This window comes from Sphingomonas panacis (assembly GCF_001717955.1).
In the GTDB taxonomy this organism is placed as follows: domain Bacteria; phylum Pseudomonadota; class Alphaproteobacteria; order Sphingomonadales; family Sphingomonadaceae; genus Sphingomonas; species Sphingomonas panacis.
Genome location: NZ_CP014168.1, coordinates 508,798 through 620,873, shown reverse-complemented (window position 1 = coordinate 620,873; position 112,076 = coordinate 508,798). Strand labels below are relative to the sequence as shown.

The window sequence follows — 112,076 nt, the reverse complement described above, 5'->3', positions numbered from 1 at the left end:
AGGCGCTGGGTCTGCCCGAGGACATGACGGCCGGGCTTGCCAGCCAGATCTGGGGCTGGTCGAGCGAGGGCGTGCCCGACGCGCATGTCGAGGCGCTCAACCTAGACAAGACCGAGCCGCGTCTCGCGCTCGCACTCGATCTCGCCACACAGTTGATCGGCACGCCGCGCCATCTCTCGCAGCATCCCGGCGGCTTCGTGCTGACCCGCGACCGGCTCGATGAGCTCGTGCCGATCGAACCCGCCGCGATGGTGGATCGGCGTGTGATCGAATGGGAAAAGGGCGATATCGAGGAACTCGGCTTCATGAAGGTCGATATCCTCGGCCTCGGTATGCTCGGCTGCATGCGGCGCTGCTTCGATCTGTTACGCGAGCACAAAGGCCTCGATCTCGACATGGCGTCGGGCGCGCTGCAGACCGATGATCCCGGCACCTACGACATGATCCAGCGCGCCGATACGCTCGGCGTGTTCCAGATCGAGAGCCGTGCGCAAATGTCGATGCTGCCGCGCATGAAGCCCAAAGAATTCTACGATCTCGTCATCGAAGTCGCGATCGTGCGGCCGGGGCCGATCCAGGGCGACATGGTGCATCCCTATCTCAAGCGCCGCGAGGGCAAGGAGAGGGTCAGCTACCCCAATGCCGCGCTTGAGGCGGTGCTGGAAAAGACGCTTGGCGTGCCGTTGTTTCAGGAACAGGCGATGCAGGTCGCGATCGTCGGCGCGGGTTTCACCGCCGCCGAGGCCGATCAACTCCGCCGCGCGATGGCGACCTTCAAGATGACCGGCGGGGTCGGCAAGTTCAACGAGAAGCTGGTCAGCGGCATGCGCGCCAACGGCATCACCCAGGCATTCGCCGAACGACTCGTCAAGCAGATCGAGGGGTTCGGCAGCTATGGCTTTCCCGAAAGCCACGCGGCGAGCTTCGCCAAGATCGCCTATGCGTCGTGCTGGATGAAGCATCACCACCCGGACGTGTTCTGCGCGGCGCTGCTCAACGCGCAGCCGATGGGGTTCTACGCGCCCGCGCAGATCGTCCGCGATGCGCGCGCGCACGGCGTCGACGTGCTGCCGCCGTGCGTCAACGCGAGCGACTGGGATACGGTGTTGGTTGAGCCTTCCGAAGCGGCTTCCCGGGCGCAGGCGAGACCTGTGCAACCGTCGCTGCGAGCACGCAGTCCTGTCGCGTTTTCCCGCGAAAGCGGGAATCCAGGGCCAGGCGAAACACCGACTCGCGGCTCTAGGGACTCTGGACTCCCGCGTTCGCGGGAGAACGGGAAAAATAGCGAGAATGCGGGGAAGGACCAAGCCAGTGTGATGCGCCATCCCCTCCGTCTCGGCCTCCGCATCGTCTCCGGCCTGTCCGGCGCGGAGGCCGGCAAGCTGCTGATGGCGCGCGCGGCCGCGCCGTTCACCTCCGTCGAGGACGTATGGCGCCGCGCCAAACTCTCGACGCTCGCGCTGGAGAAACTCGCGCGCGCCGATGCGTTCCACGCGCTCGGGCTCGACCGGCGGCAGGCGTTGTGGGCGGTGCGCGGGCTCGGTGCGAAGCCCTTGCCGCTGTTCGCCGCCGCCGATGCGCGCGAATCCGGCATCGAGCCGCCGGTCGCGCTGGTGCCGCTCACCGCCGGCCGCGAGGTGGTGGAGGATTACCGCGCGACTCAACTCTCGCTGCGCGCGCATCCGCTCACCTTCCTGCGCGGCGAACTGACTCGGCGGGGTATGCGGACTTGCGGCGATCTCCAGCACATCAAGGACGGCGCGCGCGTCGAGGTGGCGGGGGTCATCCTCGTGCGCCAGCGGCCGGGCAGTGCGAAGGGCGTCTTGTTCATCACCATCGAGGATGAGACCGGAATCGCCAACGGCATCCTCTGGCCCGACCGGTTCGAAGCGCAGCGCCGCACCGTGATGACCGCGACGATGGTGTCGATCATCGGCCGCGTTCAGAAGGAGGGATTAGTGATCCACGTCGTCGCCGACCGCATCGTCGACTTGACGCCGCTGCTCGCACAGGTCGGCGAGATCGATCTGCCCCGCCTCACCATGCCCGGCGACGGCGCCACCCACGGCGGCACGATCGACCCGCGCGACCCGGAGTGGCGACCGGGCCGGATCGACTGGCACTACCGCGAGCGGGCGGCGGTGATCCCGGTGAAGAGCCATGACTTTCATTGAGGGGGGCGCCCCGATTCTCGATGCTCAACTGCCCAGGTGGCGGCGTTGGTTCATGCGAATTGGTTCGGAGCGCAGATCTTGTCGGAAACCGGCAATCGGCGTTCGCCGATCCGCCGGAAGAATGGTCAAGATTCGGTCGGGAGCTGGCCGGCCGGTTCCCGCAATATCCTCGGGACAACATGCCGCTTCCGTCACAGGTCAGCCACCATGCGTCCCACCGCTGACTGCTTGGCCTCTCCTGACGTCTCGGTAGGCGGTGCGAGCAGGTCGCAAAGGCCTTGTCGCCGGCCACGGGGCGCGGTGGCGTCGACCAGTTCGCGGACAGCGCAGCTACCCTTCGAACACGTGCTCGCGTCAGACTGATTGTATCACGACGTTGCGGCTCCGCCAGACCTGGGGGGTGACGCCCTCCCAACTGCGGAACGCCCGGTAGAATGAGGTCGTGTCCTGGAACCCGAGGATGCAGGCGACCTCCGCCACGTCGGCATAGGGTTCGGCGAGCAGCTTGCGACCTAACTCCTTTCGCGCCTCCTGGACCAACGCGCGAAAACTGCCCCCCTCGTCGGTGATGCGCCGCTGCAATGTGCGCTCGCTGGTCCCGAGGTCGCGAGCGACTGCGGAGACCTCTGGGCGGCCGCTGGCGAACCCGCGCTTCAGCACGGCCTTGACCTGCTCTGAGAACGAGCTGCGGGGCTTTAGACGGCCTAAGCTTTCCTCCAGCGCTGGGGTAAGAATGTCGATCAGCTCGGCATTGTGTCCGGGAAAAGGAAGATCGAGATCAGACGCCTTCAACACGAGCACGTCGTCCGCTTTTTCATAGACGATCGGGCACCCAAAGAAGCTGTTTTGTCCCGCCGTCGGCGCGCTGCTCCGGGTCAGTTCCAGCCGGAGCGGGGTCAATCTTTGGCCGGTTCCGCGCCGTCCAAGTGACAGCAGGAATGCGAAGCTGACATCGACCGACAGGTCTGGCTCCAAGCCTTCGGCGTAAAACCACCGTTTGCGGATGTGGACCTCCGAACCCCGCTCCTCGACCGCTATCCGCTCCGGCATCGTGAACTGTTTGAACCGCGCGACGCGCCCAATGCCATCGCGGAAATCGGAGCCGAGGCATGCGGCAACGAACATGGGCTGGTGCCCCACCGATTCTGTCGCCTGAACGAAACGAAGCCAATAGTCCCGATCCCCCGAAAGGTCGGACAACGCGTTCCACAGCGAGAAGAACTGCGCAGTGCTCACGAATCGGCCGGTATCGAGGTGGAGCGTCACGGGCAGGCGGGCCTGGCGAAGCACCGCGACCGGGCTCATGCCGGTCGCCTCCACCGCCGACCAGAAAGACTGCTGGAGACGGCATTTGTCGGGAATGCTGTTTGTCATCTTCGGCACCATCTCAGCAGGGCAGGTTTGTTCGGCGGGTCAGGAACGCGACATGGCCTATCGCGTCGCGGTCTTGTGCCACGTGAGCCAGGCAGCGCCTATCGTCCGGCTCGGTCCGGCCTCCTCATGTCACTTGACCTCAACCTTGGCATGGCCGGAGCAATGCTCGACGAGCGCTTGCCTTGCCACCGGCCAAGCATCGTCCCCGTCGTACAAAGCTGAGCGCAGATAAGCCCAAGTCGTCCGAAGGACGATCTCCATGCGCTCCGGGTCTTCGTCGTCGGTTTCCTTGGCATCATAGCCCGCGATGCCGCCCAGGCCGTGCTTGCCGCCGATCACGGTCAGCAGGGCGTCGGCCCCCGGGCCATCGTGGAAGGCGTCAGCGTGCCAGGCCGGGCCACGAACCGTCAGATGCGGAGAGGCGTCGTCATCACCGACGACCACCAACGTCTGCGTGGTTAGATGCGAGAAATCGGGGTTGAAGAAGCTGTAGCGGCTTGCCGCCATCTCGCTCAGCGAAGCCCCGCCATTGCCTGGCGCTGTCAGCATGATCCCCGCCGCGATGCGCGGCTCGCGCATGTTGACGTTCTGGGCGTTTGGATCGTGCGGATCGGTCAGCCGCGCGCCCAGCAGAACACCTGCGGTCTGCCCGCCCATCGAATGGCCGATAACGGCGATGCGACTGCGATCAATGCGGCCCGCGATTGCGGGTACGGCGGCCTCGATCGTGTCCAACTGATCTATGATAGCGGTCATGTCCTCGACGCGCGAGCGCCAGAAGAGCGGGCCTCCCGCCCCATCGGCCGGCATACCGGCGACTTTCGAATTGAGGTGAGTCGGCTGGATAACGACGAAGCCATGCTCCGCATAGAAGTTGACGAGCGGCCCGTAGCCATCTTTCGACGGAAGGTAGAATGACGGCCCATGACCATGCGAAAGCAGTACCACCGGCAGGTTGTCGCCAGAGATGGGCGCGGTGATGCGCAGTTCGAGCGGGATCGGGCGCTTTTCAACTTCGAGAACCACGGGGCTTACCGAGATCGTCTGGCGGGGTTCGCCGACCGGGATCAGCAGGGCATCTTTGATGAGATTGTTCATGTGTCTGACTCCATCTGGCCCGCACCGATTTCGCTGGCCGGGTGAGGTCGTGGTAAGCAGCCTGCCGCTTCTGAGCATTGGCGTTTCCCGCCAATCGATTTGCATATGACGCCAAGCGAAGAGATATGGTTCGTCCTTCGATGGGTTCGGTCTGAGCAAGCCCGGTTGATGCCAGCCAGCTCAGACTTATGACACTGACCCGCGAACCAGCTCGGCGTTAGTCACAGTGCTGCTAGAACGGCCATGGCAAACGGGCCTAATCGCCACACGGGGTGCGTTGTTGCCAGACGGCGAACGGCAGGTTCCGGCAGAGGCCGCCGTTCAAAGCACGGCCGGGGGTGGCGGAACTTGGTCGATATATGACCAATGAGCGAGTGGCCGCTTCGGCCGCTGATGACGCGCGAAGCTGCCATTCGCTCAAGCTGCTCGGCGTTGTGGACTAGCGCCGCCGGAACCGATCGCCCTCGTACGTACGAGCCGCATTGCCACGTTCGAGTTCGCGGTTATGATCCCACAATGCCCGCTTGCCTCCGGCTTGGTCTGCGCGGCGGCGATCGTCGAGCAGCATCGCCAGCTTGAGCCGGGCGATCCTCTTATTGGCGAATTGCGAGCGTTGATCCTGCGACGACACGACAAGGCCGGTCGGCAAATGCTTGGCACGAACGGCGCTATCGGTCTTGTTGACATGCTGACCGCCCGGCCCGGAGGCGCGGAAGGTCTGGTAGCGAATGTCTTCTTTCCGCAAGTCGGCCGGCTGTTCGTCGATCCGGACGGGTTGCACGCCCACGAACCAGTTGCGCCGCTTGTGCAGGGGCGAAACGGGCTGGTTCCGATCCAGCAGATCGTGCCGATACAGGTGGCGGCGAACGCCTCCGCCCCGTCGCCCGATATGCGCAGCAATGCCGTCGACACCGGCCCTTGGATTGGCTCGATCGGTTCGCAAGCTAGGCCTGCACCACTCCCTTCCCGGCATAGAGCGTTGGCCAGTTCGGCAACGACCCACTCGCACTCCTTCGGCCCCTGGCCGGAGGACAGATGCAGGATTATCTCCGTCATGCGCGCCTCATCTTGTAGGTCAGGAGCGGGCGCAGCGTCGCGACCAGATCGATCAGCCCCGCCGTTTCGAGATCGCGCACAACCTGATGGATGTCCTTGTACGCCTGCGGCGCCTCCTCATAGATCAGGTCGCGATCCTCGCAGATCACCCGGCTGCCGAGTTTCGTCCGCTCGAGATCGGCGATGCTGAATCGGCGGACGAGCTTGTCCTTGGCCTCGCTGCGGCTCCATTTACGACCAGCACCATGCGCGAGCGAGTGCAGCGCCACGTCCGCCTGCTCCAGCCGGGGCCGGACCAGATAGGTCATGTCTCCGCGCGATCCAGGGATGACGACCAGCCCCCTGTCTGCGGGTGCCGCGCCCTTGCGGTGCAGCCAGCCGCCTTGATGTGGTGTGACGCTGTTGTGGCAAATGTCGAGCAGGCGTTCGCCGTTGGTCCCGATCCGATCGAGGAAGCGCTCGGCGATCAGTTCGCGGTTGAGCACGGCCCAGTGCATCGCATGGTCATGCGCGGCCAGATAGTCCGCGCACGCCGCCTCGCCCGCGATCAGACCATCGACATTATGCCGCGCCAGATGCCCGTCGAGGATGGTCTGACCCAGCCCGCGCGACCCGCTGTGTACCATTATATAGAGCGCTGCGGGATCAACCGCCGCATCTCCGGCCCCATGCAACGTCTCGACCCGCAGCAGTTCGGCAAAATGGTTGCCGCCGCCGATCGTGCCCAGCGCTTCGCGGGCAAGATCGGGCGCAAGCCCTGCCTCGGCTAGACGCGCGGCAACATCGCCCGACCAGGGGGCGTCCAGTCCCCGTAGCTTGCGCTCGGCCGCATCGAGCCGAAACTTGCGCAGCGGCAGGGCGGAGCGCCACAGCCCCATCCCGCATCCGATGTCGCTGCCGACCAGATGGGGATAGACATGGCTGCGCGACCAGAAGGCCGCACCCACCGCAATACCGCGTCCGGCATGCAAATCGGGCAGCCCGACGACGCGATCAATGTCGTCGAGGCGGGCGGTGTGGTGGAGCTGATCCACCGCCGCCTGCTCGATCCAGCTTTCGGGCGACGCCACGATATGGAAGGTTGCATTGGTCATCGCGCCGCATCCTTCCACCCGAGGTGCTGCTTGCCGGGCGGAACGACATGTCCCTGATCGCGCCAGAACCACACGCGATCCTTCAACACGCCGTCGCGCGGATCGACATAGAGTTCCCGGCCACGGCAATTGCGCCGGTCGGGCCGCAGGACATGGCCTTCGCGCAACAACTCCCCATGCCGCCCGTGGGAGATGCCGAAGATCACGAAATCGCGCAGATGCTCGCGAACGTGCATCTTCACCGTGCTGCCAGTGTCGAGATGGACGCAGATTTCGCTGAACACGTCGTCCCAGCGCCGTCCCACGCGCCGCTGAAGAAAGCGGACGAGCGGCGCGAGATTCTCGTTGAGCGATTTCGAATAGTCCGAGCGTTCGCGGACGTGTCGTTTGAGACCGATGTGCTTGAAGTCGTTCTTGTCCTTCTTGAGTTTAACTGGCGGCGCATGGCGCGAGCCCCAGCGGGGACGTTCGACAATGACCTTGAACATGTCAGCGCGCATCGCGGCCCTCCCCAAAAGCGGAGATCCCAATCGGCAGACGTGAATTAGGGGAAATGGACGCGGCGCCACGGCCGCGAAAAAGGGTCAGGCGACCGCAGCCGCCCGCACGGGATTTGCCCATGTGATGTGTTCCTGAACTCGGAAAACGGGAGTGATGACAGGTGCAGTTGCGGCTTGCATTTGTTCACTCCTTTCCTTTGTTCGAGAAACAGTCGCGGTGACTTATGCTAAGTCAGTCCGACAATCAATGGCTCGGTCGGCGTATCTGTGCGTCTGCCAAAAAATGGCAGGTTTTCGGAAAGGCGGTCATTCAATCGCGAACGAGCGAGCGACCGAGGTGGTCGCTCGCCGCCACTTCGGTTGAGATGGTTATCGGTTCGTCGGCCCGAAAGAGGTCGGGCAGGAACCCATCCAAATTCCGCGCCCAATAAACACCACCACCAAACCTGTCCTACACCCGCCGTTTCCGGCATCCTGCCGGTCACGCTCTTTGACACTGTCAGCCCCAACCGTACCCGGTCCGCCTTCGCATCCCGCGCAGGGGGCGTCGGCAAGGCACATCCAAAAAGTGACACGCCCCGCACCGTGTTTCCGGTGGCTCACCTTAGCAACGTTCCGCCGCTAGGACGCCAGCTTCAGGATCAGCAGTCCGGCCAGCAGCAGCCCCGCGCCGATCAGCCGCCCCGGCGTCGCCGCTTCGCCGAGCAACGCGATGCCGAGTATGAACGATCCGAGCGCGCCGATGCCGGTCCAGATCATATAGGCGCTGCCCAGCGGCAGGCTGCGCATCGCATAGCCGAGCAGGCTGAAGCTCGCGATCATCGCGACCAATGTCACCACTGATGGCCCGACGCGGGTGAACCCGGCGGACTGTTTCATAAAATACGCCCAAACGATTTCGAGCAGCCCGGCGATGGTGAGTGCGATCCAGGGCATATGGCCCTCCCGTGTCGAAGGCCGGGCCGTCCCGGACGAATACCCCCATGAGGGGTGAGGGCGTGGCCTCAGCCAGAATCCTTACGCGACGCCTGCCGTGGTGGCAATCATTGCGCTTTGCCGTAGCGCGCGATCAGCGCGCGCACGACGCCGTTGGTCCAGCCGAAGCCGTCCTGCAGCGGATATTCGCCGCCGCCGCCGGGGCGGGCCTGCTCGACATCGTATTTCTCCAGCATCCGCCCGCTCGCGCGATATTCGTGAAGCACGGTGGCGAGGAAGCGCTGCGCGAGTTCGCGCGCGGCGGTCTCGTGGCCGGTGCGGTTCAGCCCTTCGATCGCGATCCATTGCAGCGGTGGCCAGCCGTTGGGCGTGTCCCATTGTTCGCCGGTGCGCGCGAGCGTGGTGCGCAGGCCGCCCGGCGCGACCAGCGACTCGTCGATCGTCGCCGCGACGAGATCGGCGCGGTCGGACGCGGCGAGGCCGGTGAACAAAGGAAAGGCGGTCGCGGCGGTGAGGCCACGGCGCAGCGTCTTCTTCGCGATGTCCCAGTCGCCGTAGCGCCCGCCCTTGTCGTCCCACAGCCAGGTCTCGACCGCCTTTTTGCGCGCCGCCGCCAACGCGTCATAGCGAGTCGCGCAGGCCGCGTCGGCGGCGGCACGGCATTGCTCGGCGATCGCGCCTTCCATGCCGTAGAGCAGGCTGTTGAGATCGACCGGCACGACGTTGGTGGTGTCGATCGTCGCGAGCGTCTTGCCGTCGGCGAACCAGCGCGAGCTGAAATCCCAGCCGCTCTCCGCCGCCGCGCGGATGTCGCGATACAGTGGCCCGGCGTCGCGCTTGGTTCGCGCCTGAAGCGCGACGTCCTCGCGCCACGATTCCTCGCGCGGTCGATCGGCATGGCTGTAATAGCGGTTGAGCACGCTGCCGTCGGGCATCGTCACGACGCGCTCGGGCTGCATCCAGAAATCATGCTCGCGCCGGAGCGCAGCCAGCCGTCGCGCCTCCAGCGCCGGATCGTTCGCGTCGGACAGCGCCAGCATCAGGTACAGCACCGGCGGCTGCGAGCGTTCGACATAATAGGTGCGCGTGCCGTTGGGGATGTGGCCGTAGCGCTCAACCAGCGACACGAAATCGGCTAGCATCGATTCGACCAGATCGGCATGCCCGTCCGCCTTGAGGCCGAGCATCGTGAAATAGCTGTCCCAATAATACATTTCTCGGAAGCGGCCGCCGGGCACGACATAGCGTTCGGGCAGCGCGAGCGCCGACCCGCCTGGCGTCTCGGCGACCGGCGGGCGCGTGAGATGCGGCCAGAGCGCGGCGATATGATCCTGTACCGGCGGGCGCGACGGATTGGCCGCGGGGGTGGGGGCGACCATCGGCACGGCGAAGTTGCGCTGGACGAAGGCGTGGAGTTGATCGGGCGTTCCGGGGTGAGTCGCGCACCAGTCGGCGAGGATCGTCGCGCGGGCGCGCAGCGGCGTCGCGTCGGCGAAGCTCTTGCTGTCGGGGAACAGCCGCGCTTGCTGCACGGCGATGAAGATCGGGCCGTAGAGATCGAGCGGGGTCGGCACCGCGCCCGCGATCGGCGTGGCGGGCGGGATGCACGACGCGACTTCGGGCGCCGTCGCCGCCGGCTGCGCGACATGGCGGTGCGGGCGGCGCGCCTTGCGGTGCTTCGCCGCCTTGGACCTGACCGTCTTGTGCGTGGCCGCCCGCTGCGGCGCGGCGGCGTCCGCGACCGAACCTCCCACCAGCGCCAGCAGCGCCGCCGCCCAAATTGCCTTCATCACCTGCAAACTCGCTCCCCGATGCTGTCGCCGCTTCAGCCGCCGACGGTCTGCTCTATCACGCCGAAGATCGGATGATGCCTGTCATCTTCGGCCCAGATGCGGATCGTGTCGCCGCGCTTGAGGAACGGCGTGGTCGCGCTGCCGCCCCGGATCGTCTCAACGCTGCGCTGTTCGGCGATGCAGGCATAACCCACGCCGCCCTGGGCGATCGGCTTGCCCGGGCCGCCCTCCGCATCGCGGTTGGAGACGGTGCCCGAGCCGATGATCGTTCCGGCAGCAAGCGCGCGCGTCTTGGCGGCGTGTGCGATCAGCGTGCCGAAATCGAAGGTCATGTCCGCGCCCGCATCGACCCGGCCGAGCGGGGCGCCGTTCACGTCGATGTTGAGCTTGCGGTGCAGCTTTCCATCCCGCCACCAGTCGCCGAGCGACTCTGGGGTGACGAACACCGGTGACAGCGCGCTCGCCGGCTTGGACTGGAAGAAGCCGAAGCCCTTGGCGAGTTCGCCGGGGATCAGCGCGCGCAGCGATACGTCGTTGGCGAGGCCGACCAGCCGGATACTCGCCAGCGCGTCCTCGCGGCTCGCGCCCGCGGGAACGTCGCCCGTCACCACCACCACCTCGGCCTCGAGATCGCAGTCCCAGCTTTCATCGGCGAGCGGGATTGGGTCGCGCGGCGCCAGGAAACCGTCCGATCCGCCCTGATACAGCAGCGGATCGTGCCAGAAGCTGTCGGGCAGTTCCGCGCCACGCGCTTGCCGCACCAGCGCGACATGGTTCACATAGGCCGAGCCATCCGCCCATTGATAGGCGCGGGGCAGCGGCGCGGCGGCGGCATGTTCGTGGAAGCGCCGCATCGGGATCATCTCATGGTCGAGATCGGTGGCGAGGTTCTCGAGGTCGGGCAGCAGCCGCTCCCAATCGTCGAGCGCGGCCTGCAGCGTCGGCACGATATGCCCGGCATCGGCGCACCAGGCGAGATCGTTGGAGACGATGACGAGGCGACCGTCGCGGCCCCCTTTCAGGCTGGCCAGTTTCATGCGCGCTCTCCTGTCTGTTCTCGGGCGGCGAACATAGCTTTTTGAGTGAATGTGTCGACCACCCAATCGTCACCCCAGCGCACGCTGGGGTCTTCCGGCGGCAGGGCACGCGCTATCACGGGGAGACCCCAGCTTTCGCTGGGGTGACGGTAATGAGGCGCCTTACGCCACGCCCCCCGCCAGCGCAGCGAGCAGCAGCAAAGCGACGATGTTGGTGATCTTGATCATCGGGTTCACCGCCGGCCCGGCGGTGTCCTTGTACGGATCGCCGACCGTGTCGCCCGTCACCGCCGCCTTGTGCGCCTCGCTGCCCTTGCCGCCGTGGTTGCCGTCCTCGATGAACTTCTTGGCATTGTCCCACGCGCCACCGCCGCTCGTCATCGAGATCGCGACGAACAGCCCCGAGACGATCACGCCGAGCAGCATCGCTCCCAGCGCGGCGAAGCCCGAGGCCTGCCCCGCCACCAACGTGACCAGGAAATACACCGCGATCGGGCTGAGCACTGGCAGCAGCGAGGGGATGATCATCTCGCGGATCGCCGCCTTGGTGACGAGATCGACGGTGCGCGCGTAATCGGGACGGCTGGTGCCGGCCATGATGCCGGGATTGGTGCGGAACTGCTCGCGCACCTCCTCGACCACTGCGCCCGCCGCGCGGCCGACCGCCGTCATCCCCATCGCGCCGAACAGATAGGGCAGCAACGCGCCGAGCAGCAGACCGACGATGACATAGGGGTTGGAGAGGGTGAAATCGACCGTCAGCCCGGAGAAATACTCCTTCAGATCGCTGGTGTATGCACCGAACAGCACCAGCGCCGCGAGCGCGGCCGAGCCGATCGCATAGCCCTTGGTAACCGCCTTGGTGGTATTGCCGACCGCATCGAGCGCATCGGTACGGTGGCGCACGTCGTCGGGAAGACCGGCCATCTCGGCGATGCCGCCCGCATTGTCGGTGACCGGGCCATATGCATCGAGCGCCACCACCATGCCGGCCTGCGACAGCATCGCGGTCGCGGCGAAGGCTATGCCGATCACGCCGGCGAGCTGGAACGCGGCGATCACCGCGACGACGATCACGATTGTCGGCATCGCGGTCGATTCGAGGCTGACCGCGAGTCCCTGGATGACGTTGGTGCCGTGGCCAGTCTCTGACGCTTTGGCGATGCTGCGCACCGGGCGATATTGCGTGCCGGTATAATATTCGGTGATCCACACCAGCAGCCCGGTGACGGCAAGGCCGATCATCATCGACCAGAACAGGCTCATGCCGGTGACGCCGCCGGCGCTCTCGGGATCGAGGAAGCCGTTGGCACCGATCGGTGCATTCAGATCGCCAAGCGTCCAGCGAGTCGCGAGATAGATCGCCGGCACCGACAGCAACGCCGAGGTCCAGAACCCCTTGTACAGCGCCCCCATGATCGACCCCTTGCCGAGCCGCACCGCGAACGTGCCGATGATCGAGGTGACGATGCACACCCCGCCGACGATCAGCGGCAAGGTCATCAGGTCGAGGAGCCGGTCGGCGCTGCGGAAGGCGAGCGCGATCGAGATCATCGTCACGCCGAGCGTCACCACATAAGTCTCGAACAGATCGGCGGCCATGCCCGCGCAATCGCCGACATTGTCGCCGACATTGTCGGCGATCACCGCCGGATTGCGCGGATCGTCCTCCGGGATGCCCGCCTCGACCTTGCCGACCAGATCGGCGCCGACATCGGCGGCCTTGGTGAAGATGCCGCCGCCCAGTCGTGCGAAGATCGAGATCAGCGATGCGCCGAATGCGAGCGCGGTCAGCGCCTCGACGATGATGCGGTCGGCCGGCGCATGATGCGCGACCGCGACCAGATACCAGAAGAAGCCCGAGATCGATAGCAGCCCGAGCCCCGCAACCAGCATCCCGGTGACCGCGCCAGAACGGAAGGCGAGGGTGAGGCCGCCCTGAAGCGAGGTACGTGCCGCCTCCGCCGTTCGCACGTTGGCGCGCACCGAGATGTTCATGCCGACATAGCCTGCCACGCCGGACAGCACTGCGCCGATCAGAAAGCCGATCGTCGAGACGATCCCGAGCGAGACGGCGAGGATGATCGCGACGACCAGCCCGACGACGGCGATGGTGCGATATTGCCGGCCGAGATAGGCTTTCGCGCCCTCCTGAATGGCGGCGGCGATATCCTGCATCTTTTCGGTGCCGGCGGGCGCGCGCAACACCTGCGCGCTGGTGAAGATGCCGTAAGCGACGGCGATCAGGCCACAGATGATGGCAGCATAGACGATCGTCATGCGTATCCTTCCCCTAATGTCAGGGGCGGATGGTCGGCTGCGTGGCCGCCTCCGTCCTCTAAGCTGCCAAGGTATAAGCGCGTGCGAGGCGTTGGCAACCGGGGACTATCTGGCGTGGAGATACCCCAGCCGCGTAGGCAAAGGCAGCGCTGCATCTCCATCGACCAGCCTCAGCCCTGCGCCGGCGGCGAATCGGCCGACGCGCGTCGCGGCCACGGGCGGCAGCATCGCCGCGGGCAGTGCGAACAGCAGTTCGTAATCATCCCCCGCAGTTGCCGCGGCGATTCGCGCGGGGCGATCATCGCCGCGCGCGCGCAACGCGTCCGACAGCGGCACCGTGGCGAGATCGATCTCCACCGCCAGTCCGCTTGCCATCGCCATCCGCTCGGCGTCGATCAACAGGCCGTCGGACACGTCCATCATCGCATGCACCAGCGGCGCCAGCGCGCGGCCTTCGGCAAGGCGCGGCTGCGGGCGGCGATAGGCGGCGAGCAGGTCCGCCGCACCATCCTCCCCAAGTGCGATGGCGAGCCCGGCGCCGGCATCGCCGATCGTGCCGGTCACGTAGAGCGAGTCGCCAGCTTGTGCGCCGCTGCGACTCGGCACCGCCACGCCGCTCGCGCCGAGCGCGGTCAGGCCGAGTACGCGCGAGTCGCGGGGCGGCTGCGCGACCGTGTCGCCGCCGAGCAGCGGCACGGCAAACGCCGCCAAGGCCGCACCGAGACCAGCGACGAACGCCGAATCCCATGCGGAGTCCCCTGTCAGCCCGTACCCCATCAGCACGCCGACCGGGCGCGCGCCCTTGGCGGCGAGATCGGACAGGTTCACCGCGAGCAGCTTCCACGCGACATCGCCGGGCGGATCGGTCGGCAGGAAGTGGACGCCCTCGACCAGCATGTCGTGAGTCAGCACCAGCGATTCGGCGGCGGGCATCGGCAGCACGGCGGCATCGTCGGCGAATCGCCTTGCCGCCGGATCATGTGCAAGGGTCCGCAACGCTTCGATAAAACCGCGTTCACCCGCTGAGTCGTTCGTCATGTCGCCCGGTTCCCGCGTTACGCTTTATAGCCTCTGTGGAGGCCCTTCCGCGTCACGCGCAACGGGCAAAAGCGATTCGCGCGTCGATTAGCGCACCCACCCCGCCAGCCAGTCCGCCAGCCCCTGCGGGCTCATAGAACGCGCATCGGCGAGCGCGGCGGTGCGGCCGGCGTTGATCAGGCGGTCGGTCCTTGGCTCGACGATCAGCAGGCTCGGCACGCCCTTGAGGCGTTCGGTGATTCCGTAATGCGCCGGGATATCGAGGTTCTTGTCGAACCGGCCGACATCGACTTCGACGATCTCATATTTGCGCGCGAGCCACGTCTTGAGCGCCGGCACCTCCATCGTGCCGGCGAGAATGCGGCAATCGAGACACCAATTGCCGCCGAGATCGATCAGCAGCAGCTTGTGATTCGCCTTTGCGCGCGCTTTCGCGGCGGCGACGACGGCCTTGGCGTCAGCCTGCTCGTCATAAGGGAGCGGCAGCGGCTTGGTGAGCTGTTCGAAGCTCGTGATCGGCATATGCGGCGCGGGCGCGGCGAATGCCGGGCTGGCGAACAGCAGGATCGAGGCAATGAGCGCGCGGCGGATCATGAGCAACTCCGTTAAATCCTACGGAACATATCGGAATTGAGGACTGCGCCAAGCCACAAAAAACCCGGCACGCCGTGTGGCGCACCGGGTTTTTGTCATCGCGAAACCTGAAAGGTCAGGCGATCGAGGTGAGGTTCACCGCCGCATATTTGCCGCGACGATCGACTTCGAGTTCGAACTCGAGCCGGTCGCCCTCGTTGAGGGTCGACATGCCGCCGCGCTCGACGGCCGAGATGTGAACGAACGCGTCGGGCTGACCGTCATCGCGCTGAATGAAGCCGAAGCCCTTCATCGCGTTGAAGAACTTGACCGTTCCGGTCGACTTTTCGCCAGTCAGCTGCCGCTGCGGGCCACCGGCGCCGCCACGTGCGCCGCCCGGAGCCGCCGCATCACGCTCGCGCGGCGGGCCGCGGTCGGTGACGGGGAGCGGTTCACCTTCGATCTTGAGATCGGTCGCCGAGATGCGGCCGCCACGATCGACGAGGGTGAAGCCGAGCGGCTGGCCTTCGGCCAGACCGGTCAGGCCGGCCTGCTCGACTGCCGAAATGTGAACGAACACATCCTCGCCGCCGTCATCACGAACGACGAAGCCGAAGCCCTTCTGACCGTTGAAGAACTTAACGACGCCAGTGCCTTCACCGACGACCTGCGGGGGCATGCCACGGCCACCGCCGCCACCACCACCGAAGCCGCCACCGCCGCCGCCGAAGCCGCCACCGCCGCTGCGGAAGCCGCCACCGCCGCCGCCGCCGAAGCGATCACCGCCGCCGCCGAAACGATCGCCGCCACCGCCGAAGCGGTCGCCGCCGCCAAAGCTGCTGCCGCCGCCGAAATCATCGCCGCCGAAACCATCGCGCTTATCGCGTCCGCGCCCGCCACGATCTCCGCGGCGTCCTTTATCGAAACTCATGCCCTGTTCGTCTTCCCGGCTCGTCCGAAATCATATCTGAAAAACCGTGCGTCGGACGAAAACGCAGGTCTCCGGGCACCAACCAAGTGCGCCACCGAATCTACCTACCCTAAAAAAAACGGCGCTGCGAACAAATTCGTCGAAATTGCGGCATGATACGTTCGAGATGGTTGAAACACTGTGGCGCGGATGGCACAGGGCGCGGATCGGTGCGGCGGCCATTGAGGCCGGAGCATATCCCCGCTAGGGCCACACGATGACCGTTCATCTCCACGAAGAAGACCTGCCCGAAGGCGTGTTCGCGCCGGGCGCCGACATCGCCGTCGATACCGAGACGATGGGCCTCATTACCCCGCGCGACCGTTTGTGCGTCGTCCAGCTTTCCGACGGCGGACCCGACGAGCATCTCGTCCGGTTCTCGCCCGGCAGCGACTATGCCGCGCCGAACCTGCGCGCGGTGCTCGCCGATCCGGCTCGCGTGAAGCTCTATCATTTCGGCCGCTTCGATCTCGCCGCGATCCGTCACTATCTCGGCGTGACGGCGGCACCGGTGTACTGCACCAAGATCGCCTCGCGGCTCGTGCGAACCTATACAGACCGTCACGGACTCAAGGAGTTGGTCCGGGAATTGCTGAGCCAGGACATCTCCAAGGCACAGCAGTCCTCCGACTGGGGCGGCCCGGTACTGAGCGACGCGCAAAAGGACTACGCCGCGTCCGACGTTCGCTACCTTCACGCTCTTCGCGACGAACTCGATCGCCGCCTCGCCCGCGAGGGCCGCACCGCGCTGGCGCAGGCGTGTTTCGATTTCCTGCCGTCGCGCGCCGAACTCGATCTCGCCGGCTGGCCCGAGATCGACATCTTCGCGCATATCTGAGGCGGTGATGGCCGATCTCGCCCTCCCTCCGCGAACCGCGCGCCAGGCCTGGGCCGCGCCGGGCAGCCGGCATGATCGTCTCATCACGGTCCTGCGCTTCGTGCTGCCGATCGCGGTCGGGGTGCTGGCGGCGTTCCTGGTGATGATGCCGCTGGCGACCGGCGGCGAAGTCAGCTTCCTCCTCGACAAGAACAAGGTCGAAGTCGCCAAGGAGCGGCTGCGGCTGCAAAGCGCGCTGTACCGCGGCACCGACGGCAAGGGCCAGCCGTTTACGCTGACCGCTGGCTCCGCCGTGCAGAAGAGTTCTGCCGAGCCGATCGTGCGAATCGAGAAGCTCGCCGCGCGGCTGCAACTGAGCGATGGGCCCGCGCGAATCGTCGCGCCGCAGGGCCGCTACGACATGGACAACCAGCGCGTCACGCTGGTCGGTCCGGTCAACGTCGTCGCCGCCGACGGCTACCGTCTCGACACGACCGACTCGACGATAGACCTGAAGACCCGCCAGATGCAGAGCGGCGGTGCGGTCACCGGCACGGTGCCGCAGGGCGATTTCAGTGCAAAGCAGCTCAGCGCCGATCTTGAGAACCATATCGTGCGGCTCGACGGCAATGCCCGCTTGCGGATCGTTCCGCGAAAGACGAAGTAGCGCGCATGCGCCTTCTCCTGTCCTCCATCGTTGTCCTTTCGCTCGCCACGCCCGCGTTGGCGCAGCAACGGCACAATTCGGAAGCGCCGATCGATTTCGGGGCCGACCATATCGAATTGCAGGACAAGGCCAATCGCGCGATCTTGACCGGCAACGTCTCGGTCAAGCAGGCCGAGATGACGCTCACCTCCGCGCGGATGACGGTCGCCTATACCGGCCAGGTGGTCGACGGCTCGCCGCAGGTGTCGCGACTCGATGCGGCCGGCAGCGTCGTCGTCACCCGGCCCGACCAGACCGCGCGCAGCCAATATGCGATCTACGATCTCAACCAGCGCACCATCCTGATGATGGGCGACGTGACGCTGACTCAGGGCGGCAACGTCACGCACAGCCAGCGACTCACGCTCAACCTTGCCGAAGCGCAGCCGCACGCCACGCTCAGCGGCGGGCGCGTGACCGGCACCTTCTCGGTGCCCAAGCGCAACTGAGGCACCGGTTTTTAGGCCGTTCCGGCGGCTGCCGCTTTCCTCACGGGTGCGAATGCGGCATGAATATGCGCCAAGCCTGCCAAGTACCGCACGTTTTCGATGCGGTACCGCCACGATGCGAGCACTGGACCAGAGATGAGCGACGCGACCACCCTTGAAGCGGCCCGGCCGATTACAGAACAGCCGGTGATGCGCGGACTGTCGGTGGTGTCGATCGCCAAATCCTATGACAAGCGTCCGGTGCTGACCGATGTTTCGGTTACAGTCGGGCGCGGCGAGGCGATCGGGCTACTGGGGCCGAACGGTGCGGGCAAGACGACCTGCTTCTATTCCGTGATGGGGCTGGTGAAACCCGATTCGGGCCGGATCATGCTGGACGGCGAGGATATCACCGGGCTGCCGATGTATCGTCGCGCGATCCTCGGTCTCGGCTATCTGCCGCAGGAAACCTCGATCTTTCGCGGGCTTTCGGTCGAGAAGAACATCATGACCGTGCTCGAACTGAGCGTGCCCGATCCCGCCAAGCGCCGCGAACGGCTCGATACTTTGCTCGAAGAGTTCGGGCTGACGCGGCTGCGCGATTCGCCGGCGATGGCGCTGTCGGGCGGCGAGCGCCGCCGCGCCGAGATCGCGCGCGCGCTGGCGGCGGACCCGTCGATCATGCTGCTCGACGAACCGTTTGCGGGGATCGATCCGCTGTCGATCGCCGATATTCGCGATCTGATCCGCGAATTGAAGCAACGCGGCATCGGCGTGCTCATTACCGACCACAATGTCCGCGAGACGCTCGAAATCGTCGATCGGGCCTATATCATCTATGACGGCCGGGTGCTGTTCACCGGGTCGCCCGCCGAACTGGTCGCCGACGCCAACGTGCGCCGGCTGTATCTCGGCGAGGGTTTCTCGCTGTAACCATGGCGTGTGCCTCCTTCCTCGTCGCCCCGGCGCAGGCCGGGGCCGCCGGGTTTGGGACAACCGGCTCGCATGATCACGCAGCGCCCCTGGCCTGCGCCCGGGCGACGGCAAAGTGAGCCTCGCCCCGCGCCTCGACCTGCGTCAGTCGCAATCGCTGGTGATGACGCCGCAGCTCCAGCAGGCGATCCGCCTGCTCGCGCTGTCCAATCTCGAGGTCGAGGGGTTCATCGCCGAGGAGATCGAGAAGAACCCGTTGCTCGATGCGAGCGCGCCAGACGACGACGGCCCGACGCTGGAACGCGAACCCGAGGCGCCCCAGCGCGACGAACCGGCCAGCGCCGATGAACTGCTGCTGGCTGGCGGTGGCGAGGCCGAATCGCTCGACGTCGATTTCGCGGCGGAGAGTTTCCACCACGACAGCGCCGCCGACTCGGCAGGGGCGGGGATGGACGGCACCCTCGGCCTCAATGGCGCGAGCGGCACCTCAGGCGGTGAAGATCTGCCCGATCTCGATGGCTTCGCCAGCGGCGATATCAGTCTGGCCGATCATCTGCTCGCGCAGGCCGGCACTTCGGTCAGCGGCGCCGATTTGTTCATTGCCGCGCATCTGATCGACCAGATCGACGAATGTGGCTATCTCACCGCCTCACTGCTCGAAATCGCCAACCGGCTCGGCGTGCCGCTCGCGCGTGTCGAGGGCGTGCTGGGCATCATCCAGACGTTCGAGCCGACCGGCGTCGGCGCGCGCGATCTGGCGGAATGTCTCACGCTCCAGGCCAAGGAGGCCGACCGCTACGACCCGTGCATGGCGCGGCTGATCGACCATCTCGATCTGGTCGCGCGGGGCGACATGGCCCGGCTCAAGCGGCTCTGCCAGGTCGATGACGAGGATCTCGCCGACATGATCCGCGAATTGCGCGGTTACGATCCCAAGCCCGGCTGCCGTTATGGCGGCGAGCGCGCCCAAGCGGTCGTGCCGGATCTCTATGTCGCACGGCGCAAGCAGGGCTGGGCGATCGAGATCAACGCGGCGACGCTACCGCGCGTGCTGGTCAACCGCAGCTATTATGTCGAGCTGAGCGCGGCGGGAGGTGATCGCGCGTCGAAGGCGTGGCTGTCCGACATGCTCGCCAGCGCCAACTGGCTGGTCAAGGCGCTCGACCAGCGCCAGCGCACCATCATCAAGGTCGCGAGCGAGATCGTGAAGCAGCAGGAGGCATTCTTCCTCAACGGCGTGGCGCACCTCAAACCGATGACGCTGCGCCAGATCGCCGACGCGATCGAAATGCACGAATCGACGGTCAGCCGCGTGACGAGCAACAAATATCTGAGCTGCGCGCGCGGCCTCTACGAACTCAAATATTTCTTCACCTCGGCGATCCAGTCGGCGGACGGCGGCGAGGCGGTGTCCGCCCAGGCGGTCAAATCCGCGATCAAGGCGCTGATCGCGGGCGAGGGCGACAAGATCCTCTCCGACGACACGCTGGTCGAGCTGCTCAACGCCAAGGGTTTCGATATCGCGCGACGCACGGTGGCGAAATATCGCGAGGCGCTCGGCATCGGCTCTTCGGTGCAGCGCCGCCGCGCGCGGGCGCTCGCCGGGGCCGATTGACGCGAGACTCAGTCGTCCTCGTCCTCATAGCCGTGCAGCGCGAGCGCCTTGGCGCGGATCTGGTGCGTTGCGCACCAATGGACCAGAGCTTCCTCGCGGCCATGCGTCACCCAGACCTCCTGCGGCGCGATCTCCAGTAAGGTCGATGTCAGCTCGTCCCAATCGGCATGATCAGACAGGATCAGCGGCAGCTCGACACCGCGCTGCACCGCGCGCTGGCGCACGCGCATCCAGCCGCTCGCCATCGCCGTGATCGGATCGGGTAGCCGCCGCGACCAGCGATCACCGAGCGCGGAGGGTGGCGCTAGCACGATCCGGCCCATCAACTCGGCCTTGCTCGCCTCGGTCGCGGGTCGCAACTCGCCGAGTTGCACACCGTGCGCGATGTAGAGATCGCACAGCTTCTGCAAAGCGCCGTGAAGGTAGATCGGATCGTCGAAGCCGCGTTGGCGCAGTTCGGCGATCACGCGCTGTGCCTTGCCCAGCGCATAAGCGCCGACCAGCACGCAGCGCGTCGGGTTGGCACGAAGCGCGGCGGTGAGCTTGTCGATCTCGTCGCCGGTCTCGGGATGGCGAAATACCGGCAGCCCGAACGTGGCCTCGGTGATGAAGACGTCGCACTTGGTCGGTTCGAACGGCGCGCAGGTCGGATCGGCGCGGCGCTTGTAATCGCCCGAGACGATGATGCGTTCGCCGCGATGATCGAGCACGATCTGGGCCGAGCCGAGCACGTGCCCCGCCGGGACGAACCGGACCGCGACATCGCCGAACGTGAGCGGCGCGCCGTATGTGACCGGATGCGCGCTCTGCGCGCCGTAGCGCGCGTCCATGATCGCAAGCGTCTCGGGCGTTGCCCATACCGTGCCGTGGCCGCCGCGCGCATGATCGGCATGGCCGTGCGTGACGAGCGCGCGATCGACCGGCTGCGATGGGTCGATCCACACGCCGGCGGGTTTCACGAAGATGCCGTGCGGTTGCGGATCGATCCAGTCGCCGAGCTTTGCCATCGTTCCTATATGGGTGGGATGCGGCTTTGTTCCCATCTTCTTACGGTGTCACCCTCACCCTTCCGTCGCTGCGCTCCTCGCTCCCTCTCCCATTGGGAGAGCGAAGGGCACCGCGTGCCGGAGGCGCGTGGCAAGGGTGAGGGCGCCTTTCGTTGAAACTCCCGCAACCTTTAACCGACTGGTTCGCCGCACGCGGCTGGGCACCGCGCCGCCATCAGCGCGACATGCTCGACGTCGCGCGCGCCGGCCGGCACGGGCTGCTCGTCGCCACCACCGGCGCGGGCAAGACGCTTGCCGGCTTTCTGCCCACGCTCGCCGAGCTGATCGAACATCCGTCCGAAGGCCTGCACACGCTCTACGTCTCGCCGCTGAAAGCGCTGGCGACCGACGTGCAGCGCAACCTGCTGACACCCGTTGAGGAGATGGGCCTCGACATCCGAGTCGAGACCCGCACCGGCGACACGCCCTCGGACCGCAAGGCGCGCCAGCGCGTCCGGCCGCCGCAGATCCTGCTGACCACGCCCGAATCGCTGAGCCTGCTGCTGTCCTATCCCGACAGCTTCACGATGTTCGCAAGCCTGCGCACGATCGTCGTCGACGAGGTGCATGTCTTCGCGACCGGAAAGCGCGGCGATCTGCTCAGCCTGTGCATGGCGCGGTTACAGGCGATCGCGCCCGGCCTCCGGCGCGTCGCGCTCTCGGCGACGGTGGCGGACGCCGATGGCTATCGTGCGTGGCTCGCGCCCGATGGCGACATCGACCAGGTCGCGCTGGTACAAGGCGAACCGGGCGCGCCGCCTAACATCGCGATCGTGCTACCTGAGGGAAAGGTGCCGTGGGCGGGCCATTCTGGCCGCTATGCGGCCGCCCAAGTTATGGCGGAGATCGCCGCACATCGCACCACGATCGTGTTCTGCAACACGCGCAGCCTCGCCGAGCTGATCTTCCAGGATCTGTGGAAGGTCAATGCCGACAGCCTGCCGATCGGCGTCCACCACGGTTCGCTCAGCCTCGAGGCGCGGCGCAAGGTGGAAGGGGCGATGGCGGACGGCAAGCTGCGCGCTCTGGTCGCCACCTCCAGCCTCGATCTGGGTGTCGATTGGGGCGATGTCGATTGCGTGATCCAGATGGGTGCGCCCAAGGGCTCCTCGCGGTTGCTCCAGCGGATCGGCCGTTCCAACCACCGGCTCGACGAACCGTCCGAGGCGCTGATCGTCCCCGGAAACCGCTTCGAATATCTCGAAGGCCGCGCCGCGCTCGACGCGGTCGAGGCGGGCGAACTCGACCCCGACATCTTCCGCCCCGGCACGCTCGACGTGCTCGCGCAGCATGTGATGGCGTGCGCGTGTGCCGCGCCGTTCCGGCAACAGACGATGCTCGACGAGGTGCGCTCGGCATTGCCCTATTCGGCGCTCACCGACGATACGTTCGATCAAGTGCTCGGTTTCATCCGCGACGGCGGCTATGCGCTGAAAGCCTACGACAAGTTCAAGCGGCTGACGCAAACGCCGGACGGGCTGTGGCGAGTCAGCCACCCGCAGTTCGTCACCCAACACCGCCTCAACGCCGGGATCATCGTCGAGGCGACGATGCTGACCGTGCGCTTCAAGAACGGTCGCTCGCTCGGCAAGGTGGAGGAGGGGTTCGCCGCGACGCTCTCGCCCGGCGACACCTTCTTCTTCGCTGGCTTGAGCCTTGAGGTGATCGCCACCAGCACCGAGGATCTGCTGGTCCGCGCCACCGCCCGACCGGCGCGCATCCCGACCTATGGCGGCGCGCGCATGCCGATCTCGACCAACCTCGCCGACCGGGTGCGCGGTTTCCTCGCCGATTCGTCCGCGTGGCACCGCTTCCCCGACGATGTGCGCGAATGGCTGGAGATGCAGGAGAAGCGCTCGATCCTGCCGCGTCCGGGGCAATTGCTGGTCGAGACCTTCCCGCGCGAAGGCCGCAACTACATGGTCGCATACAGTTTCGAAGGGTGGAACGCGCATCAGTCGCTCGGCATGCTCATCACGCGGCGGATGGAGACGCTCGGGCTGAAGCCGATGGGCTTCGTCGCCAGCGATTACGCCTTCGCCTGCCATTCGCTCGAACCCGTCACCGATCCGCGCGCCTTGTTCTCCGCCGACATCCTGGAGGATGAGTTCGTCGATTGGGTCGAGGGGTCGTCGCTGCTCAAGCGTGCGTTCCGCGAGGTGGCGGTGATCGGCGGTCTCGTCGAGCGCCAGCACCCCGGCAAGCGCAAGACCGGCAAGCAGGTGACGTTCTCGACCGATCTTATCTACGACGTGCTGCGCAAATACGAACCCGGCCACCTGCTGCTCCGCGCCGCGTGGGACGACGCACGCGCGCGTATGACCGACGTGGGCCGGCTCGGCGCGCTGCTCGAGCGCGCCGCGGCGACGATGGTGCACGTCGATCTGTCGCGCGTCTCGCCGCTGGCGGTGCCGGTGCTGACACTGATCGGCCGCGAGCGCGTCGCGCAGGGCCATGCCGACGACGCGCTGCTGATCGAGGCGGAGGCGCTGGCGGTCGAGGCGATGCGGCTGGATTGAGGGTGTTTTGCAGGGGCGAAACCGCCGCAGAATAAAGGTGCGACTCGCTTGTCGAAGGTCCGAAACGGGCGTATCATTCCACGATGAAACCGGCCCTGTTCTGTGCCGTTCCGCTTCTCGCGCTCTCCGCCCAGACCGCCGCGCCGCTTGGCCCTGACTCGAACCCGCCGCCGGCCGACAGCATCGCCATTGCCGATGCCGATCAGCGTATGACCGTGCCCGTGCAGATCGCCGATGCCGGGCCATTCCACTTCGTTGTCGATACCGGCGCCGAACGCACCGTCATCTCGCGCGAACTGGCGGCGATGCTCGGCCTCGCCGCGGGTCGCGGTGTGCGGGTGACGGCGATGGCGAACGTCGAGCAGGTCGCGACGGTGGTGATCCCGCGCATCCGTGTCGGCCCACTCGGTGGCAGCCGGATCGAGGCGCCGGCGTTCGCCGCGAGCAACATCGGCGGTGCGGGGATGCTCGGCATCGATACGTTGCAGGGCCATGCGGTGACGATCGACTTCGACCAGAATGTGATGACGGTGACGCCCTCGACCAAGCGGCGCCGCACGCCGGCTGCCGTGCCGGGCGAGGTGGTGGTGCGCGCGCGCGACATGTTCGGGCAGTTGGTCGTGACCGACGCGTATTTCGGCGAGCGCCGCGTGCGTGTGGTGATCGACACCGGATCGGATGTGACGATGGGCAATCCGGCGCTGCGCCGGCTTATCGCGCGCAAGACGTTGCTCCGGCAGATTTCGGCGCGGGCGGTGACGGGGGTGTCGCTGCTCGCCGATTACGGCCAGATCGGCGCCGTGCGGATCGGCAGCACGACGATCGAGAATCTGCCGGTCGCCTTTGCCGACGCGCCGCCGTTCGCGCGTTTCGGGCTGGCCGACAAGCCCGCGCTGATGCTCGGCATGGACGCGTTGCGGCTGTTTCGCCGTGTGACGATCGACTTCCCCAACCGCGAGCTACGCCTGCTGCTCCCACGCGACGTCAAGCGCACGCCGGTCGGCGGGTTGGGTCGCGCGTGACGTCAGCGTAAAGCGCGTTCGCCCTCGATCATGTAATCGCGCGTGATCGGCAGCGTGTGGCGGTTGCGCGCGAACTGGAGCTGGTAGTTGACGAGGCCGCCATATTGAAACGCGGCGCTCGCGCCGGCCAGATAGAACTGCCACATCCGGTAGAACGGCGCGTCGTACAACGCGACGATCGCGTCGCGCGCCGCGACGGTGCGGTCGTACCACGCATCGAGCGTGTAACCGTAGTGCAGCCGCAGCACTTCGACATCCGTCACCATGAAGCGCAGCCCCTCATTGGCCGCGACGATCTCCGAAAGTGCCGGGTTGTAGCCGCCGGGGAAGATGTACTTGGTCGTCCACCGATCGGTGACGCCGGGTCCGCCGGCGCGGCCGATCGTGTGGAGCAGCATCACGCCGTCTTCGGTCAGCAGGTCGCGGCACTGGCGGAAGAAGGTGCGGTAATGCGCCGGTCCGACATGTTCGAACATGCCGACCGAGACAATCCGGTCGAATGTGCCGGTCACGTGGCGATAGTCGATCAGTTCGAAGCGCACCTTGTCGGCGACGCCCGCCTCTTCGGCGCGGCGGCGTGCGACCTTGAGCTGTTCTTCGGACAGCGTCACGCCGAGCACCTCGGCACCGGTCTTGGCGTGCAGATACAGCGCCATGCCGCCCCAGCCGCAACCGATATCGAGCACTTTCATGCCGGGCTTCAGCGCGAGCTTGGCGGCGATATGCGCCTTCTTGTCGGCCTGCGCCTGCTCCAGCGTGTTGGCGGGGTCGGTGTAGTACGCGCAGCTATATTGCCGGTCGGCATCGAGGAACAGGTCGTAGAGCCGGTCGGACAGATCGTAATGATGCGCGACGTTGCGCTTCGATCGCTTGGCCATGTTGATCCGGCCGATGCGATGCGTCACCGCCTCGACCGCGCGGCGCGATGCCGATGCGGCGAGTTTGTTCGCGCCCGCCTCCCACGGGTCGTTGGAGGTCAGCAGATTGACGAGATCGCGCACGTCGCCGCGCTCCACGACCAGCCGTCCTTGCATATAGGCTTCGCCCGCGCCGAGCCCGGGGTCGCGCAGGATAGCGGCGGCGGCGCCCTTGTCGGTGAAACGGATCGTCACCTCGGGGAAGCCGGGCGTTGGCGTACCGAAGGTCTTGGTCTTGCCGTCGGCGTGGTGGACGGTGAGTTGGCCGCGCTGGACCCGCGCGGCGAGGAAGAGATCGATCAGGGCCATATGCAGCCCAATAATCACTTAAATTCCGGCATACCAATCGTAATCGACGTGATCTTCCCAATAACCGCCCTTGCCTAGCCCGGTTTTCGCCAGACTGTCGACCGCGTCGATCCGCATCACGTATTTGGCGTGCTTGTAGCCGAGCTGTCGCTCGACCCTGAGCCGCACCGGCGCGCCGTGGCCGACGTCGAGGACATGATCGTTGAGCGCCCAGGCGAGGATCGTCTGCGGATGGAAGGCATCGACCAGGTCGATCGATTCGTAATAGGGGGCGCCGCCGTACAGATCGGCGCAGGTGAACACGACGTAGCGCGCGGTATCGCGGATACCCGCCGCCGTGAGCAAGGTGGCGAGCCGTGGCCCGTGCCATTTGCCGATCGCACTCCACCCTTCGACGCAATCGTGCCGGGTGATCTGGGTGCGCGCGGGCAGGCCGCGAAGCTGCGCGATCGACAGGCTGAGCGGCGTCGCCACCAGCCCGCCGACCTGCAAGCGCCAGTGCGCGAAATTCTCGGCGACCATCGCGGTGTAGTCGGGCGTGTTCGGGTTGTGCGTGCCGTTGACGCGAAAGCGCGGCGACATTTCGGTCGCGCTGAATTCGGGCGCGAGCGCATCGCGGTTCGAGAGCGCGCGTTGCAGCCCCATGTTCATGATCTCGCCCGAGAACAGGATCTTGCGCAGTGCCGGCACCTGAGCGACCTGGTCGCAGCCCGACAACAGCAGACCCGCGCTCGCGGCGCCGCCGGTGACGAGTGCGCGGCGGGTGATGAGGCTCATGCCGCATCCTCCGGCACGCGCCAGCGCCCGCTCAGCATCGATCGCACTTCGTTCAGTGGTCCCGCGAGAATCACCAGCACGAGATGGATGACGATGAACCCGGTCAGCCCGGCGGCCGCGATGAAATGCACCGATCGCGCCGATTGCCGCCCGCCGAACAGATCGAGCAGCCACGGCCAAGCCGCATCCATTGCCGGCGACATGGCGAGGCCGGTGAGGATCATCGTCGGGATCAGCCCGAAGATGACGAGCACGTAGGAGAGCTTCTGGAAGATGTTGTACGCGCGCGGATCGGCGGGATCGTGGAAGCGGAAGGCGAGATGCTCGCGAAAGTCATGCCACAGCTTCGCGGTCGAAAGTTCGCGCAGGCGGACGCGAAGGTCGCGCTGGAAATGGCGGTTGGCGAGGCTTGCGATCATGTAGGCCAGCAGGCTGAACGCCAGCACCAGCGCGAACAGCAGATGCCAGCGCCGCGCGATCGCGAGATTGTAGTGCGCCGGGATCGTCACATAGCTTGGCCAGCGGATCGTGCTGAGCCACGGGTGATCGAAATTGGCACCATATGCCCCCCAATACAGGTGCGGATGCGCGTTGAGGATCGTCAGTCCGCTGCCGATCATGATGAAGATCGTAATCGCGTTGATCCAGTGCCACACCCGCGTCGCGACGCGGTGGCGATAGATCGTGCGCGACGCGGGCACCGCATCGGCGGGAACGGAAGGCGTGGCTATGGTCATCGTCATACCCTGTATACGCCAGTCAGACGGAAACGGTTACACGCCTCGCGTGGTCTTGTAGAGCCGCCGTCGTCACAGGGAAACAGCGCGCGATGGCCGACCAGCATTTCTACGAACCCGCAAACGGCCACGGCCTTGCGCATGATCCTCTGAACGCGATCATCGCGCCGCGCCCGATCGGCTGGGTGAGCACAATCAGCGCGAACGGCGTGCGCAATCTCGCGCCGTACAGCTTCTTCACGTTGTTCAACTATCGCCCGCCGATCATCGGCTTCTCCTCAATCGGGTGGAAGGACAATGCCGCCAACATCGCCGCAACCGGCGAATTCGTCTGGAACCTCGCGACTCGGCCGCTCGCTGACGTGATGAACACCAGTTCGGCGATGGTCGGCCCCGAAGTCGACGAGTTCGATCTGGCGGGCATCGCCGCGCTGCCGTCGCGGCTGGTCAAGCCCGATCGCGTCGCCGCCAGCCCGGTTCAGTTCGAATGCCGCGCGACTCAGACGCTGCGGCTCGAATCGAAGGAACGGCGCGCGCTCGATACCTGGGTGATGTTCGGCGAGGTGATCGGGGTGCATATCGATCGCGCTTTGCTTGAAGACGGCGTCTACCAGACCGGCCGCGCTCGCGCGATCCTGCGCGGTGGCGGGCCGGCCGACTATTTCGAGGTCGGCGAGGACAACCTCTTCAAGATGTTCCGCCCCGATCAGCCGTAAGCCCGCACGAAGAACACGATCGTCGTCACGATCGTTACCGCCAGCGTCCAGCCGCGCACCATGCCGGGCGTCAGCCGCTTGCCGAGCTTCGCGCCGAGCCATCCGCCAAGCACTGCGCCGAGCAGCATCGGCACGCCGGCGTCCCAGCGCACCAGTCCGGTCGCGACGAACACGATCGATGCCGCCGCGTTCGCGACCGCGAGCATCAGCGTGCGCGGCGCGAACAGCGCGCGTGGCGTGATATGCGCGAGCAGGCCGTAAGCCGCGGTCAGCATCATGCCGACGCCGCCGCCGAAATAGCCGCCGTAGATGCCAAGCAGTGCCTGTCCGACGATCAGCGTGCGCGGGCCGATCGTGACGATGCGGTGCAGCCCCGCCGCCGCACGCGGCCCGAACGCGATGACGAGGGCGGCGGTCAGCAGCAGCCACGGGATCATCAGATCGAACAGATGCGTGGGGGTGGAGACGAGCAGGAGGCTTCCGGCAAGGCCGCCGACGAAGGTGATCGCCGCCAGCAGCCGCACATCGACCCCGCCGAGCGGCTGCAACTCGTCGCGAAACGCCCAGGCGCTGGTCGCGGCGCCCGGCAGCAACGACACGTTGGAAGTGGCGTTGGCGGCATTGGCGGGCAGCCCGAGGGCGATCAGCGCTGGCAGCGTCGCGAAGGTGCCGCCGCCCGCGAGCGCGTTCATCGCGCCGCCGAAGATGCCGGCGCCGGCGGCGAGGGTGATGGCCTGGACGGTCACGTCAACTCCAGCGTGTGCCAAACTTCAGCATCCTCGCCCATATCGTTGGGGAGATGCCGGGCCGGCATAGTGAAGTTCAGCCCAGGGCGGCCTGTTTTTCTTCGGCGAGCCGGTCGAGTTCCGCCCGGCTCTTCTTTTCGCTCGCGGTCTTGAGCTGGCCGCAGGCGGCGTCGATGTCGCGGCCGCGCGGGGTTCGGACCGGCGCGGAGATGCCCGCTTCGAACACGATGTCGGAGAAGCGCCGTACCCGTTCGGGCGTCGAGGTCTCATAGGCCGCGCCCGGCCAAGGGTTGAACGGGATCAGATTGACCTTGGCGGGGAGGTTATAGTGTTTGAGCAGCCGAACCAGCTCGCGCGCATCCGCGTCGCTGTCGTTCTTGTCCTTGAGCATGACATATTCGAAGGTGATCCGCCGCGCGTTGTTGGCGCCGGGATAATCCGCGCAGGCCTGAAGCAGTTGCTCGATGCCGTATTTGCGGTTCAAGGGCACGATCTCGTCGCGGATTTCTTTGGTGACGCCGTGCAGCGACACCGCGAGGTTGACGCCGATCTCGGTGCCCGCGCGCGCCATCATCGGCACCACGCCCGAGGTGGAGAGCGTGATCCGCCGCTTCGACAGCGCGAGACCGTCACCGTCCATGACGATGCCGAGCGCATCGCGCACCGCATCGAAATTGTAGAGCGGCTCGCCCATGCCCATCATCACGACGTTGGTGAGCATCCGCCCCTCGGGCGTGCTCGGCCATTCGCCAAGCGCGTCGCGCGCCAGCATGACCTGCCCGACGATCTCGGCGGCGGTGAGGTTGCGCACCAGCCGCATCGTGCCGGTGTGGCAGAAGCGGCAGTTGAGCGTGCAGCCGACCTGGCTCGACACGCACAACGTCCCTCGGTCGGCATCGGGGATGAACACCGCCTCGTAATCCTCGCCGTCGGGCGCGCGCAGCAGCCATTTGCGCGTGCCGTCGGTCGAAACCTGCGCCTCGACGACCTCGGGCCGGCTGATCGCGAAGCGACCCGCGAGCCACGGCTGCATCGTCTTCGAAATGTCGGTCATCAGCGCGAAATCGGTGACGCCGCGATTGTAGATCCAGTGCCAGAGCTGCTTGGCGCGGAGCTTCGCTTGCTTGGGTTCGAGCTGCGCCGTCTCCAGCGCCATGCGCAGATCGGCCTTGGACAGACCGAGCAGGTCGATGCGGCCATCGGGACGCGGCACCGCGGCACGCGGGACGGGCACGGGATCGATGTGCCCGGGGATGGGCATGAGGGCGGCTGAAGCTGTCTGCATTTCCGGCATATAGCGTGGTTTCATGCATTTTTCTACAGGCGCGACCGATCGGCTTGACGACCGCGACTCGGCACCGCGATATCGCGGTATGGCTTCGAAGAAGACCCTCAACGCCGCCAATCTCGAGACGCTCGGCGCGCCGCGTCTTGCGGCGGTGTTGCTCGAACTGGCGGGGGACGATGCACGGGTCAAGCGCCGGCTCCGGCTCGAATTGGCGAGCGCGGGCGGAGGCGGGGAGGTCGCGGCTCAGGTCCGCAAACGGCTCGCCACGATCGCCAAGGCGCGGTCGGTGATCGAGTGGAACAAGACGCGCGCGGTCGCCGACGATCTGGCGATGCAGCGCCGCGCGATCCTCGATCACGTCGCGCCCAGCGATCCGGCCGAGGCGTTCGACCTGCTGTGGCGGCTGGTCGCACTGGCGACGCCGATTTCCGATCGCTGCGTCTATGATCCAGCCGATATCTTCGACGAGATCGCGGCGGCGCTGGAGGCGCTTCCGCCGCTGGCGATCGCCGCGCGCTTGCCACCCGAGGCGTTGGCCGAGCGTGTCTTCGATCTGGTCTCCGAGGATCTCCACAATCAGTATGACGGACTGATCGCCCTGCTGGCGGAAGCAATGGGCCGGTCAGGGCTGACCCACCTGCAGCGCCGCTTCGAAGCGTTCGCGGCATCGCCGCCGTCGCCGCTTCCAGAGGAGGAGCGCAGACTCATCGGCTATGGCCGAGAAGGCGAGCTTGCTGCTGCGCGCGATGATCGACTTCGCGCTCACCCGCGCCCGTACCAAGCGCTACCCGCACGCCGCGCGCCATCTCGAAAGCTGCGCGAGTCTTGCGCGGCGGATCGAGGATTTCGGCGCGTGGGGCGATCACCAGACGTATGTCGCGGAGCTGCGTGCCCAGCATGGCCGCAAGACCGGGTTCTGGTCAGCCTGAAGACTTACGCACTCACCGCCTGACACACGCCAGCGCCGCCGCGTCGATCGCGGTCGCGGCGCCGCCCAGCGCGTAGACGTCCGCGAAGGGGCCGCCGCTTTTGGCGAGCGTCTCGACGCTCATGCTGCGGCCCGAGCGGATCGCGGCGACGATTGCCGCATCGGCGCGCGCATCGGGCGCCCAGGCATCCGCCTCGCCGGCGACCAGCTCGAAGCGTCGCTCGCCGATCGACAGCGTGACGCGTGCGCGGGGATCGCGCGCGCGGCTGAGGCGGAGGTGGAGCTGGTTGCGCGCGCCTTGCCCCGGCCAGTCCGCCACGCTCGCGAAGGGGCGCCAGCGCGAGCTGCCGCCGCTCTGCACCGGCTGCGCGATGGCATAGCAACGCCGCGGCGCGGAATCGGCGAACGCCCCCCAGCTTTCGAACACGCCGACCGTTTCGCGGCCCCATGCGGGCGCGGCGACGAGCAACGCGAGGCTCACGCCAGCGATAATTCCGTGTCGCGCTGCCTTGGAAGTCATGCCCGCGCTTTCAATCCCCTGTGGCGCAAAAGCAACGGATTTCCGTGTTTATCTGAGGTTCATGCAAAGCCCGACCAACGCGCCTATCTGAAGCGTCCCCGCCCCGGATGCTGCCCGGCAGTCGCGGGAATGTGTAATGGAGTGAGTATCATGCAGAAGTTTCTTGTCACCGCCGCCACCGCCGCGCTCGGCCTTGGCTTCGCTGCCCCCGCGTTCGCGCAGGACGGCCCGCCGCCCGCACCGTCCGGTGCGTTCGACGGCCCGCGCGTCGGCGTGCTGCTCGGGTATGACAAGCTTCAGCCCGGTCGCGGCCCGAACTCGGACATCGACAGCAACCGCAAGGCCGACGGCCTGCTCTATGGTGGCGACATCGGCTACGACAAGGATCTCGGCCAGATCGTGATCGGCGTCGAAGGCGAAGTGACCGGCTCGACCGGCAAGGTCACCAACGCACCGACCAGCGCCGCCGCGCTCGGCTATGGCCGCGTCAAGCAGGGCCGCGATCTCTATGCGGGCGTCCGCGTCGGCTACAAGGTATCGCCGACCACGCTGGTTTACGCGAAGGGCGGCTACACCAACGGTCGGCTCGATCTGACCGCGAGCGACGGCGTTACCCAGACCGGCCAGCATTTCAATCTCGATGGCTACCGCGTCGGTGCGGGTGTCGAGGAGGCGATCGGCCGCAACACCTACGCCAAGATCGAATATCGCTATTCGAACTATGGCAACGCCCGGCTCGAATATGCCAACGGCGCCAACACCAACAATTTCGATGTCGACACCGATCGGCACCAGATTGCGGTCGGCGTTGGCTACCGCTTCTAAGCCAAACGCCTGATTTCGGCACGGATGAGGGGTCGGGGCGCTTGCCCCGGCCCCTTTTTGCGGTAAGGAAAGAGACGGCGAATTGCCCCCGGCTTCTGACGCCTGGCGGGATAGAGTAGGGCGGCGGCCCGGGGGATTGAGATGAAGGCGACGATCGAACGCGCGACCCTTTTGAAGGGCCTCAGCCATGTCCAGTCGGTGGTGGAACGGCGCAACACCATCCCGATCCTGTCGAACGTGCTGATCGAGGCGACGGCGGAGGGCGGTCTGAAGCTGATGGCGACCGATCTCGACCTTCAGATCAACGAGACGATCGCGGCGGCGGTCGACCAGCCCGGCGCGACCACGGTGTCGGCGCACACTTTGTTCGACATCGCGCGCAAGCTGCCCGAAGGCTCGCAGGTGAGTCTTGCCGCAGCCGACGGCAAGCTGACGATCATGGCCGGTCGCGCCCGCTTCCAGCTCAGCACGCTGCCGCGTGACGATTTCCCGGTGATCGCCGAAGGCGAGCTGCCGGTGAGCTTCGAGCTGCCCGCCGAGACGCTCAAGCAGATCATCGACAAGACTCGCTTCGCGATCTCGACCGAAGAGACGCGCTATTATCTCAACGGCATCTTCCTGCACGTCTCGGCCGATCCGCAGCCGGTGCTCAAGGCCGCCGCGACCGACGGCCACCGCCTCGCGCGCGTGACGATGCCGCGCCCTGAAGGGGCCGAGGCGATGCCCGACGTGATCGTGCCGCGCAAATGCATCGCCGAACTGCGCAAATTGCTCGACGAGGTCGATGCTTTGGTGGGCGTGTCGCTGTCCTCGACCAAGATCCGCTTCGATCTCGGCCATGCTTTGCTCACCTCGAAGCTGATCGACGGCACCTTCCCCGATTACAGCCGGGTCATCCCGACCGGCAACGACAAGATCCTCAAGATCGATCCGCGCAGCTTCGAGGAGGGCGTCGATCGTGTCTCGACGATCGCGACCGAGAAGACCCGCGCGGTGAAGATGGCGCTCGACCGCGACAAGATCGTGCTGTCGGTGACGAGCCCCGACAACGGCACCGCCGCCGAGGAAGTGCCGGGCGAATATGTGTCGCTGCCATTCGAGATCGGCTTCAACAGCCGCTATCTGCTCGACATTCTCGGGCAGCTCGATGGCGATACGATCGAGGTGCATCTGGCCGACGCCGCCGCGCCGACGCTGATCCGCGAGAACGACAAGGCCGCGGCGCTGTACGTGCTGATGCCGATGCGGGTGTGACGCGCACGGACGCGATATGGTTGCGGCGGCGTTAACCGAAAACTGACGTCTGCGCGCTACGTCGGTGGGTGATCCACTGACAGGGTGCCATGTCCATGCATCACGACCCGGTTTTCGCCCCGTTTTCGTCCGGCCCGGCCGGCAGCATCCTCGTCGTCGATGACAATCCTACCGCGCTCGCGGTGATCGGCCGGCGGCTGGCGCGGCTCGGCTATCTGCCGGTGCTGTGCGACAAGGCGACCGATGCGCTCGACCAGGCGGCGACGCGGCGCTTCGATCTCGTGCTCGCGGATATGGTGATGCCGGGCATGTCGGGGATGCAACTCCTGCGGGCGTTGCGGGCGAGCCCCGACACGCGCGACGTGCCGGTGATTCTGCTGACCAGCCGATCTGACCCTGCCGCCGCCGTCGATGCGCTCGCGGCGGGCGCCGACGACCATGTCGCCAAGCCGTTCGATTTCGACGTGCTGGCGGCGCGGATCACGCGGGTGATCGGCCACGCCCGCCGCCTCGCCGATCTCAAGGCGTTCAACGCCGCGCTCGACGCGCGCATCGCCGAGCGCGCGATCGAACTGGGCGAGGCGCAGACCGAACTCGCCGCGACTCGCGCCGACCGCCAGCGGCTCGTCGCCTCGCTTCTAGCGCTCAACGACCGGGTCGAACTGGCGGGCTGCTGATTCGGGCTTTCTAAAGCTTTATCACCCCGTTCGTGCTGAGCCTGTCGAAGCACGTGCCGCACGCGCAACGCTGTTTGGCACGCCCTTCGACAAGCTCAGGGCGAACGGTTATTATGTTGGTTGGGTTGGCTCATGGATTGCCACCGTCAGTCCGGGTTGGGGCTGGGCGGGAAGCGACGCGGTTCGCACCGCATCCGCGCGCGCGCGCGACAGGATCGCGGCGGGCACATCGTCGCCCGCGCAAATTCGCTCGGCTTGTGCCAGCCAGCGCGCCTCGCGCAGCGTGAGGTCGTCGGGATCGTCCGAGCGTAACAGAATATGGACGACTCCGCCGGGCGCGTCTCCGGCGGACTCGAGCCAGCGTTCGACCGCCTCCGGTCCTGCGGCCAGCACGTCGAGCGCGCCGCCTTCGGCGAACGCTGCGCCCAGCGCCATCCGTCGCGCACCCGGATCGGCGAAGCGCGCGCGGATCGCGCCGCGTGCCGCGAACAGCGCCTCGGCGAGTCGCCCGAGCGTCGGCGGGAGCAGCGCTTCGAGTCGCTGGCGCAGCGCCGCAGCCAGTCCGGCCGAGACGCCGCCGGTGCCGATCGCAACGATCACCGGCGAACGATCGACGATCGCGGGCAGGGTGAAATCGCACAGGGCAGGCCGATCGACCGCGTTGACGAGCACGCCGCGCGCTTTCAGCCGCGCGACCACCGCCTGCGCGTCGGCCTCATCGTCGACCGCGACGATCGCGAGCGCGGCCGTGCCGTCCTCGCCGACCACCCGTGCGCCCGCGCGTTCGAGCAGCCGCCGCTTCGCCGCCGCCGCATCGCCATCGCCGACCAGAATCACCGTCCGGCCCCGCGCCGCGACGAAGATCGGCAGGCTGGCGAGCGTCACGCGGTCAGCCACTCCGGCAGCCGCTCGGCGGCGAGGATCGTTTCGGGCTGGATGCGATCGGCGACGACGGCGTAGCGGTCCCCGCTCACCAGCACTTCGGGTACGAGCGCGCGGCTGTTGTAGGTGCTCGCCATCGTCGCGCCATAGGCGCCGGCCGTGCGGAAGATCGCGAGATCGCCCGATTTGACCGAGTCGATGTCGCGGCCCATCGCGAATGTGTCGCCGCTCTCGCAGACCGGGCCGGCGATGTTGGCGGTCATCCGCGCACCGGTCGGGCGGACGGCGGCGAAATCGTGCCAAGCATCGTACATCGCGGGCCGCGCGAGATCGTTCATCGCGGCATCGACGATGACATAGGGGTTGGTGACGCCCGGCTTGACCCAGATCACGCGGGTCAGCAGCACGCCGGCATTGCCCGCGATCACGCGGCCAGGCTCGAACATCAGCGTCGCGTCCCAGCCATCGGTGACGCGCGCGACCATCGCGCCATAGGCGGCGGGGGTGGGGAAGACGTCGCCCGCCTTGTACGGCACGCCGAGGCCGCCGCCGAGATCGACATGGCTGATCGTGTGGCCGGCGGCGCGGAGTTCCTGGACGAGCTGGCCGATGCGCCGATATGCGGCCTCCAGCGGCGCGAGATCGGCGAGCTGGCTGCCGATATGGATGGCGACGCCGCGCAGGTTCAGCCCCGGCAGGCCCGCGAGCCGGTCGAAGATCGCGCGCGCCTCGCTGATCGGTACGCCGAACTTGTTCTCGGCCTTGCCGGTCGAGATCTTGGCGTGCGTGCCGGCATCGACATCGGGGTTCACGCGCAGCACGGCGTCGGCGCGCCTGCCGCCCGCCGCTGCGAGTGCCGCCAGCACGACGCCTTCTTCCTCAAGCTCGAGATTGAACTGGCCGAGTCCGGCGTCGAGCGCCTTGGTCAGCTCAGCGACCGTCTTGCCGACGCCCGAGAACACGATGTCCGAAGCCGGTATCCCCGCCGCGATCGCGCGTGCAAGCTCGCCGCCCGAGACGACATCAGCGCCATAGCCGGCATTGGCGAGCAGCCGCAGCACCGCGAGATTGGGGTTGGCCTTGATCGCATAGGCGATGTGCTTGCGCTTCACGCCGGCGAGACCGTCGCGGAACACCTCGGCATGGCGCGTGAAGGTCGCCGCCGAATAGACGTAGACGGGGGAGCCGACGTCTGCGGCGATCCGCTCGAGCGACACGCCCTCGCAGTGCATGACGCCGTCGACCAGCGCGAAATGATCCATCTGGGTGCCGTTCAGTTATGGGGTGGAAGATCGAACTCGTCGCCGCGGCGCGTGTCCGATTTCTTGAGCAGTTCGTCGCTGCGCTCGGGCCGCGCCTGGCTGTTCGGAGTGAGCAATTGCGTCGCGGTCGGCGTCGCGCGGGCGCTATACGGCGCGACCGGCAGATGCTGATTGCTGGCGGGCTTGAGTTCGGACGCCGAACCGCAACCGCCGAGCGCGAGCACGCCCGCGAGGATGAGATGCTTCATGCCAGTTCCTCCCGCGCCGCCGCGATGGCGGCACGCACCCGCGCCGGCGCGGTGCCGCCGAAGCTCGTCCGGCTCGCCACCGACGCATCGACCGACAGCACGCCATAGACGCGATCGTCGATCCGCGCGTCGATCGCAGTGAGGTCTTCGAGCGGCAGTTGATCGAGCGCGATGCCGCGTTCCTCGGCCAGTTTCACTGCGCGGCCGGTGATGTGGTGCGCCTCGCGGAACGGAATCCCGCCCTCGCGCACCAGCCAGTCGGCGAGATCGGTCGCGGTCGAGAAGCCGGCCTCGGCGGCGGCGCGCATGCGGGGCGTGCGGAAGGTCGCGCTTTCGACCATGCCGGTCATCGCCGCGATCGACAGGCCGAGCAGATCATGCGCTTCGAACACCGGCGGCTTGTCGTCCTGCATGTCCTTCGAATAGGCGAGCGGCAGGCCCTTCATCGTCACCATGAGGGCGGTGAGGCAGCCGATGATCCGCCCGCTGTGTCCGCGCACCAGCTCGGCGGCATCGGGGTTGCGCTTTTGCGGCATGATCGACGAGCCGGTCGACCATTGATCTGACAGCGAGACGAAGCCGAACGGCTGCGACGCCCAGAGGATGAACTCCTCGGCCAGCCGCGACAGATGCAGCGCGACTTGCGCGGCGGCGGTGAGATACTCGATCGCGAAGTCGCGGTCGGACACCGCATCGAGCGAATTGCGCGTCGGCCCGTCGAAGCCCAAAGCGGCGGCGGTCATCTCGCGGTCGATCGGGAAGCCGGTCCCCGCCAGCGCCGCCGAGCCGAGCGGGCTGCGGTTGCCGCGCGCGCGCGCATCGGCGAAGCGGCTGCGGTCGCGCGCGGTCATCTCGAAATAGGCCATCAAATGGTGGCCGAGCGTGACCGGCTGCGCGCTTTGCAGATGGGTGAAGCCGGGCATCACGCTGTCGGCATGTTCCTCGGCGCGCGCCAGCAGCGCGAGCTGGAAGCCTTTCAGCGCGACATCGACCTGATCGATCGCGTCGCGCACCCACAAACGGAAATCGGTCGCGACCTGATCGTTGCGCGAGCGGGCGGTGTGGAGCCGGCCCGCCACAGGTCCGATCGCCTCGGCGAGCCGCGCCTCGCTCTGCATGTGGATGTCTTCGAGCACCATGTCCTCGGCGACGCCGTTGGCTTCATAGTGTGCGGCGACGGTATCGAGGCCGGCGGAGATCGTGGCGGCATCTTGCGGCCCGACGATGCCGGTCGCGCCCAGCATCGCGACATGCGCCTTCGAGCCGGCGAGATCCTGCCGCCACAAGCGCTTGTCGAACGGGATCGAGGCATTTATCTCGCGCATGACCGCCGCCGGGCCTTCCGCGAAACGGCCGCCCCACATCGCATTGGATGCGTCCTTCATGTCCTTACGCTCGACGATCGTGCCGCTCCCTGCCTTGGTGCTGCTCACCCTGATGACTGGCTGCGGCGATAGGCAAGACTCCACCAAGGAGCAAGCGGTGCCGCGCGCCACGCCGGCCGCATCGGCCAGCGCTACGCCAGCGCCAGCCGCCACGCCGACCGCCGATGCCCCCAAGGAGGGCGAGAAGGTGCCGGTCGATACGATCGGTACGATCGACCGCAGCCACAAGGGCGAAGCCCCCCCCGCCGTCAGCTTCGACGATGCCCAGGACAAGCCGACCACGATCGCCGCGTTCAAGGGCAAGCCGGTGCTGGTCAATTTGTGGGCGACCTGGTGCGGGCCGTGCGTCGCCGAGATGCCAACGCTCGAAAAGGTTGCCGCGACCTTCCATGTCGCCGCGATCAGCCAGGACAAGGATCGCGGCACCGTCTCGGCGTATTTCGCGAAGAAGGGCTTCACGCGGCTTCAGCCGTATCTCGATTCGAAAGTGGGCCTGAGCATCGCGTTCAACGCCAGCCTGCCGACCAGCATCCTCTACGATTCGGCCGGGCATGAAGTGTGGCGGATCGTCGGCGGGATGGACTGGACCACGCCGACCGCTCAGGCGCTGCTCGCCGAGGCGAAGTAAGCGCGGCAAAATAGTCTTGGGAAAATAATCGTCGCCCCGGCGTAGGCCGGGGCCGCTGTGTTGTTTTGCGAACCGGCCGCCCCAAACGCAGCGGCCCCGGCCTGCGCCGGGGCGACGCAAGCCGCGCGCAGCGCCATATCTCTTCGGCTCGGCGCTTCCGCGTGAACCAAATATTCGCGCAGGGGCGCAGAGAGCGCAGAGGAAGTGAGAGCCGCTGCGCGGCAAAAATCCTCTGCGTCCTCTGCGCCTCTGCGCGAAAAATCAGTCGGTGATTTTGACGATCGCGTCGATCTCGACCACGGCGCCGAGCGGCAGGACCGGCACGCCGACCGCGCTGCGGGCGTGCTTGCCGGCGTCGCCGAACAGCTCGACCATCAGGTCCGACGCGCCATTGGCGACCTTGGGCTGATCGGTGAAATCGGCCGCCGAATTGATGAACACGCCGAGCTTCACGATCCGTTCGACGCGGTGCAGCCCGCCAAGCGCCGCCTTCATCTGCGCGACCAGCATCAGTGCGCAGCGCTGCGCGGCGTGGGTGCCATAGGCGACGTCGCGATCCTCGCCGAGCCGGCCGGTCATCAGCGCGCCATCGTCGAACGGCAATTGGCCGGAGATGTGGAGCAGGCCAGACGCTTCGACCGCCGCCACATAGGAGGCGACCGGCGCGGCGGCGACGGGCAGGGTAAGGCCGAGTTCGGCGAGCTTGCGGTCGATACGGTCGGTCATGATGCGTCTCTCTCAGGGAAGGAAGCGGGCAGGCCGGCGGCGAAGCGGTCGGCGATCCACGCCTGCGCATCCTGCCAGTCGTCGATCCGCGCGTGCGCGTAAGGCGCCGCCGGCACGTTGAGGGCGAGATCGGGTTCGGAGATCATGTGCAGCCGGTGGACGTGCGGGGCGTGCTTCGCGACCGATTCGTGATGCACGGCGAGATCATCGACGAACACCGCGACGCTCGCATTATATTCGGCGACGAGCCGCGCGACCGGATTGCCCTTGCCGCCCTGATTGGTCTCGACGCGGTGGCGGATGTCGAAGCGCGCGAGCTGTTCGATCCGCGCGTCGCGGACATGGTCCTGCAAATTGGTGAGCACGACGATATCGGCAACCGCGCTCAGCGCCGCCAGCGCCTCGCGGGCGTGCGGCACCAAGGTCTGCCGCTCCATCTCGGCGGGGAAGAAGCCGCCGAGATAGCCCCACATCTCCTCGGTGCTCGGCCGGTCGCCATTGGCGTGGCGCATGCTGGTGAACATCTCGGGGCCGGCGACGTCGAAGTCGATATCGTGCGATTCGCGCAGCCACACGCCGAAATGCCGCACCATGTGCAGCAGCACCTCGTCGCAATCGGTGATGAGCAAAGGCCGGCTCATGCGTAGAACGCGCCGCCGTCGAGCGCCCTGTGCGCGGCGACGATCGCTTCTGGCCGAACATCCAGCCCCTCGGCGCATGCGATCAAATCGGGCTCATAGCCTTCGAGAAAGGCGAGTACCGCGCCCAGCACGGCGGGTTCGCCGGCGCGGGCGCGCAGATCGTCCGGCATCAGCCCGGTGGTGTCGAGCAGCCGCTGCGCGCGATCGGGTTCGGCGAGAGTCCACACCAGCGCGCGCAGCGCCAGCTCGGTCGCGTCAGCATTTGTATCGGGGGCGCGCATTGCGTAACCAGCGCTTTCAAGTCGGGTTTCGGATCGGGGTGGACGTGGCAAAAAGGGTGCTCGTTGTCGAGGACAACGAACTCAACCTCAAACTTTTCTGCGATCTGCTGCGCGCCCATGCCTTCGTGACCGAGGGGCTGCGCGACGGGCGCGAGGCAGTCGCGCGCGCGCGCGATTTCGCGCCCGATCTGATCGTCACCGATATCCAGCTCCCGCACGTCACCGGCTTCGAACTCATCACGCAGTTGAAGGGCGATCCCGCGCTGCGCGACATCCCGATCATGGCGGTGACGGCCTATGCCGGGCGCGAGGACGAGGAGCGGATTCGCGGTGCGGGTGCCGACGCCTATGTCTCGAAGCCGATTTCGCTGATGCGATTCGTCGAGGCGGTCAACGGGTTGATGGCGCCGTGACAGAGCGAACCTGACATACCAAAAAAGCCGCTGGGGTTGCCCCCGCGGCTCTTGATCCCCGCTTTCGCGGGGATGATCCAAAGGCGGCTATGCCGCCCTTTGGATCACTTGATCTTGGCTTCCTTGAACTCGACATGCTTGCGCACGACCGGGTCGTACTTCTTGAAGCTCAGCTTCTCGGTCTTGGTGCGCGGGTTCTTCTTGGTCACGTAGAAGAAGCCAGTGTCAGCCGAGCTGATGAGCTTGATCTTGACGGTGGTTGGCTTGGCCATGAGCCCTGTTTCCTGCAAATCGTAAAAAAGCAAAGGCGGCCGCGATGGGCCGCCCCGTAGGCGAAGCGCGTTGGCGCACGCCGCCCGAATTGTCAAGCCTCGTGCCTGTGTTAACGCGACCGATACCCCCGCGCGGATAGTGCCGGCGCATGGCAAAGCGGCTTCCAATCCCCGGCCCGACGGGCTGATCGCGCGATGGATGCGCTGATGGCGGCATTCGTCGCCGCGATTCTGATCGAAGCGGGCGATCGCACGCCGTGGCTGGCGGCGATCCTCGGCGACCGATTCGAAAAACGTGGGGTCGTGATCGCCGCGACATTGCTCGCGCTCGCGCTCGGCAACGGCGTCGCCGGTGTCGGCGGGGGAATCGTGGCCGCGCACCTGACCCCCAATGCGCGCGCGTTGCTGGTGTCGGTCGCGTTGCTCTCCGCCGGGTTCGGAGCGTTCGGGCGGCTGAAAGCACCCGACCGGCTCGCGAAATGGCGGATCGGCGCGTTCGCGACGAGCTTTCTCGGGGTCGCGATCCTCGCGTTCGGTGATCGTACCCAGTTCGCGACGATGGCGTTCGCGGCGCGCAGCGATGCGCCGGTGCTCGCCGCGATCGGCGCGACCTTGGGCGCGGGCATCGTCAACGCGGCCGGGGTGCTGGCCGGCGAACCGATGCGCCGGCAGCTCCCGATTCGCGCGATTCGCATCGGCACCGGGCTGTTGCTGTGCGCGATCGGGGTCATATCCGGGCTGTCGGCGCTGCGATTGATCTAGCCGCTCGATCAGTCCGATCGCAAAAACGTGCGAGGACAGGCGGGAGCCATTCCGCTATCGAATCGTTAACGCAACGAACTCATCCACAGGAGCTGTTCCGTGACCGACGACGCGCTGAAAACCCCGACCGACATCAAGACCAACGCCGCCAAAACCGTCGCCGAGGCGCTGAACGCGATCCTCGCCGATTCGTTCGCGCTCTACATCAAGACCAAGAACTTCCACTGGCATGTCTCGGGCCCGCATTTCCGCGACTATCACCTGATGCTCGACGATCAGGCGACTCAGATCCTCGGCACGACCGACGCGATCGCCGAGCGCGTGCGCAAGACCGGCAACACCACGCTGCGCTCGATCGGCGACATCGCGCGCCACCAGTCGATCGAAGACAATGACGAGGCGTTCGTCCCCGCCGCGCAGATGCTGATCGAATTGCGCGAGGACAATCTCAAGCTCGTCGAGAAGCTGCGCGAGGCCAAGGACATCGTCGACGACGCCAAGGACAATGCGACCAGCGGCATCCTCGACGAATGGACCGATCTCGCCGAGGAGCGCGCCTGGTTCCTGTTCGAAGCCAGCCGGGGCGCCTGATCCCGCACGGCTGAGGCCCGGTCGCCGTTCAGGCGCCGGGCTTCGGTCCCAACGTCAGCAACCACAGATCGGGTGGCGCGCCGAGCCGGAACGGCACCCCGGTCGCGCCGAGTCCTGCGGTGACGATCACGGTGTGCGCGCGGTCGCGGACCACGCCGCACCGATAGCGCGCCGGCGAGACTTCGACGATCGGCCCGATCAGCGGCAACACCACCTGACCACAATGCGTGTGCCCGGCGAGCAGCAGCGGCATATCGGGCGACATATCCTTCGCGATCTCGGGCGAATGGGTCACCAGCACGGGTGCGCCCGTCAGGATTCGTATCTGCGCCATCGTGTAGATCGGATGGGCGTGGCCGCTCGCGGCGTCGTCGACCCCGCCGAGGGCGAGCGGGCCGACCTGGACCGCTTTGTCCTGGAGCAGCACGACCCCCGCCGACGCGAGATCGCGCGCCACCGCCGGCATGCCGGTGGCGTGATCGTGGTTGCCGGGCACGGCGATCACGCCGAGGCGGGCGTGAAGCCCCTTCAACGGCGCGACCATCGCCGGCCCATGCAGCGCCGCGCCGTCCTTGCGCTGGCCGAAGATGAAATCGCCCGCGATCAGCACGAGATCGGGGTGAAGCGCGTCGATCTGCGTAACGATTCGCGTGAGCCGCGCAGGCCCCATCGCCAGCGATCCGATATGCACGTCGCTGATCAGCACCACGCGGATTGGCGGCTGCCCCGCCGGCCAGCGCGGCAGCGCGATCGTCGCACGGCGCACCACCGGGTCCCGCCGCGCCTCTGCAAAGGCGTAGAGCGCGACCGCGACGCCGATCACGAACACCAGGGCAAGAGCGTAGAGACGGCGGCGCATTGCTGCACCTGCTAACAGAAGCTGCGGGCTGGCGGAACCGCTGGCGTGGCCCCATGTTGAACCCTGATGCAAGCCTTCGCGCAGCTCCTCGATTCGCTCATCTACACGCGCTCGCGCAACGCGAAGCTCAAGCTGATCGTCGATTATCTCCACGCCACGCCCGATCCCGATCGCGGCTGGGCGATGGCGGTGCTGACCGGCGATCTCGACCTGCCCGGCATCAAGCCCGCGCTGATCCGTGCGCTGATCGAGGAGCGGGTCGATCCGGTGCTGTTCGCGATGAGCCGCGATTATGTCGGCGACACCGCCGAGACGGTGAGCCTGCTCTGGCCCGATCCGGTCGTGCCGCCGCGCGAGAGCGGGCCGCTGTCGCTGTCCGAGGTGGTCGATCGGCTCGGCAACCTGTCGCGCGCCGACGCGCCCGGCGCGCTGGCGGCGATGCTCGACCGGCTCACCGCCAACGAGCGCTTCGCGCTGCTCAAGATGGCGATGGGCGCTTTACGCATCGGCGTCTCGGCGCGGCTCGCCAAGACCGCGCTGGCGCAGGCGTTCGCGCTGGAGATCGAGGCGGTCGAGGAGCTGTGGCACGGCATCGACCCGCCGTATGCGGCGCTGTTCGCCTGGGCGAAGGGGGAGGGGGCGTTGCCGACGGCGGCGGATACGCCGGTGTTCCGCCCGTTCATGCTCGCGCATCCGCTCGAAGACGGCCGAGTCGATCTCGCCGAATACGCCGCCGAATGGAAATGGGACGGTATCCGCGTCCAGCTCGTCCATGTCGCTGGGGAGACGCGGCTCTACAGCCGCGCGGGCGACGACATTACGCGCAGCTTCCCCGAGGTGGCGCGCGCTTTCACCGTCCCCGGCGTGCTGGACGGCGAGTTGATGGTGAAGGGCGATGCGCAGGGGCACGGCACCGAAGAGGGCGGCGCGGCGAGCTTCAACGCGCTCCAGCAGCGGCTTGGCCGTAAAGTGGTGTCGGCGAAGATGCTCGCCGAGGCACCGGCGTTCGTGCGGCTTTACGATATCCTGTTCGACGGCGCCGAGGATCTGCGCGACCGGGCGTGGACCGAACGGCGCGCCCGGCTCGAAGATTTCGCGGGGACGCTGCCGGCCGAACGCTTCGACGTCAGCGCGCTGATCGTCGCACCCGATTTCACGACGTTGGAGGGCATTCGCGCCGGCGCGCGCGATGCCGCGATCGAGGGCGTGATGCTCAAGCGTCGCGACTCGGCGTATGTCGCGGGTCGGCGAGTCGGGCTGTGGTACAAATGGAAGCGCGATCCGCTCACCGCCGATTGCGTGATGATGTACGCGCAGCGCGGCAATGGCCGGCGCTCGTCCTTCTATTCGGATTACACGTTCGGCTGCTGGACGGATGACGGAGAGCTGCTCCCGGTCGGCAAGGCCTATTCGGGCATCACCGACGAGGAGATGAAGATGCTCGACCGCTTCGTGCGCGCGCACACCACCGCGCGCTTCGGGCCGGTGCGCGAGGTCGAGAAGACGCTGGTGCTGGAGATCGCGTTCGATTCGATCCACGAGTCGAAGCGGCACAAGTCGGGCGTGGCGATGCGCTTCCCGCGCATCGCCCGAATCCGCACCGACAAGCCGGCGAGCGAGGCGGATACGGTGGCGGGGCTGCGGCGGCTGGTGACGTGAGCGGGGTTCAGCTCGCGGGCCGCACATCCTTGGCGATGCCGTCGAGCAGACCGTTGACGAAACCCGTCTCGCGCTTCTCGAAGAAAGCGTGGGCGACATCGACATATTCGCTGATGACGGTGGCGACCGGAACGTCGACTCGCGCGAGCAGTTCGTAGGTGCCGGCGCGCAGGATCGCGCGCATCGATTTGTCGAGCCGCTCGAGCGTCCAGCCGCTCGCCAGCTTCTGGCGGATCGCCGAGTCGATCTCGGCGCCGCGCGCGGTTGCGCCGGTCACGATATCGTCAAAGAACGCGACATCGGCCTCGGCATATTCGGCATCCTCGATGGTCGCGCCGAGCCGGTGCTGATGGAATTCGTGGAGCAGGCGCGGCACCGGCGTGCCCTCCATCTCATGCTGGTAGAGGGCCTGGGTGGCAGCGAGGCGCGCGGCGGCGCGGGCCTTGGATCGGGCAGCGGTACGGGATGACATTCGGGGCCTTTAGCGGAAGTTTGTAGCGGGGTGAACCTGTTCTCCCGCGAAGGCGGGAGTCCAGTCTCGGCGCGCGGCGCCGAACGCGCTCCCGCGCGCGATTTTGAAGGGCTGGACTCCCGCCTTCGCGGGAGAACGGCTTACAGCCGCAGTGCGACGGATTTGGCGTGCGCGGGCAGCCCTTCGGTCTCCGCGAGCGCCACCGCTGCCGGGCCTACGCGCGCGAGGCTGGCGGGATCGAGCTCGAGGAAGCTCGTCCGCTTCATGAAATCGAGCACCGACAGTCCGCTCGCGAAACGCGCACGGCGGCCGGTCGGCAGGACGTGGTTCGGGCCGGCGACATAATCGCCGATCGCCTCGGGTGTATGCCGGCCGAGGAACACCGATCCGGCATGGCGGACCCGGTCGAACAGCGCCTGCGGATCGTCGCACGCCAGTTCGAGATGCTCGGGCGCGAGCCGGTCGACCAGCGGAAGCGCCTCGTCGAGACTCGCGGTGACGATGATCGCGCCGTTCGCGTCCCAGCTTTCGCGTGCGGTCTTGGCGGTCGAGAGCAGGCCGATCTGGAGATCGACCGCCTCGGCGACGGCGTCCGCGAACGCGGCATCGTCGGTGAACAGGATCGACTGGCTGGTCGGATCATGCTCGGCCTGGCTGAGCAGGTCGGCGGCGATCCATGTCGGATCGTTCTTGCCGTCGGCAACGACGACGATCTCGCTCGGCCCCGCCACCATGTCGATGCCGACGAGGCCGTAAAGCTGGCGCTTGGCCTCGGCGACCCAGGCGTTGCCCGGCCCGGTGATGACATCGACCGCGGCGATCCGCTGCGTGCCATAGGCGAGCGCGGCGATCGCCTGCGCGCCGCCGACTCGCCAGACTTCGTCCACCCCGGCGATGTGCGCGGCGGCGAGCACGAGCGGGTTGACCTCGCCCCCGGGCGTCGGCGTCACCATCACCAGCCGCTCGACCCCGGCGACGCGCGCGGGAATCGCGTTCATCAGCACCGAGGATGGGTAAGCGGCGCGGCCGCCGGGAATATAGATTCCCGCCGCTTCGATCGCGTTCCAGCGCGCGCCGAGCCGCACGCCCGCCGAATCGGTGGTGTCGCTGTCGGCGGGTTTCTGCTTCTCGTGGTAGGCGGCGATGCGCGCGGCGGCGAGATCCAGCGCGGCGCGCAGATCGGGCGCGAGCGCTTCGTAGGCGGCGATCCACTCGGACTTCTCGATCCGCCAGCCGGTCGCGTGGAGATCGTGGCCATCGAACTTCTGCGTGAACGCGGCGAGCGCGGCATCGCCCTCGTCCCGCACGCTGGCGACGATCGTGCGGACATCGCGTGCGACATCGGCATCGACCTCGCGCCGCGCGTTGACGAGTGCGGTGAACTCGCGATCGAAAGCTGGGTCGGATGTGGAGAGGCGGATCACATTCCCCTCCCGCTCGCGGGAGGGGTTAGGGGAGGGCGTGTCCCCAAACGGGCGGTGCGTGATAAGGACAGGCCCTCCCCCAGCCCCTCCCGCAGGCGGGAGGGGAGCAATGTTGCCTCACGCCGCATCGCGCATCTCCACCGCCCGCCGGAACCGCTCGACCAGCGGCACGATCTCGGCGCGTGTCTTGAAGGCGGCGCGGTTGACGATCAGCCGTGACGAAACCTCGGCGATGACCTCGACCTCGACCAGCCCATTCTCCTTGAGCGTCCGCCCGGACGAAACCAGATCGACGATGCGCGGCGCGAGGCCGAGCAGCGGCGCCAGCTCCATCGCGCCGTTCAGCTTGACGCACTCGGCCTGCACGCCGCGCGCCTCGAAATGCTGCGCGGTGACGTGCGGATATTTGGTGGCGATGCGGATATGACTCCAGCCGCGCGGATCGTCGCCCGCCGCCATCTGCGCGGGTTCGGCGACCGACAGCCGGCAATGGCCGATGCCGAGATCGACCGGCGCGTACAGTTCCGAATAGTCGAATTCGGCGAGCACGTCAGATCCGACGATGCCGAGCTGCGCCGCGCCGTGCGCGACGAAGGTCGCCACGTCGAACGCGCGCACGCGGATCAGGTCGATGCCGGGGGTTTGCGTGTGGAACCGCAACGCGCGGCTGCTCTCGTCGCTGAACGCCGCTTCGGGGACGATGCCGGCGCGCATCAGCAGCGGCACCGCTTCTTCGAGGATGCGGCCCTTGGGGACGGCGATGATGATCGGATCGGTCATGAAGGCGCGGCTTTACTTGGGCGGCGGCACAGGCGCAACAGAGCGCAGGAGGCGAATCGTGGCGGACGAAGCGGCGAACCGGCAGGCGTTCGTGATCCAGCAGCATTTCTGCGAGGCGATGGGTGCGCCGATCACCGCACGCATCTGCGCCGCGCTGGCGGTGAGCCTCGACCGCAGCACGCGAACGGGCGCGCGCATCCTCGACTGGCTGGGCGAGCCGACCACCGACGCGTTGCCGCTGCGCACGGTCGGCGGGCTGCATGCACTTGATCTCGCGGGGCGCGCGCCCGAGTTGAACCGCGTGTTCGCCGGTGCGGTGGTGGCGCCCGAAGCGGTGCGGGCGGTGTTGCGCACGGCTTTCGCCGCGCATGACGGTGCGCTGCTGCCTTGGCTCGACGGCCCGCCGCAGACCAACGAGGCGGGGCGCTCGGCGGTGCTGATGACTGGGCTGATCGAGGTGACGCGACGGCACGGCCTGCCGCTGGACCTGCTGGAGATCGGGTCGAGCGCCGGCCTCAACCTGCTGATCGACCGTTTTCGCTTCGATCTCGGCGGCGTCGGCGTCGGGCCAGCGGACTCGCCCGTCGTCATCCGCCCCGATTGGCGCGGCGCGCCGCCGGCGGCGGGGGTGGCGGGCGCGATTCGATCGGTGCACGGGGTCGAGATCGCGCCGGTCGATGTCCGCGACCCCGCCGCGGCCGACCGGCTGCGCGCTTATGTCTGGGCTGACAATCCCGACCGGATGGAGCGGCTGACGCGCGCGATCGATATGATTCGCGCCGAGCCGGTCGCGCTGGAACAGGGCGACGCCGCCGATTGGGTCGAAGCGCGCCTCGCCGAGCCGCAGCCGGCGGGCGTCGTGCGGGTGTTGATGCATTCGGTGGTGTGGCAATATCTCGGCGCCGAGCGGCAGGCGCGGATCACGGCGGCGATGGCGGGGGCGGCAGCGCGCGCCACGCCTGAACGTCCGCTCGCCTGGGTGCGGATGGAGCCGGATCGCGTCATTTCCGAGCAGCAATTGTGGGTGCAAAGCTGGCCCGGCCATGGTGAGCCGGTCAAGCTCGCCCGCGCACAGGCGCATGGCGCGTGGATCGAGCCCAGTCCCCGTTCGTGCTGAGCTTGTCGAAGCACGTGCCAAAAGCGCTGCGGCTCGGACACGCCCTTCGCCAAGCTCAGGGCGAACGGTAGGTGGCGGGATGCTGTCCCTGTTTACTGCTGGTTCGCGACCACCGCCTGCACCACCGACTGCATCAGCTCCTGCCGCTGCGGGATCGTGCGCGGCGTGTCGCCGATCATTACCGCGATCGCATAGGCGCGACCATCGGGCGCCATCAGCAGGCCGACGTCGTTGTAGCCGGCGGTGCGCCCGGCGAGATCCTGGCCGGTGCCGGTCTTGTGGCCGAAGCTCCAGCCAACCGGCACCGCGCCGCGCATGCGCTGCTTGCCGGTCTTGGACGATTCCATCGTGCTGATCAGGAACGCGGTCGAATTGGGTGAGAGCAGCTCGTCCTTCTTGAGCCGCGCGAGCGCATCGGCGATCGCGCGCGGGGCGGCGCCATCGGGCGGATCGGCGACATAGCGCTCGAACGCCGCGATCCGCGCCGATTGCGGCAGGCGCGCGCGGGCGAGCGAGAAGGCGTTGCCGAACGCATATTCGGGCCGCCAGGTCAGCCCGGCGGTCGCGCTCTGGAGCAAGCGCTCGCCAGGGCCGAAGCGGATGTTGCCGAGGCCCTTGCGCGCGATGAAATCGCGCACCGCGCTCGGCCCGCCGACATAGCGCAGCAGCCGGTCGTTGCAGGTGTTGTCGCTCATCGTCAGCGCGCGGCGCAGCAACTCGCCGACCGTCGTCTGATATTCGCCGTTCTTGAGCAGCGACGCGACCGGCTGGTGGAACAGCGTCAGATCGTTGCGGGTCAGGGTGATCGGATCGTCGAGCGTCAGCCGGCCCGAATCGCGCAGATCGAGTACCGTCATCGCCACCCACAGCTTGCTTACGCTTTGCTGCGGCAGGCGGACATCGCCGTTGCTCTCTACCGTCCAGCCCTTGTCGATGCTGCGCACCGCGACGCCGACGCGGCCGTCGAAGCTGCGCGCGACGGCGTTGATCGAGCGTGCGAGCGCTTCCGGCGCGGCGACCGGGCGGGGGGTGGACGGCGGCACCGCCATCACCACTTGCGCGGGGTAGCGCGAGGGGGGCACGCCCGGCGTGCGGGTCGCCAGCCGCGTGTCTTGGACGCAGGCACACAGCGCCACGGCGAGCAGGATGCCGGAAAGCGGCCGGGACGATTCGAAAGCCAAGGTGTCGGTCACTTCATGGTTGCCCTGCCAACCCCCACCGCAGGAGGCCCTGAAAGTGCTTACTCTTTCGTGCGTTGGCAATATCGTATCATTCGCGCCGAGTCGCATCGCGACGAACCGACGCAAATCAGCGGCAAATGCTCGCGTCTTAGGGAACCAGCACCGTATCGATCGCCTCCGGGAGCATGTCGGGATAGTCGAGCGTGTAGTGCAGCCCGCGGGATTCCTTGCGATGCAATGCCGATCGCACGATCAATTCCGCGATCTGGAGCAGGTTGCGCAGCTCGATCAGATCGGGCGTGACGCGGAAATGGCCGTAATAATCGTTCACCTCATCGGTGAGCATGCGGATGCGATGCTGCGCGCGTTCGAGCCGCTTGGTGGTGCGGACGATGCCGACGTAATTCCACATGAAGCGCCGGATCTCGGTCCAGTTCTGCTTGATGACGACCTCCTCGTCCGAATCGGCGACGCGGCTCTCGTCCCACGGCCGGATGCGCGGCGGCGGCAGATCGTCCCAATGTTCGGTGATGTGGCGCGCGCACGCCTCGCCGAACACGAAACATTCGAGCAGCGAGTTCGAGGCGAGCCGGTTGGCGCCGTGCAGCCCGCTCTCCGAACATTCGCCCGCCGCATAGAGGCCGGGCAGATCGGTGCGCCCGTCGAGATCGATGACGATGCCGCCGCAGGTGTAATGCTGCGCCGGCACGACCGGGATCGGCTCCTTGGTCATGTCGATGCCGAGGCCGAGCAGCTTCTCCTTGATGTTGGGGAAATGCTCGTTGATGAAATCGGCGCCGCGGTGGCTGATGTCGAGGTGGACGTAATCCAGGCCGAGCCGCTTGATCTCGTGATCGATCGCGCGCGCGACGATATCGCGGGGCGCGAGTTCGGCGCGTTCGTCGAAATCGGGCATGAAGCGATAGCCCGAATCGGGGAGCAGCAGATGCCCGCCTTCGCCGCGCACCGCCTCGGTGATGAGGAAATTCTTGACGTCGAGATTGTACAGGCAGGTCGGGTGGAACTGCATCATCTCCATGTTGGAGACGCGCGCGCCCGCCCGCCATGCCATCGCGATGCCGTCGCCGGTCGCGCCGCGCGGTGCGGTCGAGAACAGATAGGTGCGGCCAGCGCCGCCGGTCGCGAGGATCGTCGCGCGCGCTGTGAACAGTTCGACGCGGCCGGTTTCGCGGTTGACGGCATAGACGCCCCAGACATGCCCCGCGCCCGAATAGCGTTCCTCGTGCTTGCTGGTGGCGAGATCGACGCAGACCATGTCGGGCAGCAGCCGGATGTTGGGATGCGCCTCGGCGGCGGTCTGGAGCGCGACCTGCACGGCATGGCCGGTGGCGTCGTCGACATGGACGATGCGGCGGTGCGAATGCCCGCCCTCGCGCGTCAGATGCGGCGCGTTCCCGTCCATGTTGAACGGCACGCCAAGTTCGGTCAGCCGCGCAATCGCTTTGGGCGCGTTCTCGACCACGAATTCGACCGTCGCGAGATCGTTGAGGCCGGCGCCCGCGATCATCGTGTCCTGGATATGGCTTTCGAACGTGTCTCCTGGTTCGAGCACCGCCGCGATCCCGCCCTGCGCCCACGCGGTCGAGCCTTCGTCGAGCTTGCCCTTGGCGAGCACCGTCACCCGGAAATGATCGGCGAGGTTGAGCGCGGCGGTCAGCCCCGCTGCGCCCGAGCCGATGATGAGGATGTCGCTCGTATGCGGATCGTTCAAGCCGATCTCCAGTGTCTCTTGCGACATCGAGACCGATCCCGAACCGCGGAATTTGCTCGACTACGCCCGAACCTCGCCGCATTTCAACTCGCGAACCGAGGATTTCGTGCATTCGAGTCCATCGGACGTGGAAAGGGCTGTGGATGACGCGACGCGTTGCGATGCTGGGTGTGGTGATCGGTACGCTACTGATGATGCTCGGCGGGCTTCCGGCACGCGCGTGTACGCTTGCCGCGCCGGGCGTCACGCAACGGATCACGATCGGCACCACCGGGCGGACGATGCTGATCCATGTCCCGGTCGGGTTCGATTCGTCGCGCCCGGCGCCGCTCGTCCTGCTGTTCCACGGCAGCCTCGGCAGTGGAGAGAAAATTCTCGCCCAGTCCGGGCTGGCGGCGACCGCCGATCGCCACGGCTTCATCCTGGCCGCGCCCGATGGCGGGATCGTCGCGAAACCGGGCTATGTGTGGAACATCCCCGGCGTCCCCACGGTCTCCGGGCGTCTGCCGACGGCGGACGATGCGGACGATGTGGGGTTCATCGATGCCGCGATCGACTGGCTCGCCGCGCAGCGCTGCGTCGATCCCGCGCGGGTCTATGCGACCGGCTATTCGGGCGGCGGGCGGATGACGTCGCTGCTCGGCTGCATCCGTTCCGAGCGGTTCGCGGCGATCGCTCCGGTCGTGGGCCTGCGCGCCGGCAACCCCTTGGCGAGCGATCCGCAGCGCCCGGATCCCGCCACCTGCCGCCCGTCACGGCCGATGCCGGTGATGGCGTTCGCCGGCAGCGCGGACACGACCAACCCGATCGCCGGTGGCGGATCGAGCTATTGGCAATATCCGATGCGCACCGCCGAGGCGCGCTGGGCGGCGATCGACCAGTGTCGCAAGCCGCTGGTGACCCGCAGCCTGTCGGCGACGGTCTATGAGGATGTCTATGGCGGGTGCCGCGCACATGGCGAGGTCATCGGCCGAGTCACGATCGGCGCCGGCCACGTCTGGGTGGCCGACAACGAAGCGATGTGGGCGTTCTTCGCGCGATACCGGCGCTAAGCGTTACGCGGCGTTCGCTGCGCGCGTCAGGTTGAGGAACACGTCCTCGAGATCGGCCTCGCGCGTGCTGACATCGACGATGCCGAACCCGTCGGACTGGATCGCCGCCAGCACCTGCCCGGCGTTCACCCGGTCCTTGCGATAGGTCACTTCCAGCACGCGGTCACCCTTGAGCGTGATCTTCTCGAAGCTGTCATGCACCGGCGCGGTGCCGACATCGCGATCGACCGTCACCGCGACGATCTTCTCCTGCGCCATACCGACGAGTTCGCGAGTCGGCTGGTTCGCGATCAGCCGACCGTGGTTGATGATGGCGATGCGGTCGCAGAGTTGCTCGGCCTCTTCGAGATAGTGTGTGGTCAGCACCACCGTCACGCCTTGGTCGTTGAGCGTCTTCACATAGGCCCAGAGCTGCTGGCGAAGCTCGATATCGACGCCGGCGGTCGGCTCGTCGAGCACCAGCACCGGCGGCGAATGCACCATCGCCTTCGCCACCATCAGCCGCCGCTTCATCCCGCCAGACAATGTGCGGGCATAAGCGTTGGCCTTGTCCTCCAGATGGACCGCGCGCAGCAACTCCATCGAGCGGCGCTCGCGCTTGGGCACGCCGTACAGGCCAGCCGCGATCTCCAGCGTCTCGAACGGCGAGAAGAACGGGTCGAACAGGATCTCCTGATTGACGATGCCGATCGACACCTTGGCGTTGCGCGGATGCTGGTCGATGTCGAAGCCCCAGATCGTCGCCGATCCGCTGGTCTTGTTGACCAGCCCCGCCAGGATGTTGATGAGCGTCGACTTGCCCGCGCCGTTCGGCCCGAGCAGCCCGAAGATCTGCCCACGCGGCACGTCGAACGTGACGCCGTCAAGCGCGCGCTTGACGCCCTGATAGGTCTTGCACAGATCGGTGATCGCGATGGCGGCTTCGGTCATGCGCGGACCTTTAGGCGCGGGCGGCAGGCGCGCCAACCCCGCAGAGAAGCAATTGAAGCCGTCGTCTCACGCTGCTATCGCTCGCCGCCATGATCGCACCGCCCGAAATCGCCCGCGTCCATCACCCCCGCGTCGCCTGTGACGGCGCCAGCGAGATTCCCGGCGGCGCCGCGCTCGGCCATCCGCGCGTGTTCCTCGAAATCGACGAAGCCGGCTATGTCGATTGCGGCTATTGCGACCGCCGCTTCGTGCTGATCGGCGGCCCCGCCGATGGCGTGGATCAATCGACGCTGCCCGACCATCCGGCTGGCGCGAGCCTCTAACACCGGCGGATTGGTGCGCTGGGTCATTTACCCGGCGCCGAGCCGCCCTATATTGGCGCGATGACCAGCCCAACCGATCCGCGCGCCTTCCTCTACCATGACGGCCAGCTCTCGCCCGACGAAGCGCAGGCGCTTACCGCGACAGCGCTGTCGCATGCCGAGGATGGCGAACTCTATCTGCAATATCGCAAGTCCGAGGCGTTCGGCTTCGATGACGGGCGGCTGAAGACCGCGAGCTACGACACGCATTCGGGCTTCGGCCTGCGCGCCGTCTCGGGCGAGACCACCGCCTTCGCGCACGCCAACGAGCTTTCCGCCGATGCGATCCGCCGCGCTGGCGCGACGATGGCGCTGATCGATCCCGCCACCGGCCCCAAGGCCGCGCCCCCGCGCGCCACCAACCGGCACCTTTATACTGCCGCCGATCCGCTCGATCTGGTGCCGTTCGCCGACAAGGTGAATTTGTGCCAGACGATCGACGCTGCGGCGCGCGCGCGCGATCCGCGCGTATCGCAGGTTTCGGTATCGCTGATGGGAAGCTGGCAGGTGGTCGAGATCGTCCGCCCCGACGGCTTCATCGCCACCGACGTGCGCCCGCTGGTGCGCCTGAACGTCTCGATCGTCGTCGAGCAGAACGGCCGCCGCGAGACCGGCACGCATGGCCTTGGCGGCCGCTATCTCTACGCCGACCTGTTCGAGCCTGAAACGTGGAACCGCGCGATCGACATGGCGCTGGCGCAGGCGGTGGTGAACCTCGATACCGTCGCCGCCCCCGCCGGCGAGATGACCGTGCTGCTCGGGCCGGGCTGGCCCGGCATCCTGCTTCACGAGGCGATCGGCCACGGCCTGGAAGGCGATTTCAACCGCAAGGGCACCAGCGCCTTTTCCGGCCGGATCGGCGAGCGCGTCGCCGCGCCCGGCGTGACGGTGGTCGACGATGGCTCGATCATGGACCGGCGCGGCTCGCTCTCGATCGACGACGAGGGCACGCCGACTCAGGAGAACGTGCTGATCGAGGACGGCATCCTCAAGGGCTATATCCAGGACCGGCTCAACGCGCGGCTGATGGGCGTCGCGCCGACCGGCAATGGGCGGCGCGAATCGTTCGCGCACGCGCCGATGCCACGCATGACCAACACCTTCATGCGCGGTGGCAACGACGATCCCGCCGAACTGCTCAGCCGCGTGAAGACCGGCATCTTCGCCAAGTCGTTCGGTGGCGGTCAGGTCGATATTGTCTCGGGCAAGTTCGTCTTCTCCTGCACCGAGGCGTATCGGATCGAGAATGGCAAGCTCGGCGCGCCGATCAAGGGCGCGACGCTGATCGGCGACGGCCCGACCTGTCTCACCAAGGTGAAAGGCATCGGCAACGACTTCGCGCTCGACGAGGGTGTCGGCATGTGCGGCAAGGGCGGGCAGTCGGTGCCGGCGGGCGTCGGGCAGCCGACGTTGCTGGTCGAGGGGCTGACGGTCGGCGGGACGGCGGTTTAACGGCTTGCAGCGGATTGGCGGAAGCTAATCCGCTCGGCACGCCGCTCGGCCGGCCTCGCACCGGCGAGGACCGACGGCGTGGCTTCGCCACGCCGCTGGCAAGATCAGATACCCGAAATCAGCACATCGAGCGCCATGCTGATCTCCAGATCATGCGCGGCGAGCGAGCCGATCGCCGGGCCAAGCGCCCATTTTGCCATCGCGCTGGCGAACGGCGTGGCCATTACACGTTGCTCCCCAGCGACGTCGAAGGCCGGCATAAGTCGGCGAATCGGCACATTGATCGAGCCGGGCCGCACCAGCGGAACAACGAAGCGCGAGTCGAACACATCGACCAAGTCCGATTGACAATCGACCACCAACGTACCGTCCGCGAGCCGGTGAACGTCGAACTTCGCCATCAAAAGAGACGATAGCGTTCGAGCGGAAGCCCGTTTTCCTCAAGCCATACGTTCCAACCTTCGATCGCTTCGCGATTCTCTTCCTTCCAGCGGCGCTCACGTTCGGTCTTCACCGCGGCGGCAAGCGCTGCTTCGCTGGTGCGCGACAGGCTGATCCCATAGCTTCGGGCTTCCGCCACGACCGCTTCGTCGAGTGACAGATTGACCGGGCGGCGTTTCACGGGCGATGGCGCTTTGGTAGCCATGCGCATAGGCTATGCGTAGCGACCACATGGGTCAATTGGAGATGTCGATGCGCAACGCCTGGCCCACGCTCGACTGGACCGCGTGGCGCGAGACCGCCATCGCGCTCCAGCTTCGCACGCAGATCATCGGCAAGGTGCGGCTCGCGCTGACGCCGTGGCTCAACCATAGCTGGCATGTGCCGCTGTATGTTTCGGCGCGTGGGCTCACCAGCTCGGCGATCCCGGTCGGCGCGCGCATCCTGGAGATCGACTTCGATTTTCGGCATGACCGGCTGATCTTCATGACCAGCGACGGGCGCAGCCGCGGAATCGGCCTGCACGCCGGCAGCATCGCCGATTTTCACGCGGCGGTGATCGCGTGCCTGAACGAACTCGACGTGCCGAGCCGCTTCGACGGCAGGCCCAGCGAGATGCCCGATGCGATACCCTTCGCCGAGGATCATGCGTCGCGACCCTATGACGCCGATGCGGTGCGCGGCTTCTGGCAGGCGCTGATCCATATCGCGGGCGCGTTCGGAGAATTCCGCACCGGCTTTCTCGGCAAGGCCAGCCCGGTGCATTTCTTCTGGGGCAGCTTCGATCTCGCCGCCACGCGCTTTTCGGGGCGGACCGCGCCGCGCCATCCCGGCGGCGTGCCGGGCTTGCCCGATGATGTGACCTGCGAGGCGTACAGCCATGAGGAAGCGAGCATCGGCTTCTGGCCGGGCAGCGACGCCTATCCGACCGCCGCGTTGTACGCTTATGCCTATCCGTCGCCGGAAGGGTATGCCGCTGCCAAGGTGGCGCCCGACGCGGCCGCTTGGGACACCACGCTCGGCGAGTTCATCCTGCCGTATGACGCGGTGCGTACCGCGCCCGATCCGCGGGCGGCGATCCTCGCGTTCTGCCACAGCACCTATGACGCGGCGGCGGATCTCGCGCATTGGGATCGCGATGCACTCGAATGCCCGCTTGGCCGGCCGCGCGTACCGCGCGTGGTCGCCTGATGGCCATTGTCGAGATCGGCCGCTTCAATCGCAATGAAGCGCATATCGTGATCGGGCGGCTCGAATCGGAGGGCATTCCAGCGCTCGCGCTCGATGCCAACGCCAGCATCGCCGATGGCAGCTACCTGTTCATCCCGGTGCGCGTGATGGTCGATGAGGATGATTCCGAGGCCGCACGCCGCATTGTTGCGGGTGCTGCCTGAAATTCAGGCACTTTCTCGCCACTGCACAAAATTTACCCCCAAGTAACGGTTTGGTTCCCACCGAACGTCGCGCAAATGCGTCGTTTCGACTTGGCACGACGATTGCTGAGTACCTCTCGGGACAAAAGCTAAAAGGGGGCGTCGAGTGAAGCTCGTTATTGCCATCATCAAACCATTCAAGCTCGACGAGGTGCGCGAGGCGCTCACCGAGATCGGGGTTGCGGGCATGACCGTCACCGAGGTGAAGGGGTTCGGCCGCCAGAAGGGCCAGACCGAAATCTACCGCGGCGCGGAATACAGCACCAACATGGTGCCGAAGATCAAGATCGAGATCGTCTGCGCCGAAGACCTCGCCGCCAAGGTGGTCGAATCGATCCAGGCTTCGGCCAACACCGGCGCGATCGGCGACGGCAAGATCTTCGTTCTCGATGTCGGCCAGGCGGTGCGAATCCGCACCGGCGAAACTGACGAGACGGCATTGTGAACGGCGCAACAGACCCGGGGCTCATGAAGGGGGCAATGATGAACAAGACGTTGAAATATGTCGGCATTGCCGGCCTGGGAGCGGCGCTGTTCGCATCCCTGCCGGCCTGGGCGCAGGCCGCCGCACCCGCGCCGACGGTCAACAAGGGCGATACCGCCTGGATGATGACCTCCACGCTGCTGGTGCTGATGATGATCGTGCCCGGCCTGGCGCTGTTCTACGGCGGCCTCACCCGCGCCAAGAACATGCTGTCGACGATGACTCAGATCGGCGCGGTCGCGTGCTTCGCGATGCTGATCTGGGTGATGTACGGCTACACGATGGCCTTCGGCGATGGCGGCAACGATTTCATCTCGGGCTTCGGCAAGGCCTTCCTCGCCGGCATTACGCCTGATTCGACTGCGGCGACTTTCACCGCTGGCGTCGCCATTCCCGAATATGTCTTCATCTGCTTCCAGATGACCTTCGCCGCGATCACCGTCGCGCTGGTGCTGGGTTCGGTGGTTGAGCGCATGAAGTTCTCCGCGGTGATGGTGTTCGCCGCGGTGTGGCTGACGATCGTCTATTTCCCGGTCGCGCACATGGTCTGGGCGTCGGGCGGCCTGTTCTTCAAGATGGGCGCGCTGGATTTCGCCGGCGGCACCGTCGTCCACATCAACGCCGGCGTCTCAGCGCTGGTCGCCGCGCTGATCCTCGGCAAGCGGATCGGCTATCCGACCGAGCGCATGGCGCCGCACTCGCTCACCATGACCGGCATCGGCACCGGCCTGCTGTGGGTGGGCTGGTTCGGCTTCAACGCCGGCTCGGCGCTCGAAGCGAACGGCTCGGCCGGCCTCGCCATGATCAACACCTTCGTCGCCACCGCCTCGGCGGGCCTGTTCTGGATGCTGGTCGAGCGGGCCAACGGTCACAAGGGTTCGGCACTCGGCTTCTGCTCGGGCATCGTCGCCGGCCTCGTCGCCGTCACCCCGGCGGCGGGCAATTCCGGCCCGTTCGGCGCGATCATCCTTGGCGGCGTCGCCTCGGTGGTCTGCTATTACGCGGTCTCGTTCCTCAAGCCCAAGCTCGGCTATGACGACGCGCTCGACGCGTTCGGCGTCCACGGCATCGGCGGGATGATCGGCGCGATCGGCACCGGCATCGTCTATGCGCCGTGGCTCGGCGGCCCCGGCAAGCCGGACTTCGACATGGGCCATCAGGTGATCGTCCAGATCGAAGCGGTCGGCACGACGATCGTCTGGGCGGCGGTCGGCACCGTCATCGCGATCTATGTCGCCAAGCTGCTCACCGGCCTGCGCGTCTCGCCGGAAGTCGAGCTCGAAGGGCTCGACATCGGCGAGCACGGCGAGCGCGCCTACAACTCGTAATTCAAGATCGGGGCGGGCCTCGGGCTCGCCCCCCACAGCGTTCCTCCTGCGGACGACCTTCGGCCGGTGCGGCAACGCACCGGCCCTTTTTTATGTGTGGTTGCGCGAGCATGTCGCGGTGAGCGATCTGCGTTTGCGCCTGATCCACGGGTGAAGAGTGACTGTGAAAGTCGCCGGCGTCCGCCCGCGCTAAAGCGCCCGGAACATCACCAGCGCATCGACATCGCCGAGCGACGGATGCGCGAACGCGCGCGGCAGCGTACCCACCACCGCGAACCCGCATGCCTGCCACAGCGCCACCGCGCGCGTGTTGCTCGCCACCACGAAGTTGAACTGCATCGCGCGGAACCCGGCGGCGCGCGCCTGATCGAGCGAGTGCAGGCACATCGCGCGCGCCACGCCGCGCCCGGTCGCCCCCGGCGCAGTCATGTAGCCGCAATTGGCAACGTGCGCGCCGCCGCCCGCTTGGTTGGCGCGCAGCAGATAGGTGCCGAGGATCACGCCATCCGCCTCCGCCACGAACACGCGGTTGCCTGGCGCGAACCAATAGGCAAGCGCGGCATCCTGCTCCAGCACCCGGTCGAGCGCATAGGTCTCGCCAGCGCGGATCACCGGTTCGAGGATCGTCCAGATCGCGGCGCGGTCGGTTGGGGTGGCGGGACGGATCGACAGCATATTATCCTCCGTTCGTCCTGAGCGTAGTCGAAGGGCGTGCCCCGCACGGCGTCGCTCGGGGCGCGTGCTTCGACAGGCTCAGCACGAACGGGTGAGGGTGATCCAGCGCATCTTACGCGATCAGCAGGCCCGCGAGCGCCGCCGACATCAGATTGGCGAGGCTCCCCGCCGCGAGCGCACGCAGGCCCAGCTTGGCGATCATCGGCCGCTGGTTTGGCGCGAGGCTGCCGGTCGAGGCCATCTGGATCGCGATCGAGCTGAAATTGGCGAAACCGCACAGCGCGAACGTCACGATCGCGACGGTGCGCGGGCTGAGGCCCTTCATCTGTCCCATGTCGGCGAACGCGACGAATTCGTTGAGCACGACCTTGGTGCCGAGCAATCCGCCCGCCGCCGCGGTCTCGTTCCACGGCACGCCCAGCAGATACATCACCGGCGCCAGCACCGTGCCGAGGAGCGACTGGAAGCTCAGGCCCTTCAACCCGAACCAGCTTCCCACTTCGGACAGCAGGCCGTTGGCGCACGCCACCAAAGCCACGAACGCCAGCACCATCGCGCCGACCGCGACCGCGATCCGCACGCCGGTCTGCGCACCCATCGCCGCCGCCATGATGATGTTGGCGGCGCGCTCTTCCTCGGCGGCGACTTCCGCGACGCGCACGATCTGCTCCTCGCGGTCGTCGCCGAGCGGCAATTCACCGTCTTCGAACGGCGTGTCCGGCATGATGATCTTGGCCATCAGCAGCCCGCCCGGCGCCGCCATGAACGACGCGGCAAGCAGGAACGGCAGCGAGCCCGGCCCGAGCAGCGTGGCGTAGGCGGCGAGGATCGTCCCCGCCACGCCGGCCATGCCGACCGACATCACCGCGAAAAGCTGCGATGGGGTGAGCGTGGCGAGATAGGGGCGGATCACCAGCGGCGCCTCGCTCTGTCCGACGAAGATGTTCGCCGCCGCGCACAAGGATTCGACCTTGGAGACGCCCGTCACCTTCTCGATCGCGCCGCCGAGCCAGCGCACCACGAGCTGCATGATGCCGACATGGTACAGCACCGCGACCAGCGCCGCGAAGAAGATGATGACCGGCAACGAGGAGATCGCGAAGGCGTGGCCGAACTTGGGATCGGTGGCGAGATCGCCGAAGATAACCTTCGTACCCTCGCCCGCATAGCCCAGCAAAGCCGAAACGGCGGCGGACATGCCGTAGATCGCCGCCTTGCCGGCGGGCACGTAGAGGACCAGCACCGCGATCGCGACCTGAAGCGCGAACGCCGCCCCCACCACGCGCGGCCGGATCGCCCGGCGGTTGGTGGAAAGCGCGAGCGCGATCAGGAGGATGACGACGATACCGGCCAGGCCGATCAGGAATTTGGTCATGCGTGTCTTCGCGCCCATCGTGCGGCGGCCGTCCCCCGGGCGCCTGCTTTTCGAGGCGCACCATACAGGGCGAAGGCGCGCACGCCAGAGCCTAACCGTGGCGATGGCGACTTACGATCCGCTCAGCCGCGGTTCAGCCGCGAGCGCGCTTTGATCCGCGGCGGAATGCCGCTACGATGCGACGCGATGCTTTTTCGATGGATGGAAATATCCGCTTGATGTCCCGCGTTCCCGGTTCCCGTGCCCTGCTGCAAGCCACTGCGATCGCCGCTGTCCTCGCGATCGTGCCGATCGGCACCGGCGCGATGGCGGCGGTCGACAGCAGCACCTATCGCGAGATTTCGGTGTTCATGGACGTGTTCAACCGCGTGAAGGCGGAATATGTCGACAAGGTCGATGACAAGACGCTGGTGAAGGGCGCGATCGACGGCATGCTCGCCGCGCTCGATCCACACAGCAGCTTCGAGACCGGGCTCGATTATGACAATCTGCGCATCCAGACCACGGGCAGTTACGGCGGGCTCGGCCTTACCGTCACGATGGAGGATGGCGCGGTCAAGGTGATCGCGCCGCAGGAAGATACGCCGGGCTGGCGCGCGGGCGTCAAGTCGGGCGATTATATCACCCATATCGACGGCAAATTGATCTTCGGGGACACGCTCGACGAGGCGATCGCCAAGATGCGTGGGCGCCCGGGCACCAAGATCACACTGACGCTGCAACGCCCCGGCAAGTCCGATCCGATCATCGCGACGATGGTGCGCGAACAGATCGTCCAGAAGCCGGTCAAATGGTCGGTGAAAGGCAATGTCGGCATCATCAACATCAACACCTTCTCCGAACATACCGGCGATGCCGTCCACGCCGCGATCCTCGGCATCGACAAGCAACTCGGCCACCAGCCAACCGGCTATGTCGTCGATCTGCGCGACAATGGCGGTGGGCTTCGCGACGAAGCGGTCGCGGTCGCCGACAATTTCCTGTCGTCGGGCGTGATCGTGTCGCAGCGCGGGCGCGACCGCAGCGATGTCGAGACCTTCTATGCGGAAAGCTATTTCAAGGGCGATCCGTCGCACGGGCTGCCGGTGATCGTGCTGACCAACGCCGGTACGGCCTCCGCGTCCGAAATCGTCGCGGGCGCGTTGCAGGATCATCACCGCGCATTGGTGATGGGCGAGCGCTCGTTCGGCAAGGGATCGGTGCAGACGGTGATCGACATGGGGGGCAACACCGCATTGCGGCTCACCACCTCGCGCTATTACACGCCGTCGGATCGCTCGGTGCAGGAAGGCGGGATCGAACCCGACGTGCAGGTGCCGCAGATTTCCGATGCCGATTACAAGAAACGCCCGATATTCCGCGAGGACGATTTGCGCCGCCACCTCATCAACGAGATCAAGAACGACGATTCGGTGCTCGAACAGGACAGCAAGCCCGATCCGCGCTTCGCCGCGACCCCGGCCGAGTTGAAGGCCAAGGGTGTCGACGATTTCCAGCTCGATTATGCGATCAGGACGCTCGCCCGGCTCGGGGCGGCACCGCAGGTCGCGGCGGCGCGGCGCTGAGCGATGGGCACCGACCGCATCGCCCGCGCGCGCTGGATCGCGCTGATCGTCCCCGCCGCGTTGATCGCCGGCGCATACGGCTTTCAATATATCGGCCATCTCTACCCCTGCGAAATGTGCTGGTGGCAGCGCTACCCGCAGTTCGCCGCGATCGTGTTCGCGCTGGCCGCCTTCGTCGTGCCCGCGCGGGCCAGCCGGTTGCTGATCGTCTGCGCCGCGCTCGCGATTTTCCTCAGCGGCGCGATCGGCGTGTTCCACGCTGGCGTCGAATATCATTGGTGGCAGGGCTTCACCGAATGCACCTCGACGATGGCGGGGCATGGCGGCTCGGTCGATGACATGCTCGCGCGGATCATGAAGGCGCCGGTGGTGCGCTGCGACGTGCCGCAATGGACATTGTTCGGCATCTCGCTCGCCGGGTTCAACGCACTCGTTTCGATTCCGGCCGCGCTGGTGATCCTTGCGCTCCTCCCGAAGGGCAAAAGATGAGCGGCTGGAAACCCGGCGACGCCCGGCGCGACACGCGATCGATGGTCCGTGTCGATCAGGCCGGTGAATATGGCGCGACGCGAATCTACGCCGGCCAGCTCGCGGTGATGGGGGATCGTACCCCCGCCGCGCGCGCGATCGCCGGCATGGCCAATCAGGAACAGCGCCACCGCGCGTTTTTCGACGCGATGATCGTGGCGCGCGGTGTACGCCCGACGATCCTGCAACCGTTCTGGGATGTGGCGGGTTTTGCCCTTGGCGCGGTGACGGCGGCGCTCGGCCCGGAAGCGGCGATGGCTTGTACCGCCGCGGTCGAGACCGAGATCGACAAACATTATGCCGATCAGCTCGAAGCGCTGGGGGATTCCGACCCGGAATTGTCGGCCGCGGTGCTGGAGTTCCAGGCGGAGGAGGTCGAACACCGCGAGACGGCGCTCGCCTCGGGTGCGGAGAGCGCGCCGGCCTATCTGTTGCTGACCGGCGCGATCCGGCTCGGGTGCCGCATCGTGATCGCCGCGGCGAAACGCATATGACGGGCGCTGCCCGGTACGGGAGTGACGCGATGAAGAAGATGGTTTCGATCGTGATGGCTGGGCTGGCCACCGCACTTGCGTCCGCGCCCGCGCAGGTGGCGGCGCAAGGCAAGCCGGTCCCGTCGCTGGTCATCTACGGCGACCAGAAATGCCCGACCGACAACGACGGGGCCGAGGTCGTCGTCTGCGTCCGCCGCCCGGCGAGCGAGCAGTTCCGCATTCCCAAGGAATTGCGCGATTTCAAGGTGACGCCCGAGAACGAGAGCTGGGCGTCGAAGGTCATCGCCAACGATCATGTCGGCGACACCGGGATCGGCAGTTGCAGCAACGTCGGTCCGGGCGGTGCGACCGGTTGCTTCCTGCAGAACTCGCAGATCAACCGCGCCACCAACAAGGAGCGCGCGCGCGACCAGCGTGTGCTCGAATCGACCATCGAAAAATAACATCACTGCCGGGGGGCATCTATGACAAGCGCAACAGCCGCGGCGCGGCCGCCGAGGCCGCTCGTGGCCGACGGGTATGAGAAGGCGCTGGCCGCAGGCGCGATGCTGCTGTCCGGCGTGGTGCTGGTCGCGCTCGTGCGCGGCCGGTCGCATTGGGGCGAGGTGCCGGCGCTCGTCTGGGCGCACCTCGCCACCATCGCCGTCGCGCTGGCGCTGACGCCGGTGATGCTGCTGCGGCGGCGTGGCGACGCGCCGCACCGGGCGCTCGGCAAGCTCTGGGTGGGGGCGATGTTCCTTACCGCCGTGATCACCTTCTGGGTGCGCCAATCGAACCCCGGCCATTTCAGCTTCATCCACATCATATCGTTATATGTCGTGGTCGCCGCGCCGATGGTGTGGTGGACGGCGGCAACGCGCCGAATCGAATCGCACCGGCGCTATGTGCGCGGCATGGTGACGGGGGCGTTGCTGATCGCCGGCTTCTTCACCTTGCCGTTCGGGCGGATGCTCGGCACCTGGCTGTTCGGCTGAGGCATTGATGCAGGCAAAGCCGATAATGCGCGGGCCGCACGGCGTCGCGCTGGTGCTGTTCGCGCTGGTGTGGTTCTCCTGCGCGTGGTTCGGCTCGTGGGCGCTCAACCCCAATAACGCGACCCGGCTGTTCGCCGCTTTCTCGATCGTCGAGCGCGGCGAGGCGACGATCGATCGCTATCAATCGCTGACGATCGACAAGGCGCAGTTCGGCGACCATTATTACATGGACAAGGCGCCCGGCATGACGCTGATGGCGGTGCCGCTCGTCTGGGGCGTGGAGAAAATCACCGGCGGCGAGACGCGCGATCTGGTCATCGATGCCGCCAACCCCCGGCTGATGCGCTTCATGGCGTTGCGGTTGTGCGTGGCGGTGGCGCTGGGCGCGGCGCTGCTCACCGCCTTCGCGGCGGTGCTGCTGCTCGATCTCGCCACCGGCATCACCGGCAGCCCGGCGGCCGGCCTTTATGCGGCGCTTGGCTATGCCCTGGGGTCGATCATATGGGGCTGGTCGACGACGATGCTCGGCCACGCGCCGGTCGCGGCGCTGCTGCTGATCGCGACCTGGGCGATCTGGCGCGGCACGAGCGGGGAGGGCGAGCTGACGCGCTGGCGCTATCCGCTGATGGCGGGGCTGGCGCTCGGCTGGGCGGTGGTGATCGAGTTCCAGGCCGCGCTCGGCGGTGTCGCGATCGCTGGCTGGGCATTGTGGCGGACGCGGGGCGTGGCGTGGCCGGTGCGCGGCCGCGTGCTGGCGACCGCGATCGCTTCGGGACTCGTCGCGGTGCTGCCGCTGTTCGCCTATAACCTGTTCGCGTTCGGCACGCTGTTCCGGCTCGGCTATCAGGGCGTGGTCGGCTTCAACGGCATGCAGCAGGGGCTATTCGGACTGACCTACCCCAAGCCGGGTGCGCTGTTCGGCATCCTGTTCGGCGTGCGGCGCGGCTTGCTATGGGTGTCGCCGGTGGTGATGTTGGGGGTGGTGGGGCTGTTCCTTATGACCCGCACGCGCGAAATGCGCGATCTCGGCGTGCTGGCGGCGGGGGTGATCGCGATCGTGTTGATGGTCAACGCGTCGTACGTCTATTGGGATGGCGGTGCGTCGATCGGCCCGCGCCATTCGGTGCCGGCGATTCCGTTCCTCGCGATCGGGCTGGCGGTCCTATGGGCGCGCGCGAGCCGGGTGTGGCAACGCGCGGCGCTGCTCGCGGCGCTCGCGCTGTCGATGGCGATCAACCTGATGATCGCCTCGACCGACGTCTTCGGCTCCGAAGCCTACGCTAATCCACTCTGGGATCGCACGATCATCGCGATGTTCCTGCCCGGCAATCTCAACACGATTCCCGGCGATTTCTTCGGCTGGAGCGCGTGGCGCGGCTTCTTCCTGTACCTCGACGTCGCCGTGCCGATGCTGGTGCTGCTGATCCTGTGGACGCGCGGCGCGGAGCGGCAGCAGTAGAGTTCGCGCAGAGGCGCAGAGGACGCAGAGGCGGACGGGCCACCGGCGCGCGCAGCGCTTTTTCTCTTCAGTGTTTTGATCGGCTTCGCCGGCAAAGCGCGCAACACCTTCGCGTTCTCTGCGCCTCTGCGCGAACCTTCCTCAGTGCTTTTTCATGCCCCGAACCCGGTGCCATACGAAGAACGCCACCGCCGCCAGCAACACGCCCGCGATCACCACGTCGGCGCTGTGGAACGCCGCCTTCACGCGTGGGTCGCTGTCCCATTTCTCGCCCAGCGTCGCGCCGAGCCATGCCAGCGCGAAGCACCACGGCCACGATCCGATGAAGGTGTAGAGGTGGAACGGCACCAGCGGCATCCGCGCCACGCCCGCCGGGAAGGCGATGAACGAGCGGATCAGCGGCAGCAGCCGCGCGATCAGCACCGCAGGCCCGCCGAAGCGCGCGAAGAAGCGGTCGGCGGTGTCGAGTTCGCCCGGCCCGACCAGAACATAGCGGCCCCAGCGCTCGGCGAGCGGCCGCCCGCCGCGCTTGCCGATCTCATAGGCGACGATCGACCCCAGATTGCAGCCGATCGCGCCCGCGGTCGCGACGAGCAGCAGGTTCAGTTCGCCTTTCCAGACCAGATAGCCGGCGAACGGCATGATGATTTCGGACGGCAACGGGATGCACGCCGATTCAATCGCCATCAGCAGCGCGATGCCGAGATAGCCGCCGCTGGAAATGACGGCGATGATGATGGTGGCGAGGAAGCCGAGTATCTTTTCGATCATGCTGCTCGCTCTGCCCCGAACATGGCGCATCTCGCCAGTGTAAAAATGGTGCTGACCGAAGGGGCGGATGGAAATTCGCCACCACCCACCCTAGGTCTGTCATGAGAGGGTGCGAAAAGGCCGGGATGACCACGGACGAAGACAAGCGCGAAGCGGCCAATGCGGCGGTCGAGGAGATCGCCGACGGCATGCTCGTCGGCCTCGGCACCGGATCGACCGCCGCGTTCGCGATCCACCGGCTCGGTGAGCGGGTGCGCGCGGGCTTGCGGGTGCGCGCGGTCGCCACCTCGCTGCGGAGCTTCGAGCAGGCGCGCGCGGCCGGGATCGCCATGCTCGACTTCGCCGACGTCGCCGCGACCGATCTCGCCATCGACGGCACCGACGAGATCGACGCGCGGCTTTATGCGATCAAAGGTGCGGGCGGGGCGATGCTGCGCGAGAAGATCGTCGCCGAATCCGCCGCGCGCATGATCGTCATCGCCGACGGATCGAAGCGCGTCGCCGCGATCGGCGCGGCCAAGCTGCCGGTCGAGGTGCTGCCGTTCGCCCGCAGCTTCGTCGCGCGCCGGCTGGCCGATCTCGGCGCGACCGTCACATTGCGCGGCGGCGACGCCGCCCCGTTCCGCACCGATCAGGACAATCTCGTGCTCGACTGTCGTTTCGCCGCGTTCGACGATCCGCTCGCGCTCGACGCGACATTGGCGGCGATCCCGGGCGTGCTCGGCCACGGCCTCTTCCTTCGTGAAATTGATAGCGCTATCATCTGCCAACAAGGGCAGGTGACACGTATCGACCGCCCCGTGTAGGGAAGATCATAACGCAGGCGGATCGTTCGCGTGAAAATTAGAACGGCCGCCACGCAACCACATCAGCGCGATGGCGTTAGCCGTTGACGAAGAGAAAGGCCCTTTGAATGTCCGATGCCCCGACGGTGAGCACCACGCCGGATCTGCACGAAGACGGATCGCCCGAACGCCTGGCGATCGACACGATTCGCACGCTGTCGATGGATGCGGTTCAGGCCGCCAATTCCGGGCACCCCGGCACGCCGATGGCGCTCGCGCCGGTCGGCCACACGATCTGGACCAAGTTCCTGCGCTACGATCCCGCGACGCCGGACTGGCCCAACCGCGACCGCTTCGTGCTGTCGGTCGGCCATGCGTCGATGCTGCTCTATGCGCTGATCCACCTCGCCGGCATCGAGGAGATCGACAAGGACGGCAAGAAGAGCGGCAAGCCCGCGCTCAGCCTCGACGATCTGAAGGGCTTCCGTCAGCTCAACTCGAAGACGCCGGGACACCCCGAATATCGCCACACGACCGGCGTCGAGACCACCACCGGCCCGCTCGGGGCGGGGTGCAGCAACTCGGTCGGCATGGCGATCGCCGAGCGCTGGCTCGCCGCGCGCTACAACAAGCCCGGCTACACAGTGTTCGATCACGACGTCTACACGCTCGCCGGTGACGGCTGCATGATGGAGGGCGTTTCGGCCGAGGCGGCGTCGCTCGCCGGGCACCTCAAGCTTTCCAATCTGTGCTGGATCTACGACAGCAACCACATCTCGATCGAGGGCGACACCGCGCTCGCGTTCGACGAGGATGTCGGCAAGCGGTTCGAGGCCTATGGCTGGAACGTCATCCATGTGAACGACGCCAACGACATCGCCGCGCTGACGGCGGCGTTCGACACGTTCCGCGCAACCAACGACAAGCCCACCTTCATCGTCGTCCATTCGATCATCGGCTGGGGTAGCCCGCGCGCCGGCAGCGAGAAGGCGCATGGCGAACCGCTCGGCGAGGAGAATATCCGCCTCACCAAACAGGCCTATGGCTGGCCCGAGGACGCCAAGTTCCTCGTCCCCGACGGCGTTGCCGAAGCCTTCAAGGGCGCGATGACCGAGCGCGGCGTGCCGCTGCGCGAGGCGTGGCAGGCGACCTTCGCGAAGTATCACGACGAATTTCCCGAACTCGCCGCCGAACTCGACGATCTGTTCGCGAGCAAGCTGCCCAAGGGCTGGGAAGCCGCGCTGCCGACCTTCGACGCCGACGCCAAGGGCATCGCCAGCCGCGATTCGAGCGGCAAGGTGCTCAACGCGCTGGTGAAGCAGGTGCCGTGGCTGGTCGGCGGCGCCGCCGATCTCGCGCCTTCGACCAAGACCGACATCAAGGGCGCACCCTCGTTCGAGGCCGACAATTACGGCGGCAGCAACTTCCACTTCGGCGTGCGTGAGCATGGCATGGGTGGCGTGGTGAACGGCATGGCGCTGTCATACCTGCGCGCCTACGGTTCGACCTTCTTCGTCTTCACCGATTACATGCGCGCGCCGATCCGTCTCTCGGCGATCATGGAACTCGGCGTGGTGTGGGTGTTCACGCACGATTCGATCGGCGTCGGCGAGGATGGCCCGACCCACCAGCCGATCGAGCATCTCGCGATGCTGCGCGCGACGCCGGGTCTCGACACGATCCGTCCGGGCGACGCCAACGAGGTGTCGGTGGCGTGGAAAGCGGCGCTTGAGGCGGGCAACAACCCGACCGCGCTGGTGCTGTCGCGGCAGGCGCTTCCCACCATCGACCGTGCGAAGTTCGCATCGGCCGAGGGGCTGTTGAAGGGTGGTTACGTCATCGCCGATTCGGACGGCGAACCGGAGCTGATCCTGATCGCCACTGGCAGCGAATTGTCGCTTGCCATCGCCGCGTATGAGAAGCTGATCGAGCAGGGCGTCGCCGCGCGCGTCGTCTCGCTGCCGAGCTGGCATCGCTACGAGATGCAGGACGCCGCCTACAAGGAGAGCGTGTTGCCGAAGGGCGTGCGCGCGCGGATCGCGATCGAACAGGCCGGCGAGATCGGCTGGGACCGCTATGTCGGGCTCGACGGCGCGACGATCACCATGTCGACTTTCGGTGCCTCGGCACCGCTCGCCAAGTTGCAGGACAAATACGGCTTCACGGTCGACAACGTTCTCAAGGTCTCGCGCGCATTGCTCGGAAAGGACGCATAATGAGTCTCCTCAAGGATCTCACCAGCCACGGCCAGGCCGTCTGGCTTGATTTCGTCGATCGCAAGTTCCTCGAGGCGGGCGGCCTCAAGAAACTCGTCGAGGAGGATGGCCTGACCGGGGTCACCTCCAACCCGTCGATCTTCGAAAAGGCGATGGGCTACGGGGATGCCTATGACGCCACGCTCGCCGAATATGACAAGGAGCATCCCGGCGCGGCGACGATGGACCGCTACGAAGCGCTCGCGATCCAGGACATCAAGGCCGCTGCCGAGACGCTGGCGCCGGTCTATGAGGCGAAGCAGGCCAAGGACGGCTACGTCAGCCTGGAAGTCTCGCCGTACCTCGCGAACGATACCGATGCGACGATCGCCGAGGCGCAGAAACTGTGGGCTGCGGTCGATCGGTCGAACCTGATGATCAAGATCCCGGGCACCCCCGCCGGCGTGCCGGCGATCGCCGCGACGATCGCGGCGGGCATCAACGTCAACGTGACGTTGCTGTTCTCGAACTCGGCTTATCAGGCGGTCGCGCTCGCTTATGTCGAGGGTCTCGAACAGCGCGTCCAGCAGGGCCTGCCGATCGACCGGATCGCCAGCGTCGCCAGCTTCTTCGTCAGCCGTATCGACAGCAAGATCGACGAGAAGATCGACGCGCGCATCAAGGATGGTGATCCCGAGAGCGAGGCGCTCAAGGCGATCCGCGGCAAGGTCGCCATCGCCAACGCCAAGCTCGCCTATGACTGGTTCCTCGAGTTCAGCAAGAGCTCGCGCTGGCAGGCGCTGGCGGCCAAGGGCGCGCAGGTGCAGCGGCTGTTGTGGGCTTCGACCGGGACCAAAGACCCGACCTTCCCCGACACGCTGTATCTCGACGAGCTGATCGGGCCGGACACGGTCAACACCGTTCCGCCCAAGACGCTGGACGCGTTCCGCGATCATGGCACCCCGGGCAACACGCTTGGCTCCGACATCCCCGGCGCGCGGCACGTTCTGTCCGGGGCGGAGCGGCTCGGGCTCGATCTCGACGGCGTCACCGATGCCCTGGTCGAAGAGGGCGTCGCGTCCTTCTCCAAGGCGTTCGACGACCTGCTCGGCGCGATCGCCAAGAAGCAGCCCGCGGTCGCCTAAGCCTCGCACCTCATACCGTTCGTCCTGAGTAGGGGCTGAGCGACGTCGAAGACCCGTATCGAAGGACATGCCCAGCAGCGGTCCTTCGATATGCCGCTTCGACAGGCTCAGCGGCTACTCGGGACGAACGGTGTTCGAAACCTGTAGGAGTACCCTCATGAAGATCGGAATCATCGGCCTCGGCCGGATGGGCGGCAATATCGCGCGGCGGCTGATGCGCGCCGGCCACGAAACCGTCGTCTTCGATCGGGACGAGAAAGCGGTCGCCGCTTTGGTCGCCGACGGATCGATCGGCGCGTCCTCGCTCGCCGACATGCAGGGCAAGCTCGCCGATCCGGCGATCTACTGGGTGATGCTCCCGGCCGGTGACCCGACCGAGCAGACCGTTGCGACGATCGCCGAGCAATGCGGCCCCGGCGGCATCATCATCGATGGCGGCAACAGCTTCTACAAGGACGATATCCGCCGCGCCAAGGCGCTGGCGGAAAAGCAGGTCCACTACGTCGATGTCGGCACGTCGGGGGGCGTCTGGGGGCTCGAACGCGGCTATTGCATGATGGTCGGCGGTGATCCCGAGACGATCAAGACGCTCGATCCGATCCTCGAAGCGCTTGCCCCCGGCGTCGGCACGATCCCGCGCACCCCGGGCCGCGACAACGAACAGGAAGATCCACGCGCCGAAATGGGGTATATCCATGCCGGACCAGCGGGCGCGGGCCACTTCGTCAAAATGGTCCACAACGGCATCGAATACGGGCTGATGCAGGCCTATGCCGAGGGTTTCGACATCCTCAAGGGCAAGTCCTCCGAGCATCTGCCCGAGGATGAGCGCTTCGACCTCAACCTTACCGATATCGCCGAGGTTTGGCGGCGCGGCAGCGTGATCTCGTCGTGGCTGCTCGATCTCACCGCGATCGGACTCGCCAAGGATCAGATGCTCGAACATTTCTCGGGCAATGTCGCCGATTCGGGCGAGGGCCAGTGGACGATCGACGCGGCGATGGAAGAGAAGGTGCCGGCGAACGTGCTCAGCGCGGCGCTGTACGCACGCTATCGCAGCCGCGTCGAGCATACGTTCGGCGACAAATTGCTGTCGGCGATGCGCTTCGGTTTTGGCGGCCACGTTGAAATGCCGCAATGAGCGGGGCCACCAAGGATGGCATCCGACTGTTCATCTCCGATCTCGATGGCACTTTGGTCGACAGGAAGAAGCAACTGACCGCGGGGACCATCGCCGCGGTCGCGCGGCTCAAGGCGGCTGGGATCGGCTTCAGCGTCATCAGCGCGCGGCCGCGTTCGGGCGTGCAACCGATCGTGGATGCGCTTGAGCTTGAGGTGCCGATCGGTGCGTTCAACGGCGGCATCCTGTTCAAGCGCGACGGCACGATGCTCGCCGAACATCGCATCGCGCCGCGCGTCGCCGCCGGCATGTTCGAACTGGCGCAGGGGCTGGATGTCGCGCCGTGGCTGTTCGCCGACGATAAGTGGTATGCGCTCGCCGAACAGGGGCCGCATTTCGACAGCGAGCGCGTGTCGGCGAACCAGTCGCCGATCGTGGTCGAAGATTTCGCGCCCTATTACGACCGGGCCGATAAGATCACTTTCGTCAGCGATACGCCCGCGCTGCTCGCCGGCCTGCTCGATCGCGCCCGCGCAGCCTATGGCGACGCCGCGACGATCGCCCAGTCGCAGACCTATTATCTCGACGTGACCGCGACCGCCGCCAACAAGGGCGACGGCGTGGCGGCGCTGGCCGAGAGCTTCGGCGTGCCGCTGTCGCAGACGGCGGTGATCGGCGATCAGTTCAACGACCTGCCGATGTTCGCGCGCGCCGGCCTGTCGATCGCGATGGGGCAGGCGCCCGATGGCGTGAAGGCGCTGGCACAGCACGTTACGGGCGCGAACGACGCCGACGGCGTCGCACAGGCGATCGATCAGATCATTCTAGCCTGAAACGCATTCCGCCTCCCCTCCCTTCCGGGGAGGGGAAGCGGTTGTGCGCGCTGCCACCCGCACCAGCCAACCTCAGCGCGGCGTCAGTTTCACCAGCGCGCCGTCGTCCTGGAGCAGCCAGATCGCGCCGTCCGGCCCCTGCGCCACGTCGCGGATGCGCGTGTCCATCGGCCACTGATCGGCCTTGGTGGTGGTGTCGCCGTCGAGTTTGACGCGGATCAGCGCCTCGCCCGACAATGCGGCGATGAACATCGATCCCTTCCACTGCGGGAACAGATTGCCCGAATAGATCATCATGCCCCCGGGCGAGATCGAGGGGTTCCAGAACACCTTGGGCGCCTCGAAGCCGTCGCCGGCCTTGTGATCGGGAATGTCGGTGCCGTCGTAATTGCTGCCGTTCGACGCCTTGGGCCAGCCGTAATTCTTGCCCGGCAGGATGAGGTTGACCTCGTCGCCGCCCTTCGGCCCCATCTCGACCTCCCACAGTCGGCCATCGGCGGCGAAGGCGAGACCATAGGGGTTGCGGTGGCCCATGCTCCAGATTTCGGCGGGGGCGGTGTTGACGCCACCCTCGACCGGCTGTTGCGTACCCTTTTCCTTGAAGGCCGCGCCGGTGTTTTCGGGGGGATCGAACACGGTGACGGTCGGCGTACCGGCGCGCTGAGCAAACGGATTGCCCGGCGCGGGCTTGCCGTCGAGCGTGAGGTGGAGGACCTTGCCGAGCTTCTGGTTGATGTCCTGCGCGGGGGTGAAGCGCTGGCGCTCGCCCGAAGACAGGAACAGCGATTTGCCGTCGGGCGCGAAGGCGATGTTCGCGCCGAACTGTCCGCCGTCGCCGTCCGACCCCTGCCGCCACAGCACCTGCGTGCCCTGCAACTGCGTACCCACCAGTGTCGCGCGCGCCAGCGCGAGCGCGGCACCGTGCGGGCGCGGTTCCGAATAGGTGAGATAGATGGCGTGGCTCGATGCGAAATCGGGTGCGACTGCGACGTCGAGCAACCCGCCCTGCGTAATCTCCTGCACCTTGGGCACGCCCGCCACGTCGCGGACATGGCCGCTCGCGTCGCGCAGCTTGAGCGTGCCCGCTTTCTCGGTGACGAGCAGCCCGCCATCGGGCAGGAACGCCATCGCGAACGGCGTATCGAACTGCGCCTGCCTGGTGCTGACGAACGGCGGCCCCGACTTTGCCGCGGTGGCGGAGGCGTTGCCGCCGGCGGTGGCGGAGGGGGAGCAGGCCGAGGTGGCGAGCAGCAGCAGCGCGAGCGGGCGAAATATCATGCGGTCCAAACTAGCGGCATCGCACCGCGTTCCCAAGCGGAAACGCGGAGGCGCTTGCCAGCCCATCGCGCTTGGCCTATATCACCGGAATATTCTCTACATCGTTATGGTGAAGAGGTCGGAGCCACCCGGTTCCGGCGACAATCCTGTGTGTTTGGAGCATTGATGGCGGACCCCGATCTGATCCGGGCCAAGCTGAACGCGTTGATCGAGCCCGAGGCGAAGGCGCTCGGCTTCGACCTCGTGCGCGTGAGGCTGTTCGGCGGCTCGGGCGACCTCACCTTGCAGGTGATGGCCGAGCGCCCCGACACGCGCCAGCTTACGATCGATGATTGCGCCGAGCTGTCGCGCCGCATCTCGGATCGGCTCGACGAACTCGAAGAGCAGGGCAAGGATGTGATCGAAGAGGAATATCGCCTCGAAGTCTCCTCACCCGGCATCGATCGCCCGCTGACGCGGCTCGCCGATTTCGCCGATTGGGCCGGGCATGAGGCGCGCATCGTGCTGGCGCAGCCGGTCGAAGGGCGCAAGCAGCTCACCGGTATCCTCAAGGCCGTGGACGGCGACCGGATCACCATCGATGTGCGCAAGCATGGCGACCTGACGATCGGCTTCGCCGATGTCGGTGATGCCAAGCTGTTGCTGACCGACCGGCTGATCGCCGCGACCCGGCCGCTCTCGATCGACGGCGCTGAGGAAGAGGTTTTCGAAGACGATTCGGATGACGACGTTTCTGTTGAAGACGTTTCTGATGAGAACGGGGCGCTGGAGAGCGCCAAAGATAAGGGACTGAACTGATGGCCACCGCCGTTTCCGCCAACAAGGCCGAGCTGATCGCGATCGCGAACGCGGTCGCCAGCGAGAAGATGATCGACAAGGGCATCGTCATCGAGGCGATGGAGGACGCGATCCAGCGCGCCGCGCGCGCGCGCTATGGCGCCGAGAACGACATCCGCGCCAAGCTCGATCCCAACAGCGGTGATCTGCGGCTGTGGCGCGTCGTCGAAGTGGTCGAGGCGGTCGATGATTTCTTCAAGCAGGTGAATCTCAAGGAAGCGCAGAAGCTCCAGAAGGATGCCGAGATCGGCGACTATATCGTCGATCCGCTGCCCCCGATCGAGTTCGGCCGCATCGCCGCACAGGCCGCCAAGCAGGTGATCTTCCAGAAGGTCCGCGATGCCGAGCGTGACCGCCAGTTCGAAGAGTTCAAGGATCGTCAGGGTGAGATCATCACCGGCGTCGTCAAGCGCGTCGAGTTCGGCCATGTCGTGGTCGATCTCGGCCGCGCAGAGGGTGTGATCCGCCGCGACCAGCAGATCCCGCGCGAAGTGGTGCGCGTCAACGATCGCATCCGTTCGCTGATCCTCAACGTGCGCCGCGAAAATCGTGGCCCGCAGATCTTCCTCAGCCGCGCGCACCCCGATTTCATGAAGAAGCTGTTCGCGCAGGAAGTGCCCGAGATTTACGACGGCATCATCGAGATCAAGGCCGCCGCGCGTGACCCCGGCAGCCGCGCCAAGATCGGCGTCATCAGCCATGATTCGTCGATCGACCCGGTCGGCGCGTGCGTCGGCATGAAGGGCAGCCGCGTTCAGGCGGTCGTTCAGGAAATGCAGGGCGAGAAGATCGACATCATCCCCTGGTCGCCCGACACCGCGACCTTCGTCGTCAACGCGCTCCAGCCGGCTTCGGTCAGTCGCGTGGTGATCGACGAGGAAGAGGACCGGATCGAGGTGGTCGTCCCCGACGATCAGCTCAGCCTTGCGATCGGCCGTCGTGGCCAGAACGTGCGGCTCGCCTCGCAGCTCACCGCCAAGGCTATCGACATCCTCACCGAGCAGGATGCCTCGGAAAAGCGCCAGAAGGAATTCACCGAGCGTACCGAGATGTTCCAGAACGAGCTCGACGTCGACGAGACGCTCGCGCAGTTGCTGGTCGCCGAAGGCTTCACCAGCCTCGAGGAAGTCGCCTATGTCGAGGTCGACGAAATCTCCGGGATCGAAGGCTTCGACGAGGATCTCGCCGCCGAGTTGCAGAGCCGCGCGACCGAGGCGCTCGAACGCCGCGAGGAAGCCAATCGCACTTTGCGCCGCGAACTCGGCGTCGAGGACGATCTCGCGACGATGCCGTATCTGACCGAGGCGATGCTCGTCACGCTCGGCAAAGCCGGCATCAAGACGCTCGACGACCTCGCCGATCTCGCCACCGACGAACTCGTCCAGAAGAAGCGCCAGGAACAGCGCCGCCGCAACGAAGAGGCGGCCAAGCGCTTCGAAAGCCGCTCCGAGGATCGCGCCGGCGTACTCGGCGAGTACGGCCTGTCGGACGAGCAGGGCAATGAGATCATCATGGCCGCGCGCGCACACTGGTTCGACGACGAGCCGGCTGCCGCGCCTGCCGAAACCCCGAGCGAGGAGGCGTAAGCCGCATGCCATTTGTCAGCATCCGGTTGGCGGGCACCGCCACGCGCGAGCAGAAAGCGGGCGTCGTCGCCGACGTCACCGCCAGCCTCGTCGCGCGGCTGGGCAAGTCTCCGGCTGCCGTGCAGGTGGTGATTGAGGAAGTCTCGCCCGAAAACTACGGCGCGGCCGGCCAATTGCTCGCCGACCGCGACGCCCCGAAACCCATCGTGCAGGAGGACGCACATGCGGAATCCCCACGATGAGGCGCTAGGCGCTCCCGCACCTTCGGAGCATCGGGGCAAGCGCGGAACCGCGCCCGCCGCCGAACCCGTTCGCAAGTGCATCCTCACCGGTGATCGTGCGCCGCGCGAGGCGCTGGTGCGGCTCGCGCTGTCGCCGGATGGCGCGGTGCTGCCCGATGTCCGCGCCAAGGCGCCGGGGCGGGGCGCGTGGATCGGCGTGACGCGGGCCGAACTCGACACCGCGATCACCAAGGGCAAGTTGAAGGGGGCGCTCGCGCGGGCCTTCAAGACCGGGCCGATCGCGATTCCGGCCGATTTGCCAGAACGACTCGCCGCAGCCCTCGAACGCGCCGCGCTCGATCGGCTTGGGCTCGAGTCGCGTTCGGGCACATTGTTGACCGGTTCCGAAAAGATCGAGACCGCCGCGCGCTCGGGACAGCTTCATCTGCTGCTCCACGCCTGCGATGCGGGCACCGACGGCAACCGCAAGCTCGACCAGGCATGGCGAGTCGGGCGCGATGTCGAAGGAAGTGTTCTCAGGGGCTTGGTTTTGCCGGTGCCGCGCACCACATTGGCCGTGGCGCTCGGACGGCAGAATGTGGTACATATCGGTCTGACGGAGCGTGATGCCGCCGCGCGTGTGGAAGAAGCGCTCCACCGCTGGCTGCATTTTCTCGGACCCGACCCCATTCTCTCGCCTTGCGAAACGGCCTCGCAGGGCGCATCGGCGTCGCCACACGACGCCGGGGCAGAGATTTCAGGGCCGGAGCCCGATGCCGATACGACGTTACGAGGAATTTGAGTGAGCGATACCGATAACGAGAAGCCGAAACTTGGCATGCGCCAGCCGCTCGGGCTGAAGCGCACCGTCGAGACCGGCGTGGTCAAACAGAGTTTCAGCCACGGGCGTTCGAACAACGTCGTGGTCGAGGTCAAGCGCAGCCGCACGCTGCGCCGCCCGGGTGAGGCCGAGCCCGCGCCGGCACCCGCAGCGCCGGCTGCACCCGTAGCCGCGCCGCAGGCGCCGGCCCCGCAGGCGCGTGCGCCCGAGCCGCGCCCGGCGCCGGTGTCGCCGGCCAACTCGTTGCTGTCGCGTCAGGAACTCCAGGCCAAGCTGCTGCGCGAAGCCGAAGAGTCGCGGATGAACGCGCTCGAGGAAACCCGCCGCCGCGAAGAGCGTCTCCGTCAGGAGGCGATCGAGGAAGAGCGTCGCCGCGCCGAGGAGCGCGCCCGCGCCGCTGAAGCACCGGCTCCTGCGCCCGAGCCCGAGCCTGCGAAGCCCGAGCCCGTCGTGGAAGCGCCGGCACCCGCACCCGCTCCGGTTGTCGAGGCGCCCGCTGCGCCGGCCCCGACGCCGGTCGTCGCTGCGCCGGCGCCCGCGCCGGTCAAGGCCGCAACCCCGGCTGCACCGGTTCGCGCGCCCGTCGCGCCGCCGGCACCCCCGGCTCCGCCGCCGCCGCCGCTGACGATCACGCTCGATTCGAGCCTGCCGGCACCGCGTCTGTTCACCCCCGTTGCGCGCCCCGAGCGGCCGCGTCCGGCACCAGCGCCGGCGCCCGCGCCTGCTCCGGCGGCGAACGCCCCGGCCAGCACGACGGCATCCGCCGCGCCTTCGGGCGTCGGCGCGCCGAAGCGGCCCGGTGCCGAGCCGCCGCGTCCGGTCCAGCGGGATCGCAAGGGCGATGACCGCCGCACCGCCGGCAAGCTCACGGTCAACCGTGCGCTCGGCGACAGCGATGGTGCGCGTGCGCGCAGCCTCGCCGCGCTCAAGCGCGCGCGGGAAAAAGAGCATCGCCGCATGGGCGGCCCGCGCGAGGTGCAGGCCAAGCAGGTCCGCGACGTGCAGGTTCCCGAGACGATCACCGTGCAGGAACTCGCCAACCGTATGGCCGAGAAGGGTGCGGACCTCGTCAAGACGCTGTTCAAGATGGGCATGCCCGTCACGATGACTCAGACGATCGACCAGGATACCGCCGAACTGCTCGTCACCGAGTTCGGCCACAACATCGTGCGCGTCAGCGATTCGGACATCGATCTCGCGATCGAGACCGACAGCGACGACGAAGCGGCACTCAAGCCGCGTCCGCCGGTCGTCACGATCATGGGTCATGTCGATCACGGCAAGACCAGCCTGCTCGACGCGTTGCGCGGCACCGACGTGGTGCGCGGCGAGGCGGGTGGCATCACCCAGCACATCGGTGCCTATCAGGTGACGCTCAAGGACAAGTCGAAGATCACCTTCCTCGACACGCCGGGCCATGAGGCCTTTACCGAGATGCGCGCCCGCGGCGCCAACGTGACCGACATCGTCGTTCTCGTGGTCGCGGCGGACGACAGCATCAAGCCGCAGACGGTGGAGGCGATCAACCACACCAAGGCGGCCGGCGTGCCGATGATCGTGGCGATCAACAAGGTCGACAAGCACGACGCCAACCCGCAGAAGGTCCGCGAAGCGCTGCTCCAGTACGACGTCGTCGTTGAGGAGATGTCGGGCGACGTTCAGGACGTCGAGGTTTCGGCGCTCAAGAAGACCGGGCTCGACAATCTGATCGAGAAGATCCAGCTTCAGGCCGAACTGCTCGAACTGCGCGCCAACCCCGACCGCATGGCCGAGGGCGCGGTGATCGAGGCCAAGCTCGACAAGGGCCGCGGCCCGGTCGCGACCATCCTCGTCAACCGTGGCACGCTCAAGGTCGGCGACGTGTTCGTCGTCGGCGCCGAGAGCGGCAAGGTCCGTGCGATGACCAACGACAAGGGCCAGCAGATCAAGGAAGCCGGTCCGTCGATGCCCATCGAGGTGCTGGGTCTCTCGGGCGTGCCGCGCGCGGGCGATCTGCTTTCGGTGGTCGAGAACGAGGCGCGCGCCCGCGAGGTCGCCGAATATCGTCAGAGCGTCATCACCAACAAGCGCACCACCTCGGTTCCGGCGAGCCTGGAGAGCATGTTCTCCGCGCTCAAGGACAAGCAGGCGATCGAATATCCGCTCGTCGTCAAGGCCGATACGCAAGGTTCGGTCGAGGCGATCGTCTCGTCGATCAACAAGATCTCGACCGACGACATCAAGGCGCGCGTGCTGCATTCGGGCGTCGGTGGCATCACCGAGAGCGACGTGACGCTGGCGGGTGCCAGCGGTGCGCCGATCATCGGCTTCAACGTCCGCCCGAACGCCAAGGCGCGCGAGATCGCCGAGCGGCAGAAGGTCGCGTTCAAATATTACGACGTGATCTACGACCTGATCGACGAGATCCGCGCCGGCATGGCGGGTGAGCTTGGCCCCGAAGCGTTTGAAACGGTCGTCGGCCGTGCGGAAATCCGCGACGTCTTCTCGGCCGGCAAGCACGGCAAGGCGGCCGGTCTGCTCGTCACCGAAGGCAATATCCGCAAGGCACTCAAGGCGCGCATCACGCGGGCGGATGTCATCATCTACCAGGGCGAAATCGCTTCGCTGCGCCGCTTCAAGGACGATGTTGCTGAAGTTCGGGCGGGTCTGGAGTGCGGCGTGACCTTCACGCAGAACTTCGTCGACATCAAGCCGGGCGACTTCCTCGAAACCTTCGAGGTCGAACTTCGCGAACGGACGCTGTGATCCAGATCGTCATGCCAGCGCCCGCTGGCATCTCCCAGCGTGTGTCGCGACCGTCGCGGCACACGCGGGCAGACCCCAGCTTGCGCTGGGGTGACGCCTGTTTGCGAGGTTGACCGATGCGTCCTGCCGAAACCCCCGAAACCCGTTCCGTCCGCCTGCTGCGCGTCGGCGAACAGGTGCGTCACGCGCTCAGCGACATCCTGATGCGCGGCGACGTGCATGACGATACGCTCGCCAAACATGCGGTGACGATCACCGAAGTCCGCATGTCGCCCGATCTGCGCCATGCGACCTGCTTCGTGAAGCCGCTGCTCGGCAAGGACGAGGAAGCGGTGCTCAAGGCGCTGCGCACCAACACCGCCTACCTCCAGCGCGAGGTCGCCGGGCGCGTGCAGACGCGCTACGCCGCCAAGCTCAAGTTCCTGTCTGACGAGAGTTTCGACGAAGGTAGCCACATCGATTCACTGCTGCGCGCACCGCATGTTGCGCAGGATTTGGCCAGCGACGACGATTGACTTGATGGTTGGTAAGACGCATCTTACCGACATGACCGCGCAAACCAAGATGTCCGAAAAGGGCCAAGTCGTCATCCCCAAGGACGTCCGCGATCGCTTGCGTCTGGCGCCTGGCGACCGGCTCGAAGTGATCGAGCGACCCGATGGTGTGTTGCTGCGCAAGCCTTCATTAAAGAGCGGAGAGAGCTTCGAAGCGATTACCGCCCGCATCCACGCTCGGATATCAAAGTATCGCCAGCCACCGCTTTCCATAGAAGAGATGGGGCGCGCGATCGACGAAGCCGCTGCCGAGCATGCCGCTATGAGGGACGAGCGTGCGCGCGGTTGATACCAACGTCGTTGCACGGTTCCTGCTCGATGACGATCCGCACCAATCGCCAATCGCGCGCGGTATCATCGCCGAGGGCGTGGTGATCCCCGTCACTGTGCTCGTCGAAATCGGCTGGCTGCTGTCCTCGTCATATTATCGCTATCCACCCCGGATCGTGGCCGAAATCCTGCGAGATTTTCTGGACTTGCCGACTGTCTCCGTCATGCAGCCCAACGCCGTCGAGTGGGCATTGGACCGCGCCATCGCGGGTGCCGATTTCGCTGACATGCTCCATCTCGTGGCGGCGGTCGGCGCAGCCAGTTTCGTGACCTTCGACCGTGGCATTGCGAAGGTCGCGGGGGCTGCTCCACCTATTCCCATCGAAACGCTCGTCTAAATGGCCAAACTCTATTTCTACTACGCCTCGATGAACGCGGGCAAATCGACCAATCTGCTGCAAGCCGATTTCAACTATCGCGAGCGCGGTATGCACACGTTGCTGTTCACCGCCGCGATCGACGACCGGTTCGCGGCGGGGACGATCACCTCGCGGATCGGGCTGACCGCACCGGCGCTGGCGTTCGACGCGACGACCGATCTCGCCGCCGTCACGCTTGGGCAGGATGCGCCACCGGCCTGCGTGCTGGTCGACGAGGCGCAGTTCCTCACCGCCACACAGGTGGATCAGCTCGCTGCGTTGGCCGACCGGCACGGCATCCCGGTGCTGGCCTACGGTTTGCGCACGGATTTCCGTGGCGAATTGTTCGAAGGGTCCGCGCGGCTGCTGGCGCTGGCCGATTCGCTGGTCGAGATCAAATCGGTCTGCGAATGCGGGCGCAAGGCGACGATGAACCTGCGCGTCGATGCATCGGGCCGCGCCGTCACGCACGGCACGCAGACCGAGATCGGCGGCAATGATCGCTACATTGCCTTGTGTCGTCGCCATTTCACCGAACGCGCGGCTTCTGCCTGAGCGCGAAACCGGCTAGGCGCGCGCGGATGCATGGCTGGATCATACTCGATAAACCGCTTGGACTTGGCTCGACGCAAGGCGTCTCGGCAGTGAAGCGCGCGCTGCGGCAGGGCGGTTACGGCAAGTGGAAGGTCGGGCATGGCGGCACGCTCGATCCGCTCGCGACCGGCGTACTGCCGATCGCGGTGGGCGAGGCGACCAAGCTCGCCGGGCGGATGCTCGACAGCGACAAGGTCTATGACTTCACGATCCGCTTCGGCGAGCAGACCGACACGCTCGACGCGGAAGGCAAGGTGATCGCGACCAGCGACGTGCGCCCGACCGGCGAAGCGCTGGCGGCGGTGCTGTCGCGCTTCACCGGGCCGATCGAGCAGGTGCCGCCGGCCTATTCGGCGCTGAAGGTGGATGGCGAGCGGGCGTATGATCTGGCACGGGCGGGAGAGGAGGTGGTGCTGGCGAAGCGGGCGGTGACGATTCACAGCCTTACCGCCCGTCATCCCGACACCGCCCGTCATCCCAGCGAAAGCTGGGATCTCCCGGAGGAGAGCGCACCGGCAGCCGCAGGAGACCCCAGCGTTCGCTGGGGTGACGAAGGGGTCGGGGCCGCGACGCTTGAGGAAGCCACCCTCACGGCGCACGTCTCCAAAGGCACCTACATTCGCAGCCTCGCGCGCGACATCGCGCTGGCGCTCGGCACGGTGGGGTACGTCACGATGCTCCGGCGTACCAAGGCGGGTCCGTTCGATCTCGCGCGAGCGATATCGCTGGACAATCTCGACGAACACGCTAAGGCGCGCACCCTTGAACAGATACTCCTGCCATTGAGGGCGGGGCTGGACGACATCCCGGCTCTATCCCTCACCCCCGACCAGGCAGGGGCGCTCCGACAGGGGCGTGCGCTGGCCGGGATCGCCGCTGAAGATGGCCTCCATTTCGCGCTGCTGGGTGACACACCCGTCGCGCTGGTCGAGGTCGGGTCCGGAAACGTCCGGGTCGAACGCGGCTTCAACCTGTAGAAGATGTCGAAGGAAACACGATGACGATCACCGCAGAACGCCGCCAGGAACTCATCAAGGAACACGGTCGCGCCGAAGGCGATACCGGCAGCACCGAAGTCCAGGTCGCGATCCTCACCGAGCGTATCCGTAACCTGACCGAGCACTTCAAGGGCCACGCCAAGGACAACCATTCGCGTCGCGGTCTGCTCATGATGGTCAACAAGCGTCGCTCGCTGCTCGACTATCTCCGTCACAAGGATGGTCAGCGCTACACCGATCTCATCGCGAAGCTCGGTCTTCGCAAGTAAACGAAAGGGCGTCCTTCGGGGCGCCCTTTTTCAAAAGCCTCAAGCCCCGCGTGCCGAAATGGTGTATGCGGTTCAGCAAGCCCCGGCGTGTCGCCGGGGACGAGACGGGAAACCGGCAATTCGGCCGACGTGTCCCAATTCGGGGAGCCAAGATAGGCTCCGAACCGCGCGGACCGGTCAAGTCCGCAGACAGGCCCCGGCGCGCATAGGGCGCCCCGGAGTGAAGGAAATCTCATGTTCGATACCAAGACCACCAGCATCCAGTGGGGCGGCAAGACCCTCACGCTGGAAACGGGCCGCGTTGCCCGCCAGGCTGACGGCGCGATCCTCGCGACGCTCGGCGAAACCGTCGTTCTCTGCGCCGTCACGGCGGCGCGCTCGGTGAAGGAAGGGCAGGACTTCTTCCCGCTCACCGTCCACTATCAGGAAAAGTACAGCGCGGCCGGCCGCATCCCCGGCGGCTTCTTCAAGCGCGAACGCGGCGCGACCGAGAAGGAGACTCTGGTCTCGCGTCTCATCGACCGTCCGATCCGCCCGCTGTTCCCGGAAGGGTTCTACAACGAGATCAACGTGATCTGCCAGGTTCTCAGCTATGATGGCGAGAACGAGCCGGACATCCTCGCGATGGTCGCCGCGTCTGCCGCGCTGACGATTTCGGGCGTGCCGTTCATGGGCCCGATCGGCGCCGCGCGCGTCGGCTATGTCGATGGCGAGTATATCCTCAACCCGACCAACGAGCAGATCAAGGCCGGCGATCTCGAGCTCGTCGTCGCCGCCACCGGCGCGGCCGTGATGATGGTCGAATCCGAAGCCAAGGAGCTTTCGGAAGAGGTCATGCTGGGCGCGGTGCAGTTCGCGCACAAGGCTTGCCGCGAGGCCGTTAATGCGATCATCGATCTGGCCGAGCAGGCTGCCAAGGATCCGTGGGAAATGGCCCCGCAGGCCGATCTGACCGCCGCCAAGGACAAGCTCAAGAAGCTGATCGGCAAGGACATCGCCGCCGCCTATAAGGTGACCGACAAGTCCAAGCGTTCGGGTCTGCTCAACGAGGCGCGCGCCAAGGGCAAGGCTGCCTTTGCCGATGCCGCCCCGCAGGACCAGATGGCTGCCGGCAAGCTGATGAAGAAGCTGGAAGCGGAAATCGTCCGCGGCGCCATCCTCAAGGACGGCACCCGCATCGACGGCCGCAACACCAAGCAGATCCGTCCGATCGAGGCGATGGTCCACTTCCTGCCGCGCGCGCATGGCTCGGCGCTGTTCACGCGTGGCGAGACGCAGGCGATCTGCACCACCACGCTCGGCACCAAGGACGCGGAGCAGATGATCGACGGGCTGACCGGCCTGTCCTACGAAAACTTCATGCTGCACTACAACTTCCCGCCCTATTCGGTCGGTGAAGTCGGCCGCTTCGGCGCGCCGGGCCGTCGTGAAGTCGGCCACGGCAAGCTCGCCTGGCGCGCGCTGCATCCGGTGCTGCCGTCGAAGGACGAGTTCCCGTACACGATCCGCGTTCTGTCGGACATCACCGAGTCGAACGGCTCGTCGTCGATGGCGACGGTCTGCGGCGGTTCGCTGTCGATGATGGACGCCGGCGTGCCGCTGAAGCGGCCGGTGTCGGGCATCGCGATGGGCCTGATCCTCGAAGGCAAGAACTATGCGGTTCTGTCCGATATCCTCGGCGACGAGGATCACCTCGGCGACATGGACTTCAAGGTCGCTGGCACCGAAGCCGGCATCACCACGATGCAGATGGACATCAAGATCGCCGGTATCACCGACGAGATCATGAAGGCCGCGCTCGATCAGGCGAAGGAAGGCCGCGCGCATATCCTGGCTGAAATGAGCAAGGCTTTGTCCTCGACCCGCACCGAATTGTCGGCGCACGCACCGCGCATCGAGAGCTTCTCGATCGACAAGTCGAAGATCCGTGAAGTGATCGGCACCGGCGGCAAGGTGATCCGCGAGATCGTCGCCACCACCGGCGCCAAGGTCGATATCGACGACGAGGGCGTCATCAAGGTGTCGTCGTCCGATCCGGCCCAGATCGAAGCCGCGATCAAGTGGATCAAGGGCCTCGTCGAGGAAGCCGAAGTCGGCAAGGTCTATGACGGCAAGGTCGTCAACCTCGTCGATTTCGGCGCGTTCGTGAACTTCATGGGCGGCAAGGACGGTCTCGTCCACGTCTCGGAGATCAAGAACGAGCGTGTCGAGAAGGTCTCGGACGTCCTCAAGGAGGGCCAGGAGGTCAAGGTCAAGGTTCTCGAGATCGATCCGCGCGGCAAGGTTCGCCTGTCGATGCGCGTCGTCGATCAGGAAACCGGCGCCGAGCTGGAAGACTCGCGTCCCGCACGCGAACCGCGTGAAGGCGGCGACCGTGGTCCGCGCGGGCCCCGCCGTGACGGCGACGGCGGCCGTGGCCCGCGTGGCGACGGTGGACGTGAAGGCGGACGCGGCGGCGAAGGACGCGGCGGCGAAGGCCGTGGCGATCGCGGCCCGCGCCGTGAAGGCCGTGCGCCCAAGCGTGAAGGTGGCAACGAGGACGGCCCCGCGCCCGAGTTCGCACCCGCCTTCCTGACCGGCGACCGCGACTGATCTTTCGCAGCTTGCGATACCGAAAAAAAAGGCCCGGGGGGAACCCCGGGCCTTTTTTGTGCGGTTGCGAAGCCGGCGAGCGCGTCAGGTGACTGGGGCGACCTCCCGGAACGCCGCGCGCACCATCGCGTCGGCGACCGGCTTGGCGAGGACGCGCGCGGGCGGATCGCACGGCGCGCACTGGTCGGGAGAGCCGGTGATGTAGATCACCGGCACCGGGCCGATTTCCTCGACGATCACCGCCACCGCCTGCGGGCCGGTGCCCTCGCGCAGCATCACGTCGGACGTGATGACATCGGGCCGCCGCGCGCGCGCTTCGGACACGGCGTCGTCCTCGGTCTCGGCGAAGGCGAAGCTGGTCGCACCGGCTGCCGCGAGCATGTCCTGCAGGTCGAACGCCAGCAACGGCTCGTCCTCGATGATCAGTACATGACACATCATTGCGTCTCCTTTGCCGCTTCATAACGCAGGTAAAGTTGAAACGGACGCACGGCCGGGCCGATTTCGTGAGTCGGATTGACTTTCCGCACCGCAGCGTACATATCTGCCGCACCGATGCGTCTTGCAGCGTGATCGAAACCGCAAGGTTCGGGCTCCGCTTCGGTATTATCGCTAGGCTTCCCTTTTCACGCGGGGTGTCATTTTCCCCCGCCGCCCTTGCGCTATCGCGCCGGGGCTGGCCTGATATGTGGACTACCTTCATGACTTTCGCCAAACTCGGCCTTGCCGAACCGCTCGTCCGCGCGCTCGAAGCCAAGGGCTATTCGACCCCCACGCCGATCCAGCAGCAGTCGATCCCGATGCTGCTCGAAGGCCGCGATCTGCTCGGCATTGCGCAGACCGGCACCGGCAAGACCGCCGCTTTCGTGCTTCCGTCGATCCAGAACCTGATCGCCAACGACAAGCGTATCCTGCCGACGCATTGCCGCATGCTCGTGCTCGCGCCGACGCGCGAGCTCGCCAGCCAGATCGCCGACAGCGCGCGCGATTACGGCAAATTCTCCAAGATGAGCGTCGCCACCGTGTTCGGCGGCGTCAGCATCAACAAGAACCGCCAGGACATGAGCCGCGGCGTCGATATCCTCGTCGCCACGCCGGGGCGTCTGCTTGATCTGATCGAGCAGCGCTTCGTCAGCCTCGCGACGCTGGAGATCCTCGTCCTCGACGAGGCCGACCAGATGCTCGACCTCGGCTTCATCCACGCGCTCAAGAAGATCGTGCGGATGCTGCCCAAGCAGCGCCAGACCCTGTTCTTCTCGGCGACGATGCCCGCCGCGATCCGCGATCTCGCCGATCAGTTCCTGACCGATCCCGCCACCGTCAAGGTCGCGCCGGTCGCATCGACCGCCGAGCGCGTCGACCAGTTCATCACGTTGGTGAACCAGTCGGAGAAGCAGGCGCTGCTGACGATCCATCTGCGCAACCCGGAGATCGAGCGTTGCCTCGTCTTCACGCGCACCAAGCACGGCGCAGACCGGGTCGTGAAACTGCTCGCCGCCAACGGCATCGCGTCCAACGCGATCCACGGCAACAAGAGCCAGCCGCAGCGCGAACGTGCGCTCGGCGAGTTCAAGTCGGGCAAGGTCAAGGTGCTGATCGCGACCGACATCGCCGCGCGCGGCATCGACGTGTCGGGCGTGAGCCACGTCTTCAACTTCGAACTGCCCAACGTGCCTGAGCAGTACGTCCACCGCATCGGCCGCACCGCGCGCGCCGGCGCGTCGGGCGTGGCGATCAGCTTCTGCGCGGACGATGAGAAGCCGTTCCTGCGCGACATCGAGCGGCTGACCAAGGTCAAGCTGACGCCGCTGCCGCTGCCGGCCGATTTCACCGCCGAGCAGGCCCGCATCAAGGCGGCGCGGCCGGCCGGATCGGACACGCCCGAGCGTCGTATCGACGATTCGGGGCGCCACCGTCAGGGTCCGCGCGCCACGCATTCGGCACGCCCGACCGGCGAGCGGCCGGCGGGTGGCGCTGGCCGTCCCGCTGGTCAGGGCCGCCCCGGCGGTCAGGGTCGTCCGGCCGGCGGTGGCGGTCGCCCCGGTGGCCCGCGTCGCCAGTCGTCAGGTGGCGGCGGCCGGCGTTCGCCCGCCGCGGGCTGATGGCCTCGACCGGGCCACGCGGCTTGCGTGGCCCGGTCGATGCGATAGGACGGCCGCATGATGCCTCCCGATAGTCTGTTTGATCCCACCGATTTCATCGCGCTGATGCGGGCCGGGCATGCCGGTCTGCTCGGTATCGAGTACCGTGCGCACGGTCCCGACTGGACCGAACTCGCATTGCCGTATCAGGCGGCGCTGATCGGCGATCCCGAACGCGGCGTGCTCGCCTCGGGGCCGATCCTCACGCTGATGGATACCGCATGTTCGGTTGCGGTGTTTCTCAAGCTCGGCGCCGAACGCCCGCACGCGACACTCGACTTGCGGATCGATTATGTCCGACCGGCCACGCCCGGCAAGACGGTGATCGGTCGCGGCGAATGCTACCGGATCACCCGCGCCATCTCCTTCGTGCGCGGCGTCGCGCATGATGGCGATCCCGCAGATCCGATCGCCAATGTCGCGGGCACCTTCATGTTCACGGATCTGTGATGGACGATCTGCCCTACGCTCATGCACTTGGCGCCCGACCCGTAGAGGGGGACCCGACGCTGCTGATGTTGCCGTTCGGCGACGGGGTGGTCGGCAGGCCCGGCTTTCTCCACGGTGGCGCGATCGGCGGGTTTCTGGAGGTGGCTTCGATCGTCGCGCTGCGCCACGCGCTCGCCATCGAGAGTGATGCTCGGATCAAGCCGATCAACCTGACCGTCGATTTCATGCGCGGCGGCCGCGACAAGCCGACCTTCGCGCGCGGCATTGTCACCCGGCTCGGCACACGTGTCGCCAATGTCGATGCGACGGCGTGGCAGGATGACCCCGCCCGGCCGATCGCGGCGGCGCGGATGAACTATCTGATCGTGCGCGCATGAACCCGATCGAGGCCCTTTTGGGGACCGCGCACGCGGCACGTCAGGCGGGCGATCTCGCCGCCGCGATCGACCACCAGACCGTCGCGATCGAGATGCTGCGCGGCGGCAGCAACCCGCTCGCGCTCGCGCAGGCGCTGCGCCACCGCGCCGACATGCTGATCGAGAGCGACCGCGCCGGCGATGCCGAGCAGGATTGCGCGCAGGCCCTGTGGTTCTACGCGCAAGTGCCCGATGCGCCGCCGCTCGACATCGCCAACGCGGTGCGCTGCGCCGCGACTCAGGCCGAGGCGGTCGGTGACGTGGCGGGCGCGATCCTTTTGTGGCGCGAGGCGCGCACGCGCTACGCCGCGCTCACCGACCTGTTCGAGGCGATGACCGGCAGCGCCGCCAACCCCGGCGTCGCCGAGGCGACCGCGCGGATCGAGGCGCTGGGCGGGGAGTAACCCTCTTTCGGAACCTACCTCGCCAACCCGTTCGCCCTGAGCCTGTCGAAGGGCGTGTCCGAACCGGAACCTCTCCGGGCGCGTGCTTCGACAGGCTCAGCACGAACGGGTCATTTCGCGATGAGGCGCCTCAGCGCTCGCAATTCTCGCCCTGCTGGCGCCGGCATTCGGCCGCCGCCTTGCGCCGCTCGCGGCCCTCGCGGGCTTCCTGCTTGCGCATTTTGCGGCCGTAGTTGCGGTCGGATTCGGACTGGCTGGTCGTTGTCCAGTCGACCGCCTTCGAGGTGATTCGCACCGGTGCGGTGACGACATGCGCGACGGTGCTGACACAGCCGCCCGCGAACAGGGGGAGGGTGGCAAGTATCAACATCTTACGCATGAAAGGCTCTCTCACTTCTGGGCGGCTGTCCGTGCCGCCGCCCCGATATCGGGAAAGTCGGTGAAGAAGCCGTCGATGCCAAGCCGCAGATATAGCTGAATTTCGTCAGAAAGACGACCATGTGCCGCCGGCGCCGTGCCGGTCCGGAAACTCGGGATCAGAAAGTTGTTTTCCGCCCGGAACGTCCAAGGGTGCAGCCGTAGCCCGGCGGCATGCGCATCACGCACCAGCGTCGAGGGCGGAGCATCGCCGTTCTGGATCATGTCCAGCCCCGGCCCGATGCCATAAGCGTAGCCCGCGATCGCCTTCAGGCCGGCGGGGGTGGTCATCGCGGCGTAGCTCGGTGCGGCATTGTCGGCGGGGGCGCCGGTCGATCCCATCAACTGGATCAGGCGGATTCCGGTCAACGTGTGGATATGCTTGAGGTTGTTGACCTCGAACGACTGGATGAACACCGGATCGGTCGGCTTGCTCCAGCCCGCCTTCTTGAGCTGTGCGACCAGCGTGTCGTCCATCGGCAGGCCGATCGATGCGAAATAGCTCGGGTGCTTGGTCTCGGGATAGATGCCGATCGTGCGATGCAGTTCCTTCTTCCGGCGCTTGGCGAGCGCGATCACCTCGTCGAGCGTCGGAATCGCGAATTCGCCATCATATTTGGCGTTGCCGGGCCGTAGCGATGGCAGCCGTTCCTTCGCGCGAAGAGTCTTCAACTCGGCGAGCGTGAAATCCTCGGTGAACCAGCCGGTATGCGTCTCGCCGTCGATCACCTTGGTGGTTTTCCGCGCGGCGAACTCGGGGTGGTTGGCGACATCGGTGGTGCCGGTGATGTCGTTCTCGTGCCGCGCGACGAAGACCTTGTCCTTGGTCAGCACCAGATCGGGTTCGATGAAATCCGCGCCCTGTTCGATCGCGAGCTCATAGGAAGCGAGCGTATGCTCGGGGCGATAGCCGCTCGCGCCGCGATGCCCGATCAGGACGATCGGCGCCTTGGGATCGAGGCGGGGTACGGAACCGTCCTGCGCGATCGCGGTCGCTGGTGCGAGCAGCAGCGCGGCCGTGACGAGCCGATTGAGCGCGGCTCGCGAAAAGCGCTGCTTTGCCGTATCATCAGCGGAAACCATCATCATCACAGGCGTTGTCCCAAGTTCGAAGCGTCACACGCCCGCGCTGATGCAACAGGATCATGACACCTTGACGATAGACTCGCCCGCGACGCCCGACCAAGCGTGCCCGCATGGCGGATAACGATTCGGTCCTCGCCGCCGCCGCACAGTGGCGCGGCGCACCGATGGCGCTCGCCACCGTGGTCTCGACCTGGGGATCGGCGCCGCGCCCGCGCGGCAGCCACATGCTCGTCCATGCCGATGGCCGCTTCGAAGGCTCGGTCTCGGGCGGCTGCGTCGAGAGCGACATCCTTGCCGCCGCCGCCGAGGTGATCGCCGGTGCGCCGTTCCAGCTCAAGGACTATGGCGTCGCCGATGCTGCGGCATGGGAGGTCGGCTTGCCGTGCGGCGGGCAGATCGCGGTGCTGGTGCAGCCGGTCGGCGCGGAGGGGTTCGATCCCGAACTGTTCGATCGGATCGCGGACGCGCGCGACGCGGGCAGGGCGCTCATGGTCACCACCGATCTCGACACCGGTCAGTCGAGCCTGCGGCCGGCCGAAGGCGCCGCGTTCGTCAACCGCTACGATCCGCCGCGCCGGCTGCTGATCGTCGGCGCGGTGCAGATCGCACAGGCGTTGTGCGGGCTGGCGCGCGAACTCGGCATCGCCACCACGCTGATCGATCCGCGCGCGCGGTTCCTCACGGCCGAGCGTTTCCCCGGTGTCACGCTCGACGACCGCTGGCCCGACGAGGCGGTCGCCGCGCTCGCGCCCGGCCCCGGCACGGCGGTGGTGACGCTCAGCCACGACACCAAGATCGACGATCCCGCGCTGATCGCCGCGCTTGCCACGTCCACACGCTATGTCGGCGCGCTCGGCTCGCGGCGCAGCCACGCGGCGCGGCGCGAGCGGCTTGCCGCGGCGGGTGTACCGGCCAGCGACATTGACCGGATCGACGCACCCGTCGGGATCGACATCGGCGCGATCGGTCCCGCCGAGATCGCTTTGTCGATCGCAGCGGCGATGGTGAAGGCTTTCCATGATCCCGAGTGAGCGACTCGTCCCGGAACGTACCGCGCTGGTGCTGCTCGCCGCGGGAAAGTCCGAGCGCTTCGGCCTCTCCGATAAGCTCGGCGCACCGTTTCTCGGCAAGCCGCTCGGCTATCATGTCGTCACCGCGCTGGCGGCGGTGCCGTTTCAAGCGCGGATCGCGGTGTGCGACGGCGGCGATCTCGATTACGCCGCGCGCGGCTATCAGGTCGTCTTCAACGATCGCGCCGAGGAAGGTGTGTCCTATTCGGTGCGGCTCGGCGTGCGGGCGGCGCGTGCGACCGGTTGCGAGGCCGTGCTTTTCGCGCTCGCCGACATGCCGCGGGTCACGGCTGCGCATATCTACCGTCTGTTCGATGCGAGCGCTGGCGCGGAGACGGTGGTCGCCTCCAGCGACGGAACCCAGCCCTGCCCGCCGGCCTTGTTCGGGGCGGCGCATTTCGACGCGCTGGAAACACTCCAGGGTGACTACGGCGCGCGCGATCTGATCCTCGCCGGCAAACACGTCGTCACCGACGCCGACGAACTCGTCGATGTCGATACCGAAGACGAACTGGCCTATCTTCAGGCCAAGTTCGGCCGAGGCCGCGCACACGCTTTCGCAAAGGACGCATGATGGCACGCATCGCGATGATAGACCGCACCGGCGGCCCCGAGGTTATCGGCTGGCATGACGTGACGCTGCCCGAGCCGGCGGCGGGCGAGGTGCGGATGCGCAATTCCGCCGTCGGTCTCAACTTCATCGACACCTATCATCGCAGCGGGCTGTACCCGGTCGATCTGCCGGCCGGCCTCGGCAGCGAAGCGGCGGGCGTGGTCGAGGCGGTCGGCGCGGACGTCACCGATTTCGCGCCGGGCGACCGCGTCGCCACCTTCGGCCCGACGCGCGGTGCCTATGCGACCGAGCGCAACGTGCCGGCGCGCGAACTCTTCAAATTGCCCGACGCGATCGATGATCGCACCGCCGCCGCGCTGATGCTCAAAGGCTGCACCACCGAGTTTCTGGTCGAACGCTGCGCCAAGGTGCGCGCCGGCCAGACCGTTCTCGTTCATGCCGGTGCTGGCGGTGTCGGCCAGTTGCTGTGCGGCTGGTTGAAGGCGATCGGCGCGACGGTGATCGCGACCGTCGGCAACGAGGACAAGATCGAAACCGCCAAGGCTGCTGGTGCCGCGCATGTCATCCTCTACAAGCAGGTCGATACCGCCAAAGCGGTGCGCGAGATCGTCGCCGAGGGCGTCGCCGTAACCTTCGACGGGGTCGGCAAGGCAACATGGGAAGCCTCTCTCGCGGCGACCGCGCGACGCGGGCTGGTGGTCAGCTTCGGCAACGCGAGCGGCGCGGTCGATGGCGTCAATCTCGGCGTGCTCGCGCGCAGCGGGTCGCTGTTCGTCAGCCGGCCGACGATGTTCGATTACTACGTCACGCCCGAGGAGCGCGCCGCCGGCATCGCGCGCATGTTCGAGATGCTGGAGCGTGGCGCGATCGCCGCCAATATCGGCCAGACCTTCGCGCTCGAAGATGTCGCCGACGCGCATCGTGCGCTCGAAGCGGGGAAGACCAAGGGCGCGACAGTGTTGCTGCCCTGATCGGCTGCGGAGGCGGCCATAAAAAAGGGCCTGGCATCGCGCCAGGCCCTAAGGTTTTTGTCCAGGGAGCACCCGGAACGACTCGACCCCCGTCGTAACGGGTATAGGTAAAAGCGTCAGTATCGCGCGCGGCCGGCAGAATGCCGGGCCGCCCGCGATGCAGATCACATCGCGTTCGCGGTCGTCGCGTTCGCGTCCACAACGTTCGCATCGTCGATGGTGGTCAGGTTCGACTCTTCGACGACCGTGTCATTGCTGACAATGGTGTCGTTCGAAACTTCGGTCTTCGGGGTGCAAGCAGCGGCACCCAGAGCAGCAGCAGCGATCAGCGACATCGTGACGAACTTCTTCATGGACGTTTCTCCCATAGTTGGTCAGGCCTTTGCCTGGGCAACCCTAGTGTCACCCCTCCCCGGCCCTGAATGTCCGAGGGCCTTATGAAAGAAAGCCGATGCGATTGGTAGGGAAATCGCGTGCGAGTCGCATCGATTCCGTAATGATCGGGCGGCATTTCGTCGCAAAAGTGGCGATTTTGGGTCAATCTGACTGACCGAAACTGCGATTCGCCGTGTTTGCCGGGTGGATTGGGCGCAAGTTCAGCTGCGATACAGCGCGTCGAGCCGCTCGCCATACACATCGCGCAGGACGTGACGGCGGATCTTGAGCGAAGGCGTGAGCTGCCCGTTCTCGATGCTGAACGGTTCTTCCGCCAGAACATATCGGCGCACGCGCTCGATCACCGACAGATCGCGATTCACCCGCTCGACCGCGTGACCGATGATGGTGCGGTACTCGCTGTTCTCCGCCAGCCGCGCGAAATTGCAGGGATCGCCGTTGGCGGCGCACCATTGCTGGGTCCATTCGGGATCGGGCACGATCAGCGCGACCATATAGGGCCTGCGATCGCCATAGATCATCGCTTGCGCGATCTCGGGCTGGAGCGTCAGCATCCCCTCGACCCGCTGCGGTGCGACATTGTCGCCCTTGTCGTTGACGATGATATCCTTCTTGCGATCGGTGATCTTGATGCGGCCCTTTGCATCGATCAGCCCGATGTCGCCGGTGTGCAGCCAGCCATTCTGGAGGACGCGCGCGCTCTCCTCGGGGTTGCGCCAATAGCCGTGCATGACGAGTTCGCCGCGCACAAGAATTTCGCCGTCTTCGGCAATACGCACCTCGGTATCCGCGAGCGGCGGACCGACCGTGTCCATCTGGAGGCCGACCGACGGCCGGTTGCACGACACCACCGGCGCCGATTCGGTCTGGCCGTAGCCTTGCATCAGGGTAAGGCCGAGCGAATCGAAGAACACGCCCACTTCTGGGGTAAGCGGCGCACCGCCCGAGACCATCGCCTTGAGTCGTCCACCGAACCGCTTGGCGATCTTCGGGCGTAGCGTCGCGCCGAGCAGCAGATCGACCGGCCTGTCGAGCACGCTCGATTCGCCGTGATAGCGTTTGGTGCCGATCGCCAGCGCGCGGTCGAGCAGCCAGGGCGCGACGCCGCCTTGCTTCTCGATCTCCTTGGTGATTCGCGCGCGCAGCACCTCGAACAGCCGCGGCACCACCACCATGATCGTCGGACGCACCTCGGAGATGTTGGCGGCGAGCTTTTCGATGCCTTCGGCATAATAGATCTGCGCGCCCAGCCCGATCGGTAGATGCTGGCCGGCGGTATGTTCATACGCGTGGCTGAGCGGAAGGAACGACAGGAACACCTCGTCGTCCCAGCCGAAATCCTCGGAAATGATCGCCGACGTGGCGGCGACGTTGTGAAGGATCGCGCCGTGATGCTGCATCACCCCGCGCGGCGCGCCGCCGGTGCCGCTGGTGTAGATGATGCACGCGGTATCCTCGCGCCTGGCGGTGGCAGCGATCGTCTCGGGGCCGCAGGCGTGCGCCGCGATCACATCCGCCCAGCGGTGGAAATCGAGCGCGCCGGGTTGGCCGGGGCGGATATCCTCGATGCCGATCACCGCGCGAACCGTGCTCGACCGGATCGCTGCGGGCAGCAATGTGCGCGCAAGCTTCGCGCTCGATACGATCACCACGCTCGCACCCGAATTCTCGATGATGTGGAGGTGATCGCGCTCTGTATTGGTGGTGTAGGCGGGCACGGTGATGCAGCCGGCCGCCATGATCGCGAGGTCGCTGATGCACCATTCCGGGCGGTTCTCGGAAACGAGCATCACCCGGTCGCCCGGCTTCAGCCCGATCGCCTTCAGCCCTGCGGTCAGGCTCACGACATGCTCGGCCACCACCCGCCATGAGATCGGCACCCAGTCGCCGGCCGGCTTGTGCCAGAGGAAGGGCGCGTCACCTTTCTCGGCTGCGCGTGCGAGGAACATCGCGACCAGATTGGGAAAATGTTCGAGCCTGCGCATCCCTGCTCCTGCCAACCCGTCATCGGGCCTTCTTTCCCTACTCTTACGCTCCTAGGTGGTTCCGCCCCAACGGATTATTCATGCGCGCCATTCAACTCGTTGGTGCGCCGCGCGATCTTGGTCACGCTGCCGTCCGCCGAGACCGCGACGCCCTCGCTGCGCGGATCGGCCGCGCCGATCCAGGTCGTGCCGATGCGCTCGACCGCGTTGGCCTTGAGGCCGAGCGGCCCGACTTTGGCATCCTCGCCGAGCGCCTGCAACGCGGGCACCATCGCCGTCAGTTCGGTGCCTGCCTCGACCACCGCGCTCTTGCCGGGCGCGTAAATCAGCCCCATCGCGATCGCCTCCTGCGCGGACAGCTTCCAGTCAACGACGCCGACGATCGCCTTCGCCACCTGCGCGATGATCGTCGACCCGCCCGCTGCGCCGATCGCCAACCGCACCTTGCCGTCCGGTCCGTAGACGATCGTCGGCGACATCGAGCTGCGCGGCCGCTTGCCGCCCTCGACCCGGTTGGCGACGAGATAGCCGTCCTTCTCGGGCACGATGTCGAAATCGGTCAGTTCGTTGTTGAGCCACACGCCATCGACCGAAATCCCGGAGCCGAAATAGCCGTCGATTGTGGTCGTCACCTGAATGACGTTGCCGCTCGCATCGGCGGCGGCGAGATCACTGGTGCCGGGGACTTCGCTCAGCGGCGCACGGATTCGCTTGGGCGCGCCGGCGGGAAGGCCGGGTTCGATCGTGGCGAGGCTACGCTCGGGCGAAATCAACGCCGAGCGCGCGGCGATGTATTTGGCATCGAGCAGCCCCGCGATCGGCACCTGCACATAATCGGGATCACCGACGTACATGTCGCGATCGGCATAGGCGAGCCGCGAGCTTTCCGCGAACAGATGCCACGCGACCGGCGACGCGCGCCCGAGCTTCGCCATGTCGAAGCGTTCGAGCTGCTTGAGGATCATCAGCACCGAAATGCCGCCCGACGAGGGCGGCCCCATCCCGCAGATCTTGTAGCGACGATACGTACCACAGATCGAGGGGCGATCCTTGACGTCATAGGTGGCGAGATCGCCGATCGTCATCTTCGAGCGGTTGCGCTCCGCACCGTTGACCGCGGCGACGATCTTTTGCGCCATCGGCCCGGTATAAAAGCTGTCGGCGCCGTGCCGCGCGATGCTGTCGAACAGCGCCGCCTGTTCGGGGTTCTTGAACACCGAACCGACCGCGACGGCATGGCCGTCGGGCGTGAACAGGTGCGCGCGGCCCCATGCCTCGACATGTCGGCCATAGAGTTCGAGACCATTGTGCATGCGCGGGGACACCACGAAGCCATCGCGCGCATAGGCGATTGCCGGCGCGAACAGCTTGGCCCAGGGCAATTTGCCGTAGCGCTGATGCGCCAGCGCCATCATCCGCAGATTGCCCGGCACACCGGCGCTGCGCCCACCCGGATAGGCGTCGCGGAAGCTCAGCGGTTTGCCGTCGTCGCCGTAGAACCATTTCGCATCGGCGGCATGGGGGGCGGTCTCGCGCCCGTCGAGCGTGATCGTCTTGCCGCTCTTGGCGTCGTGATAGACCATGAAGCTGCCGCCGCCGATCCCGGAGTTCTGCGGTTCGACCACGTTGAGCACGAGCATCGTCGCGATTGCCGCGTCGGTGGCGGTGCCGCCTTGCTTTAGGATATCGGCCCCCGCCGCCGCGGCGCGCGGATCGGCGGCGGAGACGATACCCTGTGGCGGGCTTTGCGCTGGCGCCTTGGCGGCGAGCGGGACGGGGAGGAGGGTGAGGGCGAGCGCGACCAGGATTTTTTGCATCGGGTGCGAAGCGTAACGTCGTTTGCCCGGGGAGCAACCCGTTCGTTCAGCCTTTTCCGACCGCATCCGCGACATTGGCATAACCATCGCGCGCGAGCACCGCCGACAACTCCCGGTTGAGGCGACGCGGTAGGCCCGGCCCCTCATACACAAGCGCGCTGTAGAGCTGCACCAGACTGGCGCCGGCGAGAATGCGGCGATAGGCCTCCGCACCCGTGCCGATTCCGCCCGCCGAGATCAGCGGCAGCGCGCCGCCGGTGGCCTTGCGGAAATCGGCGAGCCGGGTGCGCGCGAGCGGCGCGAGCGGCGCGCCCGACAGGCCGCCCGCTTCGTCCTTCGAGGCGGAGGTGAGGCCGAACGGACGCTCTATCGTGGTGTTGTTGACGATCAGCGCGTCGATCCGGTGTTCGATCGCGGCACGCGCGATCGCGTCGATCGCGGGCAAGTCGAGATCGGGCGCGACCTTGAGGAACAGCGGCGGCTGCTTGCCCGGCCCCCGGCGCGCCTCGTCGGCGGCGGCGAGCAGTTCGGCGAGTGCGCTGCCGTGCTGGAGATCGCGCAGGCCGGGCGTGTTGGGCGAACTGATGTTGATCGTGATGTAATCCGCCACCGCCGCCGCGCGCGAAACGCCGTGGACATAGTCGGCGACGCGATCCGTCGCGTCCTTGTTGGCACCGACATTGATGCCGAGCACGCCCGCGCGCTTCGCCCGCGCGGCGCGCGGCAGCGCGGCGTCGATGCCGCCGTTGTTGAACCCCATACGGTTGACGACGGCTTTGTCCTCGACCAGCCGGAACAGGCGCGGGCGCGGGTTGCCCGGCTGTGGCAGCGGCGTCAGCGTACCGATCTCGACGCTGCCGAAACCCAGTCCGAAAAAGCCGTCGATCGCGTGACCGTCCTTGTCGACCCCGGCCGCCAGCCCGAGCGGCGTCGCGAAGTCCAGCCCCGCGACACGAGTCGCCAGCCGGGGATCGCGCACCGTCCCGCCGAACGGCGCGCCGAGCGAACCCCAAGCGGCGAGCGCGTCGATCGTCAGCCCGTGGGCGCGCTCGCCATCGAGCGCGAAGAGCAGGGGGCGAACTGCGGAAAAGATCATATCGCCTGATGGCACCGCCCCGCGCAGCCGTCAAAAGCCAAAGATGCGACCGATCCGGCGTTTTCTAGGTTCGTAGCGGATCTAAAGTGTCGTGGACCGGCACGCTTGTCGCATTCGTCCAAGACGGTGCCGCGGCGCTCTGCTCAAAGCGGCTTGCGACCCAAGGGGCTCTCGACCGGGAGCCCTACACCTTCATGGCCCGGCTGGTTTAGCAGCCGGGCCACTTTTCTTTGCGTGTCGCCAGCGCTAACCCCCCGCACACATAAGCGGGGGCGCATCCATGGACGAAATCAAGCTGGCCTATTCGGTTCCGACCGAGGACGTTGCCGAGTTCGTGACGTTGTTCTACCACTTTCACGCCGATCTGCCGGTGTTCGAGGATACCGAACGCGCCGACCATGCGCAGATCCGCTTCCGACTTAGCGCGCGCCACGCCGAATATCGCATGGCTGATGGCAGCGTGCAGGACGCGGCCGAAGTCCATGTCATCGGCCCGACCAGCGGCGCTTGGAAGGTGCGTGCCGAAGGGCCGGTGGAGGTGTTCGGCATGGGGCTGACCCCGGCGGGCTGGGCGGCGATGATCGGCGACGATGCCTCGACGATGATGAACCGCGCGATCGACGCGACCGTGCTGTTCGGCGCGGCACGCCTGCGCGATGCCACGGCGGCGCTGCGCGCGAACCCCGATCCGGCGTCACGCGTCGCGATCGGTGAGGCTCTGGTACGCGATCTCGTCAAGACTGGGGATGCCGGCGCGCGGCGCTTCGTGCGGCAGGTCGATGGCTGGCTGGCGGCAAGTCCTTCGCCCGAAATGGACGTTCTCGTCGATCTTGCCGGGTTGTCGCGCCGTCAGGTCGAGCGCAAATGCAAGGCGCTGTACGGCGTCCCGCCCAAGCTGCTCGCGCGCAAATACCGCGCCTTGCGCGCCGCAAACGCGATGCTCGCCACCAGCGAGCCGCTCGACGACGCCCTCGAACGCGGCTTTTACGATCAGTCGCACATGATCCGTGAGGTCAAGCAGTTCACCGGTCTGACACCGGGGCAGATCAAGGACGAGGCGACGATGCTCTCGCGCATGACGATCACCCAGCGCTCGGCGCTTGGCGGTCTGGTCAGCCCGCTCATCAGCGGTACGTGACATAACCGTTGCCCCGGCCTGCGCCGGGGCAACGATCTTACACCGTGAAACTCTCGCCGCAGCCGCAGGCGCCCTTGGCATTGGGGTTCGCGAACACGAATCCCGCCGCGAAATCGTCTTCGACCCAGTCCATCCGGCTGCCGATCAGATACAGGATCGATCCGCCGTCGACGAACAGGGTGCCGCCGGGCGTGTCGATCCGTTCGTCGAACGGCTTGGCCTCGGTGACGTAATCGACCGAATAGGCCAGCCCCGAACAGCCGCGCCGCGGTGTCGAGAGCTTGACCCCGATCGCCCCGTCAGGCGCCTTCGCCATCAGGTCCGCGATCCGCGCTTCGGCGGATTCGGTGAGGTTGAGCGCCGCCGGGCGCACGCGCGTAGCCATCATAGCATCCCCAGTTCGAGCTTGGCGTCGTCGCTCATCTTCTGCGGATCCCACGCGGGATCCCACACCAGATTGACTTCGGCCGATCCGATCCCCGGCACGGCGCCGACGCGCATCTCGACCTCGCCCGGCATTGATTCGGCGACCGGGCAGTTCGGCGTCGTCAGCGTCATCGTCACGACGGCGTGGCCTTCGGTCGTTACCTCGACGCCATAGATGAGGCCGAGATCGTAGATGTTGACCGGGATCTCGGGGTCGTAAATCTCCTTGAGCGCTTCGATCACGCCTTCGTACAGCGCGCCGCCCGGCTCGCCCGGCGCATCGCCCGCCGGTTTCTGCGACAGGAAGCCTTCGAGATAGTCACGCTGGCGCGGTTCGGCCGCGACATCGTCCACGCGCGCACGCGGCGGCGTTTCGACCGCATCGACCTGTTCCACCGCGATTCTGCTCTGCTCGTTCATCCGAAGATCCTCGTAACTCTCTCGATGCCCCTCACCAGCGCCTCGATATCCTGCGGCCCGTTATAGACCCCGAAGCTCGCCCGCGCCGTCGCCGGCACGCCGAGCGTTTCCATCAGCGGCTGCGCGCAATGATGGCCGGCGCGGATCGCGACCCGGCTCTCGTCCAAGATGGTGCCGATGTCGTGCGGATGCACCCCCTCGATGCTGAACGAGACGATTCCCGCCGCATCTTCAGGCCCGTACAGCGTAACCGAATTGATCCCGTGCAAAGCGTCCCGCGTCTGGCGGACCAGCGCGGTCTCATGCGCGTGGATCGCCTCAAGCCCGATGCCTTCGACATAGTCGATCGCGGCCTGCAGCCCGAGCGCACCGACGATGTGCGGCGTGCCCGCTTCGAACCGGGTTGGCGGCGGCGCGTAGGTGGTGCGTTCGAACGTCACCCGGTCGATCATTGAGCCGCCGCCCTGATACGGCGGCATCGCCTCCAGCAGCGCGGCCCGGCCCCACAGCACGCCGATCCCGGTCGGGCCGTAAAGTTTGTGGCCCGAGAAAACGTAGAAGTCGCAGCCGATCTCGGCGACGTTCACCGGCAGGCGCGGCACTGCCTGACAGCCGTCGATCAGGATCTTCGCGCCGCCCGAATGCGCGATCTCGGTCGCGCGCTTGGCATCGAGCACCGACCCGAGCACGTTCGAAACATGCGCGAGCGCGACCAGCTTGTGCTCGGGACGGATCATCGCCGCCATCGCATCGAGATCGATGCGATGATCGTGCGTGAGCGGCACCACGTCGATCGCGGCGCCGACCTTTTCGGCGGCCATCTGCCACGGCACGATATTGCTGTGATGTTCGAGCATCGACAGCAGGATGCGGTCCCCCGGCTTGAGCTGCTCGCGCGCCCAGCAGGTCGCGACGAGATTGATCCCCTCGGTCGCGCCGCGCACGAACACGATCTCGTTTTCCGCGGCCCCGATGAAGCCGGCGACGCGGCGGCGCGCGGCTTCATAGGCGAGCGTCATGTCGGCGCTGCGCTGATACACGCCGCGATGCACGGTGGCGTAGGTGGTGTCGTAACCGCGCGCGATGGCGTCGATCACGCCCTGCGGCTTCTGCGCGGTCGCGGCGGTGTCGAGATAGGCCCAGCCGTCGGGGATCGCCGGGAAATCGGCGACCACATCGAGCGGGCGAGGGGAGGCGAGGACAGTCATATTACCTCCGTTCGTCCCGAGCGAAGTCGAGGGACTGGCCGCGAACGTTCCGTATATGTGTCTCGACTTCGCTCGACACGAACGGTGAGGTTGCGCTCACAGCATCCGCTCCAATGCGGCCTGTGCCGCCGCTTCGACCGCCTCGCGCTGGCCGTCGTCCGCGATGCCGTCGAACACCGATCCGATGAACGCCCGCAGCAGCAGCGCCTTGGCTTCGGCGGGCGGCAGGCCGCGGCTCTCCAGATAGAACAGCCCGGTCTTGTCGAGTTCGCCCACCGTCGCGCCATGCGCGCACTTCACGTCGTCGGCGAAGATTTCCAGCTCGGGCTTGGCGTTTGCGGTCGCGGTGCGGGTGAGCAGCATCGCCTTGATCGATTGGCTCGCATCGGTTTTCTGCGCATCGCGCGCGACCGCGACCTTGCCGAGATAGCTGCCGGTCGCACGGCCACCCAGTACCGAGCGCACCATCTGGTTCGAGGTCGCGTTCGGCTCGATATGGTTGAGCGTGGTGACGATCTCGAGCGTCTGGTCCCCAGCACCGAGCATCGCCGCGCCGAGTTCGAAATGCGAACCCTCGTGACAGGTCACGTCGATCGCGACCCGACCGAGCTTGCCGCCGGTGTTGAGGACATGGAAGGTCGCGGTCGCGCGCGGGTGCAGGATCACGTGCACGTCGTGGATCGCGACGCCATCGGTCGGCGCATCCTGCACGATGACGCGGGTGATGCTTTCACCGGCGGCGACCTCGATCACTTCAGGCGCCGGCAGCGGCCACACCGAGGCAACCGCCTCCAGATCGGAGTAGCGCCAGGCCTCGTCGCGGCGCGTGGGGAGGGCGCTCAAAACCCCTCTCCCCTTGTGGGAGAGGGAGGGGCCCGCTCGACGCAGTCGAGTGGGAGGGTGAGGGGGAGCGTGACACACGCCCCCTCATCCGACCTCGCTGCGCTCGGCCACCTTCTCCCACAAGGGGAGAAGGAGAGAAGGACGCTCATGCCGTCACCTCGGCGTAACCCGCCGCTTCCAGCTCCAGCGCCAGTTCCGGTCCACCGGTCTTCACGATCCGGCCACCGGCCAGCACATGCACCACATCGGGCTTCACGTAATCGAGCAGCCGCTGGTAATGCGTGATCAGCAGCACCGCTTTGTCGGGCGCGCGCATGATCCGGTTGATGCCGTCGCCGACCGCGCGCAGCGCATCGATGTCGAGGCCCGAATCGGTTTCGTCGAGGATCGCGAACTTCGGCGCGAGGATGCCCATCTGCACCATCTCGTTGCGCTTCTTCTCGCCGCCCGAGAAGCCGACGTTGACCGGGCGCTTGAGCATCTCGGCATCCATCCCGATCGCCGCCGCTTGCGCGCGCGCGACCTTGAGGAACTCCGCGCCCGAAAGCGGCGGCTCGCCCCGCCTCTTGCGCTGGGCGTTCAGGGCTTCGCGCAGGAACTGAACGTTCGACACCCCGGGGATCTCGACCGGATATTGGAAGCCGAGGAACAGCCCGGCGGCGGCACGCTCGTGCGGTGCGAGTTCGAGCAGATCGACCCACTCTTCCTCCGTTCGTGCTGAGCTTGTCGAAGGGCGTGTACCGGATGCTGCGTTCTCGACCCGTGCTTCGACACGCTCAGCAAGAACGGGGTTGGGTTGGAACAGGACGGACCCCGCTGTCACCTCATAGCCGGGCCGGCCGCCGAGCACATAGCCAAGCGTCGACTTGCCCGCGCCGTTCGGACCCATGATGGCGTGGACCTCGCCGGCATTCACCGTCAGCGAAAGGCCTTTGAGGATTTCCTTGCCGTCGATTTCGGCGTGGAGGTTTTCAATTTTCAGCATGTTCAGGCTCTTGCTCGAGCCCCTCCCCTTCAGGGGAGGGGTTGGGGTGGGGCATCTCCGCAAGTGCTGACAGCACTTGCTCGAGAACACCTTCAATGTTGCGCATCACGTCTTCGTTCGACACGCGCACGACGCGGTAACCCTGCGCCGCCAGCGCGGTATCGCGTCTGGCATCGTCATTAAGGTCGGCGTGGGTGTGGCCGTCGACCTCGACGATCAGGCGCTGTGACGGGCACAAGAAATCGACGATGGCATGGCCAATCGTCGCCTGCCGGCGGAACTTGAATCCGCCCAGTCGCGAGCGCGACAGACGCGCCCACAGCCGCGTCTCGGGTTCGGTCGGATTGCGGCGCATCGTGGCGGCGTGGCCGTGCAAAACAGCCAGAGCGTTCGCGGAGAGGCCCCACCCCCGACCCCTCCCCTGCAGGGGAGGGGTGTTCAGGCGCTTCGCATCATCTTGCGGGGTCAGGCTCACCCCACCGACCCTTCAAGCGAAATCCCCAGCAGCTTCTGCGCTTCGACCGCGAATTCCATCGGCAGTTGCTGGAGCACCTCTTTGGCGAAGCCGTTGACGATCAGCGCCACCGCCGCCTCCTGATCCAGCCCGCGCTGCATCGCGTAGAACAACTGGTCGTCGCTGATCTTCGAGGTGGTCGCCTCATGCTCGATCTGCGCCGACGGGTTGCGCACCTCGATATACGGCACGGTATGCGCGCCGCATTCGCTGCCGAGCAGCAGCGAATCGCATTGCGTGAAGTTGCGCACGCCCTCGGCGCCCGCCGCGACTCGCACCAGCCCGCGATAGGTGTTGTCCGAGCGGCCCGCAGAAATCCCCTTCGACACGATCGTCGAACGCGATCCCTTGCCGTTGTGGATCATCTTGGTGCCGGTGTCGGCCTGCTGGCGGTTGTTCGTCACCGCCACCGAGTAAAACTCGCCGACCGAATTCTCGCCGTTGAGCACGCACGACGGATATTTCCACGTAATCGCGCTGCCGGTCTCGACCTGAGTCCAACTCACCTTGCTGCGCGCGCCCTGGCACAAAGCCCGCTTCGTGACGAAATTGTAGATGCCGCCGTTGCCCTCGGCGTCGCCGGGATACCAGTTCTGCACGGTCGAATATTTGATCTCGGCATCGTCGAGCGCGACCAGTTCGACCACGGCGGCATGCAACTGGTTCTCGTCGCGCATCGGCGCGGTGCAGCCTTCGAGGTACGACACATACGCGCCCTTGTCGGCGACGATCAGCGTGCGTTCGAACTGGCCGGTATTCTCGGCATTGATGCGGAAATACGTGCTCAGCTCCATCGGGCAGCGCACGCCCTCGGGAATGTACACGAACGTCCCGTCGGAAAAGACCGCGCAGTTCAGCGCCGCGAAGTAATTGTCGTGCATCGGCACGATCTTGCCGAGCCACTTGCGCACCAGATCGGGATATTCGCGGATCGCCTCGCTGATCGAGCGGAAGATCACGCCCGCCGCCTCAAGCTCCTTGCGGAAGGTGGTGGCGACCGAAACCGAATCGAACACCGCATCCACCGCGACCCGGCGCGGCGGCGTGCCGCCCTCCACGCCCGCGAGCAGCTTCTGCTCCTCGATCGGGATGCCGAGCTTTTCGTAAACGCGCAGGATTTCGGGATCGACCTCGTCGAGCGAGCCGAGCTTGGGCTTGGCCTTCGGCTCGGCGTAATAATAGGCATCCTGATAATCGATCGGCGGGATGTCGAGCTTGGCCCAATCGGGCGCAGGCATGGTCAGCCAGTGGCGATACGCCTTGAGCCGCCAGTCGAGCATCCATGCCGGCTCGTTCTTCTTGGCCGAGATGAAGCGGACTGTGTCCTCGCTCAGCCCCTTGGGGGCGAAGTCCTGCTCGATGTCCGAGCTGAAACCCCATTCGTAGGTCTTGTTCGCCGCTGCGAAGGCGTCTGCGTTGCGGGTGGCCATTATGCGTTCCTCACCAAATCCCCCTCCCGCGTGCGGAAAGGGTTAGGGGAGGGTGTGTCCCCAAGTGTTTCGACTGCGACTGGAACAGGCGCTCCCGCAAGCGGGACGGGAGAAGAGAGGCTGGCCAGCGATACGTTCGCCAGCGCGCCGCGCACCGCGCCATTGACCACGTTCCAGTGCGGCTTGACTCGGCAGTCGCCCTCGATCGCACATTCATGCGTGCTCGGTTCGACGCACGCGGTCAGCGCGATCGGCCCCTCGATTGCCTCGACGATCTCGGCGAGCGTGATCGCCGACGGCGGGCGCGAAAGGCGGAAACCGCCGCCAGTGCCACGCGCGCTTTCGATCAGCCCGGCGGCGGAGAGCTTGCTGACCAGCTTCTGCACGGTCGGCAGCGGCAGCCCGGTTTCCTCCGCGAGCAATGTCGCGTTGAGCCGCGCCGCCCCGCCGCAGCGGCGGGCAGCCGCCGCCAGCATCACGACGGCATAATCGGTCAGGCTGGAAAGGCGCATTTGCGAGCGGTTCTCAAATCGGACAAGATCGTTCCGATTGGGCATGTGGCCCCGAAGCCGGCTCGCGTCAACACCTCACCAACGTGAAAACCGTGCTATTTGGCCGCGGCTTTCGGCACCACGTCCATCGTCCAGTCCGCCTCGGGCCGCAGATATTTGCGCGCGGTCGCCTGCAGATCCGCCGCCGTCATCGTCGAGACGTCGTGGTACAGCCGCGCCAGCGCATCGATCCGGCGCGGATCATAGGATGCGCCGGTCAGTTGCAGCATCCAGAACTGGTTGCCGGTCGACTGGCGCATGATCGACTGCATCATCGGCCCGATTGTGCGCTTCAGCTCGTCGTCGCTGATCGGGTTGGCGACAAGGTCGGCCGCGATGCTGCGTGACAGGCGGAAGAACAACGGCACGTTTTCGGGTGTGACCTGCCCGACCGCGATCATCCGCCCGCCGCCGGGCAGCCCGATCGGCCAGGTGCTCGACACGTTGGGGCTGTAGCTCGCGCCCGCCTGCGAGCGGAGCTGGTCGAACAGCCGATCGCTGAAGATCGACGCCAGCACATCGAGCCGCCGCGAATCGGTCAGTCCCTCGACGCCGCTCCCGGTCGGCCAGGCGATCACCGCCGCCGCCTGGTTCTCGGGGCCGTCATGAGTCAGCACGACCGGGGCCGCGTTGTGCGCCGGGAAGCGCACCGGCGGCGGGGACGCGGCGGCGGCGGCGCGCGGCGGCAGCGCGCCGATCGTCTTGCCCACGGTCGCGATCGCGAGATCGGCGGGCACGTCGCCGAACACCTGTACCTCGATCGGCCCCGACTTCATCAGCGGCTCCCACAAAGCGCGGAAGGACTGCGGCGTCAGTGCCTCGATCTGCGCGCGGCTGGGCGAACCCCAGCGTTGGTCGCCATCGCGTAGCAGCCGTTCGAGGTCACGCGACAGCACGCCACCGGGCGACGCGCCGAGACCGGCATAGCCCGCCAGCGCGACGCTCTTCGCGCGCAGCACCGGATTGGGGTCCCAGCCGGGTGCGGCGAGTTCGGCGGCGAGCAGCTTCATCTGGTCGGCGAAATCGGCGGGCGATGTCTGCCCTGACAGCGAGAAGGCGTCATCCTCGATATCGAAGTCGAGCCCGATCCGCCGTCCGGCGGTCATCTGGTCGAGGTCGCCCTGGCGCAGCTTGCCGATGCCACCTTCGACCAGCGCCATCTCGGCCGCCCAGGCCGGCGTCGCCTTGTCGGCGGGCAGCGCGTTGTAGCCGCCGCCAAAGCGCACGCGCACGTAGATGCGATTGTCCTCGGCGTTGGTCGAATAGACCATCAGCTTCGCGCCGTTCGAATAGGCGACGCTGGTCAGGTCCATGTCCGCCCCGAACCGGGTCACCTTCTCGCGTGATACGATCGTGGCGGGCTTGCCGCCGGGTGCCGGCAGCTTCGCGAACGACACCGCGCCCTGCGCGCGGGCCCGGCCTACCGCCGAGACCTTGGCGGTCAGCGCGGTGGTGAGCTTGGCCGTGGCGCCATCGTCGGGCGTTTGCAGGCTCAGCAGCGCGCGCGTCGCGGTGCCCTCGAACACGCGCTTGGTCGAGGCGAGTTCGGCGGCGGGGTTGAACATCTTCTTGGCGAGGGCATCGTGATAGACCTTGAGGATCGTATCGGGCGCGGTCGTCGTCTCGCGGATGTCGAGCGCCTGCACCATGTCGTCGGCCTGCTTCGATCCGGCTTCGGCGCGCGCGGTATCGACGCTGGTGCGGAAGCTGACTTCGAGATCGGCGAGTTCGCGGTCGATCTCGGCCTGGCTGGGCGCACGCGCCTGCGCGGCGGCGATCACCGAGCGGACGTCGCGAAGTGCTGCTTCCCAATCGTTGCCGACCGGCAGGATCGACACGATCGTCACATTGGCCGAGCGCGACGGATCGTCGAGCGCGGCTTGCGCGGCGATATAGCTGCCGCCGGCGCGCGCCCGCGCCTCGAGCCGCCGGTTGATGACCGCGAGCGCGACCTGATCGACCAGCCGTGCCTGGTTGAACAGGATCGTGTCGTTGTTGAAATGCCACGGCCGCACCACCGCGAGTGTGATTCGCGTGGGCAGGCTGGGCTCGACGATCGTCGCGGCGGTCGGCTGCTTGGCGTCGGGCGTGCCGAAATCGGGGTCGGCGGGGGCGGGGCCGATGCCCTGCCAGCCGCCGAAATATTTGGCGATGATCGGCTCGATCGTCGCCGGGTCGGCATCACCGGCAATCGACACCAGCACGCGCGAGGGGCGATACCAGCGATCGTGGAAGGCGCGCACCGAGTCAGCAGTCGCGGCCTCAAGTGTCTTGATGTTGCCGATCGGCGAGCGGTCAGCGAGCGGCTGGCCCGCGAACAGCGTGGCGTTGAGCGCGTTGAGGAAGCGCACCTGCGCGCCCGGCTGCTCGCGCTGCTCGGCGAGCACGGCGGGGCGCTCGGCATTGAGTGCCTCGGGCGTGATGTTGGGGGCGGAGACCATGCCCGACATGATCTTGAGACTCTCGTCGATCCCCGCCGGAGTCGCCGAGGGTAGATCGAGCTTGAACACGGTCTGGGTCGTCGTGGTCTGCGCGTTGGTGTCCGATCCGAAGGTCGTGCCCATCCGCTGCCAGATTCGCTTGGCCTCGCCATCGGGTACGTATTTGGAACCGCGGAACGACAGATGCTCGATCAGATGCGCGAAGCCGCGCTCGCTGTCCTGCTCGTAGAGCGAACCCGCATCGATGCGCACCCGCACCGAAATCTGCCCGGGCGGCACGCCGTTCTTGCGGACCGCATAGCGCAGCCCGTTCTTGAGCGTTCCGAAATGCCACGCCGGATCGGGCGCGATGTCGCTGCCCTTGTAGAGCCACGCATCGCGGCTCGCGATCGCGCTTTCGGGGCTGTCGGCGGCCGTGCCGGGGGCGGCCGGTACGGTCTGTCCAGCAAGCGTCGGTGCGACACCGGTGACGAGGCTGGCGATCAGGCCATAGACGATAAGGGGGCGCATCGTGCGCGAGAACAACAACATGGTGAGACCCTAGCGTCCTTCGTCGGGCACCGCCAGCGGCCCCGTTTCCACCACAATCGGCGGCGAAACCCCAAGGAAACCAATATGTCTGCCATGTTTCAGACCCAGATCGCGGCTAACCGGTCCTGGTCGGCGCTGGCGCGCCGATGGTCCCAGGGGATTCGGGCAGCGTCGTGCGTACCACCATCGATTCGAGCGTTCGCCCAAGCGGGCAGAGATCCGGCAGCATCGCGCCGCGCCACGATGTCGTTGCGCCCCGTGTCCCGGCGTCGGCTTTGCAGTCCCCGCTTGAGCCCGAACGCAGCCGGCCGCTCGCGATCCGCATCGGCAAGCGGCTGCGCGGCGTTTTCGACCGGCTGATCGCCACGTTTTCGCTGGTGACGAACGATCCGGTGCTCGACATGCGCGATTTCGCCTGGACGGCGGCGTTGCGCGAGAACTGGCGCGCGATCCGCGACGAGGCGCTCGGCGTCGCGTTGCAAGGCGATGCCGCGCCGAGCCTGGCCGTGATCTCGCCCGATCACCGCGCGATCGCGCGTGTCGGCCAATGGAAATCGTTTTTCCTGTCGGGCTATGGCTGCGCGATCGACGAGAATATCGCACGCTGCCCCGCCACGGCGACGGCGGTCGCGCGGATACCGGGCCTCAACACCGCGGTCTTCTCGATCCTCGCCCCCGGCGCGCACATCCCAGATCATCGCGGCGTCACCAAGGGGCTGCTGACCTGCCACCTCGGGCTGATCGTGCCGCGCGATGGCGACGTGCGGATGCGGATCGGCGATCGTATCGTGCGCTGGGCCGAAGGCGAGACGCTGGTGTTCGACGATACATACAGTCACGAGGTCTGGAACGACACCAGTGGAACGCGAGTCGTGCTGCTGATCCAGTTCGCCCGGCCGTTGCGCCGCCCCGGCAGGATCGTGGCGGATCTGGTGTTACGGCTGGTCCGTCGTTCCGCCTTCGTTCAGGAAGCCCGCGACAACATCCTGATCTGGAACGAAACGATCAAGAAAACGGGTGTCTGATGTGGTTTTGGGGCGCGAACCGGAAAGACAAGCTTTCGCAAACACGCCTTGATCCGGCCGTAACGCCACGCCACATGCACCGCATGTTGATCGAAACCGAAGCGACACCCAATCCCGCGACCCTGAAGTTCCTTCCGGGCCGCACCGTGATGGACAGCGGCACGCGCGACTTCGCGACCCCGGAAGAAGCCGAAGCTTCACCGCTTGCCGACGCGTTGTTCGGTCTTGGTGATGTCACCGGCGTCTTTTTTGGTCGCGATTTCATTTCGGTAACCGCCGGCCCCGGTAGCGACTGGGCACAGTTGAAGCCCGACGTTCTGGCGTTGCTGCTCGACCATTTCAGTGCCGGAATGCCGCTCTTCCGGGCCGGCAGTGCCGCCGGGATTTCGGTTCCGTCCGAAGGCGACTTCGCCGACAATCCCGAGGATGCGGACATCGTCGCGCAGATCAAGGATCTGATCGAGACGCGCGTCCGCCCCGCCGTCGCCAATGACGGCGGCGACATTATCTATCGCGGCTTCGACAAGGGCAAGGTGTTCCTCCAGATGCAGGGCGCCTGTTCGGGCTGCCCGTCGTCCTCGGCGACGCTCAAGAACGGCATCGAACAACTGCTGCGCTATTACGTCCCCGAAGTTACCGAGGTGCGCGCGGTCTGAAGGCCGGCGCGCTCAACTCTTCACATCACGCATCACGAGGAATCTTCATGGCCGCCAAGCTGTCCGACGACGCGCTGGACACGATCTTCCGGTCCGCGCGCAGCTACAACGGCTATACCGATGCGCCCGTCACCGAAGCCGATCTGCACGCGATCTGGGATTTGATGAAGTTCGGGCCGACCTCGGTCAACATGCTGCCGGCGCGGCTGGTCTGGTGCACGACGCCCGAATCAAAGGAAAAGCTCGCGGCGCTGTCGAGTGGCACCAACGGCGCCAAGATCCGCAAGGCGCCGGTGACGGTCATCATCGGCATGGATTCCGATTTCCACGAACATTTGCCTACGTTGTTCCCGCATGCCGATGCCCGCGCGTGGTTCGCCGGTGACGACAAGGTCGCCGTGCGCAAGGAAACCGCGCTGCGCAACTCGTCGCTGCAGGGCGCGTATCTGATCTTCGCGGTGC

At 66.6% G+C, this 112,076-nt stretch carries 115 protein-coding genes and 1 pseudogene (2 of these 116 only partly in view); 60 read left to right on the top strand and 56 right to left on the bottom strand.

The window, feature by feature from the left end:
- A protein-coding gene (locus J0A91_RS02885; RefSeq protein ID WP_069203653.1) for an error-prone DNA polymerase crosses the window boundary here: on the top strand, positions 1-2,174 show its 3' portion. It extends 1,285 nt beyond the left edge of the window; 2,174 of the gene's 3,459 nt are visible here — the last part of the coding sequence; its start codon lies beyond the left edge, outside the window; it ends in the stop codon at positions 2,172-2,174.
- Positions 2,175-2,528: 354 nt separating this feature from the next.
- Here J0A91_RS02885 and J0A91_RS02880 read toward each other — a convergent pair whose 3' ends face one another.
- The 12 genes and pseudogenes from J0A91_RS02880 to J0A91_RS25030 all read right to left on the bottom strand — a co-directional run bounded on the left by J0A91_RS02880 (position 2,529) and on the right by J0A91_RS25030 (position 15,884).
- The gene (locus tag J0A91_RS02880) at positions 2,529-3,479 is read right to left on the bottom strand and encodes a helix-turn-helix domain-containing protein (RefSeq protein ID WP_206364973.1); all 951 of its coding nucleotides are present in this window, start codon (positions 3,477-3,479) and stop codon (positions 2,529-2,531) included.
- A gap of 198 nt (positions 3,480-3,677) precedes the next feature.
- Complete coding sequence (locus J0A91_RS02875; protein WP_206364972.1) at positions 3,678-4,751, bottom strand: alpha/beta hydrolase family protein; 1,074 nt, start codon at positions 4,749-4,751, stop codon at positions 3,678-3,680.
- Between the two features lie 334 nt (positions 4,752-5,085).
- A pseudogene (locus tag J0A91_RS24765) lies at positions 5,086-5,364 on the bottom strand (peptide chain release factor-like protein); the annotation flags it as partial.
- Positions 5,365-5,698: 334 nt separating this feature from the next.
- Positions 5,699-6,796, bottom strand: coding sequence for an RNA ligase RtcB family protein (locus J0A91_RS02865; RefSeq protein WP_069206974.1), 1,098 nt, complete (start codon positions 6,794-6,796; stop codon positions 5,699-5,701).
- Positions 6,793-7,296 (bottom strand): hypothetical protein, encoded by a 504-nt coding sequence (locus J0A91_RS02860; RefSeq protein ID WP_240502179.1) that lies wholly within the window; start codon positions 7,294-7,296, stop codon positions 6,793-6,795. The genes J0A91_RS02865 and J0A91_RS02860 overlap by 4 nt, the downstream gene beginning before the upstream one ends.
- Positions 7,297-7,917: 621 nt before the next feature.
- Positions 7,918-8,232 carry an SMR family transporter gene (locus J0A91_RS02855; RefSeq protein WP_069203650.1) on the bottom strand — a complete coding sequence of 105 codons (315 nt, stop codon included), beginning with the start codon at positions 8,230-8,232 and terminating at the stop codon, positions 7,918-7,920.
- A gap of 107 nt (positions 8,233-8,339) precedes the next feature.
- Complete coding sequence (gene treF / locus J0A91_RS02850) at positions 8,340-10,022, bottom strand: alpha,alpha-trehalase TreF (protein ID WP_083224464.1); 1,683 nt, start codon at positions 10,020-10,022, stop codon at positions 8,340-8,342.
- A gap of 35 nt (positions 10,023-10,057) precedes the next feature.
- Complete coding sequence (locus tag J0A91_RS02845; RefSeq protein WP_069203649.1) at positions 10,058-11,062, bottom strand: fumarylacetoacetate hydrolase family protein; 1,005 nt, start codon at positions 11,060-11,062, stop codon at positions 10,058-10,060.
- Between the two features lie 162 nt (positions 11,063-11,224).
- Positions 11,225-13,342: a sodium-translocating pyrophosphatase gene (locus J0A91_RS02840; RefSeq protein ID WP_069203648.1), complete on the bottom strand. Its 2,118-nt coding sequence runs from the start codon at positions 13,340-13,342 to the stop codon at positions 11,225-11,227.
- Positions 13,343-13,447: 105 nt separating this feature from the next.
- Entirely contained in the window at positions 13,448-14,380 is a 933-nt protein-coding gene (gene thiL / locus J0A91_RS02835) for a thiamine-phosphate kinase (protein ID WP_069203647.1), read from the bottom strand.
- 87 nt (positions 14,381-14,467) lie between these two features.
- Entirely contained in the window at positions 14,468-14,974 is a 507-nt protein-coding gene (locus J0A91_RS02830) for a thioredoxin family protein (RefSeq protein WP_206364970.1), read from the bottom strand.
- Between the two features lie 115 nt (positions 14,975-15,089).
- Positions 15,090-15,884 (bottom strand): cold-shock protein, encoded by a 795-nt coding sequence (locus J0A91_RS25030; RefSeq protein ID WP_069203646.1) that lies wholly within the window; start codon positions 15,882-15,884, stop codon positions 15,090-15,092.
- A gap of 256 nt (positions 15,885-16,140) precedes the next feature.
- Here J0A91_RS25030 and J0A91_RS02820 point away from each other — a divergent pair, with 256 nt between their 5' ends.
- The 5 genes from J0A91_RS02820 (at position 16,141) to rpoN (ending at position 20,422) form a co-directional block, all read left to right on the top strand.
- Positions 16,141-16,761: a ribonuclease D gene (locus tag J0A91_RS02820; protein WP_069203645.1), complete on the top strand. Its 621-nt coding sequence runs from the start codon at positions 16,141-16,143 to the stop codon at positions 16,759-16,761.
- 7 nt (positions 16,762-16,768) lie between these two features.
- Positions 16,769-17,407, top strand: coding sequence for an LPS export ABC transporter periplasmic protein LptC (lptC, locus tag J0A91_RS02815; protein ID WP_069203644.1), 639 nt, complete (start codon positions 16,769-16,771; stop codon positions 17,405-17,407).
- A 5-nt stretch (positions 17,408-17,412) separates the two neighbouring features.
- The gene (locus J0A91_RS02810; RefSeq protein WP_069203643.1) at positions 17,413-17,895 is read left to right on the top strand and encodes an LptA/OstA family protein; all 483 of its coding nucleotides are present in this window, start codon (positions 17,413-17,415) and stop codon (positions 17,893-17,895) included.
- Positions 17,896-18,030: 135 nt separating this feature from the next.
- The gene (gene lptB, locus J0A91_RS02805) at positions 18,031-18,807 is read left to right on the top strand and encodes an LPS export ABC transporter ATP-binding protein (protein WP_206364969.1); all 777 of its coding nucleotides are present in this window, start codon (positions 18,031-18,033) and stop codon (positions 18,805-18,807) included.
- 115 nt (positions 18,808-18,922) lie between these two features.
- On the top strand, positions 18,923-20,422 hold the full coding sequence (gene rpoN / locus J0A91_RS02800) for an RNA polymerase factor sigma-54 (protein ID WP_069203642.1): 1,500 nt from the start codon (positions 18,923-18,925) through the stop codon (positions 20,420-20,422).
- Between the two features lie 8 nt (positions 20,423-20,430).
- On the opposite strand, the gene J0A91_RS02795 is transcribed toward rpoN, so the two are convergent.
- Positions 20,431-21,429, bottom strand: a complete 999-nt coding sequence (locus J0A91_RS02795) for a ligase-associated DNA damage response exonuclease (protein WP_069203641.1) — start codon at positions 21,427-21,429, stop codon at positions 20,431-20,433.
- Between the two features lie 224 nt (positions 21,430-21,653).
- Between J0A91_RS02795 and J0A91_RS02790 the strand changes: the two genes are divergently transcribed.
- Both J0A91_RS02790 and J0A91_RS02785 read left to right on the top strand, forming a co-directional pair.
- Positions 21,654-23,987 (top strand): ligase-associated DNA damage response DEXH box helicase, encoded by a 2,334-nt coding sequence (locus J0A91_RS02790; RefSeq protein ID WP_069203640.1) that lies wholly within the window; start codon positions 21,654-21,656, stop codon positions 23,985-23,987.
- An 83-nt stretch (positions 23,988-24,070) separates the two neighbouring features.
- On the top strand, positions 24,071-25,009 hold the full coding sequence (locus J0A91_RS02785; RefSeq protein WP_069203639.1) for an aspartyl protease family protein: 939 nt from the start codon (positions 24,071-24,073) through the stop codon (positions 25,007-25,009).
- Positions 25,010-25,011: 2 nt separating this feature from the next.
- On the opposite strand, the gene J0A91_RS02780 is transcribed toward J0A91_RS02785, so the two are convergent.
- From J0A91_RS02780 to J0A91_RS02770, 3 genes are read right to left on the bottom strand one after another with little or no spacing between them, the layout of a single operon-like run.
- On the bottom strand, positions 25,012-26,235 hold the full coding sequence (locus J0A91_RS02780) for an SAM-dependent methyltransferase (protein WP_069203638.1): 1,224 nt from the start codon (positions 26,233-26,235) through the stop codon (positions 25,012-25,014).
- A gap of 18 nt (positions 26,236-26,253) precedes the next feature.
- On the bottom strand, positions 26,254-27,012 hold the full coding sequence (locus J0A91_RS02775; RefSeq protein ID WP_069203637.1) for a molybdopterin-dependent oxidoreductase: 759 nt from the start codon (positions 27,010-27,012) through the stop codon (positions 26,254-26,256).
- Entirely contained in the window at positions 27,009-27,749 is a 741-nt protein-coding gene (locus tag J0A91_RS02770; RefSeq protein ID WP_240502178.1) for a cytochrome b/b6 domain-containing protein, read from the bottom strand. The genes J0A91_RS02775 and J0A91_RS02770 overlap by 4 nt, the downstream gene beginning before the upstream one ends.
- 92 nt (positions 27,750-27,841) lie before the next feature.
- Between J0A91_RS02770 and J0A91_RS02765 the strand changes: the two genes are divergently transcribed.
- Entirely contained in the window at positions 27,842-28,465 is a 624-nt protein-coding gene (locus J0A91_RS02765; protein WP_069203635.1) for a flavin reductase family protein, read from the top strand.
- On the opposite strand, the gene J0A91_RS02760 is transcribed toward J0A91_RS02765, so the two are convergent.
- Complete coding sequence (locus tag J0A91_RS02760; RefSeq protein WP_240502177.1) at positions 28,456-29,211, bottom strand: sulfite exporter TauE/SafE family protein; 756 nt, start codon at positions 29,209-29,211, stop codon at positions 28,456-28,458. The genes J0A91_RS02765 and J0A91_RS02760 overlap by 10 nt on opposite strands.
- Before the next feature lie 76 nt (positions 29,212-29,287).
- Positions 29,288-30,496 (bottom strand): dual-specificity RNA methyltransferase RlmN, encoded by a 1,209-nt coding sequence (gene rlmN / locus J0A91_RS02755; RefSeq protein WP_476749574.1) that lies wholly within the window; start codon positions 30,494-30,496, stop codon positions 29,288-29,290.
- A gap of 88 nt (positions 30,497-30,584) precedes the next feature.
- On the opposite strand from rlmN, the gene J0A91_RS02750 reads away from it, so the two are divergent.
- The gene (locus tag J0A91_RS02750) at positions 30,585-31,451 is read left to right on the top strand and encodes a DUF6880 family protein (RefSeq protein ID WP_206364968.1); all 867 of its coding nucleotides are present in this window, start codon (positions 30,585-30,587) and stop codon (positions 31,449-31,451) included.
- Here J0A91_RS02750 and J0A91_RS02745 read toward each other — a convergent pair.
- Positions 31,441-31,947 (bottom strand): hypothetical protein, encoded by a 507-nt coding sequence (locus J0A91_RS02745; RefSeq protein WP_069203631.1) that lies wholly within the window; start codon positions 31,945-31,947, stop codon positions 31,441-31,443. The genes J0A91_RS02750 and J0A91_RS02745 overlap by 11 nt on opposite strands.
- Before the next feature lie 150 nt (positions 31,948-32,097).
- Between J0A91_RS02745 and J0A91_RS02740 the strand changes: the two genes are divergently transcribed.
- The 3 genes from J0A91_RS02740 to J0A91_RS02730 all read left to right on the top strand — a co-directional run bounded on the left by J0A91_RS02740 (position 32,098) and on the right by J0A91_RS02730 (position 34,703).
- Positions 32,098-32,772, top strand: a complete 675-nt coding sequence (locus J0A91_RS02740; protein WP_069203630.1) for an outer membrane protein — start codon at positions 32,098-32,100, stop codon at positions 32,770-32,772.
- A gap of 141 nt (positions 32,773-32,913) precedes the next feature.
- The gene (gene dnaN / locus J0A91_RS02735; protein ID WP_069203629.1) at positions 32,914-34,026 is read left to right on the top strand and encodes a DNA polymerase III subunit beta; all 1,113 of its coding nucleotides are present in this window, start codon (positions 32,914-32,916) and stop codon (positions 34,024-34,026) included.
- Positions 34,027-34,121: 95 nt separating this feature from the next.
- The gene (locus J0A91_RS02730; protein ID WP_069203628.1) at positions 34,122-34,703 is read left to right on the top strand and encodes a response regulator; all 582 of its coding nucleotides are present in this window, start codon (positions 34,122-34,124) and stop codon (positions 34,701-34,703) included.
- Between the two features lie 111 nt (positions 34,704-34,814).
- Here J0A91_RS02730 and J0A91_RS02725 read toward each other — a convergent pair whose 3' ends face one another.
- The 4 genes from J0A91_RS02725 to argH are packed head-to-tail and all read right to left on the bottom strand — an operon-like array spanning position 34,815 to position 38,459.
- A complete protein-coding gene (locus J0A91_RS02725; protein ID WP_420852809.1) occupies positions 34,815-35,600 on the bottom strand; it encodes a precorrin-2 dehydrogenase/sirohydrochlorin ferrochelatase family protein in 786 nt (261 codons plus the stop codon).
- Positions 35,585-36,847 (bottom strand): diaminopimelate decarboxylase, encoded by a 1,263-nt coding sequence (lysA, locus tag J0A91_RS02720; RefSeq protein WP_069203627.1) that lies wholly within the window; start codon positions 36,845-36,847, stop codon positions 35,585-35,587. The genes J0A91_RS02725 and lysA overlap by 16 nt, the downstream gene beginning before the upstream one ends.
- An 11-nt stretch (positions 36,848-36,858) precedes the next feature.
- The gene (locus J0A91_RS02715) at positions 36,859-37,095 is read right to left on the bottom strand and encodes a hypothetical protein (RefSeq protein ID WP_069203626.1); all 237 of its coding nucleotides are present in this window, start codon (positions 37,093-37,095) and stop codon (positions 36,859-36,861) included.
- Positions 37,092-38,459, bottom strand: a complete 1,368-nt coding sequence (gene argH, locus J0A91_RS02710; RefSeq protein WP_206365026.1) for an argininosuccinate lyase — start codon at positions 38,457-38,459, stop codon at positions 37,092-37,094. Before argH ends, J0A91_RS02715 begins: the two co-directional genes overlap by 4 nt.
- Before the next feature lie 19 nt (positions 38,460-38,478).
- Between argH and J0A91_RS02705 the strand changes: the two genes are divergently transcribed.
- The gene (locus J0A91_RS02705) at positions 38,479-39,108 is read left to right on the top strand and encodes a TlpA family protein disulfide reductase (RefSeq protein WP_069203625.1); all 630 of its coding nucleotides are present in this window, start codon (positions 38,479-38,481) and stop codon (positions 39,106-39,108) included.
- Positions 39,109-39,369: 261 nt separating this feature from the next.
- On the opposite strand, the gene J0A91_RS02700 is transcribed toward J0A91_RS02705, so the two are convergent.
- The 3 genes from J0A91_RS02700 to J0A91_RS02690 are packed head-to-tail and all read right to left on the bottom strand — an operon-like array spanning position 39,370 to position 40,756.
- Positions 39,370-39,834 (bottom strand): RidA family protein, encoded by a 465-nt coding sequence (locus tag J0A91_RS02700; protein ID WP_069203624.1) that lies wholly within the window; start codon positions 39,832-39,834, stop codon positions 39,370-39,372.
- Positions 39,831-40,475 carry a hypothetical protein gene (locus J0A91_RS02695; protein WP_069203623.1) on the bottom strand — a complete coding sequence of 215 codons (645 nt, stop codon included), beginning with the start codon at positions 40,473-40,475 and terminating at the stop codon, positions 39,831-39,833. Before J0A91_RS02695 ends, J0A91_RS02700 begins: the two co-directional genes overlap by 4 nt.
- A complete protein-coding gene (locus J0A91_RS02690; protein WP_069203622.1) occupies positions 40,472-40,756 on the bottom strand; it encodes a DUF3572 domain-containing protein in 285 nt (94 codons plus the stop codon). Before J0A91_RS02690 ends, J0A91_RS02695 begins: the two co-directional genes overlap by 4 nt.
- A 44-nt stretch (positions 40,757-40,800) precedes the next feature.
- On the opposite strand from J0A91_RS02690, the gene J0A91_RS02685 reads away from it, so the two are divergent.
- The gene (locus J0A91_RS02685; protein WP_069206968.1) at positions 40,801-41,169 is read left to right on the top strand and encodes a response regulator; all 369 of its coding nucleotides are present in this window, start codon (positions 40,801-40,803) and stop codon (positions 41,167-41,169) included.
- Positions 41,170-41,273: 104 nt separating this feature from the next.
- Here J0A91_RS02685 and rpmG read toward each other — a convergent pair whose 3' ends face one another.
- Entirely contained in the window at positions 41,274-41,441 is a 168-nt protein-coding gene (gene rpmG, locus J0A91_RS02680; protein ID WP_069203621.1) for a 50S ribosomal protein L33, read from the bottom strand.
- 207 nt (positions 41,442-41,648) lie between these two features.
- On the opposite strand from rpmG, the gene J0A91_RS02675 reads away from it, so the two are divergent.
- Positions 41,649-42,203, top strand: coding sequence for a TMEM165/GDT1 family protein (locus J0A91_RS02675; protein WP_240502176.1), 555 nt, complete (start codon positions 41,649-41,651; stop codon positions 42,201-42,203).
- 99 nt (positions 42,204-42,302) lie between these two features.
- Positions 42,303-42,794 carry a Dps family protein gene (locus J0A91_RS02670; protein WP_069203619.1) on the top strand — a complete coding sequence of 164 codons (492 nt, stop codon included), beginning with the start codon at positions 42,303-42,305 and terminating at the stop codon, positions 42,792-42,794.
- Between the two features lie 28 nt (positions 42,795-42,822).
- Here the strand turns inward: J0A91_RS02670 and J0A91_RS02665 are convergent, their stop codons facing one another.
- Positions 42,823-43,653 carry a metallophosphoesterase gene (locus J0A91_RS02665; RefSeq protein WP_069203618.1) on the bottom strand — a complete coding sequence of 277 codons (831 nt, stop codon included), beginning with the start codon at positions 43,651-43,653 and terminating at the stop codon, positions 42,823-42,825.
- A gap of 66 nt (positions 43,654-43,719) precedes the next feature.
- Here J0A91_RS02665 and J0A91_RS02660 point away from each other — a divergent pair, with 66 nt between their 5' ends.
- Positions 43,720-45,312 carry a cisplatin damage response ATP-dependent DNA ligase gene (locus J0A91_RS02660; RefSeq protein ID WP_069203617.1) on the top strand — a complete coding sequence of 531 codons (1,593 nt, stop codon included), beginning with the start codon at positions 43,720-43,722 and terminating at the stop codon, positions 45,310-45,312.
- A gap of 7 nt (positions 45,313-45,319) precedes the next feature.
- On the opposite strand, the gene nusB is transcribed toward J0A91_RS02660, so the two are convergent.
- The 3 genes from nusB to hisG all read right to left on the bottom strand — a co-directional run bounded on the left by nusB (position 45,320) and on the right by hisG (position 47,988).
- Positions 45,320-45,784 carry a transcription antitermination factor NusB gene (gene nusB / locus J0A91_RS02655; protein ID WP_069203616.1) on the bottom strand — a complete coding sequence of 155 codons (465 nt, stop codon included), beginning with the start codon at positions 45,782-45,784 and terminating at the stop codon, positions 45,320-45,322.
- Positions 45,785-45,924: 140 nt separating this feature from the next.
- Positions 45,925-47,208: a histidinol dehydrogenase gene (gene hisD / locus J0A91_RS02650; RefSeq protein WP_069203615.1), complete on the bottom strand. Its 1,284-nt coding sequence runs from the start codon at positions 47,206-47,208 to the stop codon at positions 45,925-45,927.
- A 117-nt stretch (positions 47,209-47,325) separates the two neighbouring features.
- Positions 47,326-47,988, bottom strand: a complete 663-nt coding sequence (hisG, locus tag J0A91_RS02645; protein WP_069203614.1) for an ATP phosphoribosyltransferase — start codon at positions 47,986-47,988, stop codon at positions 47,326-47,328.
- A 58-nt stretch (positions 47,989-48,046) separates the two neighbouring features.
- On the opposite strand from hisG, the gene J0A91_RS02640 reads away from it, so the two are divergent.
- The gene (locus tag J0A91_RS02640) at positions 48,047-49,105 is read left to right on the top strand and encodes a DUF2332 domain-containing protein (protein ID WP_069206967.1); all 1,059 of its coding nucleotides are present in this window, start codon (positions 48,047-48,049) and stop codon (positions 49,103-49,105) included.
- Between the two features lie 92 nt (positions 49,106-49,197).
- On the opposite strand, the gene bla is transcribed toward J0A91_RS02640, so the two are convergent.
- Both bla and nadB read right to left on the bottom strand, forming a co-directional pair.
- Positions 49,198-50,298 carry a class A beta-lactamase gene (bla, locus tag J0A91_RS02635; RefSeq protein WP_240502175.1) on the bottom strand — a complete coding sequence of 367 codons (1,101 nt, stop codon included), beginning with the start codon at positions 50,296-50,298 and terminating at the stop codon, positions 49,198-49,200.
- Between the two features lie 136 nt (positions 50,299-50,434).
- Entirely contained in the window at positions 50,435-52,018 is a 1,584-nt protein-coding gene (gene nadB, locus J0A91_RS02630; protein ID WP_069206965.1) for an L-aspartate oxidase, read from the bottom strand.
- Between the two features lie 143 nt (positions 52,019-52,161).
- On the opposite strand from nadB, the gene J0A91_RS02625 reads away from it, so the two are divergent.
- Positions 52,162-53,070: a CE1 family esterase gene (locus J0A91_RS02625; RefSeq protein ID WP_240502174.1), complete on the top strand. Its 909-nt coding sequence runs from the start codon at positions 52,162-52,164 to the stop codon at positions 53,068-53,070.
- 3 nt (positions 53,071-53,073) lie between these two features.
- Here J0A91_RS02625 and J0A91_RS02620 read toward each other — a convergent pair whose 3' ends face one another.
- Complete coding sequence (locus tag J0A91_RS02620; RefSeq protein WP_069203613.1) at positions 53,074-54,000, bottom strand: ABC transporter ATP-binding protein; 927 nt, start codon at positions 53,998-54,000, stop codon at positions 53,074-53,076.
- 89 nt (positions 54,001-54,089) lie between these two features.
- Here J0A91_RS02620 and J0A91_RS02615 point away from each other — a divergent pair, with 89 nt between their 5' ends.
- Positions 54,090-54,323, top strand: coding sequence for a zinc-finger domain-containing protein (locus J0A91_RS02615; protein ID WP_069203612.1), 234 nt, complete (start codon positions 54,090-54,092; stop codon positions 54,321-54,323).
- 60 nt (positions 54,324-54,383) lie between these two features.
- Positions 54,384-55,814 (top strand): metalloprotease TldD, encoded by a 1,431-nt coding sequence (gene tldD, locus J0A91_RS02610; protein WP_069203611.1) that lies wholly within the window; start codon positions 54,384-54,386, stop codon positions 55,812-55,814.
- Between the two features lie 104 nt (positions 55,815-55,918).
- Here tldD and J0A91_RS02605 read toward each other — a convergent pair whose 3' ends face one another.
- The gene (locus tag J0A91_RS02605) at positions 55,919-56,152 is read right to left on the bottom strand and encodes a CcdB family protein (RefSeq protein ID WP_240502173.1); all 234 of its coding nucleotides are present in this window, start codon (positions 56,150-56,152) and stop codon (positions 55,919-55,921) included.
- A 62-nt stretch (positions 56,153-56,214) separates the two neighbouring features.
- On the bottom strand, positions 56,215-56,460 hold the full coding sequence (locus tag J0A91_RS02600; protein ID WP_069206963.1) for a type II toxin-antitoxin system CcdA family antitoxin: 246 nt from the start codon (positions 56,458-56,460) through the stop codon (positions 56,215-56,217).
- 47 nt (positions 56,461-56,507) lie between these two features.
- Here J0A91_RS02600 and J0A91_RS02595 point away from each other — a divergent pair, with 47 nt between their 5' ends.
- The 4 genes from J0A91_RS02595 to J0A91_RS02580 all read left to right on the top strand — a co-directional run bounded on the left by J0A91_RS02595 (position 56,508) and on the right by J0A91_RS02580 (position 59,500).
- The gene (locus J0A91_RS02595; protein WP_240502172.1) at positions 56,508-57,446 is read left to right on the top strand and encodes a DUF5996 family protein; all 939 of its coding nucleotides are present in this window, start codon (positions 56,508-56,510) and stop codon (positions 57,444-57,446) included.
- Positions 57,446-57,649: a putative signal transducing protein gene (locus tag J0A91_RS02590; protein ID WP_069206962.1), complete on the top strand. Its 204-nt coding sequence runs from the start codon at positions 57,446-57,448 to the stop codon at positions 57,647-57,649. Before J0A91_RS02595 ends, J0A91_RS02590 begins: the two co-directional genes overlap by 1 nt.
- A gap of 145 nt (positions 57,650-57,794) precedes the next feature.
- Positions 57,795-58,133, top strand: coding sequence for a P-II family nitrogen regulator (locus tag J0A91_RS02585; protein ID WP_069203609.1), 339 nt, complete (start codon positions 57,795-57,797; stop codon positions 58,131-58,133).
- 38 nt (positions 58,134-58,171) lie between these two features.
- A complete protein-coding gene (locus J0A91_RS02580) occupies positions 58,172-59,500 on the top strand; it encodes an ammonium transporter (protein WP_069206960.1) in 1,329 nt (442 codons plus the stop codon).
- Positions 59,501-59,689: 189 nt separating this feature from the next.
- Here the strand turns inward: J0A91_RS02580 and J0A91_RS02575 are convergent, their stop codons facing one another.
- Positions 59,690-60,175, bottom strand: a complete 486-nt coding sequence (locus J0A91_RS02575; protein ID WP_150126804.1) for a GNAT family N-acetyltransferase — start codon at positions 60,173-60,175, stop codon at positions 59,690-59,692.
- 112 nt (positions 60,176-60,287) lie between these two features.
- Complete coding sequence (locus tag J0A91_RS02570) at positions 60,288-61,550, bottom strand: NupC/NupG family nucleoside CNT transporter (RefSeq protein WP_069203608.1); 1,263 nt, start codon at positions 61,548-61,550, stop codon at positions 60,288-60,290.
- Positions 61,551-61,768: 218 nt separating this feature from the next.
- On the opposite strand from J0A91_RS02570, the gene J0A91_RS02565 reads away from it, so the two are divergent.
- Genes J0A91_RS02565 through J0A91_RS02540 form a run of 6 tightly spaced genes read left to right on the top strand, consistent with a single transcriptional unit; the run spans position 61,769 to position 66,570 of the window.
- Positions 61,769-63,115, top strand: a complete 1,347-nt coding sequence (locus tag J0A91_RS02565; protein ID WP_069206958.1) for a S41 family peptidase — start codon at positions 61,769-61,771, stop codon at positions 63,113-63,115.
- 3 nt (positions 63,116-63,118) lie between these two features.
- On the top strand, positions 63,119-63,604 hold the full coding sequence (locus tag J0A91_RS02560) for a disulfide bond formation protein B (protein ID WP_069203607.1): 486 nt from the start codon (positions 63,119-63,121) through the stop codon (positions 63,602-63,604).
- The gene (locus J0A91_RS02555) at positions 63,601-64,137 is read left to right on the top strand and encodes a demethoxyubiquinone hydroxylase family protein (RefSeq protein ID WP_069203606.1); all 537 of its coding nucleotides are present in this window, start codon (positions 63,601-63,603) and stop codon (positions 64,135-64,137) included. The genes J0A91_RS02560 and J0A91_RS02555 overlap by 4 nt, the downstream gene beginning before the upstream one ends.
- 29 nt (positions 64,138-64,166) lie before the next feature.
- A complete protein-coding gene (locus tag J0A91_RS02550) occupies positions 64,167-64,580 on the top strand; it encodes a hypothetical protein (protein WP_069203605.1) in 414 nt (137 codons plus the stop codon).
- 21 nt (positions 64,581-64,601) lie between these two features.
- On the top strand, positions 64,602-65,111 hold the full coding sequence (locus J0A91_RS02545) for a DUF2306 domain-containing protein (protein ID WP_069203604.1): 510 nt from the start codon (positions 64,602-64,604) through the stop codon (positions 65,109-65,111).
- Between the two features lie 25 nt (positions 65,112-65,136).
- Complete coding sequence (locus tag J0A91_RS02540) at positions 65,137-66,570, top strand: hypothetical protein (RefSeq protein ID WP_069203603.1); 1,434 nt, start codon at positions 65,137-65,139, stop codon at positions 66,568-66,570.
- Positions 66,571-66,711: 141 nt separating this feature from the next.
- Here the strand turns inward: J0A91_RS02540 and J0A91_RS02535 are convergent, their stop codons facing one another.
- Positions 66,712-67,341, bottom strand: coding sequence for a DedA family protein (locus J0A91_RS02535; RefSeq protein WP_069203602.1), 630 nt, complete (start codon positions 67,339-67,341; stop codon positions 66,712-66,714).
- Positions 67,342-67,466: 125 nt separating this feature from the next.
- Between J0A91_RS02535 and rpiA the strand changes: the two genes are divergently transcribed.
- The 5 genes from rpiA (at position 67,467) to J0A91_RS02510 (ending at position 73,419) form a co-directional block, all read left to right on the top strand.
- A complete protein-coding gene (gene rpiA / locus J0A91_RS02530) occupies positions 67,467-68,147 on the top strand; it encodes a ribose-5-phosphate isomerase RpiA (protein WP_069203601.1) in 681 nt (226 codons plus the stop codon).
- 107 nt (positions 68,148-68,254) lie between these two features.
- Positions 68,255-70,342 (top strand): transketolase, encoded by a 2,088-nt coding sequence (tkt, locus tag J0A91_RS02525; protein ID WP_069203600.1) that lies wholly within the window; start codon positions 68,255-68,257, stop codon positions 70,340-70,342.
- Entirely contained in the window at positions 70,342-71,466 is a 1,125-nt protein-coding gene (gene tal, locus J0A91_RS02520) for a transaldolase (RefSeq protein WP_069203599.1), read from the top strand. The genes tkt and tal overlap by 1 nt, the downstream gene beginning before the upstream one ends.
- 157 nt (positions 71,467-71,623) lie before the next feature.
- Positions 71,624-72,607 carry a phosphogluconate dehydrogenase (NAD(+)-dependent, decarboxylating) gene (gnd, locus tag J0A91_RS02515; protein ID WP_069203598.1) on the top strand — a complete coding sequence of 328 codons (984 nt, stop codon included), beginning with the start codon at positions 71,624-71,626 and terminating at the stop codon, positions 72,605-72,607.
- On the top strand, positions 72,604-73,419 hold the full coding sequence (locus tag J0A91_RS02510) for a Cof-type HAD-IIB family hydrolase (protein ID WP_069203597.1): 816 nt from the start codon (positions 72,604-72,606) through the stop codon (positions 73,417-73,419). The genes gnd and J0A91_RS02510 overlap by 4 nt, the downstream gene beginning before the upstream one ends.
- A gap of 72 nt (positions 73,420-73,491) precedes the next feature.
- On the opposite strand, the gene J0A91_RS02505 is transcribed toward J0A91_RS02510, so the two are convergent.
- Entirely contained in the window at positions 73,492-74,697 is a 1,206-nt protein-coding gene (locus J0A91_RS02505; protein ID WP_069203596.1) for a PQQ-dependent sugar dehydrogenase, read from the bottom strand.
- Between the two features lie 165 nt (positions 74,698-74,862).
- Here J0A91_RS02505 and rimP point away from each other — a divergent pair, with 165 nt between their 5' ends.
- The 12 genes from rimP (at position 74,863) to pnp (ending at position 86,623) form a co-directional block, all read left to right on the top strand.
- Positions 74,863-75,495 carry a ribosome maturation protein RimP gene (gene rimP / locus J0A91_RS02500; protein ID WP_069203595.1) on the top strand — a complete coding sequence of 211 codons (633 nt, stop codon included), beginning with the start codon at positions 74,863-74,865 and terminating at the stop codon, positions 75,493-75,495.
- Positions 75,495-77,120, top strand: a complete 1,626-nt coding sequence (gene nusA, locus J0A91_RS02495) for a transcription termination factor NusA (RefSeq protein WP_069203594.1) — start codon at positions 75,495-75,497, stop codon at positions 77,118-77,120. The genes rimP and nusA overlap by 1 nt, the downstream gene beginning before the upstream one ends.
- 5 nt (positions 77,121-77,125) lie before the next feature.
- Positions 77,126-77,362: a tautomerase family protein gene (locus tag J0A91_RS02490; protein WP_069203593.1), complete on the top strand. Its 237-nt coding sequence runs from the start codon at positions 77,126-77,128 to the stop codon at positions 77,360-77,362.
- Positions 77,343-78,143 (top strand): DUF448 domain-containing protein, encoded by an 801-nt coding sequence (locus tag J0A91_RS02485; RefSeq protein WP_083224460.1) that lies wholly within the window; start codon positions 77,343-77,345, stop codon positions 78,141-78,143. Before J0A91_RS02490 ends, J0A91_RS02485 begins: the two co-directional genes overlap by 20 nt.
- Positions 78,144-80,927: a translation initiation factor IF-2 gene (gene infB, locus J0A91_RS02480; RefSeq protein ID WP_069203592.1), complete on the top strand. Its 2,784-nt coding sequence runs from the start codon at positions 78,144-78,146 to the stop codon at positions 80,925-80,927.
- A 116-nt stretch (positions 80,928-81,043) separates the two neighbouring features.
- Positions 81,044-81,442, top strand: a complete 399-nt coding sequence (gene rbfA, locus J0A91_RS02475) for a 30S ribosome-binding factor RbfA (RefSeq protein ID WP_069203591.1) — start codon at positions 81,044-81,046, stop codon at positions 81,440-81,442.
- A 31-nt stretch (positions 81,443-81,473) separates the two neighbouring features.
- Positions 81,474-81,770 (top strand): AbrB/MazE/SpoVT family DNA-binding domain-containing protein, encoded by a 297-nt coding sequence (locus tag J0A91_RS02470; RefSeq protein WP_069206956.1) that lies wholly within the window; start codon positions 81,474-81,476, stop codon positions 81,768-81,770.
- Positions 81,757-82,149, top strand: coding sequence for a type II toxin-antitoxin system VapC family toxin (locus tag J0A91_RS02465; protein WP_069203590.1), 393 nt, complete (start codon positions 81,757-81,759; stop codon positions 82,147-82,149). Before J0A91_RS02470 ends, J0A91_RS02465 begins: the two co-directional genes overlap by 14 nt.
- Positions 82,150-82,725, top strand: a complete 576-nt coding sequence (locus tag J0A91_RS02460; protein WP_069203589.1) for a thymidine kinase — start codon at positions 82,150-82,152, stop codon at positions 82,723-82,725. It abuts the gene before it with no gap.
- A gap of 26 nt (positions 82,726-82,751) precedes the next feature.
- On the top strand, positions 82,752-83,741 hold the full coding sequence (gene truB, locus J0A91_RS02455) for a tRNA pseudouridine(55) synthase TruB (protein WP_069203588.1): 990 nt from the start codon (positions 82,752-82,754) through the stop codon (positions 83,739-83,741).
- Positions 83,742-83,761: 20 nt separating this feature from the next.
- Positions 83,762-84,031, top strand: a complete 270-nt coding sequence (rpsO, locus tag J0A91_RS02450) for a 30S ribosomal protein S15 (protein WP_069203587.1) — start codon at positions 83,762-83,764, stop codon at positions 84,029-84,031.
- Between the two features lie 234 nt (positions 84,032-84,265).
- Positions 84,266-86,623, top strand: coding sequence for a polyribonucleotide nucleotidyltransferase (pnp, locus tag J0A91_RS02445; protein WP_069203586.1), 2,358 nt, complete (start codon positions 84,266-84,268; stop codon positions 86,621-86,623).
- Positions 86,624-86,707: 84 nt separating this feature from the next.
- On the opposite strand, the gene J0A91_RS02440 is transcribed toward pnp, so the two are convergent.
- Entirely contained in the window at positions 86,708-87,064 is a 357-nt protein-coding gene (locus tag J0A91_RS02440; protein ID WP_240502171.1) for a response regulator, read from the bottom strand.
- Positions 87,065-87,324: 260 nt separating this feature from the next.
- Between J0A91_RS02440 and J0A91_RS02435 the strand changes: the two genes are divergently transcribed.
- From J0A91_RS02435 to J0A91_RS02420, 4 genes are read left to right on the top strand one after another with little or no spacing between them, the layout of a single operon-like run.
- Positions 87,325-88,725 carry a DEAD/DEAH box helicase gene (locus J0A91_RS02435; protein WP_069203585.1) on the top strand — a complete coding sequence of 467 codons (1,401 nt, stop codon included), beginning with the start codon at positions 87,325-87,327 and terminating at the stop codon, positions 88,723-88,725.
- 60 nt (positions 88,726-88,785) lie between these two features.
- Complete coding sequence (locus J0A91_RS02430) at positions 88,786-89,214, top strand: PaaI family thioesterase (protein WP_069206954.1); 429 nt, start codon at positions 88,786-88,788, stop codon at positions 89,212-89,214.
- A complete protein-coding gene (locus J0A91_RS02425) occupies positions 89,214-89,591 on the top strand; it encodes a PaaI family thioesterase (protein WP_069203584.1) in 378 nt (125 codons plus the stop codon). The genes J0A91_RS02430 and J0A91_RS02425 overlap by 1 nt, the downstream gene beginning before the upstream one ends.
- Positions 89,588-90,034 carry a hypothetical protein gene (locus J0A91_RS02420; RefSeq protein ID WP_069203583.1) on the top strand — a complete coding sequence of 149 codons (447 nt, stop codon included), beginning with the start codon at positions 89,588-89,590 and terminating at the stop codon, positions 90,032-90,034. The genes J0A91_RS02425 and J0A91_RS02420 overlap by 4 nt, the downstream gene beginning before the upstream one ends.
- A gap of 130 nt (positions 90,035-90,164) precedes the next feature.
- Here J0A91_RS02420 and J0A91_RS02415 read toward each other — a convergent pair whose 3' ends face one another.
- A complete protein-coding gene (locus J0A91_RS02415) occupies positions 90,165-90,413 on the bottom strand; it encodes a hypothetical protein (protein WP_069203582.1) in 249 nt (82 codons plus the stop codon).
- 11 nt (positions 90,414-90,424) lie between these two features.
- On the bottom strand, positions 90,425-91,534 hold the full coding sequence (locus J0A91_RS02410) for a glycerophosphodiester phosphodiesterase (protein ID WP_083224891.1): 1,110 nt from the start codon (positions 91,532-91,534) through the stop codon (positions 90,425-90,427).
- Between the two features lie 113 nt (positions 91,535-91,647).
- Between J0A91_RS02410 and J0A91_RS02405 the strand changes: the two genes are divergently transcribed.
- The 3 genes from J0A91_RS02405 to J0A91_RS02395 are packed head-to-tail and all read left to right on the top strand — an operon-like array spanning position 91,648 to position 94,152.
- Positions 91,648-92,568, top strand: coding sequence for an XdhC family protein (locus tag J0A91_RS02405; RefSeq protein ID WP_069203581.1), 921 nt, complete (start codon positions 91,648-91,650; stop codon positions 92,566-92,568).
- Positions 92,555-93,181, top strand: coding sequence for a nucleotidyltransferase family protein (locus J0A91_RS02400; protein WP_069203580.1), 627 nt, complete (start codon positions 92,555-92,557; stop codon positions 93,179-93,181). Before J0A91_RS02405 ends, J0A91_RS02400 begins: the two co-directional genes overlap by 14 nt.
- Positions 93,181-94,152 (top strand): quinone oxidoreductase family protein, encoded by a 972-nt coding sequence (locus tag J0A91_RS02395; protein ID WP_206364967.1) that lies wholly within the window; start codon positions 93,181-93,183, stop codon positions 94,150-94,152. Before J0A91_RS02400 ends, J0A91_RS02395 begins: the two co-directional genes overlap by 1 nt.
- Before the next feature lie 164 nt (positions 94,153-94,316).
- Here the strand turns inward: J0A91_RS02395 and J0A91_RS02390 are convergent, their stop codons facing one another.
- The 4 genes from J0A91_RS02390 to J0A91_RS02375 form a co-directional block, all read right to left on the bottom strand.
- Positions 94,317-94,505, bottom strand: a complete 189-nt coding sequence (locus J0A91_RS02390; protein ID WP_069203578.1) for a hypothetical protein — start codon at positions 94,503-94,505, stop codon at positions 94,317-94,319.
- Between the two features lie 243 nt (positions 94,506-94,748).
- Positions 94,749-96,533, bottom strand: a complete 1,785-nt coding sequence (locus J0A91_RS02385) for an AMP-dependent synthetase/ligase (protein ID WP_069203577.1) — start codon at positions 96,531-96,533, stop codon at positions 94,749-94,751.
- 74 nt (positions 96,534-96,607) lie between these two features.
- Complete coding sequence (gene ggt / locus J0A91_RS02380) at positions 96,608-98,350, bottom strand: gamma-glutamyltransferase (protein ID WP_069203576.1); 1,743 nt, start codon at positions 98,348-98,350, stop codon at positions 96,608-96,610.
- Between the two features lie 46 nt (positions 98,351-98,396).
- Positions 98,397-99,446, bottom strand: coding sequence for a quinone-dependent dihydroorotate dehydrogenase (locus J0A91_RS02375; protein ID WP_069203575.1), 1,050 nt, complete (start codon positions 99,444-99,446; stop codon positions 98,397-98,399).
- Positions 99,447-99,726: 280 nt separating this feature from the next.
- On the opposite strand from J0A91_RS02375, the gene J0A91_RS02370 reads away from it, so the two are divergent.
- Positions 99,727-100,584, top strand: a complete 858-nt coding sequence (locus J0A91_RS02370; RefSeq protein ID WP_069203574.1) for a helix-turn-helix domain-containing protein — start codon at positions 99,727-99,729, stop codon at positions 100,582-100,584.
- Positions 100,585-100,621: 37 nt separating this feature from the next.
- Here the strand turns inward: J0A91_RS02370 and J0A91_RS02365 are convergent, their stop codons facing one another.
- From J0A91_RS02365 to J0A91_RS02325, 9 genes are all read right to left on the bottom strand, one after another.
- A complete protein-coding gene (locus tag J0A91_RS02365; protein WP_069203573.1) occupies positions 100,622-100,969 on the bottom strand; it encodes a HesB/IscA family protein in 348 nt (115 codons plus the stop codon).
- Positions 100,969-101,430, bottom strand: coding sequence for an SUF system Fe-S cluster assembly protein (locus J0A91_RS02360; protein WP_069203572.1), 462 nt, complete (start codon positions 101,428-101,430; stop codon positions 100,969-100,971). The genes J0A91_RS02365 and J0A91_RS02360 overlap by 1 nt, the downstream gene beginning before the upstream one ends.
- Complete coding sequence (locus tag J0A91_RS02355) at positions 101,427-102,638, bottom strand: cysteine desulfurase (protein ID WP_069203571.1); 1,212 nt, start codon at positions 102,636-102,638, stop codon at positions 101,427-101,429. Before J0A91_RS02355 ends, J0A91_RS02360 begins: the two co-directional genes overlap by 4 nt.
- Before the next feature lie 96 nt (positions 102,639-102,734).
- Positions 102,735-103,481 carry a SufD family Fe-S cluster assembly protein gene (locus J0A91_RS02350; RefSeq protein ID WP_069203570.1) on the bottom strand — a complete coding sequence of 249 codons (747 nt, stop codon included), beginning with the start codon at positions 103,479-103,481 and terminating at the stop codon, positions 102,735-102,737.
- 145 nt (positions 103,482-103,626) lie between these two features.
- Complete coding sequence (sufC, locus tag J0A91_RS02345) at positions 103,627-104,466, bottom strand: Fe-S cluster assembly ATPase SufC (protein ID WP_069203569.1); 840 nt, start codon at positions 104,464-104,466, stop codon at positions 103,627-103,629.
- Positions 104,453-104,941, bottom strand: a complete 489-nt coding sequence (locus J0A91_RS02340) for an endonuclease domain-containing protein (protein WP_240502170.1) — start codon at positions 104,939-104,941, stop codon at positions 104,453-104,455. Before J0A91_RS02340 ends, sufC begins: the two co-directional genes overlap by 14 nt.
- Positions 104,938-106,410 (bottom strand): Fe-S cluster assembly protein SufB, encoded by a 1,473-nt coding sequence (gene sufB, locus J0A91_RS02335; protein WP_069203567.1) that lies wholly within the window; start codon positions 106,408-106,410, stop codon positions 104,938-104,940. Before sufB ends, J0A91_RS02340 begins: the two co-directional genes overlap by 4 nt.
- Positions 106,410-106,922 carry an SUF system Fe-S cluster assembly regulator gene (locus J0A91_RS02330; RefSeq protein WP_069203566.1) on the bottom strand — a complete coding sequence of 171 codons (513 nt, stop codon included), beginning with the start codon at positions 106,920-106,922 and terminating at the stop codon, positions 106,410-106,412. Before J0A91_RS02330 ends, sufB begins: the two co-directional genes overlap by 1 nt.
- Positions 106,923-107,017: 95 nt before the next feature.
- Positions 107,018-109,933: a M16 family metallopeptidase gene (locus tag J0A91_RS02325; protein ID WP_069203565.1), complete on the bottom strand. Its 2,916-nt coding sequence runs from the start codon at positions 109,931-109,933 to the stop codon at positions 107,018-107,020.
- A gap of 275 nt (positions 109,934-110,208) precedes the next feature.
- Between J0A91_RS02325 and J0A91_RS02320 the strand changes: the two genes are divergently transcribed.
- From J0A91_RS02320 to J0A91_RS02310, 3 genes are all read left to right on the top strand, one after another.
- The gene (locus J0A91_RS02320) at positions 110,209-110,958 is read left to right on the top strand and encodes an aspartyl/asparaginyl beta-hydroxylase domain-containing protein (protein WP_069206952.1); all 750 of its coding nucleotides are present in this window, start codon (positions 110,209-110,211) and stop codon (positions 110,956-110,958) included.
- A gap of 83 nt (positions 110,959-111,041) precedes the next feature.
- On the top strand, positions 111,042-111,614 hold the full coding sequence (locus tag J0A91_RS02315; RefSeq protein ID WP_069206951.1) for a NifU family protein: 573 nt from the start codon (positions 111,042-111,044) through the stop codon (positions 111,612-111,614).
- Positions 111,615-111,661: 47 nt separating this feature from the next.
- Positions 111,662-112,076, top strand: partial view of a malonic semialdehyde reductase gene (locus tag J0A91_RS02310; RefSeq protein WP_069203564.1) — the 5' portion only. 185 nt of this gene lie beyond the right edge of the window; the window shows 415 of its 600 coding nt (coding positions 1-415); its start codon is at positions 111,662-111,664; the stop codon falls past the right edge of the window.

Coding starts and splice junctions, on each gene's coding strand:
- J0A91_RS02880 (WP_206364973.1), bottom strand. CDS start 3,479: ATGAGCCCGGTCGCGGTGCTTCGCCAGGCCCGCCTGCCCGTGACGCTC.
- J0A91_RS02875 (WP_206364972.1), bottom strand. CDS start 4,751: ATGCAAATCGATTGGCGGGAAACGCCAATGCTCAGAAGCGGCAGGCTG.
- J0A91_RS02865 (WP_069206974.1), bottom strand. CDS start 6,796: ATGACCAATGCAACCTTCCATATCGTGGCGTCGCCCGAAAGCTGGATC.
- J0A91_RS02860 (WP_240502179.1), bottom strand. CDS start 7,296: ATGCGCGCTGACATGTTCAAGGTCATTGTCGAACGTCCCCGCTGGGGC.
- J0A91_RS02855 (WP_069203650.1), bottom strand. CDS start 8,232: ATGCCCTGGATCGCACTCACCATCGCCGGGCTGCTCGAAATCGTTTGG.
- treF (WP_083224464.1), bottom strand. CDS start 10,022: ATGAAGGCAATTTGGGCGGCGGCGCTGCTGGCGCTGGTGGGAGGTTCG.
- J0A91_RS02845 (WP_069203649.1), bottom strand. CDS start 11,062: ATGAAACTGGCCAGCCTGAAAGGGGGCCGCGACGGTCGCCTCGTCATC.
- J0A91_RS02840 (WP_069203648.1), bottom strand. CDS start 13,342: ATGACGATCGTCTATGCTGCCATCATCTGTGGCCTGATCGCCGTCGCT.
- thiL (WP_069203647.1), bottom strand. CDS start 14,380: ATGACGAACGACTCAGCGGGTGAACGCGGTTTTATCGAAGCGTTGCGG.
- J0A91_RS02830 (WP_206364970.1), bottom strand. CDS start 14,974: ATGATCCGCCGCGCGCTCATTGCCTCGATCCTGCTGTTCGCCAGCCCG.
- J0A91_RS25030 (WP_069203646.1), bottom strand. CDS start 15,884: ATGAGTTTCGATAAAGGACGCCGCGGAGATCGTGGCGGGCGCGGACGC.
- J0A91_RS02820 (WP_069203645.1), top strand. CDS start 16,141: ATGACCGTTCATCTCCACGAAGAAGACCTGCCCGAAGGCGTGTTCGCG.
- lptC (WP_069203644.1), top strand. CDS start 16,769: ATGGCCGATCTCGCCCTCCCTCCGCGAACCGCGCGCCAGGCCTGGGCC.
- J0A91_RS02810 (WP_069203643.1), top strand. CDS start 17,413: ATGCGCCTTCTCCTGTCCTCCATCGTTGTCCTTTCGCTCGCCACGCCC.
- lptB (WP_206364969.1), top strand. CDS start 18,031: ATGAGCGACGCGACCACCCTTGAAGCGGCCCGGCCGATTACAGAACAG.
- J0A91_RS02795 (WP_069203641.1), bottom strand. CDS start 21,429: ATGGCAAAGCTCGGCGACTGGATCGATCCGCAACCGCACGGCATCTTC.
- J0A91_RS02790 (WP_069203640.1), top strand. CDS start 21,654: ATGCTCGACGTCGCGCGCGCCGGCCGGCACGGGCTGCTCGTCGCCACC.
- J0A91_RS02785 (WP_069203639.1), top strand. CDS start 24,071: ATGAAACCGGCCCTGTTCTGTGCCGTTCCGCTTCTCGCGCTCTCCGCC.
- J0A91_RS02780 (WP_069203638.1), bottom strand. CDS start 26,235: ATGGCCCTGATCGATCTCTTCCTCGCCGCGCGGGTCCAGCGCGGCCAA.
- J0A91_RS02775 (WP_069203637.1), bottom strand. CDS start 27,012: ATGAGCCTCATCACCCGCCGCGCACTCGTCACCGGCGGCGCCGCGAGC.
- J0A91_RS02770 (WP_240502178.1), bottom strand. CDS start 27,749: ATGACCATAGCCACGCCTTCCGTTCCCGCCGATGCGGTGCCCGCGTCG.
- J0A91_RS02765 (WP_069203635.1), top strand. CDS start 27,842: ATGGCCGACCAGCATTTCTACGAACCCGCAAACGGCCACGGCCTTGCG.
- rlmN (WP_476749574.1), bottom strand. CDS start 30,496: ATGCAGACAGCTTCAGCCGCCCTCATGCCCATCCCCGGGCACATCGAT.
- J0A91_RS02750 (WP_206364968.1), top strand. CDS start 30,585: ATGGCTTCGAAGAAGACCCTCAACGCCGCCAATCTCGAGACGCTCGGC.
- J0A91_RS02745 (WP_069203631.1), bottom strand. CDS start 31,947: ATGACTTCCAAGGCAGCGCGACACGGAATTATCGCTGGCGTGAGCCTC.
- J0A91_RS02740 (WP_069203630.1), top strand. CDS start 32,098: ATGCAGAAGTTTCTTGTCACCGCCGCCACCGCCGCGCTCGGCCTTGGC.
- dnaN (WP_069203629.1), top strand. CDS start 32,914: ATGAAGGCGACGATCGAACGCGCGACCCTTTTGAAGGGCCTCAGCCAT.
- J0A91_RS02730 (WP_069203628.1), top strand. CDS start 34,122: ATGCATCACGACCCGGTTTTCGCCCCGTTTTCGTCCGGCCCGGCCGGC.
- lysA (WP_069203627.1), bottom strand. CDS start 36,847: ATGGATCATTTCGCGCTGGTCGACGGCGTCATGCACTGCGAGGGCGTG.
- J0A91_RS02715 (WP_069203626.1), bottom strand. CDS start 37,095: ATGAAGCATCTCATCCTCGCGGGCGTGCTCGCGCTCGGCGGTTGCGGT.
- argH (WP_206365026.1), bottom strand. CDS start 38,459: ATGTGGGGCGGCCGTTTCGCGGAAGGCCCGGCGGCGGTCATGCGCGAG.
- J0A91_RS02705 (WP_069203625.1), top strand. CDS start 38,479: ATGTCCTTACGCTCGACGATCGTGCCGCTCCCTGCCTTGGTGCTGCTC.
- J0A91_RS02700 (WP_069203624.1), bottom strand. CDS start 39,834: ATGACCGACCGTATCGACCGCAAGCTCGCCGAACTCGGCCTTACCCTG.
- J0A91_RS02695 (WP_069203623.1), bottom strand. CDS start 40,475: ATGAGCCGGCCTTTGCTCATCACCGATTGCGACGAGGTGCTGCTGCAC.
- J0A91_RS02690 (WP_069203622.1), bottom strand. CDS start 40,756: ATGCGCGCCCCCGATACAAATGCTGACGCGACCGAGCTGGCGCTGCGC.
- rpmG (WP_069203621.1), bottom strand. CDS start 41,441: ATGGCCAAGCCAACCACCGTCAAGATCAAGCTCATCAGCTCGGCTGAC.
- J0A91_RS02675 (WP_240502176.1), top strand. CDS start 41,649: ATGGCGGCATTCGTCGCCGCGATTCTGATCGAAGCGGGCGATCGCACG.
- J0A91_RS02665 (WP_069203618.1), bottom strand. CDS start 43,653: ATGCGCCGCCGTCTCTACGCTCTTGCCCTGGTGTTCGTGATCGGCGTC.
- J0A91_RS02660 (WP_069203617.1), top strand. CDS start 43,720: ATGCAAGCCTTCGCGCAGCTCCTCGATTCGCTCATCTACACGCGCTCG.
- nusB (WP_069203616.1), bottom strand. CDS start 45,784: ATGTCATCCCGTACCGCTGCCCGATCCAAGGCCCGCGCCGCCGCGCGC.
- hisG (WP_069203614.1), bottom strand. CDS start 47,988: ATGACCGATCCGATCATCATCGCCGTCCCCAAGGGCCGCATCCTCGAA.
- J0A91_RS02625 (WP_240502174.1), top strand. CDS start 52,162: ATGACGCGACGCGTTGCGATGCTGGGTGTGGTGATCGGTACGCTACTG.
- J0A91_RS02620 (WP_069203613.1), bottom strand. CDS start 54,000: ATGACCGAAGCCGCCATCGCGATCACCGATCTGTGCAAGACCTATCAG.
- J0A91_RS02615 (WP_069203612.1), top strand. CDS start 54,090: ATGATCGCACCGCCCGAAATCGCCCGCGTCCATCACCCCCGCGTCGCC.
- tldD (WP_069203611.1), top strand. CDS start 54,384: ATGACCAGCCCAACCGATCCGCGCGCCTTCCTCTACCATGACGGCCAG.
- J0A91_RS02600 (WP_069206963.1), bottom strand. CDS start 56,460: ATGGCTACCAAAGCGCCATCGCCCGTGAAACGCCGCCCGGTCAATCTG.
- J0A91_RS02595 (WP_240502172.1), top strand. CDS start 56,508: ATGCGCAACGCCTGGCCCACGCTCGACTGGACCGCGTGGCGCGAGACC.
- J0A91_RS02590 (WP_069206962.1), top strand. CDS start 57,446: ATGGCCATTGTCGAGATCGGCCGCTTCAATCGCAATGAAGCGCATATC.
- J0A91_RS02580 (WP_069206960.1), top strand. CDS start 58,172: ATGAACAAGACGTTGAAATATGTCGGCATTGCCGGCCTGGGAGCGGCG.
- J0A91_RS02575 (WP_150126804.1), bottom strand. CDS start 60,175: ATGCTGTCGATCCGTCCCGCCACCCCAACCGACCGCGCCGCGATCTGG.
- J0A91_RS02570 (WP_069203608.1), bottom strand. CDS start 61,550: ATGACCAAATTCCTGATCGGCCTGGCCGGTATCGTCGTCATCCTCCTG.
- J0A91_RS02565 (WP_069206958.1), top strand. CDS start 61,769: ATGTCCCGCGTTCCCGGTTCCCGTGCCCTGCTGCAAGCCACTGCGATC.
- J0A91_RS02560 (WP_069203607.1), top strand. CDS start 63,119: ATGGGCACCGACCGCATCGCCCGCGCGCGCTGGATCGCGCTGATCGTC.
- J0A91_RS02555 (WP_069203606.1), top strand. CDS start 63,601: ATGAGCGGCTGGAAACCCGGCGACGCCCGGCGCGACACGCGATCGATG.
- J0A91_RS02550 (WP_069203605.1), top strand. CDS start 64,167: ATGAAGAAGATGGTTTCGATCGTGATGGCTGGGCTGGCCACCGCACTT.
- J0A91_RS02545 (WP_069203604.1), top strand. CDS start 64,602: ATGACAAGCGCAACAGCCGCGGCGCGGCCGCCGAGGCCGCTCGTGGCC.
- J0A91_RS02540 (WP_069203603.1), top strand. CDS start 65,137: ATGCGCGGGCCGCACGGCGTCGCGCTGGTGCTGTTCGCGCTGGTGTGG.
- J0A91_RS02535 (WP_069203602.1), bottom strand. CDS start 67,341: ATGATCGAAAAGATACTCGGCTTCCTCGCCACCATCATCATCGCCGTC.
- rpiA (WP_069203601.1), top strand. CDS start 67,467: ATGACCACGGACGAAGACAAGCGCGAAGCGGCCAATGCGGCGGTCGAG.
- tkt (WP_069203600.1), top strand. CDS start 68,255: ATGTCCGATGCCCCGACGGTGAGCACCACGCCGGATCTGCACGAAGAC.
- tal (WP_069203599.1), top strand. CDS start 70,342: ATGAGTCTCCTCAAGGATCTCACCAGCCACGGCCAGGCCGTCTGGCTT.
- gnd (WP_069203598.1), top strand. CDS start 71,624: ATGAAGATCGGAATCATCGGCCTCGGCCGGATGGGCGGCAATATCGCG.
- J0A91_RS02510 (WP_069203597.1), top strand. CDS start 72,604: ATGAGCGGGGCCACCAAGGATGGCATCCGACTGTTCATCTCCGATCTC.
- J0A91_RS02505 (WP_069203596.1), bottom strand. CDS start 74,697: ATGATATTTCGCCCGCTCGCGCTGCTGCTGCTCGCCACCTCGGCCTGC.
- rimP (WP_069203595.1), top strand. CDS start 74,863: ATGGCGGACCCCGATCTGATCCGGGCCAAGCTGAACGCGTTGATCGAG.
- nusA (WP_069203594.1), top strand. CDS start 75,495: ATGGCCACCGCCGTTTCCGCCAACAAGGCCGAGCTGATCGCGATCGCG.
- J0A91_RS02490 (WP_069203593.1), top strand. CDS start 77,126: ATGCCATTTGTCAGCATCCGGTTGGCGGGCACCGCCACGCGCGAGCAG.
- J0A91_RS02485 (WP_083224460.1), top strand. CDS start 77,343: ATGCGGAATCCCCACGATGAGGCGCTAGGCGCTCCCGCACCTTCGGAG.
- rbfA (WP_069203591.1), top strand. CDS start 81,044: ATGCGTCCTGCCGAAACCCCCGAAACCCGTTCCGTCCGCCTGCTGCGC.
- J0A91_RS02470 (WP_069206956.1), top strand. CDS start 81,474: ATGACCGCGCAAACCAAGATGTCCGAAAAGGGCCAAGTCGTCATCCCC.
- J0A91_RS02460 (WP_069203589.1), top strand. CDS start 82,150: ATGGCCAAACTCTATTTCTACTACGCCTCGATGAACGCGGGCAAATCG.
- truB (WP_069203588.1), top strand. CDS start 82,752: ATGCATGGCTGGATCATACTCGATAAACCGCTTGGACTTGGCTCGACG.
- rpsO (WP_069203587.1), top strand. CDS start 83,762: ATGACGATCACCGCAGAACGCCGCCAGGAACTCATCAAGGAACACGGT.
- pnp (WP_069203586.1), top strand. CDS start 84,266: ATGTTCGATACCAAGACCACCAGCATCCAGTGGGGCGGCAAGACCCTC.
- J0A91_RS02440 (WP_240502171.1), bottom strand. CDS start 87,064: ATGATGTGTCATGTACTGATCATCGAGGACGAGCCGTTGCTGGCGTTC.
- J0A91_RS02435 (WP_069203585.1), top strand. CDS start 87,325: ATGACTTTCGCCAAACTCGGCCTTGCCGAACCGCTCGTCCGCGCGCTC.
- J0A91_RS02430 (WP_069206954.1), top strand. CDS start 88,786: ATGCCTCCCGATAGTCTGTTTGATCCCACCGATTTCATCGCGCTGATG.
- J0A91_RS02425 (WP_069203584.1), top strand. CDS start 89,214: ATGGACGATCTGCCCTACGCTCATGCACTTGGCGCCCGACCCGTAGAG.
- J0A91_RS02420 (WP_069203583.1), top strand. CDS start 89,588: ATGAACCCGATCGAGGCCCTTTTGGGGACCGCGCACGCGGCACGTCAG.
- J0A91_RS02415 (WP_069203582.1), bottom strand. CDS start 90,413: ATGCGTAAGATGTTGATACTTGCCACCCTCCCCCTGTTCGCGGGCGGC.
- J0A91_RS02410 (WP_083224891.1), bottom strand. CDS start 91,534: ATGGTTTCCGCTGATGATACGGCAAAGCAGCGCTTTTCGCGAGCCGCG.
- J0A91_RS02405 (WP_069203581.1), top strand. CDS start 91,648: ATGGCGGATAACGATTCGGTCCTCGCCGCCGCCGCACAGTGGCGCGGC.
- J0A91_RS02400 (WP_069203580.1), top strand. CDS start 92,555: ATGATCCCGAGTGAGCGACTCGTCCCGGAACGTACCGCGCTGGTGCTG.
- J0A91_RS02395 (WP_206364967.1), top strand. CDS start 93,181: ATGGCACGCATCGCGATGATAGACCGCACCGGCGGCCCCGAGGTTATC.
- J0A91_RS02390 (WP_069203578.1), bottom strand. CDS start 94,505: ATGAAGAAGTTCGTCACGATGTCGCTGATCGCTGCTGCTGCTCTGGGT.
- J0A91_RS02385 (WP_069203577.1), bottom strand. CDS start 96,533: ATGCGCAGGCTCGAACATTTTCCCAATCTGGTCGCGATGTTCCTCGCA.
- ggt (WP_069203576.1), bottom strand. CDS start 98,350: ATGCAAAAAATCCTGGTCGCGCTCGCCCTCACCCTCCTCCCCGTCCCG.
- J0A91_RS02375 (WP_069203575.1), bottom strand. CDS start 99,446: ATGATCTTTTCCGCAGTTCGCCCCCTGCTCTTCGCGCTCGATGGCGAG.
- J0A91_RS02370 (WP_069203574.1), top strand. CDS start 99,727: ATGGACGAAATCAAGCTGGCCTATTCGGTTCCGACCGAGGACGTTGCC.
- J0A91_RS02365 (WP_069203573.1), bottom strand. CDS start 100,969: ATGGCTACGCGCGTGCGCCCGGCGGCGCTCAACCTCACCGAATCCGCC.
- J0A91_RS02360 (WP_069203572.1), bottom strand. CDS start 101,430: ATGAACGAGCAGAGCAGAATCGCGGTGGAACAGGTCGATGCGGTCGAA.
- J0A91_RS02355 (WP_069203571.1), bottom strand. CDS start 102,638: ATGACTGTCCTCGCCTCCCCTCGCCCGCTCGATGTGGTCGCCGATTTC.
- sufC (WP_069203569.1), bottom strand. CDS start 104,466: ATGCTGAAAATTGAAAACCTCCACGCCGAAATCGACGGCAAGGAAATC.
- sufB (WP_069203567.1), bottom strand. CDS start 106,410: ATGGCCACCCGCAACGCAGACGCCTTCGCAGCGGCGAACAAGACCTAC.
- J0A91_RS02330 (WP_069203566.1), bottom strand. CDS start 106,922: ATGCGCCTTTCCAGCCTGACCGATTATGCCGTCGTGATGCTGGCGGCG.
- J0A91_RS02325 (WP_069203565.1), bottom strand. CDS start 109,933: ATGTTGTTGTTCTCGCGCACGATGCGCCCCCTTATCGTCTATGGCCTG.
- J0A91_RS02315 (WP_069206951.1), top strand. CDS start 111,042: ATGTTGATCGAAACCGAAGCGACACCCAATCCCGCGACCCTGAAGTTC.